105 protein-coding genes and 1 tRNA gene (2 of these 106 only partly in view) are annotated in these 112581 nt (G+C 65.9%); 62 read left to right on the top strand and 44 right to left on the bottom strand.

Going from position 1 to position 112581, the window contains the following annotated elements; all coding sequences use genetic code 11:
• Together ACYQ2U_RS02360 and ACYQ2U_RS02355 are read right to left on the bottom strand one after the other, a co-directional pair.
• Positions 1-165, bottom strand: the beginning of a protein-coding gene (locus ACYQ2U_RS02360; protein ID WP_459948728.1) for a hypothetical protein. It extends 411 nt beyond the left edge of the window; only the first 165 of its 576 coding nucleotides appear in the window; the start codon lies at positions 163-165; the stop codon falls past the left edge of the window.
• A 13-nt stretch (positions 166-178) separates the two neighbouring features.
• The gene (locus ACYQ2U_RS02355; protein WP_459948727.1) at positions 179-631 is read right to left on the bottom strand and encodes an NUDIX hydrolase; all 453 of its coding nucleotides are present in this window, start codon (positions 629-631) and stop codon (positions 179-181) included.
• Between the two features lie 122 nt (positions 632-753).
• On the opposite strand from ACYQ2U_RS02355, the gene ACYQ2U_RS02350 reads away from it, so the two are divergent.
• The 8 genes from ACYQ2U_RS02350 (at position 754) to ACYQ2U_RS02315 (ending at position 7349) form a co-directional block, all read left to right on the top strand.
• A complete protein-coding gene (locus ACYQ2U_RS02350; protein ID WP_459948726.1) occupies positions 754-1674 on the top strand; it encodes a branched-chain amino acid transaminase in 921 nt (306 codons plus the stop codon).
• Positions 1675-1684: 10 nt separating this feature from the next.
• Positions 1685-1915 carry a zinc-finger domain-containing protein gene (locus ACYQ2U_RS02345; RefSeq protein WP_459948725.1) on the top strand — a complete coding sequence of 77 codons (231 nt, stop codon included), beginning with the start codon at positions 1685-1687 and terminating at the stop codon, positions 1913-1915.
• A 201-nt stretch (positions 1916-2116) separates the two neighbouring features.
• Positions 2117-3118 carry a lipopolysaccharide heptosyltransferase II gene (waaF, locus tag ACYQ2U_RS02340; RefSeq protein ID WP_459948724.1) on the top strand — a complete coding sequence of 334 codons (1002 nt, stop codon included), beginning with the start codon at positions 2117-2119 and terminating at the stop codon, positions 3116-3118.
• Between the two features lie 14 nt (positions 3119-3132).
• Positions 3133-3561, top strand: a complete 429-nt coding sequence (locus ACYQ2U_RS02335; protein WP_459948723.1) for a YybH family protein — start codon at positions 3133-3135, stop codon at positions 3559-3561.
• Positions 3562-3572: 11 nt separating this feature from the next.
• Positions 3573-4964: a phosphomannomutase/phosphoglucomutase gene (locus ACYQ2U_RS02330; RefSeq protein WP_459948722.1), complete on the top strand. Its 1392-nt coding sequence runs from the start codon at positions 3573-3575 to the stop codon at positions 4962-4964.
• A complete protein-coding gene (locus tag ACYQ2U_RS02325) occupies positions 4961-6208 on the top strand; it encodes an EAL and HDOD domain-containing protein (RefSeq protein WP_459948721.1) in 1248 nt (415 codons plus the stop codon). Before ACYQ2U_RS02330 ends, ACYQ2U_RS02325 begins: the two co-directional genes overlap by 4 nt.
• On the top strand, positions 6205-7029 hold the full coding sequence (gene pyrF / locus ACYQ2U_RS02320) for an orotidine-5'-phosphate decarboxylase (protein ID WP_459948720.1): 825 nt from the start codon (positions 6205-6207) through the stop codon (positions 7027-7029). Before ACYQ2U_RS02325 ends, pyrF begins: the two co-directional genes overlap by 4 nt.
• 5 nt (positions 7030-7034) lie before the next feature.
• Positions 7035-7349: a hypothetical protein gene (locus tag ACYQ2U_RS02315; RefSeq protein ID WP_459948719.1), complete on the top strand. Its 315-nt coding sequence runs from the start codon at positions 7035-7037 to the stop codon at positions 7347-7349.
• Between the two features lie 18 nt (positions 7350-7367).
• On the opposite strand, the gene ACYQ2U_RS02310 is transcribed toward ACYQ2U_RS02315, so the two are convergent.
• Entirely contained in the window at positions 7368-8258 is an 891-nt protein-coding gene (locus tag ACYQ2U_RS02310) for a LysR family transcriptional regulator (RefSeq protein ID WP_459948718.1), read from the bottom strand.
• Between the two features lie 107 nt (positions 8259-8365).
• Here ACYQ2U_RS02310 and ACYQ2U_RS02305 point away from each other — a divergent pair, with 107 nt between their 5' ends.
• Complete coding sequence (locus ACYQ2U_RS02305) at positions 8366-9487, top strand: aldo/keto reductase (RefSeq protein WP_459948717.1); 1122 nt, start codon at positions 8366-8368, stop codon at positions 9485-9487.
• Positions 9488-9587: 100 nt separating this feature from the next.
• On the opposite strand, the gene ACYQ2U_RS02300 is transcribed toward ACYQ2U_RS02305, so the two are convergent.
• The 6 genes from ACYQ2U_RS02300 to ACYQ2U_RS02275 all read right to left on the bottom strand — a co-directional run bounded on the left by ACYQ2U_RS02300 (position 9588) and on the right by ACYQ2U_RS02275 (position 16727).
• Entirely contained in the window at positions 9588-10241 is a 654-nt protein-coding gene (locus ACYQ2U_RS02300; protein WP_459948716.1) for a FlgO family outer membrane protein, read from the bottom strand.
• A gap of 57 nt (positions 10242-10298) precedes the next feature.
• The gene (locus ACYQ2U_RS02295; protein WP_459948715.1) at positions 10299-10817 is read right to left on the bottom strand and encodes a hypothetical protein; all 519 of its coding nucleotides are present in this window, start codon (positions 10815-10817) and stop codon (positions 10299-10301) included.
• A 3-nt stretch (positions 10818-10820) separates the two neighbouring features.
• Positions 10821-11351, bottom strand: coding sequence for an LPP20 family lipoprotein (locus ACYQ2U_RS02290; protein WP_459948714.1), 531 nt, complete (start codon positions 11349-11351; stop codon positions 10821-10823).
• Positions 11352-11455: 104 nt separating this feature from the next.
• A complete protein-coding gene (locus ACYQ2U_RS02285; RefSeq protein WP_459948713.1) occupies positions 11456-12544 on the bottom strand; it encodes a flagellar assembly protein T N-terminal domain-containing protein in 1089 nt (362 codons plus the stop codon).
• 143 nt (positions 12545-12687) lie between these two features.
• Entirely contained in the window at positions 12688-14310 is a 1623-nt protein-coding gene (locus ACYQ2U_RS02280) for a methyl-accepting chemotaxis protein (protein ID WP_459948712.1), read from the bottom strand.
• A 149-nt stretch (positions 14311-14459) separates the two neighbouring features.
• Entirely contained in the window at positions 14460-16727 is a 2268-nt protein-coding gene (locus ACYQ2U_RS02275) for a DEAD/DEAH box helicase (RefSeq protein WP_459948711.1), read from the bottom strand.
• Between the two features lie 149 nt (positions 16728-16876).
• On the opposite strand from ACYQ2U_RS02275, the gene ACYQ2U_RS02270 reads away from it, so the two are divergent.
• Both ACYQ2U_RS02270 and ACYQ2U_RS02265 read left to right on the top strand, forming a co-directional pair.
• On the top strand, positions 16877-17437 hold the full coding sequence (locus tag ACYQ2U_RS02270) for a chromate transporter (RefSeq protein ID WP_459948710.1): 561 nt from the start codon (positions 16877-16879) through the stop codon (positions 17435-17437).
• Positions 17434-17958, top strand: coding sequence for a chromate transporter (locus ACYQ2U_RS02265; protein WP_459948709.1), 525 nt, complete (start codon positions 17434-17436; stop codon positions 17956-17958). The genes ACYQ2U_RS02270 and ACYQ2U_RS02265 overlap by 4 nt, the downstream gene beginning before the upstream one ends.
• A gap of 4 nt (positions 17959-17962) precedes the next feature.
• On the opposite strand, the gene ACYQ2U_RS02260 is transcribed toward ACYQ2U_RS02265, so the two are convergent.
• The 3 genes from ACYQ2U_RS02260 to ACYQ2U_RS02250 all read right to left on the bottom strand — a co-directional run bounded on the left by ACYQ2U_RS02260 (position 17963) and on the right by ACYQ2U_RS02250 (position 19466).
• The gene (locus ACYQ2U_RS02260; protein WP_459948708.1) at positions 17963-18856 is read right to left on the bottom strand and encodes a pirin family protein; all 894 of its coding nucleotides are present in this window, start codon (positions 18854-18856) and stop codon (positions 17963-17965) included.
• 9 nt (positions 18857-18865) lie between these two features.
• Positions 18866-19267, bottom strand: a complete 402-nt coding sequence (locus ACYQ2U_RS02255; RefSeq protein ID WP_459948707.1) for an OsmC family protein — start codon at positions 19265-19267, stop codon at positions 18866-18868.
• Positions 19268-19390: 123 nt separating this feature from the next.
• Positions 19391-19466: transfer RNA gene (locus tag ACYQ2U_RS02250), tRNA-Thr, on the bottom strand.
• Between the two features lie 104 nt (positions 19467-19570).
• Between ACYQ2U_RS02250 and ACYQ2U_RS02245 the strand changes: the two genes are divergently transcribed.
• The 11 genes from ACYQ2U_RS02245 to ACYQ2U_RS02195 all read left to right on the top strand — a co-directional run bounded on the left by ACYQ2U_RS02245 (position 19571) and on the right by ACYQ2U_RS02195 (position 34376).
• Complete coding sequence (locus ACYQ2U_RS02245) at positions 19571-21118, top strand: PAS domain-containing sensor histidine kinase (protein WP_459948706.1); 1548 nt, start codon at positions 19571-19573, stop codon at positions 21116-21118.
• A 10-nt stretch (positions 21119-21128) separates the two neighbouring features.
• Positions 21129-21770 (top strand): response regulator, encoded by a 642-nt coding sequence (locus ACYQ2U_RS02240; protein ID WP_459948705.1) that lies wholly within the window; start codon positions 21129-21131, stop codon positions 21768-21770.
• 81 nt (positions 21771-21851) lie between these two features.
• Positions 21852-23630 carry a GGDEF domain-containing protein gene (locus ACYQ2U_RS02235; RefSeq protein ID WP_459948704.1) on the top strand — a complete coding sequence of 593 codons (1779 nt, stop codon included), beginning with the start codon at positions 21852-21854 and terminating at the stop codon, positions 23628-23630.
• Positions 23631-23715: 85 nt separating this feature from the next.
• Positions 23716-24777: a dTDP-glucose 4,6-dehydratase gene (rfbB, locus tag ACYQ2U_RS02230; RefSeq protein WP_459948703.1), complete on the top strand. Its 1062-nt coding sequence runs from the start codon at positions 23716-23718 to the stop codon at positions 24775-24777.
• A 9-nt stretch (positions 24778-24786) separates the two neighbouring features.
• Positions 24787-25689, top strand: coding sequence for a dTDP-4-dehydrorhamnose reductase (gene rfbD, locus ACYQ2U_RS02225; RefSeq protein ID WP_459948702.1), 903 nt, complete (start codon positions 24787-24789; stop codon positions 25687-25689).
• A complete protein-coding gene (gene rfbA, locus ACYQ2U_RS02220) occupies positions 25686-26576 on the top strand; it encodes a glucose-1-phosphate thymidylyltransferase RfbA (protein ID WP_459948701.1) in 891 nt (296 codons plus the stop codon). Before rfbD ends, rfbA begins: the two co-directional genes overlap by 4 nt.
• The gene (gene rfbC, locus ACYQ2U_RS02215) at positions 26573-27115 is read left to right on the top strand and encodes a dTDP-4-dehydrorhamnose 3,5-epimerase (RefSeq protein WP_459948700.1); all 543 of its coding nucleotides are present in this window, start codon (positions 26573-26575) and stop codon (positions 27113-27115) included. The genes rfbA and rfbC overlap by 4 nt, the downstream gene beginning before the upstream one ends.
• Positions 27085-28494 carry a DUF3422 family protein gene (locus tag ACYQ2U_RS02210; RefSeq protein ID WP_459948699.1) on the top strand — a complete coding sequence of 470 codons (1410 nt, stop codon included), beginning with the start codon at positions 27085-27087 and terminating at the stop codon, positions 28492-28494. The genes rfbC and ACYQ2U_RS02210 overlap by 31 nt, the downstream gene beginning before the upstream one ends.
• 249 nt (positions 28495-28743) lie before the next feature.
• Positions 28744-29649, top strand: a complete 906-nt coding sequence (locus tag ACYQ2U_RS02205; RefSeq protein WP_459948698.1) for a phosphoribosylaminoimidazolesuccinocarboxamide synthase — start codon at positions 28744-28746, stop codon at positions 29647-29649.
• Between the two features lie 1133 nt (positions 29650-30782).
• On the top strand, positions 30783-32192 hold the full coding sequence (locus ACYQ2U_RS02200) for a tetratricopeptide repeat protein (protein WP_459948697.1): 1410 nt from the start codon (positions 30783-30785) through the stop codon (positions 32190-32192).
• A 132-nt stretch (positions 32193-32324) separates the two neighbouring features.
• The gene (locus ACYQ2U_RS02195) at positions 32325-34376 is read left to right on the top strand and encodes a M3 family metallopeptidase (RefSeq protein WP_459948696.1); all 2052 of its coding nucleotides are present in this window, start codon (positions 32325-32327) and stop codon (positions 34374-34376) included.
• 105 nt (positions 34377-34481) lie between these two features.
• Here ACYQ2U_RS02195 and ACYQ2U_RS02190 read toward each other — a convergent pair whose 3' ends face one another.
• Together ACYQ2U_RS02190 and ACYQ2U_RS02185 are read right to left on the bottom strand one after the other, a co-directional pair.
• The gene (locus ACYQ2U_RS02190; RefSeq protein WP_459948695.1) at positions 34482-34853 is read right to left on the bottom strand and encodes a PilZ domain-containing protein; all 372 of its coding nucleotides are present in this window, start codon (positions 34851-34853) and stop codon (positions 34482-34484) included.
• Positions 34837-35025 carry a hypothetical protein gene (locus ACYQ2U_RS02185; RefSeq protein WP_459948694.1) on the bottom strand — a complete coding sequence of 63 codons (189 nt, stop codon included), beginning with the start codon at positions 35023-35025 and terminating at the stop codon, positions 34837-34839. The genes ACYQ2U_RS02190 and ACYQ2U_RS02185 overlap by 17 nt, the downstream gene beginning before the upstream one ends.
• Before the next feature lie 138 nt (positions 35026-35163).
• On the opposite strand from ACYQ2U_RS02185, the gene xth reads away from it, so the two are divergent.
• The 8 genes from xth (at position 35164) to ACYQ2U_RS02145 (ending at position 43749) form a co-directional block, all read left to right on the top strand.
• Positions 35164-35931 carry an exodeoxyribonuclease III gene (gene xth / locus ACYQ2U_RS02180; protein WP_459948693.1) on the top strand — a complete coding sequence of 256 codons (768 nt, stop codon included), beginning with the start codon at positions 35164-35166 and terminating at the stop codon, positions 35929-35931.
• The gene (locus ACYQ2U_RS02175) at positions 35928-36584 is read left to right on the top strand and encodes a Crp/Fnr family transcriptional regulator (protein ID WP_459948692.1); all 657 of its coding nucleotides are present in this window, start codon (positions 35928-35930) and stop codon (positions 36582-36584) included. Before xth ends, ACYQ2U_RS02175 begins: the two co-directional genes overlap by 4 nt.
• Before the next feature lie 114 nt (positions 36585-36698).
• Entirely contained in the window at positions 36699-36890 is a 192-nt protein-coding gene (locus tag ACYQ2U_RS02170; RefSeq protein ID WP_459948691.1) for a YgaP family membrane protein, read from the top strand.
• Between the two features lie 214 nt (positions 36891-37104).
• On the top strand, positions 37105-37539 hold the full coding sequence (locus ACYQ2U_RS02165; RefSeq protein ID WP_459948690.1) for a CBS domain-containing protein: 435 nt from the start codon (positions 37105-37107) through the stop codon (positions 37537-37539).
• Between the two features lie 172 nt (positions 37540-37711).
• Positions 37712-38698, top strand: a complete 987-nt coding sequence (locus ACYQ2U_RS02160; protein WP_459948689.1) for an HlyD family secretion protein — start codon at positions 37712-37714, stop codon at positions 38696-38698.
• A gap of 27 nt (positions 38699-38725) precedes the next feature.
• Positions 38726-41473 carry a ribosome-associated ATPase/putative transporter RbbA gene (gene rbbA / locus ACYQ2U_RS02155; RefSeq protein WP_459948688.1) on the top strand — a complete coding sequence of 916 codons (2748 nt, stop codon included), beginning with the start codon at positions 38726-38728 and terminating at the stop codon, positions 41471-41473.
• Between the two features lies 1 nt (position 41474).
• Positions 41475-42602 (top strand): ABC transporter permease, encoded by a 1128-nt coding sequence (locus ACYQ2U_RS02150; protein WP_459948687.1) that lies wholly within the window; start codon positions 41475-41477, stop codon positions 42600-42602.
• A gap of 100 nt (positions 42603-42702) precedes the next feature.
• On the top strand, positions 42703-43749 hold the full coding sequence (locus ACYQ2U_RS02145) for an NAD(P)-dependent alcohol dehydrogenase (RefSeq protein ID WP_459949232.1): 1047 nt from the start codon (positions 42703-42705) through the stop codon (positions 43747-43749).
• 80 nt (positions 43750-43829) lie between these two features.
• On the opposite strand, the gene ACYQ2U_RS02140 is transcribed toward ACYQ2U_RS02145, so the two are convergent.
• Positions 43830-44549 (bottom strand): 3'-5' exonuclease family protein, encoded by a 720-nt coding sequence (locus ACYQ2U_RS02140; protein ID WP_459948686.1) that lies wholly within the window; start codon positions 44547-44549, stop codon positions 43830-43832.
• Positions 44550-44768: 219 nt separating this feature from the next.
• Here ACYQ2U_RS02140 and ACYQ2U_RS02135 point away from each other — a divergent pair, with 219 nt between their 5' ends.
• Complete coding sequence (locus ACYQ2U_RS02135) at positions 44769-45449, top strand: Crp/Fnr family transcriptional regulator (protein ID WP_459948685.1); 681 nt, start codon at positions 44769-44771, stop codon at positions 45447-45449.
• Positions 45450-45543: 94 nt separating this feature from the next.
• A complete protein-coding gene (cowN, locus tag ACYQ2U_RS02130; protein ID WP_459948684.1) occupies positions 45544-45852 on the top strand; it encodes a N(2)-fixation sustaining protein CowN in 309 nt (102 codons plus the stop codon).
• 65 nt (positions 45853-45917) lie between these two features.
• Here the strand turns inward: cowN and ACYQ2U_RS02125 are convergent, their stop codons facing one another.
• Together ACYQ2U_RS02125 and ACYQ2U_RS02120 are read right to left on the bottom strand one after the other, a co-directional pair.
• Entirely contained in the window at positions 45918-46907 is a 990-nt protein-coding gene (locus ACYQ2U_RS02125; protein ID WP_459948683.1) for a cytochrome-c peroxidase, read from the bottom strand.
• 190 nt (positions 46908-47097) lie between these two features.
• The gene (locus ACYQ2U_RS02120) at positions 47098-48495 is read right to left on the bottom strand and encodes a sigma-54 interaction domain-containing protein (RefSeq protein WP_459948682.1); all 1398 of its coding nucleotides are present in this window, start codon (positions 48493-48495) and stop codon (positions 47098-47100) included.
• Between the two features lie 209 nt (positions 48496-48704).
• On the opposite strand from ACYQ2U_RS02120, the gene petA reads away from it, so the two are divergent.
• The 5 genes from petA to ACYQ2U_RS02095 all read left to right on the top strand — a co-directional run bounded on the left by petA (position 48705) and on the right by ACYQ2U_RS02095 (position 52064).
• Entirely contained in the window at positions 48705-49295 is a 591-nt protein-coding gene (petA, locus tag ACYQ2U_RS02115) for a ubiquinol-cytochrome c reductase iron-sulfur subunit (RefSeq protein WP_459948681.1), read from the top strand.
• 16 nt (positions 49296-49311) lie between these two features.
• Complete coding sequence (locus tag ACYQ2U_RS02110) at positions 49312-49977, top strand: MBL fold metallo-hydrolase (protein WP_459948680.1); 666 nt, start codon at positions 49312-49314, stop codon at positions 49975-49977.
• A complete protein-coding gene (ccoG, locus tag ACYQ2U_RS02105) occupies positions 49974-51374 on the top strand; it encodes a cytochrome c oxidase accessory protein CcoG (protein WP_459948679.1) in 1401 nt (466 codons plus the stop codon). Before ACYQ2U_RS02110 ends, ccoG begins: the two co-directional genes overlap by 4 nt.
• 86 nt (positions 51375-51460) lie before the next feature.
• The gene (locus tag ACYQ2U_RS02100; protein ID WP_459948678.1) at positions 51461-51628 is read left to right on the top strand and encodes a DUF3149 domain-containing protein; all 168 of its coding nucleotides are present in this window, start codon (positions 51461-51463) and stop codon (positions 51626-51628) included.
• A gap of 55 nt (positions 51629-51683) precedes the next feature.
• Positions 51684-52064, top strand: a complete 381-nt coding sequence (locus tag ACYQ2U_RS02095) for a rhodanese-like domain-containing protein (protein ID WP_459948677.1) — start codon at positions 51684-51686, stop codon at positions 52062-52064.
• Between the two features lie 382 nt (positions 52065-52446).
• Here the strand turns inward: ACYQ2U_RS02095 and fba are convergent, their stop codons facing one another.
• From fba to ACYQ2U_RS02075, 4 genes are all read right to left on the bottom strand, one after another.
• Positions 52447-53511 carry a class II fructose-bisphosphate aldolase gene (gene fba, locus ACYQ2U_RS02090; RefSeq protein ID WP_459948676.1) on the bottom strand — a complete coding sequence of 355 codons (1065 nt, stop codon included), beginning with the start codon at positions 53509-53511 and terminating at the stop codon, positions 52447-52449.
• A 24-nt stretch (positions 53512-53535) separates the two neighbouring features.
• Positions 53536-54990, bottom strand: a complete 1455-nt coding sequence (gene pyk / locus ACYQ2U_RS02085) for a pyruvate kinase (protein ID WP_459948675.1) — start codon at positions 54988-54990, stop codon at positions 53536-53538.
• Positions 54991-55146: 156 nt separating this feature from the next.
• On the bottom strand, positions 55147-56331 hold the full coding sequence (locus ACYQ2U_RS02080; protein WP_459948674.1) for a phosphoglycerate kinase: 1185 nt from the start codon (positions 56329-56331) through the stop codon (positions 55147-55149).
• A 42-nt stretch (positions 56332-56373) separates the two neighbouring features.
• Positions 56374-57432, bottom strand: coding sequence for a type I glyceraldehyde-3-phosphate dehydrogenase (locus ACYQ2U_RS02075; protein WP_459948673.1), 1059 nt, complete (start codon positions 57430-57432; stop codon positions 56374-56376).
• A gap of 277 nt (positions 57433-57709) precedes the next feature.
• On the opposite strand from ACYQ2U_RS02075, the gene ACYQ2U_RS02070 reads away from it, so the two are divergent.
• Complete coding sequence (locus ACYQ2U_RS02070) at positions 57710-58270, top strand: hypothetical protein (protein WP_459948672.1); 561 nt, start codon at positions 57710-57712, stop codon at positions 58268-58270.
• Positions 58271-58547: 277 nt separating this feature from the next.
• Here the strand turns inward: ACYQ2U_RS02070 and gap are convergent, their stop codons facing one another.
• The 3 genes from gap to ACYQ2U_RS02055 form a co-directional block, all read right to left on the bottom strand.
• On the bottom strand, positions 58548-59576 hold the full coding sequence (gene gap / locus ACYQ2U_RS02065; protein ID WP_459948671.1) for a type I glyceraldehyde-3-phosphate dehydrogenase: 1029 nt from the start codon (positions 59574-59576) through the stop codon (positions 58548-58550).
• A gap of 41 nt (positions 59577-59617) precedes the next feature.
• Complete coding sequence (tkt, locus tag ACYQ2U_RS02060; RefSeq protein ID WP_459948670.1) at positions 59618-61600, bottom strand: transketolase; 1983 nt, start codon at positions 61598-61600, stop codon at positions 59618-59620.
• Positions 61601-61729: 129 nt separating this feature from the next.
• On the bottom strand, positions 61730-62200 hold the full coding sequence (locus tag ACYQ2U_RS02055) for an SRPBCC family protein (RefSeq protein WP_459948669.1): 471 nt from the start codon (positions 62198-62200) through the stop codon (positions 61730-61732).
• A 104-nt stretch (positions 62201-62304) separates the two neighbouring features.
• Between ACYQ2U_RS02055 and ACYQ2U_RS02050 the strand changes: the two genes are divergently transcribed.
• Positions 62305-64113, top strand: coding sequence for a glutamine--tRNA ligase/YqeY domain fusion protein (locus tag ACYQ2U_RS02050; protein WP_459948668.1), 1809 nt, complete (start codon positions 62305-62307; stop codon positions 64111-64113).
• A gap of 45 nt (positions 64114-64158) precedes the next feature.
• Here the strand turns inward: ACYQ2U_RS02050 and ACYQ2U_RS02045 are convergent, their stop codons facing one another.
• Both ACYQ2U_RS02045 and alaS read right to left on the bottom strand, forming a co-directional pair.
• On the bottom strand, positions 64159-64677 hold the full coding sequence (locus ACYQ2U_RS02045) for an NUDIX domain-containing protein (RefSeq protein WP_459948667.1): 519 nt from the start codon (positions 64675-64677) through the stop codon (positions 64159-64161).
• A 71-nt stretch (positions 64678-64748) separates the two neighbouring features.
• A complete protein-coding gene (gene alaS, locus ACYQ2U_RS02040; protein WP_459948666.1) occupies positions 64749-67376 on the bottom strand; it encodes an alanine--tRNA ligase in 2628 nt (875 codons plus the stop codon).
• Between the two features lie 320 nt (positions 67377-67696).
• On the opposite strand from alaS, the gene ACYQ2U_RS02035 reads away from it, so the two are divergent.
• Positions 67697-68143: a hypothetical protein gene (locus ACYQ2U_RS02035; protein WP_459948665.1), complete on the top strand. Its 447-nt coding sequence runs from the start codon at positions 67697-67699 to the stop codon at positions 68141-68143.
• Positions 68144-68163: 20 nt separating this feature from the next.
• On the opposite strand, the gene ACYQ2U_RS02030 is transcribed toward ACYQ2U_RS02035, so the two are convergent.
• A complete protein-coding gene (locus ACYQ2U_RS02030; protein ID WP_459948664.1) occupies positions 68164-69351 on the bottom strand; it encodes an NnrS family protein in 1188 nt (395 codons plus the stop codon).
• A 105-nt stretch (positions 69352-69456) separates the two neighbouring features.
• Between ACYQ2U_RS02030 and ACYQ2U_RS02025 the strand changes: the two genes are divergently transcribed.
• Complete coding sequence (locus ACYQ2U_RS02025; RefSeq protein ID WP_459948663.1) at positions 69457-69900, top strand: RrF2 family transcriptional regulator; 444 nt, start codon at positions 69457-69459, stop codon at positions 69898-69900.
• On the opposite strand, the gene ACYQ2U_RS02020 is transcribed toward ACYQ2U_RS02025, so the two are convergent.
• Entirely contained in the window at positions 69897-70778 is an 882-nt protein-coding gene (locus tag ACYQ2U_RS02020) for a DMT family transporter (RefSeq protein ID WP_459948662.1), read from the bottom strand. The two genes, ACYQ2U_RS02025 and ACYQ2U_RS02020, sit on opposite strands and share 4 nt — an antisense overlap.
• 97 nt (positions 70779-70875) lie before the next feature.
• Here ACYQ2U_RS02020 and gcvA point away from each other — a divergent pair, with 97 nt between their 5' ends.
• Positions 70876-71763 (top strand): transcriptional regulator GcvA, encoded by an 888-nt coding sequence (gene gcvA, locus ACYQ2U_RS02015; protein ID WP_459948661.1) that lies wholly within the window; start codon positions 70876-70878, stop codon positions 71761-71763.
• Positions 71764-71809: 46 nt separating this feature from the next.
• Here the strand turns inward: gcvA and ACYQ2U_RS02010 are convergent, their stop codons facing one another.
• The 5 genes from ACYQ2U_RS02010 to folD all read right to left on the bottom strand — a co-directional run bounded on the left by ACYQ2U_RS02010 (position 71810) and on the right by folD (position 75634).
• Entirely contained in the window at positions 71810-72808 is a 999-nt protein-coding gene (locus ACYQ2U_RS02010; RefSeq protein ID WP_459948660.1) for an L-threonylcarbamoyladenylate synthase, read from the bottom strand.
• Positions 72809-72810: 2 nt separating this feature from the next.
• On the bottom strand, positions 72811-73014 hold the full coding sequence (locus tag ACYQ2U_RS02005) for a tautomerase family protein (protein ID WP_459948659.1): 204 nt from the start codon (positions 73012-73014) through the stop codon (positions 72811-72813).
• Positions 73015-73070: 56 nt separating this feature from the next.
• Positions 73071-74216, bottom strand: coding sequence for a 5-(carboxyamino)imidazole ribonucleotide synthase (locus ACYQ2U_RS02000; protein WP_459948658.1), 1146 nt, complete (start codon positions 74214-74216; stop codon positions 73071-73073).
• A gap of 63 nt (positions 74217-74279) precedes the next feature.
• A complete protein-coding gene (purE, locus tag ACYQ2U_RS01995; RefSeq protein ID WP_459948657.1) occupies positions 74280-74777 on the bottom strand; it encodes a 5-(carboxyamino)imidazole ribonucleotide mutase in 498 nt (165 codons plus the stop codon).
• Positions 74774-75634 (bottom strand): bifunctional methylenetetrahydrofolate dehydrogenase/methenyltetrahydrofolate cyclohydrolase FolD, encoded by an 861-nt coding sequence (gene folD / locus ACYQ2U_RS01990; protein ID WP_459948656.1) that lies wholly within the window; start codon positions 75632-75634, stop codon positions 74774-74776. The genes purE and folD overlap by 4 nt, the downstream gene beginning before the upstream one ends.
• A gap of 309 nt (positions 75635-75943) precedes the next feature.
• Here folD and aceE point away from each other — a divergent pair, with 309 nt between their 5' ends.
• From aceE to rpiA, 7 genes are all read left to right on the top strand, one after another.
• Positions 75944-78622 carry a pyruvate dehydrogenase (acetyl-transferring), homodimeric type gene (gene aceE / locus ACYQ2U_RS01985; RefSeq protein WP_459948655.1) on the top strand — a complete coding sequence of 893 codons (2679 nt, stop codon included), beginning with the start codon at positions 75944-75946 and terminating at the stop codon, positions 78620-78622.
• A 14-nt stretch (positions 78623-78636) separates the two neighbouring features.
• Positions 78637-80289 carry a dihydrolipoyllysine-residue acetyltransferase gene (aceF, locus tag ACYQ2U_RS01980; protein ID WP_459948654.1) on the top strand — a complete coding sequence of 551 codons (1653 nt, stop codon included), beginning with the start codon at positions 78637-78639 and terminating at the stop codon, positions 80287-80289.
• Positions 80286-80894: an MFS transporter gene (locus tag ACYQ2U_RS01975; protein WP_459948653.1), complete on the top strand. Its 609-nt coding sequence runs from the start codon at positions 80286-80288 to the stop codon at positions 80892-80894. The genes aceF and ACYQ2U_RS01975 overlap by 4 nt, the downstream gene beginning before the upstream one ends.
• A 10-nt stretch (positions 80895-80904) precedes the next feature.
• On the top strand, positions 80905-82689 hold the full coding sequence (gene lpdA / locus ACYQ2U_RS01970) for a dihydrolipoyl dehydrogenase (protein ID WP_459948652.1): 1785 nt from the start codon (positions 80905-80907) through the stop codon (positions 82687-82689).
• A gap of 94 nt (positions 82690-82783) precedes the next feature.
• On the top strand, positions 82784-84874 hold the full coding sequence (locus tag ACYQ2U_RS01965) for an FUSC family protein (RefSeq protein ID WP_459948651.1): 2091 nt from the start codon (positions 82784-82786) through the stop codon (positions 84872-84874).
• A gap of 12 nt (positions 84875-84886) precedes the next feature.
• On the top strand, positions 84887-86554 hold the full coding sequence (locus ACYQ2U_RS01960) for a hypothetical protein (RefSeq protein WP_459948650.1): 1668 nt from the start codon (positions 84887-84889) through the stop codon (positions 86552-86554).
• A gap of 33 nt (positions 86555-86587) precedes the next feature.
• Positions 86588-87274 (top strand): ribose-5-phosphate isomerase RpiA, encoded by a 687-nt coding sequence (gene rpiA, locus ACYQ2U_RS01955; RefSeq protein ID WP_459948649.1) that lies wholly within the window; start codon positions 86588-86590, stop codon positions 87272-87274.
• A gap of 54 nt (positions 87275-87328) precedes the next feature.
• On the opposite strand, the gene ACYQ2U_RS01950 is transcribed toward rpiA, so the two are convergent.
• Entirely contained in the window at positions 87329-88099 is a 771-nt protein-coding gene (locus ACYQ2U_RS01950; RefSeq protein ID WP_459948648.1) for a sulfite exporter TauE/SafE family protein, read from the bottom strand.
• A 134-nt stretch (positions 88100-88233) separates the two neighbouring features.
• On the opposite strand from ACYQ2U_RS01950, the gene ACYQ2U_RS01945 reads away from it, so the two are divergent.
• Complete coding sequence (locus ACYQ2U_RS01945) at positions 88234-89172, top strand: LysR family transcriptional regulator (protein ID WP_459948647.1); 939 nt, start codon at positions 88234-88236, stop codon at positions 89170-89172.
• A 55-nt stretch (positions 89173-89227) separates the two neighbouring features.
• Here the strand turns inward: ACYQ2U_RS01945 and ACYQ2U_RS01940 are convergent, their stop codons facing one another.
• The 5 genes from ACYQ2U_RS01940 to ACYQ2U_RS01920 form a co-directional block, all read right to left on the bottom strand.
• The gene (locus ACYQ2U_RS01940) at positions 89228-89500 is read right to left on the bottom strand and encodes an oxidative damage protection protein (RefSeq protein ID WP_459948646.1); all 273 of its coding nucleotides are present in this window, start codon (positions 89498-89500) and stop codon (positions 89228-89230) included.
• A gap of 59 nt (positions 89501-89559) precedes the next feature.
• A complete protein-coding gene (gene rsmA, locus ACYQ2U_RS01935; RefSeq protein ID WP_459948645.1) occupies positions 89560-90366 on the bottom strand; it encodes a 16S rRNA (adenine(1518)-N(6)/adenine(1519)-N(6))-dimethyltransferase RsmA in 807 nt (268 codons plus the stop codon).
• A gap of 127 nt (positions 90367-90493) precedes the next feature.
• Complete coding sequence (pdxA, locus tag ACYQ2U_RS01930) at positions 90494-91450, bottom strand: 4-hydroxythreonine-4-phosphate dehydrogenase PdxA (protein WP_459948644.1); 957 nt, start codon at positions 91448-91450, stop codon at positions 90494-90496.
• Entirely contained in the window at positions 91422-92747 is a 1326-nt protein-coding gene (locus ACYQ2U_RS01925; protein WP_459948643.1) for a peptidylprolyl isomerase, read from the bottom strand. The genes pdxA and ACYQ2U_RS01925 overlap by 29 nt, the downstream gene beginning before the upstream one ends.
• Positions 92744-95995: an LPS-assembly protein LptD gene (locus ACYQ2U_RS01920; RefSeq protein WP_459948642.1), complete on the bottom strand. Its 3252-nt coding sequence runs from the start codon at positions 95993-95995 to the stop codon at positions 92744-92746. Before ACYQ2U_RS01920 ends, ACYQ2U_RS01925 begins: the two co-directional genes overlap by 4 nt.
• 161 nt (positions 95996-96156) lie before the next feature.
• Here ACYQ2U_RS01920 and ACYQ2U_RS01915 point away from each other — a divergent pair, with 161 nt between their 5' ends.
• The 9 genes from ACYQ2U_RS01915 (at position 96157) to hemF (ending at position 106050) form a co-directional block, all read left to right on the top strand.
• Positions 96157-97203 carry an aminoglycoside phosphotransferase family protein gene (locus ACYQ2U_RS01915; protein WP_459948641.1) on the top strand — a complete coding sequence of 349 codons (1047 nt, stop codon included), beginning with the start codon at positions 96157-96159 and terminating at the stop codon, positions 97201-97203.
• 135 nt (positions 97204-97338) lie between these two features.
• A complete protein-coding gene (gene murU / locus ACYQ2U_RS01910; protein WP_459948640.1) occupies positions 97339-98019 on the top strand; it encodes an N-acetylmuramate alpha-1-phosphate uridylyltransferase MurU in 681 nt (226 codons plus the stop codon).
• Entirely contained in the window at positions 98016-99335 is a 1320-nt protein-coding gene (locus ACYQ2U_RS01905; protein ID WP_459948639.1) for an aminopeptidase P N-terminal domain-containing protein, read from the top strand. The genes murU and ACYQ2U_RS01905 overlap by 4 nt, the downstream gene beginning before the upstream one ends.
• Positions 99335-100552 (top strand): FAD-dependent monooxygenase, encoded by a 1218-nt coding sequence (locus ACYQ2U_RS01900; protein ID WP_459948638.1) that lies wholly within the window; start codon positions 99335-99337, stop codon positions 100550-100552. Before ACYQ2U_RS01905 ends, ACYQ2U_RS01900 begins: the two co-directional genes overlap by 1 nt.
• A gap of 131 nt (positions 100553-100683) precedes the next feature.
• The gene (dusB, locus tag ACYQ2U_RS01895; RefSeq protein WP_459948637.1) at positions 100684-101715 is read left to right on the top strand and encodes a tRNA dihydrouridine synthase DusB; all 1032 of its coding nucleotides are present in this window, start codon (positions 100684-100686) and stop codon (positions 101713-101715) included.
• Positions 101716-101741: 26 nt separating this feature from the next.
• On the top strand, positions 101742-101972 hold the full coding sequence (locus tag ACYQ2U_RS01890) for a Fis family transcriptional regulator (RefSeq protein WP_459948636.1): 231 nt from the start codon (positions 101742-101744) through the stop codon (positions 101970-101972).
• Positions 101973-102062: 90 nt separating this feature from the next.
• Entirely contained in the window at positions 102063-103643 is a 1581-nt protein-coding gene (purH, locus tag ACYQ2U_RS01885) for a bifunctional phosphoribosylaminoimidazolecarboxamide formyltransferase/IMP cyclohydrolase (RefSeq protein ID WP_459948635.1), read from the top strand.
• Positions 103644-103664: 21 nt separating this feature from the next.
• Entirely contained in the window at positions 103665-104936 is a 1272-nt protein-coding gene (gene purD / locus ACYQ2U_RS01880; protein WP_459948634.1) for a phosphoribosylamine--glycine ligase, read from the top strand.
• A 193-nt stretch (positions 104937-105129) separates the two neighbouring features.
• Positions 105130-106050, top strand: a complete 921-nt coding sequence (gene hemF, locus ACYQ2U_RS01875; RefSeq protein WP_459948633.1) for an oxygen-dependent coproporphyrinogen oxidase — start codon at positions 105130-105132, stop codon at positions 106048-106050.
• A 22-nt stretch (positions 106051-106072) separates the two neighbouring features.
• Here the strand turns inward: hemF and ACYQ2U_RS01870 are convergent, their stop codons facing one another.
• The 5 genes from ACYQ2U_RS01870 to ACYQ2U_RS01850 form a co-directional block, all read right to left on the bottom strand.
• Positions 106073-107239, bottom strand: coding sequence for a heme biosynthesis HemY N-terminal domain-containing protein (locus ACYQ2U_RS01870; protein ID WP_459948632.1), 1167 nt, complete (start codon positions 107237-107239; stop codon positions 106073-106075).
• Positions 107239-108360, bottom strand: coding sequence for a uroporphyrinogen-III C-methyltransferase (locus tag ACYQ2U_RS01865; RefSeq protein WP_459948631.1), 1122 nt, complete (start codon positions 108358-108360; stop codon positions 107239-107241). The genes ACYQ2U_RS01870 and ACYQ2U_RS01865 overlap by 1 nt, the downstream gene beginning before the upstream one ends.
• Positions 108357-109148, bottom strand: a complete 792-nt coding sequence (locus ACYQ2U_RS01860) for a uroporphyrinogen-III synthase (protein WP_459948630.1) — start codon at positions 109146-109148, stop codon at positions 108357-108359. The genes ACYQ2U_RS01865 and ACYQ2U_RS01860 overlap by 4 nt, the downstream gene beginning before the upstream one ends.
• A gap of 22 nt (positions 109149-109170) precedes the next feature.
• Entirely contained in the window at positions 109171-110118 is a 948-nt protein-coding gene (gene hemC, locus ACYQ2U_RS01855; protein WP_459948629.1) for a hydroxymethylbilane synthase, read from the bottom strand.
• 69 nt (positions 110119-110187) lie between these two features.
• On the bottom strand, positions 110188-110922 hold the full coding sequence (locus ACYQ2U_RS01850; protein WP_459948628.1) for a YdcF family protein: 735 nt from the start codon (positions 110920-110922) through the stop codon (positions 110188-110190).
• A 135-nt stretch (positions 110923-111057) separates the two neighbouring features.
• Here ACYQ2U_RS01850 and ACYQ2U_RS01845 point away from each other — a divergent pair, with 135 nt between their 5' ends.
• The 3 genes in view from ACYQ2U_RS01845 to fliW are tightly spaced (at most 5 nt apart) and all read left to right on the top strand, a layout consistent with a single transcriptional unit that may run on beyond the window.
• Positions 111058-111708 carry a DUF2802 domain-containing protein gene (locus ACYQ2U_RS01845; protein WP_459948627.1) on the top strand — a complete coding sequence of 217 codons (651 nt, stop codon included), beginning with the start codon at positions 111058-111060 and terminating at the stop codon, positions 111706-111708.
• Entirely contained in the window at positions 111677-112495 is an 819-nt protein-coding gene (locus tag ACYQ2U_RS01840) for an SPOR domain-containing protein (RefSeq protein ID WP_459948626.1), read from the top strand. The genes ACYQ2U_RS01845 and ACYQ2U_RS01840 overlap by 32 nt, the downstream gene beginning before the upstream one ends.
• Before the next feature lie 5 nt (positions 112496-112500).
• Positions 112501-112581: the start of a flagellar assembly protein FliW gene (gene fliW / locus ACYQ2U_RS01835; RefSeq protein ID WP_459948625.1), read on the top strand. 363 nt of this gene lie beyond the right edge of the window; the window shows 81 of its 444 coding nt (coding positions 1-81); it begins with the start codon at positions 112501-112503; the stop codon falls past the right edge of the window.

The following is a 112581-nucleotide window of genomic DNA, read 5'->3' as shown; positions in this document are numbered from 1 at the left end:
CAGGCTGTCCCGCAGGAGGCGGAGGCGCGCTTCGGAAAACACCGCCACCGCCTCGCTGGCGCAACCGTAGTTGAAACAAACGGTAACCAACTCATCGCCCCAGCACAACCCGCCCGTCGTCAGCAGCAGGACGGCAATGCAGAGGCTGGCAAAACGGCGGGACATGCAGTGCGGACACTCAATCGTAGTGGCGGATCAGGTCCAGCGGAAAGCGCCGGCCCGCCATGTGGTCCTGAACACATTGCCAGATCAGGGGGCTACGGTGGCGTTCCTGACTGGCCTCGATTTCCGCCGGGGTTAGCCACACGGCCCGCAGGATGCCCGTATCCAGGGCGCGGTCGGCCTCGTGAGTGCCAAGCACGCCGGTGAAGGCGAAGCGCAGGTAGGTGATGTCCCCCTGGGGCCGGGGCCACTGGTACACCCCGACCAGTTCGGTGGGGGTGAAGTGCCAGGCGGTTTCCTCCAGGGCCTCGCGGCTGGCGGCGGCAACCAGGGATTCGCCCTGGTCCAGGTGTCCGGCGGGCTGGTTGAAGCGGATGCCGTTCTCGGTTTCCTCTTCCACCAGCAGATAACGGCCCTCCCGTTCGATGACGGCGGCCACGGTGACGTTGGGTTTCCAGATTCTGTCCATGCGGGCATTTTACCCGTGGCCGCGCGCTGCCTCCGCAACGCCCTTCCCTGGCCCTCAATCCGGTAAAATCTCCCTCTTTGGTCGTCCCCGTGACGACTCAACCCTCTGTTGGAGAACCCCAAATGTCCATGGCCGACCGCGACGGCTTCATCTGGTACGACGGCAAGCTCGTCCCCTGGCGTGAAGCAACCACCCACGTACTGACCCATTCCCTGCACTACGGGTTGTCGGTATTCGAGGGCGTCCGGGCCTACAAGACTGACTCCGGCACCGCCATCTTCCGTCTGCGGGAACACACCCAGCGCCTGCTCAACTCCGGCCGCATCTACATGATGAACATCCCCTACGGCCTGGAAGAACTGATGGAAGCCCAACTGGAAGTGGTGCGCGCCAACAAGCTGGAATCCTGCTACCTGCGCCCCATCGCCTTCTACGGCTCGGAAAAGATGGGCATCTCCACCAAGGGCGCCACCGTGCACGTGGCCGTGGCCGCCTGGCCCTGGGGCGCCTACCTGGGCGAGGACGGCCTGGAGAAGGGTATCCGCATCAAGACCTCCAGCTACGCCCGCGCCCACGTCAATTCCATCATGCCCCGCGCCAAGCTGGCCGCCACCTACGCCAACTCCATCCTGGCCAACCTGGAAGCCACCACCGACGGCTACGATGAAGCCCTGCTGCTGGACACCGAGGGCTTCGTGGCCGAAGGCGCCGGCGAGAACCTGTTCATCGTCAAGGACGGTGTGATCTACGAACCCGAGATCGCCTCCGCCCTGACCGGCATTACCCGCGCCACCATCATCGCCCTGGCCGCCGAGCTGGGCATGGAAGTAAAGAGCCGCCGCCTGACCCGGGACGACATCTACATCGCCGACGAGGCTTTCTTCACCGGCACCGCCGCCGAGGTGACGCCCATCCGCGAGCTGGACAACCGCACCATCGGCGCCGGCAAGCGCGGCCCCATCACGGCCAAGTTGCAGGCCAAGTTCTTCGACGTGGTGAGCGGCAAGTCCGCCGCGCACCGCGACTGGCTTTCCTACATCTGAGGAATCCTTCATGACCGCCGTCAGCAAAGCAGCGCAAGCCCCCGTCGACGATTCCGTCCGCGACGTGAACGTCACCGCCCACGATCTGCCCCTCCATTGCCCCCGCCCCGGTGCGCCCCTCTGGGCCCGCCATCCCCGGGTCTTCCTCGACGTGCTGAAGAACGAGGACGGCAAGGCCGTGTGCCCCTACTGCGGCGCCACCTACACCTTCACCGGCGAACGCCCCAAGGGACACCACTGACTTTCATTCATGAAAGTCAGTGGTACTTCCATGCCCCCCACCCCCGACCCCGCCCCGGGGTGGGGGATTTAATGTGCTTGCTGCGCTCGATATCACCATGCACCTGTGCGACGTCGCTCACAGCAAGCCAGTGTCGGGGCTGAATATCGAGCGGATTGAGCCCTGTCCGTTTTTTGTGTCTCGGCCATTGGCTCTCCCTTGATGCCCAAGAAAACCCTCGTCGTCGCCCCCTCCTGGATCGGCGACACCTTGCTGGCCCAGCCGCTGCTGACGCGCCTGGCACAGCGGGGCGCGGTCATCGACGTGCTCGCCCCGGGCTGGTCCGCCCCCCTTTTTGACCGCATGGACGAAGTGCGGCGGGTCATCACCAATCCCTTCGGCCACGGTGATTTCGCCTTTTTCGCCCGCCGCGCCCTGGGCAAGTCCCTGGCGGCGGAGGGCTATGAGCAGGCCTTCGTCCTGCCCAACTCCTGGAAATCGGCCCTGGTCCCGTTTTTCGCCGGCATCCCGCGCCGCATCGGCTACCAGGGCGAGGCCCGCTACGGCCTGCTCAACCAGCGACATCTGCTGGACAAGGCCGCCCTGCCCCAGTTGGCGGAACGCTACGCCGCCTTGGCGGAACCCGTCGGCGCACCCTTGCCCCGCCCCCTGCCGCAACCCCGCCTGTCCTCCACGCCGGAGCAGCGACTGGCCGCCCGCCGCGCCCTGGGCCTGGCCGAAGAGGTCAAGCCCTATATTTTTTGCCCCGGCGCCGAGTACGGCCCAGCCAAGCGCTGGCCCAGCCGCCACTATGCGGAACTGGCCCGACGCCTGGCCTCGCCCCGCTCGCCGGTGTGGCTGCTGGGTTCGGCCAAGGACGCCGCCAACGGCGACGACATCGCCGGCCTGGCGGCCAGCGAAGACGTGGTCAACCTGTGCGGCCGAACGAGCCTCGACCAGGCCATCGACCTGCTGGCGGACGCCCGCTGGGTGGTCAGCAACGACTCCGGCCTGATGCACGTGGCCGCCGCCCTGGCCCGGCCCCTGATCGCCCTTTACGGCTCCTCAAGCCCGATCTACACGCCGCCCCTGTCGAGCCATGCGAAAATACTCAGCCTGCATCTGGAGTGCAGCCCCTGCTTCAAGCGGGAATGTCCCCTGGGGCATCTCCATTGCCTGGAAGACCTGAGCCCCGACCGGGTGCTCGCCGCCATGAGCGTCTGAATGAGTACCTGAGCATGCCCGCCAACAAGACCTTCTTCGCCACCCCCCAGGACGCCGAGGCCGCCTTCTACGAGGCCATCGAACGAGCCGACCTGGAAGCCCTGATGGCGGTCTGGTGCGACGAGGAGGAAGTGGTCTACGTCGCCCCCGGCGGTCCGCGCATCTCCGGCTACGCCAATGTGCGGGAAGCCTGGCAGGCCGTGTTCGAAGGCGGCGCCCGGCTGCATTTCCGCATCCACACCTTGTCTGCCGTGGTCAATCCCTTCACCGCCATTCATAGCGTGGTGGAAAAAATCACCGTGGAAGGCCAGGAAGAAGACAACCTGGCGCCGGTGGTCGCCACCAACATTTTCCTCAAAGGGCCCCTGGGCTGGCGCCTGGTCTTGCACCATGCCTCGCCCTCGCCCCCCGAGTCCGCCAACTACGCCCAAATCCTGCACTGACCGGAACCGTCATGACCCTGCCCGCTCCCGAAATCTTCAAGGCCTACGACATTCGCGGCATCGTCGGCAAAACCCTCACCACCGGCTCCGTCCGCGCCATCGGCCGCGCCATCGGCTCCGAAGCCGTGGCCCGGGGTCTCAAGACCATCGCCATCGGCCGCGACGGCCGCCTCTCCGGCCCCAGCCTGTCCGCCGCCCTGGCGGAAGGCATTCTGGCCTGTGGCGTGGATGTGGTGGACATCGGCTGCGTGCCGACCCCGGTCACCTACTTCGCCGCCCATCATCTGGGGGTGGATGGCTGCGTCTCCGTCACCGGCAGCCACAACCCGCCGGACTACAACGGCCTGAAGATGGTGCTGGGCGGCCAGACCCTGTTCGGCGAACTGATCCAGGATCTGCGCAAGCGCATTGAACGCAACGACTTCGCCGAAGGTCGCGGCAGCCTGAGCAAGGCCGACGTGAAGGAAGCCTATCTGCAACGCATCGTTTCCGATGTGAAGCTCGACCGCCCGATGAAGATCGTGGTGGACTGCGGCAACGGCGTGGCCGGCGGCTTTGCGCCGGAACTGTTCCGCCGCATGGGCTGCGAGGTGACCGAACTGTTCTGCGAGGTGGACGGCAACTTCCCCAACCACCACCCGGATCCGTCCAAACCCGAAAACCTCAAGGACGTGATCGCCGCTCTCAAGAAGGGCGACGCCGAGCTGGGCCTGGCCTTCGACGGCGACGGCGACCGCCTGGGGGTGGTGACCAAGGACGGCGAAATCATCTTTCCCGACCGCCAGCTCATGTTGTTTGCCGCCGACGTGCTGACCCGCAACCCCGGCGCCCAGATCATCTACGACGTGAAGTGCTCCCGCTGGGTGGCCGAGTCCGTCAAGTTCCAGGGCGGCGTGCCCCTGATGTGGAACACCGGCCACGCCCTGATCAAGACCAAGCTCAAGGAAACCGGTGCCCCCCTGGCCGGCGAAATGAGCGGCCACGTGTTCTTCAAGGAACGCTGGTACGGTTTTGACGACGGCCTCTACGCCGGCGCCCGCCTGCTGGAAATCGTCTCCCGCTGGCACCCACAACACGGCGGTGCCAACTGGCCCCTCAAGCATCTGCCCAACGCCACCTCCACCCCCGAACTCAACATCAAGATGGCGGAAGGCGAACCCCACGCCCTGGTGGCCAAGTTGCAGAAGGACGGCAAGTTCCCCACGGCCAAGGAACTCAACACCATCGACGGCGTGCGCGCCGAATACGCCGACGGCTTCGGCCTGGCCCGGGCCTCCAACACCACCCCGGTGGTGGTGCTGCGCTTCGAAGCCGACAACGACCGGGCCCTGGCTCGCATCCAGGCCGAGTTCAAGGCCGCCCTGCAAGCCGCCTGGCCCGGACTGGACATCCGCTACACATGAACACCCCGGAGCGCGGCGAGGAGATCTTCCTCGGCCGCCAACCCATCCTCGACCGCCAGAACCAGCTCTACGCCTACGAACTGCTGTTCCGCACCGGCCGCCAGAACGTGGCGCGGGTGGAGGACGACCTGGTGGCGAGTGCCAGCGTCATCAGCCATGCCTTCGCCGACCTGGGCATCGAGCAGGCCCTCGGCCCCTACAAGGGCTTCCTCAATTGCGACGAAGCCCTGCTGCTGTCCGACATTCCCGAAATCCTGCCGCCGGACAAGATCGTGCTGGAAGTGCTGGAGACCGTGGACATCACGCCGGCCATCGTCGAGCGCTGCCGCGATCTCAAGGCCCGGGGCTTCACCCTGGCCCTGGACGACTTCGTCAACTACGAAGACAAGTTCAAGCCCCTGCTCGACCAGGTGGACATCGTCAAGGTGGAAATCCTGCCCTATGACCCCGCCGCCCTGGCCCTCACCACCGCCAAGCTCAAGCAATGGCCGGTGCAGATGCTGGCGGAAAAAGTCGATGCGCGGGAACAGGCGGAGTACTGCCACGGCCTCGGCTTCGACCTGTTCCAGGGCTATTACTTCGCCCATCCCTCCATCGTCGAGGGCCGCAAGCTGGGCCATTCCCAACTGGCCTTGATGCGGCTGATGGGCTTGGTGTTGGAAGGGGAGGAAACGGATCGGCTGGAAAGCGCCTTGAAGCAGGAACCGGGTTTGGCGCTGAACCTGATCCGGCTCACCAACTCGGTGGCCACCGGCTGTCGCGAACGGGTCAGCTCCCTGCGTCACGCCATCGCCGTGCTCGGCCGCCGTCAGTTCCAGCGTTGGCTGCAACTGATGCTGTACACCAACCCCTCGGGCCAGAAGGGCATCAGCCCCCTGATGATGATGGCCGCCAGCCGCGGCCGACTGATGGAACTCCTGGCCGGCCACGTCAGCCGTCAACGGGACTTCGGCGACCAGGCCTTTTTGGTGGGCATCGTCTCCCTGGTGCCGGCCCTGATCGGCGTGGCCATGGAGGACATCCTCAAGAGCATCCACCTCGCCAAGGAAATTCAGGACGCCCTGACCGGCGGCCAGGGCAGGCTGGGCACCCTGTTGGCCCTGGCCCAGGCCCTGGAGGCCGGCGACGGCGCCACCTGCCACCAATTGCTGACGACCCTGCCCGGCCTGGACCACCATATCGTCAACCGCCATCTGACCGAGGCCCTGTGCTGGGCCAACAGCATCAACCAGGAACACGAATGATGACCTTCACCGCCACCCTGGACGCCGCCTGGCGTCGCAACAACAGCCTGCTTTGCGTCGGCCTCGATCCCGATCCGGCCAAGTTCCCCGCCCATCTCAAGGGCCGCAGTGACGCCATCTTCGAGTTCTGCAAGGACATCGTGGACGCCAGCGCCGACCTGGTCTGTGCCTTCAAGCCCCAGATCGCCTACTTCGCCGCCCACCGCGCCGAGGACCAGCTGGAGGACCTGATCGGCCACATCCACGCCGTCCATCCCGGCATTCCCGTCATCCTCGACGCCAAGCGCGGCGACATCGGCAGCACCGCCGAGCAGTACGCCGTCGAAGCCTTCGAACGTTTTCGCGCCGACGCCGTGACCCTCAGCCCCTACATGGGCCGCGACTCGGTGGAGCCCTGGCTGGCCTACCCGGACAAGGGGGTGATCCTGCTCTGTCGCACCTCCAATCCCGGCGGCAGCGATTTGCAGTTTCTGCACGTGGACGGTGCCAATGGACAAGAGCGACTGTTCGAGCGGGTCGCCCGCCTCGCGGTTGAATGGAACCGCACCGGCCAGATCGGCCTGGTGGTGGGCGCCACCTTCCCCGCCGAGATCGCCCGGGTGCGCGAAATCACGGGCAACATGCCCCTGCTGGTGCCCGGCATCGGCGCCCAGGGCGGCGACATCGCCGCCACCGTCCAGGCCGGCCGCACCACGGCCGGCACCGGCCTGATGATCAACTCCTCCCGCGCCATCCTCTACGCCGGCCAGGGCGAGGATTACGCCGCCGTCGCCCGCCAGGCCGCCCTGGACACGCGGGACGCCATCAACCGTCAGCGTTGACCGCCATGCCGGTGCAGACCGTTACCCTGCACCGGGACGTCCCGGCCAAGCCGGCCTGGGGCAAGCCCTGCAACGGTTGCGGCGTTTGCTGCGCGGTGGAAACCTGCCCCGCCGGCCGCCTGTTGTTCCGCCGCCGCCACGGCCCTTGTCCCGCCCTGTTCTGGACCGACAGCGAAAGCCGCTACCACTGCGGCCTGGCGGCCCATCCCGAGCGGCATCTGCCCCTGCCCACCTGGTTTTCCCGTCCGCTGGCCGCCCTGTTCCGCCGCTGGATCGCCGCCGGCAAGGGCTGCGACTGCGACTTCGACGTTCAGCCTTAGCCAGACGGCCTCAGCGGCCTAGGCCGCCTTCCAGAAGTCGAGGAAGCAGCGCAGCTTGGCCGGCAGTTGATGGCGGGACGGGTAATAAAAATGGAAACCGGGAAAACTGGGCATGTACTTGTCCAGCACCGCCACCAGCTCCCCCGTCGCCAGCCAGGGCTCGGCATTGCTGCCCAGCACGTAGGCCAGGCCCATGCCCGCCCGGGCCATGGCGATGAGGGCATCCGTGTCGTTGGCCGTGGCCGTGCCCGGCGCATCCACCGCCACGGCCTCCTTGCCCGACACCAGTTCCCAGCGGTAGATGCCGCCGCCGCTGGGCATGCGGAAGCGAATGCAATCGTGGCCGGCCAGGTCGGCAATGGTGCGCGGCGTGCCCTTGCGCGCCAGATACTCGGGCGCGGCGACCACCACGCTGCGCTCGCGTCGGCTCAGGGGCACGCTGACCATGTCCCGCGCCACCGCCTCCCCCAGTCGGATGCCGCCGTCGTAGCCCTCGGCGACGATGTCCACCAAGCCGTCGTCGAAGCCCAACTCCAACCCCAGCTCGGGGTAGAGACGATGGAATTCCCCGAGCCGAGGACGGATCACGGCGGTGAAGGCGGCCCGGGACAGGTTGATGCGCAACAGGCCGGAGGGCCTATCCCGCAGCTCCCGCAGGGATTCCTGGGCCTCCAGCAGGTCGGCCAGGGCGGGCCCGACCTTGGCCATGAAACGTTCGCCAGCCTCGCTCAGGGCCACGCTACGGGTGGTGCGGTTGAGCAGGCGCGACTGCAAGCGTTCCTCCAGGGCCCGGACCGCCTGGCTCACCGCCTGGGGCGAGACCTCCAGCTGGGCGGCGGCGGCGGTGAAACTGCGGCTGCGGGCCACGGCCAGGAAGGCGACGTAGCCGTCGAGTTGGTTGATTTTCACGATTATCAATTCATGGTTGATTCATCGTAAAGATTACGCCAATTTTTCTTGTAATAAAAAGTGGCCACAATGTTTCCATCGTCATTAACCTCGAAAGGAAACCCGCCATGAGCCTGCATCAATACTTCACCCTCGGCCGCTCCGGCCTGCGCGTCAGCCGCCTGGCCCTGGGCACCATGACCTTCGGCACCGACTGGGGCTGGGGTGCCGACAAGGAAACCGCCCGGCAATTGTTCAACGCCTACGTGGATGCCGGCGGCAACCTGATCGACACCGCCGATCTGTACACCAACGGCATCAGCGAAACCTGGATCGGCGAATTCATGCGCGAGCGGCAGCTGCGGGACCGGCTGGTGATCACCACCAAGTTTTCCTACAGCGCCGACCCCGACAATCCCAACGCCGGCGGCAATGGCCGCAAGAACATCCTGCGGGCAGTGGAGGGTTCCCTGCGTCGTCTCGGCACCGACTACATCGACCTCTACCTGCTCCACACCTGGGACATGGTGACCCCGGTGGAGGAAGTGATGCGCACCTTCGACGACCTGGTGCGGGCGGGCAAGGTGCGCCACGTGGGCTTTTCCGACGTGCCCGCCTGGTACGCCAGCCGGGCCCAGGCCCTGGCCGAGTGGCGCGGCTACGAGCCCCTGTCCACCCTGCAACTGGAATACTCCCTGGCAGAGCGCGCCATCGAGCAGGAATACACCGCCCTGGCCACCGGCCACGGCATGGGCATCATGGTGTGGAGCCCCCTCGCCAGCGGCCTGCTCTCGGGCAAGTACCGCCCTTCCAGCCAGGGCCAGTTCGGCGAGGGCCGCCTGCAAACCCTTAACAGCAGCGGCAATCCCGCTTTCGCCAAGTTCAACGAACGCAATTTCGCCCTGGTCGCCGAATTGGAGCAAGTGGCTGCGGAACTGGGCCGCAGCATGGCCCAGGTGGCCATCAACTGGGTGGCTAACCGGCCCGGCGTCGCCTCGGTGCTGGTGGGGGCCACCAAGTCAGGCCAGTTGGAAGACAATCTGCAAGCCCTCGACTTCACCATCCCCGAGGCTCTGTCGGCCAGGCTCGAAGCCGCCAGCCGTCCCGCAGCGAGTTTTCCCTACACCTTCTTCACGCCGGGCATGCAGGCCATGCTGGCCGGCAAGCATCCTCTCGGCGACAAGCCCACCGGCTACGCCCCGCCCCTGCGCATCGAGGCCCAGGCGGCCGGCGTCGCGGCGCAGGACTGATGGCCGACGCCATGAAAAACGGGAAACCCAATATCGGGTTTCCCGTTTTTCATGGCTGCCGCAGAACGCGGCAGCCAGCGGTGGAAAGCCTCGGGGCGGATCAGTAAGCCCGCAAGGACACCGGGTTGTTGGGCACGGCCGGCACGGCAGGACGGTCGATGTAGATTTTTTCCACCGGCGGCTCGCGGAACTCGGCCAGCAGGCGGGAGGCGTCCTTGGCCGGAATGAAGGCCTGGGCGCTGGATACCACCAGGGCGGTCCTGGCGTCCAGCAGGCGGGCGTTGATCACCACGCCGTCGGAGTTGTTGCTGTAGGTGCCGGTGAGGAAGTAGTTGATGCTGTACTCGCTGCGCAGTTCATCCACCCGGCGGCTGAAAATGAAGTCGCCCGCCGGCGTGACCTGGATGAAGGGCAGGGTCTTGAAGTCCACCACGGGGAAGCCGCGCACCTGGAAGTCGTGGATCATGTTCTCGGACAACAGCATGCCGATCTTGTTGGTCTCCTTCAGGGTTTGCAGATTGACGAAGGAGGTGACCGCGATACGGCTTTCCGAGACGTTCTTCAGGTCCCGGTTGTGGGCCAGCTGGTCGGCCAGGAAGGAGGCGATCAGGCTCAACTTGCCCGACGTGCTGAGCTGGCCGAGGTTGAGGGTGGGGGCAGCCAGGGGGCCGTCCTCGGCGTCGGCGCGCAGGGGGCCGCTGGCCAGGGTCAGGGTGGCCAGGAGGCCAAGGGCAAAGGCGGTATGTTTTTTCATGGCGATTCTCTTTCCGTTATCCCGTGGGTCGGCGCGGTTCCGTGACAGGACCTGTCCTCAGTTGGTGGCGCAACTACCCTTTTCCCGGATCACCACCGGGAAGGCGTTGCAGTTGGGGCAATTCTCGATCTGGCGGATGGTGCGGGTGCTGCGGGTGCACTCCTCCACCGGCTTGTCCACGAAGACGATGACCTTTTCCTTTTCCACGTCGCAGTCGCAACCGGGGCCGTTGCCGATGCAGCACACCGCGCCATCGGCGACGATGGTGGCGCCCGCATTGTTGGGACCGTAGGTGACGACGGCCTTCGGCGGTGCCTCGGGCTTGGCGGCGGCCTTGACCGGTTCCTTCACGGCTTCCTTGGCCGGCTCCTGGACAGCGGGCTCCGCCACCACTTCCTTGGCGGGCTCGGGCTTGGCGGGTTCCGCCTCGACGACGGGCTCGGGCTTCTTGGCCTCGGCGGCAACCGGCTCCACCGGCTTGGCGACGCTGTCGGCCACGGGGGGAGTCGGTGCGGAAGCGCAAGCCCCGAGTAGGGCGGACAGCAGGACGATGGTCAGACTCGATCCCAGTTTCATGGATTACTCCCCGAATAAATTGAACAGGCTGAAGGATTTCTTCTTTTTGGTGTCTTTACTGGGCTCCGCCACGGCCACCGGCGGCGGCGTGAAGGACACGCCGGCGCTGGGATTGTCCAGGTCCAGCTCCACCACGGCTTCGTAGATGCCGTCGCGCACCGGGGCGATACTCACCACCCGGGCGCCGCGCACGAAGTATTCGGCGCTGGTCTGCACCGCATCCCCTTGGGAAGCGAAGGCGGTGGCGTTGGAACTGCTGTTGACCCGCAGGCCCTGTAGGCGCTCGGCCAGGTTGCGATAGGCGTCCACCTTGGCCGCCCGCATGGCCAGCAACTTGGCTTGGTCGAGGGAAACGGCACCTTGGGCGGCCACGATGCCGTAGCCCTTGGCCGTCACCACATGGTCCTCTTTTTGGGACGGGTCCTCCGGCACGACCGCCTGCGCCGGCGCCGGTGCAGCAGCGCGCTGGAAAACACAACCCGTGCCGATGAGCAGCGTCAGGGTGAGCAGTCCAAGAAGTCTGAGGTGGCGCATGGGGCTTACGGACGTGGGGAAGGAATACCCAGCGTAACGGCAAAATCCTCAGAAACTTAAACTGAACATCAGGATTAATCCCCAGCTAATTGAAAATAAAGAAATTAGCGGGAAACAGCCACATCCCCCGCCTGGACCCCCAATTCCCCGCTCCGGGTACTGGCCTCGGCGCTGGCCTGGTCGGCCTCCACCACCCGCACCGTGGCGGAAGCCAGAGGCAGGGCCAGCATGCCGTTACGTCCCGGCCGCAACAGCACCAGGCCGTCCCCTTCCCGCAGCCCGGCGTCCTTGCCGGCGGCCAAACCGACGCGGGTGCCCTCCGTCCAATTGACCCGGACGGCAAAGGGCTGGCAGGCCACCTCGTCCTGTAGCCAGCGACCGGCCTCGGCCAAGGCCTGGGACAGGGCCGGGCCGAAGGCTGCGGCGGCAGGCAGGCGGAAGCGAAAACGGCGGCTGGATTGGGGCGCGTCGGCGAGCAGGGTGAACACCATCAGTTCCAGGTCCAGGGTGCGCTCGGTTCCGGGCAGTAGCGACCACGCCCCTTCCGCCGGCGCAAAGCCCCGCACCACGCCGGCCACTACTGCCTGGGCGCGATGGCGCTCGAATAAGGCACCTAGAGCGGCGGCATTGATCCGGCCATCCCCCCCCACCACCGGCGGCGCGGCGTTGTCCACCAGCCAGGTGGCATTGTCCCCGGTCATGCCCGCCGCCAGTCGCCGCGCCAGCAGCGCAGGGAAATTGGCCGGTTCGCCCCCTTTCAATTGCTCGGGATGCTGCAAGGGCATGGGGACGAACAACACCCGCTTGCGGTAGGACACCGGGCAGGCGACCGTGGCGGTGGCGGGTTCCAAGGTGGCCTGGAGGGAGATGAACAACTGGTCCCCCTGCCGATATTCCTCCAGCACCTGGACGTCCCGGGTGCGGGCGTCGGTCCTGACGCTGAGGGTCTCGAACACATTGCCGTTGCTGACCAGGGTGCCGCCGCGCACGGTGGCCCCCTGGCTTTCCAGGGCATTCTTGAGGGCATCGGCAGTGGCCTGCCAACGGGCCAGGGCCAGGTCGCCATTGCGGATCAGGGCACTGCCCCGCCCGCTCACGACGGCGTTGGCCGGCGCGGACGGGGGCTCGGCCCGGGCAGCCAGCAGCGGGGCGAACCACAGGACGAACAACAGGGCGAACCCTGGGATCAACATCCGGATCAACGCCCGGACCAAGATCCCGCCATCCCGGGCAAAATCTCCCTGCGCTGATCTCAGCACGGCCAATCCCCATCCATTCCCCGCGTCCTCCTTGGCGTCACGCTTCCTCTCCAGCAGCCGCCGGCGGCGCGACGGCCTCAGCGGAGCAAACGGAAATAGCCTACCAGTTCCCGCAGCCGACCGGCGACGTTGCGCATCTGCTCGGCCTGGTCCCGGGCCTGGGCGATCTGCTTCACCGTGCCCTCGATGCCGCTGGCGATGCTCTCCACCTGGCGCGCCACGTCCTCGCCGGCCAGGGCCTGCTCCCGGGTCGCCACCACGATGTCGCCGGACATGCGGGCCACGGTATTGCCCTGGCCGTCCACCTGGGTCAGGCTGGCGCGGGCCTGTTCCATGGCCTTGTCGGTCACCGTCACCCCTTCGGTCGCCGAAGCCATGCCGCTCACGGCGAGATTGGTGACCCGCTGGATTTCCTGCACGGTGCGGCTGATTTCCTCGGTCTGGGTGCCGGCCCGTTCCGCCAGCTTGCGGACTTCGTCCGCCACCACGGCAAACCCGCGCCCCTGCTCGCCGGCCCGGGCCGCCTCGATGGCGGCATTGAGGGCCAGCAGATTGGTCTGGTCGGAGATTTCGCGGATGGTCCGCGTCACCACGCCGATCGCATGCAGGGACTGGAACAGGGCCGCCATGGTGTCGCTGGCCGTCGCCACCGAGTTCACCACCTGGTGGGATGCCTCATGGCTGCGGGCCATTTCGGCGGAAGCCGATTGCAGCAGGGTCTGGGTCACCTCCACGGCTTCCGCCGCCTGCTCGGCGCCGGCGGCCACCTCGCGGATGGACACCGACATCTGTTCCATCACCGAAGCGATCCGGCTCACCGCGTCCGACTGCCCTTCCGCCTTGCCGTGGGCGTCGCCCATGCCCAGGCGGACATGCTCGGCGCTGCCCAGCACGGCGGTGGCGGATTCGGCGATCTCGGCCATCATGGCCTTGAGGTGGGTCTGCATGGTCACCAGGGCGGTGTGGATACGCCCCAGTTCGTCATGGCGATGGAGCGGAATGTCATCGGTCAGGTCGCCTTGGGCGATATGGTCCAGCCAGGTGATGACGCGACCCATGGCACCGAGGATGTCGGACTGCACGGCGATGGTCGCCGCCCCGACGCCGACGCTGGCCAGGCCGATCAGGTCGATGGCGCGGGCCACCGCCCCCGCCGTCAGGCCCCAGCCCGGACCGAAGTGGTGCAACAGCAGGGTGACGACCTGGGCCGACACCAGAAAACCGGTCAGCCCCAGCAGGCGGGCGCCGAGGGAAATCTGCTGCCATGAGCGGGATTTGGGCAGGACGGCACCGGCCTGCCGCAGCTGGCCGTAGAGCGCCTCGGCCTTGCGCACGTCCTCATGGCTGGGCTCGGTCCGCACGGACATATAGCCCACGGTCTGGCCTTCCTGCTTGACCGGCACCACCAGGGCGTTAACCCAGTAGTAGTGGCCGCTCTTGCTGCGGTTCTTGACGGTGCCGCGCCAGGGCCGCCCCTTCTTGAGGGTCTGCCACAAGTCGGCAAACGCCGCCGGCGGCATGTCGGGATGGCGGACGATGTTGTGGCTCCGGCCGATCAGTTCGTCGCGGCCAAAGCCGCTCAGTTCGACGAACGTGTCGTTGGCGACGGTGATGACGCCCTTCAGGTCCGTGCGGGACACCAGGTACTTGCCCTTGGGAAAGGGCAGTTCTTGCTGCAAAACGGGTAGATTTTTTTTCACGATCGACTGATCCCCTGTCTTCTCTGCCGGGGTACACGTCGTTTCTTTTTGTGGTGAAACTAAGGGGCGGAATTAGAACATATATGACAAAGAAATCCCCACCGCGGCAGCAGGAAAGCCGCCGGGATGGGGATCGCGTCACGCCAAGATCAGAACTTCTTGCGCGGACGATCGCCGAAGGGCTTGAAGCTGCGCTCCCCCTCGGGCTTTTTGTCAAAGGGCTTCTTGCCGTAGGCCGGCTTGTCGCCACCATAACCGCCACCGCCCTCGCGGCGGGGACGGTCGGTCTGGGGCGTGCGCGACGCCCGGGGCGGGAAATCGCTGCCCTCGCGACGGGCGCCGTAGCCCCCCTCGTTGCGGTCGCCGAATTCGCGCCGCTTGAAGCCGCCCTCGCCGCGGCCCTGGCCGCCTTGCCGTTGCTGGTCGCCGTAACCACGCTGGCCGCGGTCGCGGTCACCATAACCACCACGATCATTGCGGTCGCCGCGATCACCGAAATCCCGGCGGGGAGGACGGTCGTCCCAAGGCTTGCGCGGACCGCGATCGCCACGATCGCCGAAATCACGGCTGCCACGCGCGGGAGCGTCGCCGGTATCCACTTGCAGGTCCATGGGCTTGCCCCGGACGCGGATGCGCTTGAGGATGCCCAACACGTCGTTGCCGAGGGAGTCGGGCAGTTCCACCGTGGAAAAGTCGTTGAACAGATTGATCTGGCCGATGTAGCGGCTTTCGATGCCGGCCTCGTTGGCGATGGCGCCCACCACGTCCTTCGGTGAGATACCGTCGTTGCGGCCCACGGCGATGCGATAGCGCACCTTGCCGAAACCGGCGTCCCGGGACGGCGCCGGACGGGGACGCTCCTCGCGCCAGGCCGGCGCACTGGTCGTGGCGGCCTTGGCGGCCTTTTCCGCCGCCTTGCGTTCCTGCTTCAGGCGCCGGGCCTCGGCCCAGGGATCGTTGGGATCGGCGCCGGGGCCCACGGGCGCCAGGGCAGCGGCGGTGCTCTCGGCGCTGGCGCTGGGCATGGCAGCCGCGGCGGGGCCGCTGCTGCGCACGGCGGCGGCCGGACCGCGACGGGCCGCGTCGGGATTGAGGGGGCGTTCGCGCTGCACCAGCCAGGCCAGGGCGGCGGCCACTTCGACGGCCTCGATGCCCTGCTCGCGCACGATCTGCTGCACCACGTCCTCGAGGAAGCTCAGGTCCTCGCCTTCGCCCAGCACATCCACCACTTGTTGCTTGAACTGGGCGACACGACGGTCAGCCACGGCCTCGGGACTGGGCAGCTGCATGGCCTCGATGGGCTGCCGGGTGGCCTGTTCGATCACGCGCAGCATGCGCTTTTCGCGCGGGGCCACGAACAGGATGGCAGTGCCGGTGCGGCCGGCGCGGCCGGTACGACCGATCCGGTGCACATAGGCCTCGGTGTCGTAGGGAATGTCGTAGTTGATGACGTGGCTGATGCGGGGCACGTCGATGCCCCGGGCAGCCACGTCGGTGGCGACGACGATGTCCAGTTGCTTGTTCTTGAGCTGGTCGATGACCCGCTCGCGCTGGGCCTGTTGCAGGTCGCCGTTGAGGGCGGCGGCGGCATAGCCCCGGGCTTCCAGCTTCTCGGCCAGTTCGACGGTGGCGGTCTTGGTGCGGGCGAAGACGATGGCGGCATCGAAGTCCTCTTCCACTTCCAGCATGCGGGTCATGGCGTCCAGCTTGCTAGAACCGCTCACCAGCCAATAACGCTGGCGGATGGACGTCACCGTGGAGGTGGCGGCCTTGATCTTCACTTCCTTCGGCTCGCGCAGGTGGTTGCGGGCGACGCGGCGGATCACCTCGGGCATGGTGGCCGAGAACAGGGCGGTCTGGCGGGTGGCCGGGGTGTGTTCGAGAATCCACTCCACGTCGTCGATGAAGCCCATGCGCAGCATTTCGTCCGCTTCGTCCAGCACCAAGGTCTTGAGGCCGTCGAGCACCAGGCTCTTGCGCTCCAGGTGGTCCATCACCCGGCCGGGAGTGCCGACGATGACGTGGGCGCCGCGTTCAAGCTGGCGCAACTGCACCACCATGCTCTGGCCGCCGTAGATGGGCAGCACGTGGAAACCGGGCATGAAGCGGGCGTAGCTTTGCAGCGCCTCGGCCACTTGGATGGCCAGTTCGCGGGTGGGGGCCAGGATCAGGGCCTGGGGCTGGCGCTTGCTGAGGTCGATCTGGGACATCAGCGGCAGGGCGAAAGCAGCGGTCTTGCCGGTGCCGGTCTGGGCCTCGCCCAAGAGGTCGTGGCCGGCCAGCAGATGGGGAATACAGGCCGCCTGGATCGGCGACGGTGTCTCGTAACCCACGGCCTCCAGGGCTTGCAACAATGCGGGGGCGAGACCCAATTGGTCAAAGCGCACCGGTTGGGGCGCGGAATCAGTATCAGACATGGGAAGGGGGTCGCAGACGCGACACTGGAGGAGGGAAAGACGGCGCATTCTACCAGTGCGGCGCCTATTACTCCAGTCATGGATTTCCACAAGTATTTTGATCCGTAAGGCTTTTCGGGATAATCGCGGGCCCACCCCGGAAACCCGTCATGCCTGCAAGCCCATCGCCCCGCGCTGCCGCGCCCTCCCTGTTCGAGCTCTTCATCGCCTTCCAGACCTGCGCCCTGCACGCCTTTGGCGGCGTGCTGCCCTTCGCCCGGCGGGAACTGGTGGAAAAACGCCGCTGGCTGACGGAACAGGAATTCACCGAAACCCTGGGGCTGTGCCAATTTCTGCCCGGCCCCAACATCAGCAACCTGTCCATCGCCGTGGGCAAGCGCTTCGGCGGGCTCAAGGGCGCGGCGGCGGCTTTCATCGGCCTCTATGGCATCTCCATCGTCATCGTGCTGTTGCTGGCCCTCATCTATGGCCACTACGGCCGGGTGCCGGCCATGCAGGGGGCGCTGAACGGCATCGCCTCCGTGGCGGCGGGGCTGATCCTGGCCATGGCCTTGAAGATGGCCCTGCCCCAACTCAAGCAGCGACGCTGGCGACCGCCCTTGTTCATGGTGCTGACCTTCATCGCCATCGGCCTGCTGCGACTGCCCCTGCTCTGGGCCCTGCCGCTGCTGGCGGTCGGCAGCATCTGGCTGGTCCGGGAGTCCCCATGAGTCCGGCGCTGTTGGCCCTGGTCATCCACTTCGGCCTGCTCTCCCTGCTGGCCTTCGGCGGCGCCGGCGCCCTGACGCCGGAAATCCACCGGGTCGTCGTCGAACAACAGGGCTGGCTGACGGAGCGCCAGTTCGTGGACTACTTCGCCATTGCCCAGGCGGCGCCCGGACCCAACGTGCTGTTCATCACCCTGATCGGCTGGCATGTGGCGGGCGTCGGCGGCGCCCTGGCCGCCACCCTGGCCATGTCCCTGCCCGGTGCCGCCTTCACCTGGGTGATCGCCAGCCTCTGGCAGCGTTTCCGCGACCACCCGCTGCGCCAGCGCATCCAGCAGGGCATCGCCCCCTTGACCGTAGGCCTGGTGTGTTGCACGGCCTGGGTGATGATCCGCCTCGCCGACCACAACGCCGTGGCCGGTCTGCTGACCGTGGCGGCGGCGTTGATCTCCTGGCGCAGCCGCCTCAATCCCCTCTGGCTGTTGGCCGGCGGCGCGCTGTTGGGTGTCCTCGGCTACGTCTGAGCCGTCAATCCACCCAGGGCGGCGCGGCAATCCGGTCCGTTTCGTCGGGAATGGGATCGAAGCCCCCGGCCGCCCAGGCCTTGGCCGCGGCGGCAATGCGGGCCCGGTCCGTGGCGACGAAGTTCCACCACATGCGGACCGGCCGCGCCAGAGGCGCACCGCCGATCACGGCCAGACGGGTCTCCGTGGCGCCTGCCCTTAGCCGGGCGCCGCTGCCTGCGGGCAACACCGCCATCTGCCGCGCGGGCAGGGCGACGTCGTCGAGCCAGTAATCCGCCGTTGGCGCATAAATCGCCAGTTCCTCCGCCAGGGGCGGCAGCGTCCACGCAGCGCCGGGGGCCAGACGCACATCCAGGTAAACCGTCGGCGAGGCCGTGCGTACCGGGCTGGTGGCGCCCAAGGCGGTACCCGCCAACACCCGCACCGTGACGCCATCGGCCGGCGCAAGCTGGGGAATTTCCTCGGCGGCCACGTGTTGGAACGCGGGTGCGGTGGTTTCCAATTCGGGCGGCAAGGCCAGCCACAGTTGCAGGCCATGCAAGCGGCGCGATCGCCCCCGCAAGGCCTCCGGGGTACGCTCGCTGTGCACGATGCCGCTCCCCGCCGTCATCCAGTTCACCGCCCCCGGCGTGATTTCCTGTACCGACCCCAGGCTGTCCCGATGCATCAGGCTGCCCTCGTAGAGATAGGTCACCGTCGCCAGGCCGATGTGGGGATGGCCGCCCACGTCGCTATCGGTCTCCGCTGGGATCTCGGCCGGCCCCATGTGGTCGAAAAAGATGAAGGGCCCCACGGCCCGCCGCGCAGCGGCAGGCAAAAGCCGGCGCACCTGGAGGCCGCCCGCCAGGTCCGTGACCCGGCCGTCGAGATGCAGCAATGTCGTCTGCGTTTGCGCCATGGCCGCCCCTCACGCCAATTCGGTGGCGATGCCGATCTCGCCGCTCAGGACGCGGTGGATGGGACATTTGTTGGCGATCTCCAAGAGCTTTTGCCGCTCCTCGTCGGACAAGCTGCCCGTCACGTAAAGCCGCCGGCGCAGGGCGTAGCGGACCTGCCCCTGATCGTTCTTGCCTTCCTCGTGGTCGATCTCGACGCGGATGTCCGTCACCGCCAACTGCCGACGCCGAATGTAAAGCTCCAGGGTCAGGAGCGTGCAGGCCGCCAGGGCCGAATCCAGCAAGTCATGGGGATCGGGGGCCTGATCGGTGGAGCCCAGGGTTTTGTCCACGTCGGCATTCCAGACATGGCGGCCATTGCTCAGGGTGGTCAAGGCGCCAAAGGCGCGATGCAGTTTGGCTTCGATGGTCACGGGTGCTCCTTGGGTGGGAAGAACGGTTTGACCCAGACTTTAATCCGGCCACCGTCATCGCACCGCGCCCGCCGCAAAAAATAAAAACCCCGGAACCACAAGGGGTTCCGGGGTTTTTCGAGTTGGTGCCGGCTGTCGGAATCGAACTGACGACCTACGGTTTACAAGACCGTTGCTCTACCAACTGAGCTAAGCCGGCGTGTGAAGCGGCGCGCATTATAGCCGAGGAAACTCCGGCGGCCCGTTCCTTTCCGCTACACTTGCCAGCGAATCTTCGCGCCCGATTTCCCTGCCCGCCCGCCGATGGCCAATCCTCCTCCGCTCAAAGAAACCAAGCTCCGCCTGCTGCTGGTGGACCAGGACGAGAGCCATCTGCCGGCGCTGCAAACCCACCTGGGCCAGGCCCACAAGGTGGAGGTGCAGCCGGTGGACGACCCCGACCTGTTATGCCAGTTGCTCCAGGGCCAGACCTGGGATGCCCTGCTGTGCGCCCACCGGGTCGAGGGACTGTCCCTGCAAAAGGTGCAACGCCTGCTGGCGGAACTGGCGCCGCAACTGCCCCTGTTGATCCTGGCCGACACCGGCAGCGAGAAAAACGTGGTCCGCGCCTTGAAGCACGGCGCCCGGGACTGCTTCACACCGCTCCAGTTGGAACGCCTGCTGCCGGCCCTGGAGCGGGAAATCCGCGACGCCCGCCTGCGCGCCGACCATTCCACGGCGCTGGAAATGCTCAAGGGCAGCGAGGACCGCTTCCGCGCCCTGGCCGCCAACCTGCCGGGCATGGCCTTCCAGTTGGCCCGCCAGGCGGATGGTGGCCGCCACTTCATCTACGTCAGCGAAGGCGCCCACAAGCTGCTGGGGCTCAAGCCCCACGAGCTGCTGGGCTCGGCCAATTCCTTCGCCCGCCTGGTGGACCTGGTCGCCCCGGAAGACCGGCCGCGTCTGGAAAAAAGCCTGGTCGAGTCGGCCCGGGAATTGACCGCCTGCCACTGGGAAGGCCGCATCCATCCGCGCAGCCAGGCCAAGCCCAAATGGATCAGCCTGCACGCCACGCCCCAGATGCAGGAAGACGGCAGCCTGCACTGGCACGGCATCGCCACCGACACCACGCGGGGCAAGGAAACCGAGGCGGCGCTGCGCAAGTCGCGGGAACAGTTGGCCGAGTTGTCCTCGTACCTGGAGGCGGCCAAGGAAGAAGAACGGGAGCGCATCGCCCGGGACATCCACGATGAACTGGGCAGCCTGCTGGTGGCCATCAAGATCGAAACCGCCCTGCTGGCGGGCAAGCTGCCCGAGGGCGACACGCCCCTGCGCAAGAAGGCCCAGGCCATCGAGGGGCTGTTGGACCAGGCCATGGGCACCGCCAGCCGGGTGGCGCGGGAACTGCGCCCGGGCATCCTCAAGGAATTCGGCCTGCAAGCGGCCATCGAGTGCCAGGCCGAGGACTTCACCCAGCGCACCGGCATCGCCTGCCGCTTCCAATGCGAGTTGGCGAACGAGGACAACGACCTGGACCCGGCCGTCGCCCTGGCCCTGTTCCGCATCGTCCAGGAGGCCCTGACCAACGTCGCCAAGCATGCCCATGCCTCCCTGGTGGTGTTGCGCCTGTACCGGGAGGGGCGCCAGTTGCGGCTGGAAGTGCGCGACAATGGCCGGGGCATCGCCGAGGCCGACCTGCACAAACCCCGTTCCTTCGGTTTGCGCGGCATCCGCGAACGCTGCCGCAGCCTGGAAGGGGAATTCCGCATCGAAACCGGCGAGCAGGGCGGCACCCACCTGACCCTGGTCCTGCCGGCCAAGGCCGCCGCCGCGACGAGCGGCGAGGAAACGCGGCAGCGGGACTTGTTCTAAGCAAATCACTATGGCCGAAAAAATTCACGTACTGATCGCCGACGACCACGCCATCGTGCGCCAGGGCCTGCGCCAGATCCTGTCGGAAACCGACGACCTGGTGGTGGCGGGCGAGGCCGACGACGGCGCCGCCGCCCTGCGCCTGGCCCGCAGCCAGCCCTGGGACGTGTTCCTGCTGGACGTCTCGATGCCCAACCGCAACGGCATCGACACTCTCAAGCAGCTCAAGAAGGAATTCCCCCGTCAGCCGGTGCTGATGCTGTCCATGCATCCCGAGGAGCACTACGCGGTGCGGGCCATCAAGTCCGGCGCCGCCGGCTACCTGACCAAGCAAAGCGCTCCGGAACTCCTGGTCACCGCCATCCGCCAGGTGGCGGCGGGCAAGCGCTTCATCAGTCCGGTGCTGGCCGAGCAGCTGGCCGCCGCCATCGCCGACGACACCGACAAGCTGCCCCACGAACGGGTCACCGACCGGGAATACCAGGTGCTGGTACGCATCGCGGCGGGCAAGACCCTGACCCAGATCGCCGAGGAGCTGAATCTTTCGGTCAAGACCGTGAGCGAATACCGCAAGCGTCTGCTGGACAAAATGCGTTTGGACAACACGGCGGAATTAATTCGCTACGGCCTTGAACACGGCCTAGTACAATAAGAGACTTAAAAGACACAAATTGCCCTCCCCGGCAGAGGGGGTTGGTTTTCCCCTCCCACCCAGTGTCCACCGCGAGGCTCTATGTCCGACTTCACCCAGCCATCGGAAATCGCCCGGGAAGCCCTGTTGCGCTTGGCGCAGCGTCGCATTCCGCCGACCCCCGACAACTACCTGGCCCTGTACCACGAGATTTCCGGCACGCCGCCCACCGAGATCTTCCCGGAGCGGGCCATGAAGGCCCTGGCCGGCGCCCTGCCCCGCAACACGGCGGAACAGACCCGTCTCGCCCGCCAAATGGAACAGGCGGTGGCGGACAAAAGCTGGAACGGCATCAAGCAGACCCTGGAGGACATCTTCACCCGCCTGGCGGCGGAACCGCCCCAGTGGGGCGGCCTGCTCAAGGAACTGCTGGCACACCTGGAAACCCATAGTGCCGGCCTGACCCTGGCCCAGAAACGGGAAAGCCTGGATCACGTGCTGGCCAACGCCGCCAATCCGGATCTGCTGTTCCAGCGCATGCAGGGCTTGCTGCGTTCCTGGTCGCAGACCCCGGACGCGGCGGCCGAGTCCCTGGTGGACGCGGTGGCGCCGGCCCCCGTCGCCGAAGCAGCAGCCAAGGACGGCGCCCCGGCCCCGGTCGTCGCCGCCCCCGGCAGCGAACACAGCACCGCCGAATGGCGGGAACTGATCGCCATGCTGCTGGAAAACGCCCTGCCGCCCCTGCTGGCGGAGTCGCCGGAACTGGCCGACGAAGCGGCCCGGATCTCGCGGGAAATCCGCACGCCCCAGGCGGCGAAAAAAGTGGGCGAGTTCGCCACCCGGGTGAAGAAGTTCATCTACCGCCTGCATTTCGTCGCCGAGGACCAAGCCGAGTTGCGCACCGCCCTGCTCAGCCTGCTGCGCCTATTGGTGGAGAACATCGACGAGCTGGTGGTGGACGACCAATGGCTGCAAGGCCAGATCAGCGTGGTCTCCGCCCTGGTGAACCAGCCCCTGGACCTGCGCCGCCTGGACGACATGGAGCGCAAGCTGAAGGATCTGATCTACAAGCAAAGCGCCCTGAAGAAACACCTCAACGAGGCCCGCGATCGGCTCAAGTCCATGCTCGCCACCTTCGTGGACCGGCTCGGCGACATCGTCACCACCACCGGCGACTACCACAGCACCATTGAGCGCTGCGCCGACCGCATCAGCAAGAGCAAGGACATTTCGGAAATCACCGACGTGCTGGACGAAGTGATGCGCGAAACCCGCAACGTCCAGTTCTCGGCCCTGCGCTCCCGGGACGAACTGGCGGAGATGCGGCAGAAGGTGGCCCAGACCGAACAGGAAGTGGCCCGCTTGCAGCAAGAGTTGGCCGAAGCCAGCGACATGGTGCGTCAGGATGCCCTCACCGGCGCCCTCAACCGCAAGGGCATCGACGAGGCCCTGGAAAAGGAAATGGCCCGCAGCCAGCGCCAGGGCAGCAAGCTCTGCATCGCCCTGCTGGACGTGGACAATTTCAAGAAGATCAACGACTCCCTGGGCCACGACGCCGGTGACGAAGCGCTGATCCACTTGGCCGGCGTCATCGGCCAGACCGTGCGGCCCCAGGACACCCTGGGCCGCTACGGCGGCGAGGAATTCGTCGTACTGCTGCCCGACACCCTGCTGGAGGAGGGCGTCGGTGCCATGACCCGGGTCCAGCGGGAACTGACCAAGCGCTTTTTCCTGCACAACAACGATAAGGTGCTGATCACTTTCAGTTGCGGCGTGGCCGAACTGGGGCCGGAGGAAAGCGCCAAGGACGCCCTGCAACGGGCCGACCAGGCCATGTACCTGGCCAAACGCTCCGGCAAGAACCGGGTGCTGGCCGCCTGATCCCATTCCCGCCTCCGCCCGTCCCATGCCGGACGGGTGGGGACGGTAGAATCCCGGCACCTTCCAACGTCGGGATCGGCTTCACATGACAACCCTTCTGGTCACCGGCGGTGCCGGTTTCATCGGTTCCGCCCTGGTCCGCCAACTGATGGCCGAAACCGACTGGCGCGTCATCAACATCGACAAGCTCACCTACGCCGGCAACCTGGAAAGCCTCAAGTCCGTAGCCGACAATCCGCGCCACATCTTCAGCCATACCGATATTTGCGACCGGGCCGCCCTCGATGCGCTGTTCGCCCAATACCGGCCCGATGGCGTCATGCATCTGGCGGCCGAATCCCATGTGGACCGTTCCATCCACGGCCCCGGCGATTTCATCCAGACCAATGTGGTGGGTACCTTCACCCTGCTGGAAGCCGCCCGGGGTTACTGGAGCAGCCTTGACGATGCGGCCAAAGCGGCCTTCCGCTTTCACCACATTTCCACCGACGAAGTCTTCGGCAGCCTGGGGGCCGAGGGCCAGTTCTGCGAAACCACGGCCTACGATCCGCGCTCCCCCTACTCTGCCTCCAAGGCCTCGTCGGACCATCTGGTGCGGGCCTGGCACCACACCTACGGCCTGCCCGTGGTGGTGACCAACTGCTCCAACAACTACGGCCCCTACCACTTCCCCGAAAAGCTGATCCCCCTGATGATTCTCAACGCCCTGGCGGGCAAGCCCCTGCCCATCTACGGCAAGGGCGAGAACGTGCGGGACTGGCTCTACGTGGACGACCACGCCCGCGCCCTGCGCGCCGTGTTCGAGCGGGGGCAGGTGGGGGACACCTACTGCATCGGCGGCAATGCCGAGCGCACCAATATGCAAGTGGTGGACGCCCTCTGCGCCCTGCTGGACGAACTGGCCCCCCGGGCTGACGGCCAGTCCTACGCCACACAAAAAACCTTTGTCGCCGACCGTCCCGGTCACGACCTGCGCTACGCCATCAATGCCGACAAGCTGCGCCGCGACCTGGGCTGGCAGCCAACGGAAACCTTCGACAGCGGCCTGCGCAAAACGGTGCAGTGGTATCTGTCCAACCAGGACTGGGTGGCCCATGTGCAAAGCGGTGAATACCGCCAATGGCTGGACAAGCAGTACGGTGCCTGAATCATGGTCATGACGGCCGCCCCCACCCTCCTCATCCTCGGCAGCCAGGGCCAGGTCGGCTGGGAGCTGCAACGGGCTTTGGCCCCGCTGGGCAAGGTGGTGGCCTGGGGTCGGCATGAGGCCGACCTGAGTCAGCCGACGTCATTGGCCCGCCAGATCGACACCCTCGCCCCGGCGCTCATCGTCAATGCCGCCGCTTACACGGCAGTGGACAAAGCAGAAAGCGAAGCGGCACTGGCCCGGCGGATCAATGCCGAAGCCCCAGGCGTCATCGCCCAAGCCGCCACACGCTGCGGTGCCCGGTTGATTCAATATTCCACCGATTACGTGTTTGCCGGTGACCTGGAGCGCCCCTATCGGGAAGACGATGCCACCGCCCCTCGCAGCGTCTACGGCGGCAGCAAACAGGCCGGGGAGGCAGCCGTGCTGGCCGCCTCCGCCAACCACTTGGTGCTACGCACCGCCTGGGTCTATGGCCGCCACGGCAACAATTTCGCCAAAACCATCCTGCGCCTGGCGCGGGAAAAGGACCATCTGCAAGTGGTCAATGACCAGTTCGGCGCCCCTACCCCGGCGAGCCTGGTCGCCGACGTCACGGCCCACGTGGTCGCCCGGCTGCTGCGCAGTGCCCCCCCCGTTCCCGGCGGTCTCTACCACCTGACCGCCAGCGGTCACACCAGTTGGCACGGCTTTGCCCAGGCCATCGTCAGCCAGGCACAGGCCCTGGGTGCCGAACTCAAGCTAAGGGCCGAGGCCATCGAAGCCATTCCCACCAGCGACTATCCCCTGCCGGCGCCTCGGCCCGCCAATTCCCGCCTCGACTGCGGCAAACTGGCGAATGTTTTCGGCCTGCACCTGCCTGCCTGGCAGACCCTGCTTCCCCACATTCTCGCGGACATCCTGACGCCATGACTACCACTCGGAAGGGCATCATCCTCGCCGGCGGCACCGGCACCCGGCTCCACCCCGCCACCCTGGCCCTCTCCAAGCAGCTGTTGCCGGTGTATGACAAGCCGATGATCTACTACCCCCTCAGCGTACTCATGCTGGCGGGCATCCGCGACATCCTGCTGATTTCCACGCCCCAGGACACGCCCCGCTTCCAGCAACTGCTGGGAGATGGCAGCCAGTGGGGCATGCGCTTGAGCTACGCGGTACAACCCGAACCGCGCGGACTGGCGGAAGCCTTTCTCATCGGTCGCGACTTCCTCGCCGGCGCGCCCTGCGCCCTGGTGCTGGGGGACAACCTGTTCTACGGCCAGGAACTGACCAGCCAACTGCGCCAGGCCGCCGCGTCCACCGAGGGCGCCACCGTTTTCGCCTATCCGGTGCAAGACCCCGAGCGCTATGGCGTGGTGGAATTCGGCCCCCAGGGCGACGTCGTCGGCATCGAGGAAAAACCCGCCCAACCCAAGTCCCGCTACGCGGTCACCGGCCTGTATTTCTTCGACGGCCAGGTAGCCGACATCGCCGCCGGTCTCACCCCCTCGGCCCGGGGCGAGTTGGAAATCACCGACGTGATCCGCCACTACCTCGACCAGCGCGACCTGGCGGTAACGATCATGGGCCGGGGCATGGCCTGGCTCGACACCGGCACCCACGACTCCCTGCTGGAGGCCGGACAATTCATCGCCACCCTGGAAAAGCGCCAGGGTCTCAAGGTGGCCTGCCCCGAGGAAATCGCCTGGCGCCAGGACTGGATCAACGACACCCACCTCGCCGCCCTGGCCGCAGCCCTGCCCAACAGCGGCTACGGCGCCTACCTGCTGGCCCTGTTGCAGGAAAAAGCGCCGCGATGAAGGCCCTGCCGACCCAGCTTGCCGGCCTGCTGGTGCTGGAGCCCGATCTCCACCGCGACCCGCGCGGCTACTTCTACGAGCGCTGGAACGCCCGCACCCTGGCCGATCTGGGCATCGCGGCGACGTTCGTCCAGGACAACCATTCCCTTTCCCAGCGCAACGTGTTGCGCGGCCTGCACTACCAGGTGGAACGGCCCCAGGGCAAGCTGGTGCAGGTGATGCGGGGCGAGGTTTTTGACGTGGTGGTGGACCTGCGGAAATCTTCTTCCACTTTTGGCCAGTGGGAAGGCATTGTTCTTTCCGCCGACCGACCCCGTTCCCTCTGGATCCCCCCCGGTTTCGCCCATGGCTTCTACGTGCTCTCGGCCGAGGCCGAGGTCAGCTACCAGGTCACCGATTACTGGCATCCGGCGGGGGAACGCAGCCTGCGTTGGAACGACCCGACCCTGGCCATTGCCTGGCCCTGCACCCAGCCTCCCCAGCTTTCAGCCAAGGACGCCACTGCGTCGTGGTTCGCGGAGGCCACGCTTTTCCCCTGAACCGGGCCCATGCACGGAAATTGCTGAAGCTGGCCGATGCTAGACTCAAACCAATTTCCATTCCCACCCCCACGGCCATGACGGTACGCATTTCTCCGCAACAGGAACACCCACTGCGACAGCGGCTCAACGACGAGGTCCACGCCCGTCCCCCGACCCTGCTCACCGGGCAGGAGTGGGTCAGCTACCTGGCGGTCATCCACGACCAGGCCAGCGCCGAGGACGAAGAGGCCCACCTGCGGCAGCTCTGCCACCTGCTGGGCTCCACCGACATCCCCCTCGCCTCCGGCGACCAGTGGGTGCTGGAGATCGGCGGCCTGCGCCTCAAGCGCGAGCGCCACAACGAATTCTCCAGCTTCACCTTCTTCCGCCAGCGCCAGACCGACGACGGCGCCGACACCACGGCCCTGGACGGCTTTCCCCAGGCCTGGGTGCAGGCCATTCCGGGCAAGATCATCGTCGCCGCCCACGTCGAGTTCCGCTCCGCCGCCGAACAGGAACCGGACGACGTGCTGCGCACCATGGCCCGCGCCACCGACACCGTGGTCACCACCATCGGCGACGGCGCCGCCTGGGTCTTTTCCGACTTCCGCCTGCGGGAAGGCTTCACCCACTTCCTCGTCCTCAGCGCCAGCCTCAACAGCCTCCAGGCCGGCCGCACCGTGCAGCGTCTGCTGGAAATCGAGACCTACCGCATGATGGCCCTGCTCGCCTTCCCCGTTGCCAAGGAAGTGGGCCGGCTGCTGGGCACCGCCGAGCAGCAACTGGCGGACCTGATGGAACGCATGGGCAGCGCCGAGACCATGGAGGACGAGCGCCTCATGCTGCAACAACTGACCCGTCTTGCAGCAGACATCGAACACTCCATCACCCGCAGCGCCTACCGCTTCGGCGCCACCCAGGCCTACCACCGCCTGGTGGAGCAGCGCATCGACGACCTGCGGGAAAGGCGCGTGGAGGGCTTTCCCACCCTGCGCGAATACATGGGCCGCCGCCTCGCTCCCGCCGTCGCCACCTGTAGCAGCGTGGCCCGGCGCCAGGACGACCTGTCCAGCCGTATCGCCCGGGAAAGCGCCCTGCTGCGCACCCGGGTGGACATGGAACTGGAGCGGCAGAACCAGCAATTGCTGTCCCAGATGAACCGTCGCGCCAAGCTGCAACTGCGCCTGCAAGAGACCGTGGAAGGCCTCTCGGTGGTCGCCATCACCTACTACGCCTCGCAATTGGTGAGCTACCTGGCCAAGGGCATCAGTCATTACGTGGACATCGTCGAGCCCAGCGTGGTGGCCGCCGCCTCCATACCCGTCATCGCCCTGCTGGTGGCCTTCGGCATCCGCCGCCTGCGTCGCGCCCTGACCGCCGAGGAAGGCGAGCACTAGAGCTACGCCCATCAGAGCAGAAACTGCCGTCATTCCCGCGCAGGCGGGAATCCAGCGGCTATTCCCCCAAACCCAAGTCGCGGGGTCCCCGCCTACGCGGGGACGACGAACCGGACACCCCAGGCAAAACGCCGCACCACGCCGCCCCCACCCGCCAAGCCAGGCGGCGGGGCCGTTTGCGGCAAGGCTTCATCTTTGACCAAAGTACTGGGATAATCCGCCCCTTTTCCCTTTCAGGAAACCCTTTTCGTGAGCGCAACCCTGTTTGAATCCAGCATCAAGAGCCTGCCCCTGTTGGGCAAGGGCAAGGTCCGCGACATCTATGCCGTGGGCGACGACAAGCTGCTGGTCATCACCACCGACCGCCTGTCCGCCTTTGACGTGATCCTGCCCGACCCCATCCCCGACAAGGGCCGGGTCCTGACCGCCGTCGCCAACTTCTGGTTCGGCAAGCTGGCCCACGTCATCCCCAGCCAGCTCACCGGCATCGACCCCGAAAGCGTGGTCGAGGGCGAGGACGAAAAAGCTCAGGTGCGCGGCCGCGCCCTGGTGGTCAAGCGCCTCAAGCCCCTGCCCATCGAGGCCGTGGCACGGGGCTACCTGATCGGTTCCGGCTGGAAGGACTACCAAACCAGCGGCAAGGTCTGCGGCATTGATCTGCCCGCCGGCCTCAAACAGGCCCAGCAACTGCCCGAACCCATCTTCACCCCCGCCACCAAGGCCGAGGTGGGCGACCACGATGAGAACATCGACTACGCCACCACCGAAAAGCTGGTGGGCAAGGAAATGGCGGCCAAGGTCAAGGAAGTCACCTTGCGCCTCTACAAGGAAGCCTCGGCCTTCGCCCGCATCAAGGGCATCATCATCGCCGACACCAAGTTCGAGTTCGGCCTGGACGACAGCGGCCGCCTGCACCTCATCGACGAAGTGCTGACCCCCGACTCCTCCCGCTTCTGGCCCGCCGACAGCTACCAGGTGGGCACCAGCCCCGCCAGCTTCGACAAGCAATTCGTCCGCGACTACCTGGAAACCTTGGACTGGAACAAGACCGCCCCCGGTCCCCGCCTGCCCGCCGACGTGCTGGAAAAAACCGCCGCCAAATACCGCGAGGCCTACACCCGCCTCACCGGCAACAGCCAACTGCCCGAGGCCTGATCGGTTAGCGCCCCAAACAAAAAGCCGCCTTCGGGCGGCTTTTTGTTTGGGGGGTACAACATCACCATCCACAGAAAGTTGGGCCTTTCTTGCTTGTATAAGCAGTCGTGTTGCGCAGGAAGGGACATGCGCGCCTAGCCAAACTCACGAGACAAAATATGACAGTAGACTTTTAGTTCATGGTAACTATATTCATAACTAAACATAGCTCCATGTCACTCATAAATTATCAAAGCCAAACCTCTGCGCTGGAGCAGCGTACCTGCGCCAGATTGCCCTTGCCGTTAAGGGTTAACAACAAAACGTGGATGCCGGAAACCACCTTCATGAGCCAATAAACGGGGCGAATACCGAAAAGCCATATAGAGTAGGTGATGCAGCGATGGAGGATGACAAATGACAACTCTATATGAAATCACGTCGTATCAAGGAGGATCATACCTAGGCGTTGTAACCCCAACTCCCGTAGCGGGGATGGTGGTAGGTCTTTATCCAGCGCAACCAGGTCTGAGGAAAAGGTGGACCTTCAACAATGTCACAGGTGGCACACAGATCGTCTTACATGCAAACCCATCTTTAGTGCTCGCCACCGCAACTACGCCCCATAATGGAACGGGTTTGGTGCTTGCAACGAATGCAAGCCCACCGTCCCCAACCAGCCTTTTTATCCCATTCGGAGCCGGTAATCCAACCGGATTCATCATAAGTGCAGACCAGGACGCTGGGGCAGTTTTTTTCCTTGATAATTCTGGAAATCCGATCAATGGCCCCGTCCATATGTGGTGGAGCAACCCATCAAACCAAGTATGGGTAATAGTTTCAACAGATGGTAACTCGGAGGAGTAGAAAGGCTTTTTGTTCTCTTTAAGCTATCCACAGGCACAAAAACAAAAGTCCTGATTCATAAACAAACCTGCGCTGTACGGGATTACCCGTACAGCGCAATTCCCCCGTTGCCCCCTTCCCATCGCGCAACCGGATATCGAATAGTGCGTCTGATTGCCTAATCCAGCATGTATGCCCTGCTGCTTCCGCCTTTTGGGCGTGCTACACCTGCACCAATAGCCGACTTCTCCCCGATAATCGCCACTTTCCTGAACTGCCCCGGCGATTTGCCGGACAAGCCCATCACCATGAGTCTTCATCTCCTCTTCCAGCAAGCCATCTCCCATCACCGCGCGGGCCAGTTGGGGCAGGCGGATGAAATCTATGCCTTCCTCGGTAATGCCGATCCGCGCAATGGCCAGATTCCCTATCTACGTGGCTTGGTGTCCTTGCATGGCAATCAGCCGCAGCGCGCTCTGGAGCAACTGATGCAGGCGGCGAAACTGGGCTTTCAACAGTCCGATCTGTTCTTCCAGTTGGGCAAATGCCACGCCGCCCTGGGCAACGACGAGGCCGCGTTGGACAACTACCGCCAGGCACTGCAACGAGATGGACAGAATGTGGATGCCCTATGCAACGCCGCCAACATCCTCTTGCGCCAGGGCAGGCAGCAGGAAGCCCTGGCCGATTACCAAGCCGCTGTCGCCCTGGCGCCGGACAACGGCGTGATCCGCTACAACCTGGGCACCTTGTACTTGCAGCGCCTGCAACCGGAACTCGCCATTCCCCATTTCGAGGCCGCCATCGGCCTCCTGCCGAATCACGTCTCGGCCCACAACAGCCTGGGTGCGGCTAAGACGGAAATCGGCGAACTCGAGGCGGCCCTGCCCCATTTCCGCAAGGCCAACGCCCTTGAGCCGAGCTTTGCCGATCCCTGGTTCAACGCCCACGGCGCGCTGCTCGACCTGCACCGTCCCGCCGAGGCCATCGCCAGCCTGGAGGGCGCCGTCAAGGCCGCGCCGGACAATCCGGTCTATCGTTTTTTCCTGGGCGCCGCGCAGTGCTGCGTCGGCGACCGGACAGCGGGGGAAGCCCTTCTGGAGAGCCTGCGACAGGAAACCGCCATCCAGGCGGAACTGGACTCCTGGGATTACTTGGTGGGTCTCGGCACGCCCCTGCCGCCCATGCTGGGCACCGGCAAGGGCATCCAGACCCTGGCCATGGCAGCCGCGCAAGTGGACGGTCTGGTGCTGGAGTTCGGCGTGTTCAACGGCAAATCGATCCGGCAACTCGCCACCCTGACCGAGGGCCCGGTCCACGGCTTCGACAGTTTCGAGGGTCTGCCGGAAGCCTGGGGTGACGAGGCCAGGGGCAGCTACAGCGCCTTCGGCCGGCTGCCCCAGGTGCCGGACAACGTGCGCTTGCACCGGGGCTGGTTCGAGGACTCGATCCCTCCCTTCCTCCAGGCCGAGGCCGGCCCCATCCGCTTCATCAACATCGACTGCGATCTTTACAGTTCGACCAAGACCATTTTCGACCTCATGGCGTCCCGCTTCGTCCCGGGCACGGTCATCCTGTTCGACGAATACCTGGGTTATCCCTCCTGGCGGGAGGACGAATTCAAGGCTTTCCACGAGGCCGCCGCCCAACAGGGCTGGCGCTACGAACTGCTGGGTTTCAGCTTCCTCACCAAACAAGCGGCGCTGCGGCTGCGCTAGGAGCGGACAGTCCATCGCACATCGCCTCTTTAGTTTTTCCCCATCACCCCCATTGTCTTTCCAGGCCCCCGGCCCGCCGCCGGCTGCGGCACAATAAGGCCGTTGCCGTCACTCAATCCATCAAGGCTATCCATGAGCACCCCCAATCCCCTTCTCGATTTTTCCGGCCTGCCCCGTTTCGACGCCGTCCAGCCTGAGCACGTGGCACCGGCCATTCGCCAGTTGATCGGCGACTACCGCGCACTGATCACCGCCCTCACCGCGCCCACGGCGCCGGCTTCCTGGGACGGCTTCATGCAGCCCCTCACCGATATGGGCGAAAAACTTTCCCGGGCCTGGGGCATCGTCGGCCATCTGCACTCGGTCAATGACGTGCCCGCCTGGCGCGAGGCCTACAACGCCATGCTGCCCGAGGTGTCCGGTTTCTACGCCGACCTGGGGCAGAACCTGGCCCTGTTCGCCAAGATCAAGGCCCTGGCCGCCAGCGCCGAATACGCCGCCCTGTCGCCGGCCCGCAAGCGCATTGTGGACAACGACCTGCGGGACTTCCGCCTGTCCGGCGCCGAGCTGGCCGAGGACAAGAAACCCCGTTTCAAGGAAATCCAGGAAGAACTCTCGGCCCTGGCCGCCAAGTTCTCCGAGAACCTGCTCGACGCCACCAACGCCCACGCCGAGTGGATCGCCGACGAAGCCGAGCTTGCCGGCCTGCCGCCCGACGTGATCGCCGCCGCCCGAGCCGCCGCCGAGAAGGAAAACAAGCCGGGCTGGAAGTTCACCCTCCACGCACCGTCCTACATTCCCATCCTGCAATACGCCGAGAACCGGGGCCTGCGCGAGCGCATGTACCGGGCCTACGCCACCCGTGCCTCCGAATTCGGCAAGACCGAATGGGACAATACCGGCCTGATCGAGAAGATCCTTGCCCTACGTGCCGAGGAGGCGGCCCTGCTCGGTTACGCCAATTACGCCGAGGTGTCCCTGGTGCCCAAGATGGCCGAGACGCCGGCCCAGGTGGCGGCCTTCCTGCGCGATCTGGCGGCGAAGGCGCGGCCCTTTGCCGAGAAGGACTACGCTGAGGTGAAGGACTTCGCCCGCAGCGAGTTGGGCATGGATGCCCTGGAAAGCTGGGATCTGGCCTGGGCTTCGGAAAAGCTCAAGCAGGCCCGCTACGCCTTTTCCGACGAGGAGGTGAAGCAGTACTTCCCCGAGCCCAAGGTGATCGCCGGTCTGTTCCGGGTCATCGAATCGGTGTTCGGCGTCAAGCTGGAAGCGGACAGCGCTCCGGTGTGGGACAAGGACGTGAGCTTCCACCGCATCACCCAGGACGGCAAGCTGATCGGCCAGTTCTACCTGGACCTGCACGCCCGGGAAACCAAGCGCGGCGGCGCCTGGATGGACGACGCCATCACCCGGCGCCGGGTCAACGCGGGCATCCAGACCCCGGTGGCCTACCTCAACTGCAACTTCCCCGCCCCGGTCGGCAACAAGCCCGCCACCTTCAGCCACGACGACGTGATCACCCTGTTCCACGAGACCGGCCACGGCCTGCACCACCTGTTGACCCAGGTGGAGGAGTACTCGGTGTCCGGCATCCACGGCGTGGAATGGGACGCGGTGGAACTGCCCAGCCAGTTCATGGAAAACTTCTGCTGGGAATGGGACGTGCTGCAAGGCATGACCGCACATGTTGACAGCGGCGCGCCCCTGCCCCGGGCCCTGTACGACAAGATGATCGCCGCCAAGAACTTCCAGAGCGGCCTGGGCACCCTGCGCCAGATCGAATTCGGCCTGTTCGACCTGCTGCTCCACAGCGAATTCACCCCCGGTCAGGGCAGCACCTACCTGGACCTGCTGGCCCAGGTGCGCAAGGAAGTGGCGGTGATCCTGCCGCCCGCGTGGAACCGCTTCCCCAACAGCTTCAGCCACATTTTCGCCGGCGGCTACGCGGCGGGCTATTACAGCTACAAGTGGGCCGAAGTCCTCTCCGCCGACGCCTACGCCGCCTTCGAAGAGGCGGCCCAAGCACGGGGCAGCACTCTGGACACGGAAACCGGCAACCGCTTCCTCAAGGAGATTTTGTCCGTGGGCGGCTCGCGTCCGGCCATCGAGTCCTTCAAGGCCTTCCGTGGCCGGGAACCCCAGCCCGACGCCCTGCTGCGCCACAACGGCATGGTGGCGGCCTGAGGGACAACGATCCCAGACGCCGAGGGCGCTGAAAAGACAAGGGCGGAAGGACCGCATTCGCGGCGCCTTCCGCCCTTTTTCATGGTGCTTTGCTGGCGCTGGCGGCTACTGCCCCACGGCCAGTTCGTGCAACTCGCGCTCCAACAGCAAGGGGTCGCCGCTGTTGAGTTCCACCAGCCGGCGCAGATGGGTGATGCTGTCCAGGTCGATGTTGTCGCAGTGCAGCCCCACGTGCCGGCCCTCCACATGGGCGACGGACACCTTCATGTGAATGGCCGTCTCGGGCGACAGGGTCAGGTGCAACTCGCCGTGATCGCCGGCCTTGAGGGGAAAATCCTCCGCCACCTCGACCAAGGCGCCCTTGAGGGACAGATCAAGCAAATGGGCGACATGGCTGCCGCGACCGTCCGCCAGCCGCACCGTGGCGTCGAAGGAGGCGCGCCAGTGGTGGCGGCGGTTGTCAGTGGGCAGGGTCATGGGCGTCCTCGTGGGCGATCGGCGCCGCGTTGTCGGCGTCGGGGAAATAACGGGCCAGGGGACAAGTGCAGGTATCGTCGCACGCGTGTTCCCGGGCGCACTCGACCAGGGTCTGGTCCACCAGCACCATCTCGTTGTGGCGCTTGCACAGGGCAAAGGGAGAATCGAACATGACGGGCTCCTCTGCGCGTCGTTCCGCCGAAGGGCGGAAACCTGTCCCATCCTACACCCGGGCTTTCACCCCTGCCAAGCCGATTGCCATCCCGCTGTCGGTAGAATGCGCCGTCCTTACGAATCGAGATCGCCCCCTGTGAAGATCGCCGCCTGGAACGTGAATTCCCTCAAGGTGCGCCTGCCCCATGTCCTCGACTGGCTGGCCGCCCAGCAACCCGACGCCCTCTGCTTGCAGGAAACCAAGACCGAGGACAAGGGTTTCCCCTTCGCCGAGCTGGAAGCCGCCGGCTACAGCGCCATCCACAACGGCCAGAAAACCTACAACGGCGTCGCCATTCTCAGCCGTCACGGGGTGAGCGACGTACAGCGGGACATCCCCGGCTTTGCCGACGAGCAGAAGCGCATCATCGCCGCCACGGTGAACGGCGTGCGCCTGGTGTGCGCCTACATGCCCAACGGCAGCGAGGTGGGTTCGGACAAGTACGACTACAAGTTGCGCTGGCTGGCGGCCCTGACCGACTGGCTCAAGGACGAGCTTACGCGCCACCCCAAGCTGGCCCTGCTCGGCGACTACAACATCGCCCCCGACGACCGGGACGTGCACGACCCCGCCGCCTGGAAGGACAAGATCCTGTGCTCCGCTCCCGAGCGCAGCGCCTTCCAGAACCTACTGGCCCTGGGCCTGGAGGATTCCTTCCGCCTCTTCGAGCAAGCCGAGCAAAGCTTCAGCTGGTGGGACTACCGGGCGGCGGGCTTCCGCCGCAACGCCGGCCTGCGCATCGACCACATCCTGCTGTCCGCGCCCCTGGCGCGGCAATGCACCGGCAGCGTCATCGACAAGGCGCCGCGCAAGCTGGAACGGCCCTCGGATCACGCGCCGGTACTGGCGGAGATCGCACCGTGACGCCGGACCAGGAGGAACGGCTGCGCCAGCTCTATCCGGTGCTGGCCGCGCTGCCGCCGGAACTCTTGCGTCAATGTTGCGACGAAGCCCAGGTTATGACCCTGCCTGCCGGCACCAGCGTCTTCGACGGCGGCCAGCCCTGCCAGGGCTTTCCCTTCATCCTCGAAGGCGGCATCCGGGTGCTCAAAAGCGCCGCCAACGGCCGCGAGCTGCCCCTCTACCGGGTACTGCCCGGTGAATCCTGTCTGATCAGTTCCGGCTGCCTGCTGGGCCACAGCGACTACAACGCCCGTGGCGTAACGGAAAACGACACGGTGATGGTGCTGCTGCCCAGCCTGCGCTTCGACGCGATGCTGGCCAACCCGGCCTTTCGCCAATTCGTCTTCGCCCTGTTCGGCGAACGCATGGCCGACCTGATGGAACTGGTGGAGGAAGTCGCCTTCCGCAAACTCGACCAGCGCCTGGCCAATCTGCTGCTGGGCAAGGGCCACACCCTGCACACCACGCACCAGCAACTGGCCGACGAACTGGGCAGCGTGCGCGAAATGGTGAGCCGTCTGCTCAAGGGTTTCGCCGAGCAAGGCCTGGTGAAACTGGGACGGGAGCAAATCGAAATCCTCGACCCCGCCGGCCTGCGCCGCCTGGCCAGCTGAGTCAGCCAGGCCCGCCGATGACGAAGGTCGGCCCCCTGGGTGACTAAGGTTACAGATGACCACGCCGCGACAGTGGTGTAATCCTCCCGTCATCCATCCACAGGAGTGCATCCCATGAAAGCAAACGTCGGCGGCATCGACCGCATCCTTCGTATCGTCGTCGGTCTGGCCCTGGTGGCCTGGGCCCTGATGGGCGGCCCCGTGTGGGCCTGGATCGGCGTGGTTCCCCTGGGCACCGGCCTGGTGGGTTTCTGCCCGCTCTACCCCCTGCTGGGCCTCAGCACCTGCCCGGTCAAGAAGGACTGAGCAACGCCGCGGCGAGTTTGTCGCACTGCAAAAAGCCCGCTTCGGCGGGCTTTTGTTTTATCGCGACGCGAAACAGTAACGCTCCATTCAACGTGGTTACTTGAAATCTCAACAAAGCTCCGCTAGGCTGGCCCCATGGGTTTTGGTTTTTGCTGGACCCGCCGCCGTACCCCGTCCCATCCCCCCGCTGTTGCCCTTGTCGAGGAGTCGTTCCATGCCGAACCGTCTGATTCGCACCATCATCCAGGGCCAGAGAGTCGCCACGGCCCATCCTTCCGCCACCATCGTCGAAGCCGCCGCCGCCATGCGCCAGGCCAAGGTCGGCGCCCTCGCCATTCTTGAACAGGACAAGCTGGTGGGCATCTTCACCGAGCGCGACGCCCTGTTCCGCGTCCTGGCCGGCGGCCTCGATCCCCGCCGCACCACCATGGCCGACGTGATGACCCGCGACCCGCAAACCATCACCCCCAACCGCCCCCTCAGCCATGCCATGCATCTGATGCACGAAGGCGGTTACCGCCACATTCCCGTGGTGGAAAACGGCTACCTGGTGGGCATGGTTTCCGTGCGCGATGCCCTCGGTCCCGAACTCAAGCAGTTCGAGGAAGAACTGGAAAACAAGGAACACCTGTTCGAGCTGCTGGCCTGAGTTGCGCGTCTGGGTCCTTCCCACTCCTCCGAAAGAAGGGCCATCCGACCCGCCCCCTGGACCGATCCCCCCGGTTCGGTCCAGGGGTTTTCCATTGAAATTCCCCAAAATCGCGCAGAGGTAATCCATCGGGTTTATGCTTGAGGCTCGTTTTTGCCTGTAAGCATCAGCCATGTCCCACAGCCATCCCCTCCTCGGCAAAATTGCCGCGGTCCTGCTCCTGGCGGTCATCGCCGGCGGCGCCTTCACCCTCTGGCAGAAATTCAACAAGCCCGATCTTCCCCCCGGCTTCATCACCGGCAACGGCCGCCTGGAAGCCACCGAGGTGGACGTGTCCACCAAGCTGGCCGGGCGCATCACCGACGTGACGCCGCGGGAAGGCGACGCGGTGAACCGCGACCAGGTGGTGGCCCGCCTCGATGCCGACGAACTGAATGCTCTGCTGCGCGCCGCCAACGCCCAGACCGCCCAGGCCCGCAGCACCCGGGCCGAGGCCGCCGCCGGCCTGTCCCGCTATGAAAGCGACCTGCTGCTGGCCCGCAACAACCTGGAACGCACCCGCCAATTGATCGCCAAGGGCTTCATCAGCCCCGCCCTGCTGGACCGGGACGAAGCCGCCTACCGCAGCGCCCAGTCGGCCCTGGACACGGCCCACAGCCGCATCCACGAAGCCGAGGCCGCCATTGAGGCCGCCTCGGCCCAGGCCGAGCGGGTACGCACCCAGCTCAAGGACGCCGGCCTCACCGCCCCCATTTCGGGTCGGGTGCTCTATCGCCTGGTGGAACCCGGCGAGGTCCTCGGCGCCGGTGGCAAGGTGCTGACCCTGCTCGACTTGAGCGATGTGTACATGACCGTCTATCTGCCCTCGGACAAGGCCGGTCAGTTGCCCGTGGGCGCCGAGGCCCGCATCGTCCTCGACGCCCGGCCCGAGGAAGCCATTCCGGCCAAGGTAAGCTTCGTCGCCGACCGCGCCCAATTCACCCCCAAGGACGTGGAAACCCGCAGCGAGCGGGAAAAGCTCATGTTCCGGGTCAAGGTCAAGGTGGATGCCGACTGGCTGGCGGCCCACCAAACCCTGGCCAAGCCGGGCATGCCCGGGATCGCCTTCTTGCGCCTGGACGACACCAAGGCCTGGCCCGCCACCCTGCCCAAGCGGTAAACCACGGCGGCGACGGCCAGCGGCCCGATGACGACGAATCCATCGCCCACCTTCTGCGCCGAACTGCGCGGCGTCACCCAGCGCTACGGCCAGGTGTCCGCCGCGGACGGCGTGGATCTGACCATCCCCGCCGGATGCATGGCGGGCTTCATCGGTCCCGACGGCGTCGGCAAGTCCACCCTGCTGGCCCTGATCGCCGGCGCCCGGGAAATCCAGGCGGGCAGCGTACGGGTGCTGGACGGCGACATGACCGACGCCCGCTTCCGCGCCAGCGTCCAGCCCCGCATCGCCTACATGCCCCAGGGCCTGGGCCGCAACCTCTATCCGACCCTGTCGGTGTTCGAGAATGTGGACTTCTTCGGTCGCCTGTTCGGCCTGAATGGCGGCCATCGCAAGGACAAAGTGGAAGAGCTGCTGGCCAGCACCGGCCTGCTGCCCTTCCAGGACCGGCCCGCCGCCAAGCTCTCGGGCGGCATGAAGCAGAAGCTCGGCCTCTGCTGCGCCTTGATCCACGACCCCGACCTGCTGATCCTCGACGAACCCACCACCGGCGTCGATCCCCTCTCGCGCCGCCAGTTCTGGGAACTGATCGACCGCATCCGCGCCCGCCGGCCGGGCATGAGCGTCATCGTCGCCACCGCCTACATGGAGGAAGCGGCCCGCTTCGACTGGCTGGCGGCCATGGACGACGGCCGCATCCTCGGCACCGGCTCGCCCGACGAATTGCGCCAGCGCACCGGCCAGGCCAGCCTGGAGGAAGTCTTCATCGCCCTGCTGCCCGAGACCCAGCGGCGCGGCCACCAGACCCTGACCATCCCTCCTCGCCGCGACGGCGACCACGACTGGGCCATCGAGGCCGAAGGCCTGACCCAGCGCTTCGGCGCGTTCACCGCCGTGGACCGGGTCAGCTTCCGCATCGGCCGGGGCGAGATCTTCGGCTTCCTCGGCTCCAACGGCTGCGGCAAGACCACCACGATGAAGATGCTCACCGGCCTCTTGCCGCCCACGGAGGGCAGCGCCCGCCTGTTCGGCAAGCCGGTGAATGCCAAGGACCTGGAAACCCGCCGCCAGGTGGGCTACATGTCCCAGTCCTTCTCCCTCTACGGCGAACTCACGGTGGCCCAGAACCTGGACCTCCACGCCCGTCTCTTCCACCTCGGCGACGAACGGCGCCGGCAGCGCATCGACGACCTGGTGGCCCGCTTCGGCCTGGCCCCCTATCTGCCGCAACGGGCCGAGGGCCTGCCCCTGGGCATCCGCCAGCGCCTGTCCCTGGCGGTGGCGGTGGTGCACGAACCCAAGCTGCTGATCCTGGACGAGCCCACCTCGGGCGTAGACCCCATCGCCCGGGACGAATTCTGGCAACTGCTGATTTCCCTTTCCCGGGAACAGGGCGTCACCATTTTCATCTCCACCCACTTCATGAACGAGGCGGAGCGCTGCGACCGCATCTCCCTCATGAACGCCGGCCAGGTGCTGGCCAGCGACACGCCGGAAGCCCTGCGCCTGGCCCAGGGCAAGGACAGCCTGGAAGAGGCCTTCATCGCCTACCTGGAACAGGCCCGCCGCGACGACAGCGAGAACGAGGCCGCAACGGTGCAAACCACCGCAGCCAGTGTCAGCAACGGCAAGACGCCCCGCCCCGCCTTCTTCAGCCTGGGCCGCCTGCTCGGCTACGCCTACCGGGAAATGCTGGAACTGCGCCGCGATCCGATCCGCCTCACCTTCGCCCTGCTCGGTTCGGTGCTGCTGATGCTGATCCTCGGCTACGGCATCACCATGGACGTGCAGGACTTGCGCTTCGCCGTCCACGACCGCGACCAGTCGCCGGAAAGCCGGGCCTACATCCGCAACATCGCCGGTTCGCGCTACTTCCTCGAACAGGCGCCCATCGCCAGCAGCGCCGAACTGGATCGGCGCATGAAGAGTGGCGAGCTGTCCCTGGCCCTGGAGATCCCGGAAAAATTCGGCCAGGACCTGCGCCGGGGCCGCAGCCCGGAAATCGCCCTCTGGGTGGACGGCGCGATGCCCTACCGGGGCGAGACCATCCGCGGCTACGCCCAGGCCATGCACCTGCTCTACCAGGCCGAACTGGTGGCGGAAAAAACCGGCGCCACGCCCACCCTGCTGCCCTTCGACGTGCAGACCCGTTACCGCTACAACCAGGACTTCAAGAGCGTCTACGCCATGGTGCCGGCGGTGATTCCGCTATTGCTGGTGTTCATTCCCGCCATCCTCGTCGCCCTGGGCGTGGTGCGGGAGAAGGAACTGGGCTCCATCACCAACCTCTACGTGACGCCGGTGACGCGGCTGGAATTCCTGCTGGGCAAGCAGTTGCCCTACGTCGTGCTGTCCATGATCAGCTTCGTCCTGCTGTTGCTGGAGGCGGAGTGGGTGTTCGCCGTGCCCCTCAAGGGCCACTTCCTGCCCCTGGTGCTGGCCACCCTGCTCTACGTCACCGCCACCACGGGGCTGGGCCTGTTGGTGTCCTCCTTCACCAAGTCGCAAATGGCGGCCCTGGCGGGCACCGCCATCATCACCATGCTGCCCACCATCCAGTTCTCCGGCCTGACCCAGCCGGTGGCCTCCCTCAGCGGTGTCGGCGCCACCCTCGGCCAGTTGTGGCCCGCCACCTACTACCTGGTGATCAGCCGCGGCATTTTCGCCAAGGCCCTGACCCTGGCCGACCTGCACGGCCAGTTCCTCGCCCTGGCCCTGTTCGTCCCGGCCTTCACCCTGCTCAGCGTGCTGCTGCTGAAGAAACAGGAGCGCTGACGTGAAGTGGCTGGCCCGTCTGTCCAACATCTACCGCCTCGGCATCAAGGAGCTGCGCAGCCTGTTCTCCGACCCGGTGCTGCTGGCCATCATCATCTGGGCCTTTTCCTTCGGCATCTACGCGGCCGCCTCGGGCATCTCCCAGGAACTGCACCGGGCCAGCATCGCCATCGTGGACATGGACCATTCGCCGGTGTCGGAACGGGTGGTCCACGCCTTCTATCCGCCCTACTTCCAGACGCCACGCCAGATCGCCCTGCAGGACATGGACGGCCTGATGGACCGGGGCGAATGCACCTTCGTCCTGGTGATTCCCGCCAACTTCCAGCGCGACCTGCTGGCGGGGAAACGGCCCGAGGTACAACTGGCCATCGACGCCACCATCATGAGCCAGGCCTTCCTCGGCGCCACCTACATCCAGAACATCTTCGCCGGCGAGGTGGCCGCCGCCGCGCCGGGCAGCGAAAGCAAGTCCCTGGTCAACCTGGTCAGCCGGGTGCGCTTCAATCCCAACCTGTCGGGCTTCTGGTTCGGTGGCGTGGTGGAAGTGATCAACAACATCACCCTGCTGTCCATCATCCTGGTGGGCGCCGCCTTCATCCGCGAGCGGGAACACGGCACCATCGAACACCTGATGGTGATGCCCCTCACCCCCTTCGAAATCCTGGTCAGCAAGGTCTGGGCGAATGGCCTGGTCGTGGTCCTGGCGGCCTCCTTCGCCCTCAAGGTGGTGGTGGAATGGATCATGGCGGTGCCCATCGCCGGCTCCCTGCTGCTGTTCATCGCCGGCAGCGGGCTCTATCTGTTTTCCACCGCCTCCATCGGCATCTACCTGGCGACCCTGGCCCGCTCCATGCCCCAGTTCGGCCTGCTGATCATCCTCGTCGTGCTGCCCCTGGAACTGCTCTCGGGCGGCGTCACGCCACGGGAGAGCATGCCGCTGCCGGTGCAGAACTTCATGCTGATCGCGCCCACCACCCATTTCGTCCGCCTGGCCCAGGCCATCCTGTTCCGCGGCGCGGACATCACCGTGGTCTGGCCCCAGCTACTGGCCATCACCGCCATTGGTGCCGTGTTCTTCAACCTGGCCCTGGCCCGTTTCCGCAAGGCCATGGCCCAGACCCAGTAGCCCTCCTGGAGGATTAGGCAAGAGATTCGCAGGATCGGGCTTTGCATTGGCCGGCCCATTCCCTAGGATGGCGTGACTTTGCAATCGAGGAGAACCCATGCTGAAAACCGCTGCCTACGGCGTCGAAAGCGCCACCTCCCCCGTCGCCCCCATGGCCATCGACCGCCGCGAGCCCCTAGCGCAGGACGTGCTGATCGACATCCTCTACTGCGGCATCTGCCACTCGGACATCCACCAGGCCCGCAACGAATGGGGCGGCCACTCCCTTTACCCCATGGTGCCGGGCCACGAGATCATCGGCCGGGTGAGCAAGGTCGGCAGCGAGGTGAGCAAGTTCAAGCTGGGTGACCTGGTGGGCGTAGGCTGCATGGTGGATTCCTGCCAGCACTGCGAGGCCTGCGAGGAAGGCCTGGAACAGTACTGCGACGGCATGGTGGGCACCTACAACGCCAAGGACAGGAAGCACGGCGGCCTGACCTTCGGCGGCTACTCGGAACGGATCACCGTGGACGAAAAATTCGTCGTGCGGGTGCCGGACAACCTGGACCTCAAGGCCACCGCGCCCCTGCTGTGCGCCGGCATCACCCTCTACTCGCCCCTGCGCCACTGGAACGTGCAGCCCGGCCAGAAGGTCGGCATCATCGGCCTCGGCGGCCTGGGCCACATGGGCGTCAAGCTGGCCGCCGCCATGGGCGCCCACGTGGTGATGATCACCACCAGCCCGGCCAAGGCCCAGGACGCCAAGCACCTGGGGGCCGCCGAGGTGCTGATTTCCAAGGACGCGGCGGACATGAAACAGCACGCCGCCAGCTTCGATCTAATCATCGACACCATTCCCGTGCCCCATGACGTGAACCCTTACCTTGGCCTGCTCAAGCGGGACAAGACCCTGGTCCTGGTGGGCCCCGTGGATCCGGTGGACGTCCATGGCGGCAACCTCATCATGCGGCGCCGCCACGTGGCTGGCTCCATGATCGGCGGCATCGCCGAAACCCAGGAAATGCTGGATTTCTGCGGCAAGCACAACATCGTCTCCGACGTGGAGGTGGTGACGGCCGACTACATCAACACCGCCTACGAGCGCATGATCAAAAGCGACGTGAAGTACCGCTTCGTGATCGACATCGCCTCCCTGAAGCAAGCCTGAGGCACCGCCATCCGCCAACAAAAAGGCCGCCCAGGGCGGCCTTTTTGTTTGGGACCGTCAGGCCCGCGCCGGCAGGGTGCTCAGGCGGCGTGTCCCCAGGAGAACGGCTTGTCGCCGAGACGGGGCGTTTCCTGGGCGTCGAGGCCGCGCCCCCGCTCGGGGGTATGGGCGAGGGTTTCGGGCAAGCCCGTCGCACTGGCGGCCAGGCCGCCATCGACCGGGCGAGCGACCGGCTTGACGCTGCACTGACCCAGACCCACCAGGGTGGGCCGGCGCTGGGTCAGCGACCAGGGCGGCCGGGGCAGGCTGGGCAGGGGCTGACCCTTGAGCCGCATCAGGGTGGCTTGCAGCACCCGGGCATCATTGCTGGCCCGGTGGCGATCCAGGCGCATTTCCCGCTGCACCTGGGTCTTGGTGGTCTGCCAGGCATCGCTTTCCTCCTGGTTGAGCAGGATGCGCAAGTCCTCCAGGCGGAAGGCCGGCGCCGATCCCGCCGCATCGAACAGCCGGCTCAGCCAGTTGAAGTCGTGGTACCAGGAGTCGCAATAGACGGTCATGCCGCGCAGTTGGCGGTTGAGTTCCGCCGCCACCTCTTCCGCCCCACGACCGTGCTGCTGCAACCAGCCGCGCTTGATGCCGTGCACCGCCTCGGCGCTGGCGTCCCAGTGGGTCCAGTCTGCCTGGGGCAGGATCAGGGAAGCGTAGCTATGGCCGTTGGGCAGCACCAGGCCCACCTCGATGGGGTAGCTGGCGGAACCGAAGCCGGAGGCCTCGACGTCGATAAAAGCAGGGGCTTGCATGGCGTAAATTATTTTAGGCTTGTAGTTTGTGACACAAATGCTACCACCCGACTGTGACATTGCGATGACCGGGAGTGTGCGAAAACTTACGACTAAAGATATATATCTTCGCCTTACCCGCCACAGCAGGAGGGGAATTCCCGGCAGGAAGCCCCTGCCGTCAGGTGAATCCCAGTAAGCTGCGGCTTTCCGCCCACCGCCCAGACCTTGAGGACCTCCATGCGCAAAGGCGCTCCCCCGCCCCCGCCCGGCCACGGCAGATCGGATACCCGGCCCGCCGCCGCCCCTCCCTTGCCCGAGGGATTCCTGGCGGACTTCCTGCCCCGCAGCTTCGCCAAGGGCCAGGTCCTGGCCACCCCGGACCACCCCAGCGACCAGGTGTTCATCGTCCGCAGCGGTCGGCTGCGGGTCTATCTGACCGGCGGCAACCGGGAACTAAGCCTGGCCATCCTCGAACCCGGCGACGTGTTCTCCACCCACACCCCCACCTACGTGCGCTGCCTGGAAGCCAGTGAGCTGTGGCTGATCGATACCCGCCAGTTCGCCCAAAAACTGGCCCAGCAACCGGCGGTATCGCCGCTGATGATGCGGGTATTGGGCCGCATCCTGAACAACGCCATCGCCCTGGTGGAGGACCTGGCCTTCCGCGACGTGCCGGCCCGGCTGGCCCGCTTCCTGATCCGCCAGGCCGAGCAACGGGGCGTGGCCGAGGCCGACGGCTGCCTGCTGCCCCTCAACCTGGGCACCGAGGACATCGCCTGCCTGCTGGGCACCACCCGACAATCGGTGTCCTCCCTGATCAACCAATGGCAGCGGGAAGGCCTGCTCAGTCGCCGTGGCCGCCATGCCTTGTTGATCCACGATCCCCAGGCCCTGGTGACCCGCAGCCTGACACCCTGATACCGGGACCAAGGCAAAACTGTCGGCCAGCAGACGGACAGGGATTAACCGTCCGATTTAGAGTTCGGTCATTCCCCTTCGGTAAGGAAACGCCATGTCTGAACCCTCCTGCGGCTGCAAGGCCGCCGCCAACCCCGACCGCTACGTCAGCTTCAAGGACATCGACTGCGACGGCAACGCCCGCCGCCTGATGGAAATGATCGACGCCCACCTGACGAACCCCGCCAACGGCAACGCCTTCATGGACTACTTCCAGAAAAAACGCGCCGGCGGCAGCGGCCCCAAACCCGACGACCTGTTCCTGATCCACAGCAACATCAACCAGATCCGCGAATTCTTCGAGTCCGTGCGCGATGAAGCCGGCCTCATCCTGCTGTTCCAGATCGAGGAAGAGTGCTGCTAGGAACGGCATCGCCACCATGAAAAAGGGCCGCTTGCGCGGCCCTTGTTTTTTGTTGCGGATGCCCCTTACTTCTTCTCGAAGGGGGTGGGACGGGGCGTGCTGTCGCTGGAGGGTGGCAACACGGGCAGCTTGAAGTTGGGCTGGTCGCCGGTCAGGGTCTTGAGGAAGGCCACGATCTTGGCGTTTTCGTCCTCGCTGAACTTCTTGCCCAGTTGCAGGCGGCCCATGATGTCCACCGCTTCCTTCAGGGTGTTGGCGGCACCGTCGTGGAAGTAGGGATAGGTCATTTCCACGTTGCGCAGGGTGGGCACCTTGAAGTTGAAGCGGTCCGCATCCTTGCCGGTGACGGCGCTGCGGCCCTCGGCGGGACTGCTGGCCTTGTAGGCCTCCACCACGCCCATCTTCTGGAAGGAATTGCCGCCCACCGCCGGGCCGTTGTGGCAAGCCACGCAGCCGCTGGTCTTGAACAACTGGTAGCCGGCCAGTTCATCCTTGCTGATGGCCTTCTTGTCACCCTTCAGCCACTTGTCGAAGCGGGAGTTGGGCGTCACCAGGGTTTCCTCGAAGGCGGCGATGGCCTTGGTCACCTTGTCGATGTCCACCTTGTCGGAACCGAAGGCCTTCTTGAACTCGGCCACGTAACCGGGGATGGATTGCAGCACGTCCACCGCCAGGGTGTGGGTGAAGGCCATTTCGCCGGGGTTGGCGATGGGGCCGCCGGCCTGGGCCTTGAGGTCGGCCGCGCGGCCGTCCCAGAACTGGGCGACGTTGAGGCTGGAATTCAGCACCGTCGGCGCATTGATGGGGCCTTCGTTCCAGTTGTGGCCGATGGAGGTCTTGATGTTGTCCGTGCCGCCCATGGACAGGTTGTGGCAGGAGTTGCAGGAGATGAAACCGGACTTGGACAGGCGCGGATCGAAGTAGAGCTTCTTGCCCAGTTCCACCAGGGCCGGATTGGCGATCTTGGCCGGGGCGATGGGTTGGATGGGTTCCGCGGCCCATGTGGTGGCCGTGCCGGCCAGAGCGCAAGCGACGAACAACGAACGGATTTTCATGGCGTTTCTCCTTTTTTTGCTGGAATCAGCCCGAGGAAATTTAGCCATGCCAGAAGTAAGGCTTTTGATATCAATCAAGACATCTTAATAGACAAACCCTATTCAAAAAATAGCGACAAGCTATTGGAAAAATGCCAAAACGCGAAAACGGAAATCGCTCGTTGATCGTCCCGCGCCTATCCCACGGCCGTCACGAGCGCGGCGCGGCCAACTTGCGGAACAGGGTGCGGTTGCTCACCCCCAGGGCCTCGGCCAGGGACTTGCGGTCGCCGCCGAAGCTGGCGGCGGACCAGGCCAGGTAACGCTGCTCCAGTTCCTGCAAGGACAGCACGCGGTCCACGTGGAAGGCACGGGCATCGGTCACGGCGGCGGCATGAGCGGGCGCCGTGGCGGCCCCCATCGCCGCATCCACCATCGCATCAGCCGTCGCATCCATCGACTCAGTCAATGCCCCGTCCAGTCCCGGCTCGCCCAGGTGTTCCGGGCCGATCTCGGCGCCGTCGGCGAGGATGGTCGCCCGCTCGATCAGGTTGCGCAGTTGCCGGACATTGCCCGGATAGTGGCGCTGTTGCAGCACCGTGACGGCGGCGGCGGTCAGGCGCAGGGGGCGCTCGTGGGCGAAGCGCTTCAGGAAGGATTCCGCCAACAGGGGAATGTCCTCGCGCCGCTCGGTCAGGGACGGCACCCGAATGGGAAAGACGTCGATCCGGTGGTACAGGTCGCGGCGGAACAACTCCTGCGCCACCATGGCCTCCAGGTCGCGGTGGGTGGCGCAGACCAGGCGGAAATCGGCCCGCAGCGTGTCGATGCCGCCGACGCGGCGGTAGGTGCCGCTTTCCAGCAAGCGCAACAGCTTCACCTGCATGGGCAGGGGCACGTCGCCGATTTCGTCGAGAAAGATGGTGCCGCCGCTGGCCGCTTCCACCAGGCCGATCTTGCGGTGGGTGGCGCCGGTGAAGGCGCCCTTCTCGTAACCGAACAACTCGCTTTCGAACAGGGTCTCGGTCAGGCCGGAACAATCCACCGTGACGAAGGGCCGGTCGGCGCGCTTGCTGGCCTCGTGGATCAGGCGCGCCACCAGTTCCTTGCCCGTCCCCGTTTCCCCCAGCAGCAGGGTGGACGCCTCGGTGGGCGCCACCCGCATGATCTGCCCCAGCATGCGGTTGAAACTGGCGGAGCGCCCCACCAGGCCCTCGGCGGCGGCCTGGCTGGAGGCGTGCTTGACCACTTGCATGGTCTCGACGAAGTAGCGCAGCTGCCCTTCATCGCTGTTGATCGGGGTGGTCTCGACCACCACGTGCTCCTCGCCCCGGGGCGTGTGGTGCAAATGCAGGACACGCCGGGACTCGCCGCTTTCCAAGCTCAGGCGCAAGGGGCAGGTTTCGCCGGCCTGGTCGCAGGGCACCGTGAAATGGTGGGACACCTCGTAGCAATGGCGGCCAGTGACGGGCTGCTGTTGGCCGAACTCGCGGCTGTAGGCGCGGTTGGCGGCAACGATGCGGAAGTTCGCATCCATGATGATGCGGGGCTCGGGCTGGCTGTCCAGAAAGGACAACAGTTCCGGCAAGGCGTCTGGAGCGGAGGACATGGGCGAATCCTTTATGCCATTTATGGCACTCAGTGTAAATCACACCCCGCTATTAACGCCATTTTTGACACTTTGACTAGCCCATCAATCACTCACGGCTGACCAAACGAATAATCAATATTTTTATAAATCAATAAGATAAAAATAGACAGCCGCCGTGGTGCAATCCTTGCGATGAATCCAGCATTCAGCGACGAGGACTGTCAAAAATGTGCGAAAACAAGATGAACCCGCAACGCCGCGCCTGGTTGCTCGCCACCGCGGCGGCGGGCGGCGGCTTCGCGGTGACGACGCTGGTTCCCTTCGTCGCCAGCATGACTCCTTCGGAACGGGCACGGGCCGCCGGCGCGCCGGTGGAGGTGGACATCGGCAACCTGGCGCCGGGCCAACTGCTGGTGGTGGAGTGGCGCGGCAAGCCGGTGTGGATTCTGCGCCGCACCGAAGAAATGCTGGCCACCCTGGGGAAGTTGAGCGACCAGCTCGTGGACCCGGAATCCAAGCAACGCCAGCAACCCGAATACTGCCGCAACCCGCAACGGGCCATCCGCCCCGAATACCTGGTGGCCATCGGCATTTGCACCCACCTCGGCTGCTCCCCCAGCAACAAGTTCAAGCCGAGCAGCGAGGAAGGCATGCCGGCCGACTGGCTGGGCGGTTTCCTCTGCCCCTGCCACGGCTCCACCTTCGACCTGGCCGGTCGCGTGTTCAAGAACAAACCGGCGCCGACCAACCTGGAAATCCCGCCCCACCGCTACCTGTCCGACACCCGCCTGCTGATCGGCGAGGACGGCACGGGCTGAAAGGGAGGGCCGCGACATGTGCTATTTCCGGCAGATCGTCTCGGTGGAATCGGGCACCCTGTCCTACCTGCTGGCGGACATGGACCGGCGCCAAGCGGTGCTCATCGACCCGGCCGAGGCCCAAGTGGCGGTTTATCTCTCGCTGCTCAACGAGATCCAGGCCCAACTGGTGCGCATCCTGTTAACCCATTGCCATGACGGCCAGACACCGGGCATTGAGCGGCTGATGGCGCGCACGGGGGCGTCCCTGTGCGGCAACCAGCCACCGTCGCCGGGACAAAACTGCATCCGCCTCGCCCACGGCGACCTGATCGCCTGCGGCGACGAGTTGATTCGCGCCCGCCTGACGCCGGGCCACACCGCCGGTTGCGTCAGCTACCTGTGGCGGGACCGGATCTTCACCGGCGACACCCTGCTCATCGACGATTGCGGCGACACCGACGGCGCCGACAGCGACGCGGGCACCCTGTTCGACAGCCTCACCCGCCAACTGCTGACCCTGCCCGACGAAACCCTGGTCTATCCCGCCCGCAGCGAGTCCGGGCGCATGGTCAGTTGCATCGGCGAGCAACGCAGCCGCAACCCCTATCTGGCGGGCGTGACCCGCGACGAATTCATTGCCGCCCAAGGGCAGCGCAAGCCCAATCACAGTCATCGCGTTTTTGTGGAGAAGCAATCATGAGCCAACAAGCAGCCGACACGGTTGAAGCCCAAGCCCTGTACGAGAAGCACAAGAAAATCCAGATCCGTTCGGTGAGCGGCCTGTTCGCCAAATGGCGCTGGGTCATGGTCTGGGTCACCCAGGCGATCTTCTACGGTCTCTGTTGGCTGCCCTGGAACGGTCGCCAGGCGGTGCTGTTCGACCTGGTGGAACGCAAGTTCTACATCTTCGGCCTGGTGCTGTGGCCCCAGGACGTGTTCTACCTGGCCATCCTGCTGATCATCTCGGCCTACAGCCTGTTCCTGTTCACCGCCATCGGCGGGCGACTGTTCTGCGGCTACGCCTGTCCGCAAACGGTCTACACCGAAATCTTCATGTGGATAGAACGCAAGATCGAAGGTGAGCGCAACGCCCGCCTCAAGCTCGACCAGCAGCCGATGAACGGCCGCAAGTTCGCCATCCGCGCCGCCAAGCATGCCGCCTGGATCGTCGTGGCCCTGTGGACCGGCTTCACCTTTGCCGGCTACTTCACCCCCATCGGCACCCTGGCCAAGGACCTGGCCCACTTCAGCCTCGGCCCCTGGCAGACCTTCTGGATTTTCTTCTACGCCTTCGCCACCTACGGCATGGCCGGCTTCATGCGCGAGCAGGTGTGCAAGTACATGTGCCCCTACGCCCGCTTCCAAAGCGTGATGTTCGACCCCGACACCCTCATCGTCACCTACGACCAAGCCCGGGGCGAGCCGCGCGGCACCCGCACCAAGAAAGAAGACTACAAGGCCGCCGGCAAGGGTGACTGCGTCGATTGCAGCGTTTGCGTCCAGGTCTGTCCCACCGGCATCGACATCCGCAACGGCCTGCAATACGAGTGCATCGGCTGTTCCGCCTGTATCGACGGCTGCGACGAAGTGATGGACAAGCTCGGCTATCCCCGTGGCCTGATCCGCTACTCCACCGAGCGCGCCATACAGAACAACTGGAGCACCAAGGAAATCGTCGGCCACGTCTTCCGTCCACGCATCTTCCTTTACACCTCCATCCTGATCCTGATCGTCATCGCCGCTGCCTGGGCCATCGCCGCGCGCCTGCCGCTCAAGGTGGACGTCATCCGCGACCGGGGCGTCATGGCCCGCGAAGTGGAGGACGGCGTGATCGAGAACGTCTACACCCTGCGCGTGATGAACACCGACGAACTGCCCCACCAATACCGCGTCACCGTCAGCGGCCTGCCCACCCTGACCCTGGCCTCGGCCCAGATCATCAGCGTACCCGCCGCGTCCACCCAGTCCGTCACGGCCACCCTGCATGCCCTGCCCGAATCCGGCAAGAAGGGTTCGCAGCCGGTGTACTTCGACGTGGAAGACGTGGACAACGCGAAGGTGAAACTCCACGAAAAAGCGGCCTTCTTCCTGCCGTAAAGCCCCACGTCCCCAAGAGAGAGAAAGTCGACAACCGTCGCACACCGCGCCAAGCACGCGGTGCCACATTCGCACTGGAGACCATCATGGCCTGGAACCTACTACTCACCTCGGACATCGGCCTACTGAGCCTGTTCACCATCGTCTTCATGATCGGCATGGTGATATTCATCTTCGGCTACGTCACCCGCCACATGAAGGACGATGCCCCCAACGGCACTGGCACCAACACCCTGCCCAACGCCAAGCACTGACCCCGCGCCCGGCGGCCCCGCGCCGCCGGCCTTCTTTGACGAAAGCCACCCCACCATGAAAACCGCCCACGACCTTGTTGCCGCCGCCAAGACCCGCATCCAGGAAATTCCCCTGACCGAGGCAGAGGCCGCCATCGACGACGCCGACCTGCTGCTCGACGTACGCGAAGGCGACGAATTCGCCGCCGGCCACCTGCCCGGCGCCGTGCACATCTCCCGGGGCCTGCTGGAATTCAAGATCGGCAACCTGCCCGAGTACGCCGACCGCGACCTCAAGATCGTGCTCTATTGCAAAACCAGCGGCCGCGCCGCCCTCGCCGCCTGCGCCTTGCAGGACATGGGCTACCGCCACGTCCGTTCCATCGCTGGGGGATTTGATGCCTGGGTGGCTGCGGGCAAGCCGGTGGCAGGGACGAGCCTGCCAAGTTTTGAGTAAGGGCGTTGCCCCGCTGAAGCAACGCTCAACCTAGTTACCGTTCGCCCTGAGCCCTTCGACAAGCTCAGGACAGGCTCCGGAACAGATGCCGAAGTCGAAGGGCCGTACTCCACAGCCCGTTCGTCCTGAGCGTAGCGCAGCGAAGTCGAAGGGCCCCATTCCCTTTCACCGTTCGTGCTGAGGTATCGAAGCATGAACGCTAACTTTGATATCCCCGCATAACCCACACCGCGCCGGGAGTTCGCCCCGGCGCGGTCTTGGTTATTGGGCCACTTCTGAAATGTCCGTTCATGCTTCGATACCTCAGCACGAACGGAAGATAAAAAAGCCAAGGGCCGCTTTCGCGGCCCTTGGCTTTTCTTCCCTACCGAACTAAGTCAGTTCACTTCACGATCTGGTTCAGCTCGCCCTTGGCGTAGCGTTCCGCCATCTTGTCCAGGGGAACGACCTTGATCTTGCTGGCCTGGCCGGCGCAGCCGAAGGCTTCGTAGCGGGCGACGCAGATTTTCTTGGCGGCTTCCCGGGCGGGCTTGAGGTAGTCGCGGGGGTCGAACTTGCTGGGGTTCTCGAACAGGTAGCGACGGATGGCGCCGGTCATGGCGAGGCGGATGTCGGTGTCGATGTTGATCTTGCGCACGCCGTGCTTGATGCCGTTGACGATCTCTTCCACGGGCACGCCGTAGGTTTCCTTCATGTCGCCGCCGAACTCGCGGATCTCGGCCAGCAGCTCTTGCGGCACGGAGGAGGAGCCGTGCATCACCAGGTGGGTGTTGGGGATACGGGCGTGGATTTCGGCGATGCGGTCGATGGCGAGGATGTCGCCGGTGGGCTTCTTGGTGAACTTATAGGCGCCGTGACTGGTGCCGATGGCGATGGCCAGGGCGTCGCAGTTGGTCTGGCGGACGAAGTCGGCGGCCTGCTCCACGTCGGTCAGCAGTTGCTCGCGGGTCATGTGGCCTTCGGCGCCGTGGCCGTCTTCCTTGTCGCCCTTCATGGTTTCGAGGGAACCGAGCACGCCCAGTTCGGCCTCGACGGAAACGCCGATGGCGTGGGAGAACTCGACCACCTTGCGGCTGACTTCGACGTTGTATTCGTAGCTGGCGACGGTCTTGCCGTCGGCTTCGAGGGAGCCGTCCATCATCACCGAGGAGAAGCCCGACTTGATGGCGGCCATGCACACGGCGGGGGATTGGCCGTGGTCCTGGTGCATGACGACGGGAATGTGGGGATAGGCTTCGAGGGCGGCCAGGATCTGGTGGCGCAGGAAGGCTTCGCCGGCGTATTTGCGGGCGCCGGCGCTGGCCTGCATGATCACGGGGGCGTCCACCTGGTTGGCGGCTTCCATGATGGCCCACACCTGCTCCATGTTGTTCACATTGAAAGCGGGCAGGCCGTAGCCGTTCTCGGCGGCGTGGTCCAGCAGTTGGCGCATGGAGACGATGGGCATGGGGGTTTCCTCCTTATGGGAATATCAAACGCTGAGATAGGGGGTTGGGGCGGGACGATGTTCGCCCACCTTGACGATTTTCAGGGTGTTGGTGCAGCCGGCCTGGCCGATGGGCTCGCCCACGGTCAGCACGATGAGGTCGCCCTCTTCCACCACGCCAGCGGCCAGCAGGGCCTCTTCGGCCTGCCATAGCAGGTGTTCCCGGTCCTTGCTGGAGAAGTCCATCAGCAGGGGATAGACGTCGCGGAACATGGTCACCCGGCTGCGGGTGGCGGGGCTGGGGGTGAGGGCAAACACCGGCACGCCGGAGTTGAGGCGGCTCATCCACAGGGCGGTGGAGCCGGACTCGGTGAGGGAGGCGATGGCCTTCACCTTGAGGTGGAAGGCGGTGAACAGGGCCGCCATGGCGATGGACTGGTCGATGCGGGTGAACACCTGGTTGAGGAAGTGGGTGTCCAGGGTCACGTCCTGGGTCTTCTCGGCCTCGATGCAGACCCGCACCATGGCTTCCACCGTCTGCACCGGATATTCGCCGGAGGCGGTCTCGGCGGACAGCATCACGGCGTCGGTGCCGTCGAGCACGGCGTTGGCCACGTCGGACACTTCGGCGCGGGTGGGCACCGGGCTGTGGATCATGGACTCCATCATCTGGGTGGCGGTGATGGCGAACTTGTTGTGCTCCCGGGCCAGGCGGATGATGCGCTTTTGCTGGGCCGGCACGGCGGCGTCGCCCACTTCCACGGCCAGGTCGCCCCGGGCCACCATCACGCCGTCGGTGGCGTGAAGGATGTCCTCCAGGTTTTGCACCGCCTCGACCCGTTCGATCTTGGCCACCACCAGGGCGTCGGAACCGGCCTCGTGCAGCAGTTCCCGCGCCTGACGCATGTCGGCACCGGACTTGGGGAAGGACACGGCAACGAAGTCCACCTTCAGGCTGGCGGCGGTCTTGATGTCCTCCATGTCCTTGGCGGTCAGGGCCGGGGCGGACAAGCCGCCGCCCTGCTTGTTGATGCCCTTGTTGTTGGACAGTTCGCCGTCGTGGCGATTGACGCAATGGATTTCGCTGCCCTCGATGCGGTCGATGTCGAACACCACCCGGCCATCGTCCAGCAGCAGCACATCACCGGCCTGCACGTCGTCGATCAGTTCGGGATAGTCCAGCCCCACCCGCTCGGCATTGCCCAGCGCGCAGGCGGCGTCGAGGATGAAGGACTGGCCGGCCTCGAGGGGAATCCGGTTCTCGGCGAACTTGCCGATGCGGATCTTCGGCCCCTGCAAATCGGCCATCACCGCCACGGTGCGGCCGTGCTTCTGGGCCGCCTCGCGCAGGGTCTCGACCCGGGCCCGATGGTCCTCGGGCTTGCCGTGGGAAAAATTGAGGCGAACCACATCCACGCCCGCGGCCACCAGACGACCCAGGATGTCGGGACTGCTGGAGGCGGGACCGAGGGTGGCGACGATCTTGGTGGCGCGGGTCATGGTCGTATGGGCTTGTGTTGAGGGGCTAGGGGCTGGAAAGTTTAGTTGGGGTGGGGGAAGAGAGAAAGAAATTAGCGAAAATCCGGCAGGCAATGACGCCAAATACACGGGTTTTCCCTAGTCCCTAGCCTCTCGTCTCCAGCCCCTGGCGAAGCCTTATCCGTTGAACCGTTGTTCCAAGATTTCCACGGCTGGCAGTTTCTTGCCTTCGAGGAATTCGAGGAAGGCACCGCCGCCGGTGGAAATGTAGTCCACCTGGTTTTCGATGTGGTACTTGGCGATGGCGGCCAGGGTGTCGCCGCCGCCGGCAATGGAGAAGGCGGGCGAATGGGCGATGGCGGCCGCCAGCATCTTGGTGCCGCCGCCGAACTGGTCGATCTCGAACACGCCGACGGGGCCGTTCCAGACGATGGTGCCGGCGTGGGCGATGATGTTGGCGAGACGGGCGGATGTCTTGGGACCGATGTCGAGGATCATGTCGTCAGGGGCCACGTCGCTGGCGGCGACGCGGTTGGCCCGGGCCACGGCGGAAAGTTCGTTGGCGACCACCACGTCCTCGGGGATGGGCACGGAGGCGCCGCGCTTGTCCATCACGTCCATGATGTTGCGGGCTTCTTCCACCAGGTCCAGCTCGGCCAGGGAATTGCCGATGGGCAGGTCGTCGGCCACCATGAAGGTGTTGGCGATGCCGCCGCCGACGATCAGTTGGTCCACCTTCTCGGCCAGGGACTTGAGGATGGTGAGCTTGGTGGATACCTTGGAGCCGGCGACGATGGCCACCAGGGGGCGCTTGGGGTTTTCCAGGGCGCGGGACAGGGCGTCCAGTTCCGCCGCCAGCAGGGGACCGGCACAGGCCACGGGGGCGTACTTGGCCATGCCGTGGGTCGTGGCCTCGGCGCGGTGGGCGGTGCCGAAGGCGTCGTTCACATAGACGTCGCAGAGCTTGGCCATTTTTTGCGCCAGCTCGTCGCTGTTCTTCTTTTCGCCCTTGTTGCCGCGACAGTTTTCCAGCAGCACCACGTGGCCGGGGGCCACTTCAAAACCGCCGTCCACCCAGTTGTCGATCAGGGGCACCTTGCAGCCCAACAGTTCGGCCAGGCGGTGAGCGACGGGAGCCAGGGAATCCTCGGGGGTCAGGGCGCCCTCGGCGGGGCGGCCCAGGTGGGAAGTGACCATGACGGCGGCGCCCTGCTCCAGGGCCAGCTTGATGCCGGGCACGGAAGCGCGGATGCGGGTGTCCTCGGTGATGCTGCCCTTTTCGTCCTGGGGCACGTTCAAGTCGGCGCGGATGAAGACGCGCTTGCCTTTGAGGTCGAGGTCACTGAGCTTGAGCACTTTCATGATGAGGTTCCTTGCGGGATCGGATCGTGGAAAAAATGAAAACTAGACGGGCTTCGCCGTGGACAGCCAGTGGTGAGCCACTTCCACCAGGCGGTTGGCAAAGCCCCATTCGTTGTCGAACCAGACCATCAGGTTCACCAGGCGCGGTCCGCCCGGGCTGCCGAAGACTCGGGTCTGGCCGGCATCGACGATGGCGGAATGGGGGTCGTGGTTGAAGTCCACCGAGGCGTGGGGTTCGTGGGAACAGGCCACCAGGCCCTTCAAGGGGCCGGCGGCGGCCTCGCACAGCAGGGTGTTGATGTCGTCCGCCGTCACCTCGCGCCCCACCTGCAACACCAGGTCGATGGCGGAAACGTTGAGGGTGGGCACCCGGATCGCCTTGGCCTGGACCCGCCCCTTGAGTTCCGGCAGCAACCGCTCCACGCCCCGGGCGAGGCCGGTGGAGACGGGAATGATGGACTGCATGGCGGAGCGGGTGCGGCGCAGGTCGGTGTGGTGGTAGCCGTCGATCAGGGGCTGGTCGTTCATCACCGAGTGCAGGGTGGTGAGCAGCACCTGCTCGATGCCCAGGGCCTCGTGCAGGCGCTTGAGGATGGGCACCACGGCGTTGGTGGTGCACGAGGCGTTGGAGACGATGCGCTCGCCGCCTTGCAGGGTTTTCAGGTTGATGCCGTAGACCACGGTGGCGTCCACGTCCTCGGCGCTGTTGGCCGGGTGGGACAGCAGCAGGCGGGGACAGCCGGCATCGATGAAGCGCGCCAGGGCGGCGCGGTTGCTATAGCGGCCCGAGCATTCCACCACCAGGTCGATGTCCAGGGCGGCCCAGTCCACGGCCTCGGGGGTATCGGCGTGGCTGACGGCGATGAAGCGGCCGTCGATCAGCAGCCCGCCCTCGGCCTGGGCCACGGTGCCGGGAAAGCGGCCGTGGGTGGAGTCGAAGCGGGTCAGGTAAACGATGCTGGGCAGGTCGGCCGGCTCGTTGATGGCCACCACCTGGAAGCGGTTGCCCAGGGCCGATTCCTGCAAGGCGCGCAGAAAGCAGCGCCCGATACGGCCATAGCCGTTGATGGCAAGACGGAAGGGGCGAGGTGAGCCGGACACGGAGGCCAGTGAAAAATGGTTGAAGCCCGTGATTTTACAGGGTTGCGGCGGCAAAACCGCAGTTTTGGGCGGAGGCCTGCCGCCACGGCGGGCGGCAAAAATTGCAGGCCCGACGGGACCTGCCTGCCCGACCGGACCGGCTACCGGATCGATCACTGCACCGGCCACCAGACGGCAAGCCTCAGGGCACAGGGTCTCAGGCGCCACCGGGGCGGGCGGGCTCGGTCTGGTATGCGAATTGCACGGCGTCAACGCTTATTTCGTCCGGAGGCCCTCCATGCAGATCAATACCCGTTACAACAGCGGCACCCTGTCCAGCCTGAGCGGCAGCAGCGACCAAGGCAGCGAGACGGCGTTCGGCGCCATCCTGGCCAAGGCGTCCCAGACCCTGGCCAACAACGGCGTGGCCAACGGCACCGCCACGTCCATGAACGTGGTGAAAACCGCTGCCGAGAAAAAGAAGGAAGCGGCACAGCAGGAATACGAAAGCGTGCTGGCCGAGTTCCGCGACTACATGAAAAAAACCCCGATCGAGCACATGCGGGACGCCATCCTCAAGGAAATGGGCTTGAGCGAGGAGGAGTTGGCCGCCCTGCCGCCAGAACAGCACGATGCCATCGAGGCCGAGATCGGTCGCCGCATCAAGGAGCGCCTGCTGGGCCAAGAAGAAGGCAAGGCGGACGACGCCACCCTCGCAGCCCTGGGCAACCACGGCAGCAGCACCCAGGCCACGAGCGGCCTGTTCGCCGACCCCGGCAACGACGTGCTGGCCCAGCAACTGGCGGCCGTCCTGGCCGCCTCCGCCCCCGGCGCGCAGTCCTCCAGCAGCGAGGCCTGAACCCCGGCGTTTCGGCGCGGGGCATGAAAAGGGCGTTGCCAACTTGGCGGACAACATCGCCATGCCGGATGTTGCTTCCCCTCACCCCGGCCCTCTCCCACACGGGGAGAGGGAGAGTTCTTGCAACGATCTTTACAGCAGGTCCCCTCTCCCCTTGCGGGAGAGGGATAGGGTGAGGGGTGAATGCCGGAGCTGGGAAGACGGCAAGCCAAACAGATTCCAATAAAAAAAACCGCCAGGCGAGCCTGGCGGTTTTTCTTTGGGCGAAGACCGAAAATTACTTGGCGTTCTTCCAGGCCCGGGCGGCGTCCAGCATGCGGCAGGAGTAACCCCATTCGTTGTCGTACCAGGCCAGCACCTTGACCAGGGTAGAGCCATCCTCGCCCTTGATGACGCGGGTCTGGGTGGCGTCGAAGGTGGAGGAGACGGTGGTGTGGTTGAAGTCGGAGGACACCAGGGGCTCGTTGTTCACCGCCAGGATGCCCTTGAGGGGACCGTTGGCGGCCTGGGTCATCAGCTCGTTGATTTCTTCCTTGGTGGTGGCGCGCTCGGAGGTGAAGGTCAGATCCACCAGGGAGACGTTGAGGGTGGGCACCCGCAGGGAGAAGCCGTCGAACTTGCCCTTCAACTGGGGCAGCACCAGACCCACGGCCTTGGCGGCACCGGTCTTGGTGGGGATGATGTTGTCGAAGGCGGCACGGGCGCGGCGCAGGTCCTTGTGGCGCACGTCCACGGTCACCTGGTCGTTGGTCACGGCGTGGATGGTGGTCATCAGGCCCTGCTTGATGCCGATGGTCTCGGCCAGCACCTTGGCCACGGGGGCCAGGCAGTTGGTGGTGCAGGAGGCGTTGGAAACCACGCTGTGGCTGGCCTTGAGGTCACCCTCGTTGACGCCCATGACGATGGTGGTGTCCACGTCGTCACCGCCGGGGGCGGAGATCAGCACGCGCTTGGCGCCTTGGGCCAGCAGGGCCTGGGCCTTTTCCTTGGTGGTGTAGGCGCCGGTGCATTCCAGCAGGATTTCCACGCCGTGCTTGGACCAGTCGATATCCTTGGGATTCTTGGTGGAGTAGAAGGGAATCTTCTTGCCATCGATGATGATGGTGTTCTCGCCCTCGGTTTCGACGGAGGTGGCGAAACGGCCATGGGTGGTGTCGTAGCGCAGCAGGTGGGCGTTGGTGGCCAGATCGCCGGAGGCGTTGATGGCAACCACGTCGAACTCGTTCTGCAAGCCCTGTTCGTAGATGGCGCGCAGGGTGCAACGGCCGATGCGACCGAAACCGTTGATGGCAACCTTGATGGTCATGGTGTCTTCTCCAGGTTATTTATGTGGTGATCAGGGCGGGGTCAGAGCAAGCCTTTGGCCGTGGCGACAACGTTGTCCACGGTGAAGCCGAATTCCTTGAACAGCTGGCCGGCGGGGGCCGACTCGCCAAAGCGGTCGACGCCGATGACGGCACCCTCCAGGCCGACGTACTTGCGCCAGAAGTCGGACACGCCGGCCTCGATGGCGAGGCGGGGCAGGCCCTTGGTCAGCACGCTGGCCTTGTAGGCGGCGTCCTGGCGGTCGAAGACGTTGCTACAGGGCATGGACACGACGCGGGCGGCGATACCTTCCTCGGCCAGCTTGGCCTGGGCCTTCAAGGCCAGGTCCACTTCGGAACCAGTGGCGATCAGGATCAGCTTGGCTTGACCCTTGGCTTCGCTGATGACGTAGCCACCCTTGGCGATGTTGGCCTGGGTGGCGGCGTCGCGGGCGACGAAGGGCAGGTTCTGGCGGGAGAAACAGAGGGCGGCGGGACCGCTGCGCTTGTCGATGGAGGCGGCCCAGGCCACGGCGGATTCCACCGTATCGCAGGGACGCCAGGTGTCCAGGTTGGGCACCAGACGCAGGCTGGAGATCTGCTCCACCGGCTGGTGGGTGGGACCGTCTTCGCCGAGGCCGATGGAGTCGTGGGTGAACACGTAGATCACCCGCTGCTTCATCAGGGCCGACATGCGGATGGCGTTGCGGGCGTATTCCGAGAACATCAGGAAGGTGCCGCCGTAGGGGATGAAACCGCCGTGCAGAGCAATGCCGTTCATGATGGCGGCCATGCCGAATTCGCGCACGCCGTAGTGGATGTAGTTGCCCTTGCCTTCCTTAGTCACGCTCTTGGAACCGGACCAGTTGGTCAGGTTGGAGCCGGTCAGGTCGGCGGAGCCGCCCAGCAGCTCGGGCAGCTTGGGGGCGAATGCTTCGATGCTGTTCTGGCTGGCCTTGCGGGTGGCGATGGTTTCGGCCTTGTCGTTGAGCTTAGCCAGCACGGCATCCACGTGGGACTTCCAGTCGCCGGGCAGGTCGCCGGCCATGCGGCGCTTGAACTCGGCGGCCAGTTCGGGGAAGGCGGCGGCGTAGGCGGCGAACTTCTGGTTCCACTCGCCCTCGGCGGCGGCGCCCTTGGCCTTGGCGTCCCAGGCGGCGTACACGTCGGCGGGGATCTCGAAGGGGGCGTGGTTCCAGCCGATGTGGGCGCGGGCGGCGGCGATTTCGGCATCGCCCAGGGGGGCGCCGTGCACGTCGTGGCTGCCCTGCTTGTTGGGGGCGCCGAGACCGATGGTGGTCTTGCAGCAGATCAGGGTGGGCCGGGTCTGGTCGGAACGGGCCTCGCGGATCGCGGCCTCCAGGGCTTCGGTGTTGTGGCCGTCTACGTTGCGGATCACCTGCCAGCCGTAGGCGTGGAAGCGCTCGGGAATGTTCTCGGTGAACCAGCCGGTGACGTGACCGTCGATGGAAATACCGTTGTCGTCCCAGAAGGCGATCAGCTTGCCCAGGCCCCAGGTGCCGGCCAGGGAACAGACTTCGTGGGAAATGCCCTCCATCAGGCAGCCGTCGCCGAGGAAGGCGTAGGTGTGGTGGTCCACGATGTCGTGGCCGGGCCGGTTGAATTCATTGGCCAGCAGCTTTTCCGCCAGGGCCATGCCCACGGCGTTGCTGATGCCCTGGCCGAGGGGACCGGTGGTGGTCTCGATGCCGGGGGCGTAGCCGTACTCGGGGTGGCCCGGGGTCTTGGAATGCAGTTGGCGGAAGTTCTTCAGGTCGTCGATGGACAGGTCGTAGCCGGTCAGGTGCAGCAGGGCGTAGAGCAGCATGGAGCCGTGGCCGTTGGACAACACGAAGCGGTCCCGGTTGGCCCAATGGGGGTTGGCCGGGTTGTGGCGCAGGTGGTTGATCCAGAGAACTTGGGCGATTTCGGCCATGCCCATGGGGGCGCCGGGGTGGCCGGAATTTGCCTTTTGCACGGCATCCATGGCCAGGGCGCGGATGGCGCCGGTGATTTGAGTGAACACGAGGGCTGCTTTCGGCTGGTTTGAAACTGACGACTTCCGCGAGGGAAGAAAGCCCGCAATTATCGGCGAAACCGGGGTGTCTTGCCTAGAGGCTTGTTTTATCGGAGGGATTTTCGCCCTCCCCGGGGCTCAATGGCGGCGGACGCCGCTGGCCAGTTCGCGGATGCGCTGCACGGTGTCGATGCCGGCGGCCTCGTAGGCCTGGCGCAGGTAGTCGGCGTAGCCGGCGTCCTCGCTCTCGTGCCCCACGGCAAAGGCGATTTCGTACACAAACCGGAGGAACAGGCGCTCCGGCTCGGGCTCCTCGATGGTGATGGTGAGCTTGCCGCCGGCGTGGTGGGCGGTGGGACGGCTGTCGAAGCAGACCCAGTCCTCCTCGGCGAAGGTGACCCGGTCCAGCACCTCGACCTCGCCCCAGCGCAGCAGGCGCTCCACGGCCCCCGCCTCCCGTTGCAGGATGCGGCATTCGTCCAGACCGGGCAGAAACTCGCGGGAATCCTCCACCCGCCACATCAGGCCCTGCCACAACTGGCGGCGGCTCAAGGCCGGCAGGAAGGGGATAGAGGGATCGTTGATTTCGATCAGGTGTTCAAACCGCATGGATGCACGACAAAAGTAAGATCGCCCATTATGCCCGTCTCCTTCCGGGGCCGGTAGAATCGACCCCTTGCACAACCCCATTCACAACCCCATTGCCGGATACCATGGCCGACTCCGCCGCTTCCCATAACAACGCCGACCACAAGCCCGCCAACTTCCTGCGCCACATCGTCGAGAACGACCTGGCCCAGGGCACCAACGCCAGCCGCCGCTGGTGCGGCAAGCCCGCCTCCGGCCCGGAGCAGCAGGCGGGGCAGCCCGACCCGGCCAAGATCCGTACCCGCTTCCCGCCGGAGCCCAACGGCTACCTGCACTTCGGTCACGCCAAGTCCATTCTGCTCAACTTCGGCCTGGCCCGGGACTACGGCGGCGTCTGCCACATGCGCTTCGACGACACCAACCCGGAGAAGGAAGAGCAGGAGTACGTGGATGCCATCCTCGATTCCGTGAAATGGTTGGGTTGTGGCTGGAACGCCTTCGGCCAAAGCCATCTGTTCCACGCCTCCGACTATTTCGGCTTCATGGTGCAGGCCGCCGAGGCCCTGATCCAGGCCGGCCACGCCTACGTGGACAGCCAGAGCGCCGAGGAGATGCGTGCCAACCGCGGCACCCTCACCGAGCCCGGCAAGAACAGCCCCTACCGTGACCGCAGTCCCGCCGAGAACCTGGACCTGTTCAAGCGCATGCAGGCCGGCGAGTTCCCCGACGGCGCCCACATCCTGCGGGCCAAGATCGACATGGCCTCGCCCAACATCAACCTGCGCGACCCGGCCATCTTCCGCATCCGCCACGCCGAGCACCACCGCACCGGCAACCAGTTCTGCGTCTATCCGATGTACACCTACGCGCACCCGATTGAGGATGCCCTGGAGAACATCACCCACTCCATCTGTACCCTGGAGTTCGAGGATCAGCGCCCCTTCTACGACTGGATTCTGGAACGCATCGCCGACTGCGGCCTGCTGGCCCGGCCCCTGCCCAAGCAGTACGAGTTCTCCCGCCTCAACCTGACCTATGTGGTGCTGTCCAAGCGCAAGCTGATCCAACTGGTGGAAGAAAAGCACGTCGAAGGCTGGGACGATCCGCGCATGCCGACCCTGGTCGGCGCCCGCCGTCGCGGCTTCACCGCCGAGGGCTTCCAGCTTTTCGCCGAACGCATCGGCGTCACCAAGTCCGATTCCCTGATCGACATGAGCGTGCTGGAAGATTGCATGCGCGAGACCCTCAACGAGTCCGCGCCGCGCCGCATCGCCGTGCTCGACCCGGTCAAGCTGATCCTCGACAACGTCGCCGAGGACCACGAGGAACTCTGCGAAGCCCCCAATCACCCGCAAAAGCCCGAACTGGGCAAGCGTCCCATTCCCTTCAGCCGGGAACTCTGGATTGAGCGGGAAGACTTCGTCGAAACTCCGCCCAAGGGCTTCTTCCGCCTCTTCCCCGGCAACCTGGTACGGCTGCGCTACGGCTTCGTCATCAAGTGCGTCGGCTGCGACAAGGACGCCAACGGCAACATCACCGCCGTCCATGCCGAGTTGCAACCCGACTCCAAGTCCGGCACCCCCGGCGCCGACAACTACAAGGTGAAGGGCAACATCCACTGGGTCTCTGCCCGCCATGCCTACCAGAGCGAAGTGCGCCTCTACGACCGCCTGTTCGCCGTGCCCGCCCCCGGCGCCCGCCGCGAAGGCGATGCCGAGGGCGTGGAACGGGATTTCCTCGACGACATCAATCCCAACGCCAAGCAGGTCATCACCGCCCAGCTGGAGCCCTCCCTTAAGGAGGCCGTCGCCGAGGACCGCTTCCAGTTCGAGCGCCACGGCTACTTCGTCGCCGACCGCAAGGACTCCAAGACCGGCGCCCCGGTGTTCAACCGCGCCGTGACCCTCAAGGACTCCTGGGCCAAGGGCAAATAAGCCCTCGCGGCTGGCCATAAGAAACGGGGCCAATGGCCCCGTTTTTCATGGTGCGGGCAGATAGTCGAGCCCGTAACGCCGCCGCAACCAGTCGGCCATGATGCGACCGATGGCGGTGGGCAGGGGCGGCACGGCGTCGGGCGCAAACAGGCGGTACTCGGCCAGTTCCTCGTTGAGCCGGATCTCGCCCCCGGCCCGTAGGTGGTAGGCCAGCAGCACCTGGTTCTTGCGCTCGAAAAAATAGTTGCCGATCAGCGCCGCGGTTTCCGCCACCAGGCCGGTCTCCTCCCGCAGTTCGCGCACTGCCGCGGCCTCGGGCCACTCGCCCTTTTCCAGGTAACCGGCGATCAGGCCCAGCGTGCCCTCGGCCCAGGCCCGGTTGCGGGCCAGCAGAATGCGACCCTCCGTCTCGCCGGGCGCCAGGTATTCGACGACGGCCATCACCACCGGCACCGGGTTGTCCCAATGGACGAAACCGCAAGCGGCATCGGGACAGGCCAGATAGGGCCGTTCCTCGAAAGTCCGCGCCACCAGGGGCTGGGCGCAGTGGGGGCAAAAATACATTCGGTTCTCCAAAGACAAAGGCCCGCCAGGGGAAACCTCGCGGGCCTTGCGCGTGGCGACGGCGAGGCGCCTTACAGCTTGGCTTCCACCCAGCCCTGCACCGAGGCCATGGCGCCCGGCAATGCGGCGCCGTCGGTACCGCCGGCCTGGGCCATGTCGGGACGACCGCCGCCCTTGCCGCCCACCTGCTGGGCGACGAAGTTCACCAGTTCGCCGGCCTTCACCTTGCCGGTGAGGTCGCTGGTCACGCCGGCAATCAGGCTGACCTTGCCGTCGTTCACCGAGGCCAGCAGCACCACAGCGGACTTGAGGGTGTTCTTCAGCTTGTCCATGGTTTCCCGCAGGGCGGTGACGTCAGCGCCTTCCAGCATGGCGGACAGCACCTTGGTACCCTTGACCTCGACCACCTGGCTCACCAGATCGTCGCCCTGGGCGGCGGCCAGCTTGCTCTTCAAGCGAGCCAGTTCCTTTTCCAGGCTGCGGGCGTGGTCCTGCAAGGAGCGCACTTTCTGCACCATCACATCGCCGGAAGCGGATTGGAAGCCCAGCTCGCAAGCCACCTCGTCCAGTTCCATGGACAGGGCCTGTACATAGTGCAGGGCGTTGTCGCCGGTGACGGCTTCAATCCGGCGCACGCCGGCAGCCACGCCACTTTCCGCCGTCACCTTGAGCAGGCCGATGTCGCCGGTGCGGGCGACGTGGGTACCGCCGCAGAGTTCCTTGGACGAGCCGATGGTCAGCACCCGCACTTCGTCGCCGTACTTCTCGCCGAAGAGCATCATGGCGCCGGTCTTCTGGGCGTCTTCCAGGGCCATGACGGAAGCGTCGGTGGCGCTGTTGGCGAGGATTTCGGCATTGACGATGGCTTCGACGCGGCGGATTTCCTCATCGCTCATGGCCTGGGTGTGGGCAAAGTCGAAGCGGGTCTTGTCCGCATCCACTTGCGAACCCTTTTGCTGCACGTGGTCGCCCAGCACTTCCCGCAGGGCCTTGTGCAGCAAGTGGGTGGCGGAGTGGTTGCGCATGGTGCGGGCGCGGGCCTGGGCGTCCACCTTGGCGGCGACGCTATCGCCCACCTTGAGCACGCCGGTCTTCATCACGCCGTGGTGGCCGAAGACGGTGGCTTGAATCTTCAGGGTGTCTTCCACGCCAAAGAGACCGTTGCCCTTCAGTTCGCCCTGGTCGCCCACCTGGCCGCCGGATTCGGCGTAGAAGGGGGTGTCATCCAGTACCACCACGCCCAGATCGCCCTCGTTGAGCTGCTGCACCGGGGCGCCGTCCTTGTACAGGGCCAGCACGGTGGCCTTGGTTTCCAGCTTGTCGTAACCGTGGAAGGTGGTGGCCTTGCCGTCGTATTCCAGATTGGCGGCCATCTTGAACTTGCCTGCTGCGCGGGCCTGTTCCTTCTGCTTGGCCATGGCAGCGTCAAAGGCGGCGGTGTCCACCGTCACGCCGTGTTCGCGGCAGACGTCGGCGGTCAGGTCGAGGGGGAAGCCGTAGGTGTCGTGGAGTTTGAAGGCGGTATCGCCGTTGAACACCTTGTTGCCGCTCTTGGCCATCTCGGCCAGGTCGGCTTCCAGAATCGCCATGCCGTGTTCGATGGTGGCAAAGAAACGATCCTCTTCCTGCTTCAACACCTCGGTCACGCGTTGCTGACCGGCCTTGAGCTCGGGGTAGGCATCGCCCATCTCGACCACTAGATCGGCCACCATCTTGTGGAAGAAGGCCGCCCGGGCGCCCAGCTTGTAACCGTGGCGGATGGCGCGGCGGATGATCCGACGCAGCACGTAGCCGCGACCTTCGTTACCGGGGATCACGCCGTCGGCAATGAGGAAGGAACAAGCGCGGATGTGGTCAGCCAGCACCTTCAAGGAGGGGCTGTTCATGTCCGCGTCGGAAGTCTCGCGGGCGGCGGCCTTGATCAGGTTCTGGAACAGGTCGATCTCGTAGTTGGCATGCACGCCCTGCAACACGGCGGAGATGCGCTCCAGGCCCATGCCGGTATCCACGCTGGGCTTGGGCAGCTTGTGCATGACGCCCTGCTCGTCCCGGTTGAACTGCATGAACACGTTGTTCCAGATCTCGATGAAGCGGTCGCCGTCTTCCTCGGGGGATCCCGGAGGGCCGCCCCAATGCTGGGGACCGTGGTCGTAGAAGATTTCGGTGCAGGGACCGCAAGGGCCGGTGTCGCCCATCATCCAGAAATTGTCGCTGGCATAACGGGCGCCCTTGTTGTCGCCGATGCGCACGATCTTCTCGGCGGGCACGCCCACTTCCTTGTGCCAAATGTCGTAGGCCTCATCGTCCTCGGCGTACACCGTGACCATCAGCTTTTCCTTGGGGATCTTGAAGACGACGGTCAGCAGTTCCCAGGCGTAGGTGATGGCATCGCGCTTGAAATAGTCGCCGAAGCTGAAATTGCCCAGCATTTCGAAGAAGGTGTGGTGGCGGGCGGTGTAGCCCACGTTCTCCAAATCGTTGTGCTTGCCGCCGGCGCGCACGCACTTTTGCGACGTGGTGGCGCGGGTGTAGCTGCGCTTGTCGAAGCCGAGGAAGACGTCCTTGAACTGGTTCATCCCCGCGTTGGTGAACAACAGGGTCGGGTCGTCATGGGGCACCAGGGAACTGGACGCCACGATCTGGTGGCCCTTGGAGGCGAAAAAGTCGAGGAACTTCTGGCGGATTTCTGCGCTTTTCATGGAAGACGAAGCCGAAAAAGGGGAAAAGCGCGATTTTACGCGAACAAGCTAGGTAAAAGCCGCGATGGATTACTGGGTGAATTTCAATCGAACCCTAAGGGCCACGCCGCCCGGATGAATGAGGGTCGGACGGGCGATAGCGCTGATCAAGCGCCTGTTCCAGCGTCAGCGACAATGCTCACCATGATCGCAGCAAGGTTAAGATCAGCCTATCCAGTCCGGCGGCAATGTCTTCCTGTTTGACGCTGTGGGAGATATCCACCGGTTGGAAAAGCACCAGATCGGTTGCTGACTCACACTGACATAGATAGACCACCCCCATGAACATTCCGTCCTACGCCCGCCCTTCGTTTTGGAAACAATGCCTCGTGCTGTTGCTGCCGCCGGCTGCCTATGCCGCCATCGAGATGAACAGCGAATTCTTCGATTCCCAGCCTTATGCCGACTCGGCGCTGATTACCGCGGGATTGGGGTTTGCCCTATCGCTGCTGTTGCACGCCCTGCGTTTCATCAAAAAGGTCAGCGATCAAGCCGATCATCCATTCCAGATTCTGGCCCGCTGGAGCGCCATCATCGGCCAAGGCGGGCTGGCCGTCTTGGTCATGTCCATGGGTATGGATACGGATGGCATCATCGCTGGCAGCCTCTTCCTGGCGATCCTGCTGCTGGCGCTGGCGAGTTGGTACGTCCTCGCCTGGCTCATCCGCAAGCTCTGGCGCTTATGGCGGAAGCCCAGCGCAACGGAAACCGTCCAGCAGGCAGGCTGAGTGCGGCCACACCCGGCAAACTAACCGGGCCGACCGTCGGCCCGGGGCCGAATCAGCCAGGGACCGTACTGCCAGGCGAACAGGCCGAAGCCGATGGCGAAGCAGAGGGACGAGGCGTGGATGCCGCCACTGTAAAAGCCGGGGATCAGCGCCGCCGCCAAGCGCAGCACGGTGGCGGCGAGCATGAAGCCGTAGGCCACCACCATGGACTTGGGTAGCACCAACATGCGACCGGTGTGGCCGAGGGCGGTGCGGGTCATCATGCCCAGGGTCAGCAAGCCGATTCCTCCCACGGTGACGCAATGGAGGGCGGCGGAAAGCCCCGCCGGCCAGGCGGCCAGAGCGAAGCCATAGAGCCCCACGCCCACGGTGGTGCAGGCGTAGCCGGCGTAGAGCACCCACAGCATGGGGTGTTGCAGGGCGCGTTTGTCCCACCAGCGCAGCAGCGACCAGGCGTTGAGTCCCGCCGCCGCCAGGCCTAGCGCGGCCAGCAGGGGTGCCGGCAAGCCGAGGGGCAGGCCCAGGGCCAACAGCAGGGGCAACAGGATCACCGCCGCCATCAACCAGCCCGGATTCACCACCTGCTGGCCCATGACGGCCCGGCTGGTGAAAAAGGACAGGATGCGCATGCCCATGAAGAAGATCACCGCCGCCACCACCAGCACGCCGGTGTGCAGCACCGTGCGCGGGTCGGCGCCGATGCGGCCTTCCAGGGAGAGGTGGAAGGTCAGGTGACTGGCGGCAAAGCCCACCAACAACAGGGGCACGAAATAGTTTTGACTCTGCCGTACCCGCCACAGGGAACGGGCCATGTACACCGCCGCCAGCAAGAGGAAGGCCGTGTTGAGCAGGGCTTCCACCGCCCCCGGCAGGCCGGGCCAGAAGCCGGCAATACGGGCCGCCAGCCAGAGCAGCACCAGGGCGGCCAACTCGCCACCGTGCACCGGTGGCTGGCCGGTCCAATTGGCTACGGCGGTGTGGAGGAAGCCGACGATGATGGCGCCGGCGAAGCCCCAGATCATTTCGTGGCCGTGCCAGTACATGCCAGGCAGCGTCTCGGTGCCGGCGTAGCCGAAGGCCCAGAGCAGGACGAAGAGCGCCGCCTGGAGGGCGCCGAGCAGATAGAAGGGACGGAAAGCCATGGCCAGGAAGGCCTGCCAGCTGGGGCCGCGGGGCGTGGGTTCCTCGATGGAAAGAAGGGTATTCATGGCGACGATGGATCACGGGAACAAAAGATAAGATGAATCTATAATGACGCTTTAAAAGAGTCAACAAAAATACATCTTTAATCACCGCCCTCCTATAATCGCGCCATGTACATCACCCAGCACACCGACTACGCCCTGCGCGTTCTCATCTACGTGGCCGCCAACCAGGAGCGCAGCGACGCCCGCAGCACCATCGCCGGCATCTCGGCGCTGTTCGACATTTCCCGCAGCCACCTGATGAAGGTGGTGAACAAGCTGGTGCGGGAAGGTTACGTCGAGGGCGTACGCGGCAAGGGCGGCGGCCTGCGCCTGGCCCGGGCGGCGGAGCAAATCCGCATCGGCGAGGTGGTGAGCCGGATGGAGCCCACCATGGCCCTGGTGGAATGCTTCGGCGAGGAACACAACTGTTTGTTGGGACCGGCTTGCAAATTGAAGGCCACCCTGCACAAGGCCCTGCGGGCCTTCATCACCACCCTGGACGAAACCACCCTGGCCGACCTGGTGCGCCAGCCGCAGACCCTGCGGCTGATGCAGGTCGTCCCGGTCTAAGCCCGCGCCACGGCGAGCTGCCGCGCGGGCAGCAGGGCGGCGGTCACCGCCGCCAGCACTACCAGGCCGCCGAACAACTGCACCGGGCTGGGCGGTTGGCCGCCCAGGGCGGCGATGATCATGGCGGACACCGGCACCAGATTCAAAAACAGGGAAGTGCGTCCGGCGCCGAGCTGGGCCAGGCCCGCGTTCCAGAACAGGTAAGCGAGCACGCTACCGGCCACGGCCATGGTCAGCAGGGCCTCCAGCGCCGTGGCGCCCGGCAGGGACGGCGGAGCATCGCAGGCCACGGCCGCCAGGGTCAGCACCACCGCCCCCGCCACCATGACGCCGGCGGTGTTGGCCAGACCGGGCACGTCCTTGGGCATCCAGCGCTTGGCCAGAACGTTGTACAAGGCCCAGGACAGGTTCGCCCCCAGCATCAGCCAATCGCCCATCGCCAAACGCAAGCCCTGGCCGCCCCCCAGCAGAACAAAGGCGACACCGGCCATGGCGAAGGGGAAGGCCAGCCAGTGGCGCCGCGTGGGCCGCTCGCCCAACAGCAGGAAAGCCAGCAGCGTGGTGACCAGGGGATTGGACGCCATGATCAGGGCGCCGTTCACCGCCGAGGTGCTTTGCATGCCGAAAAAGAACAGCAGGTTGAAGCCGCCGATGCCCACCAGGCCCAGCAGGGCATAGGGCTTGGCATGGCGCCGCAGCGGCAGGCGCTGGCCCTGGATCAGCACCAGGACCACCATGAGCAAGGCCGCGATGAGGAACCGCGCCGCGGCGGCGGTCAGGGGCGACATCTCGGCCACGATGGGCTTGGACAAATTGAAGTTCGCTCCCCACAACACGGCGGCCAAGGCCACCCAGCCGTACACCAGTCGTCCGCCCATCGCGCTCTCCTTCACAAAAACTTAAGACAAGGAGATACTGTCATTGACACTGAGCACCATCAAACGATAATTTTTATCCAGATACTTAGAAAAACTAATGTTTGAAAAATTGCCTTCCCTGCGCGCCCTACGGGCCTTCGAAGCGGCAGCGCGGCACCTGTCCTTCGCCAAGGCCGCCGAGGAGTTGCACGTCACCCCCGCCGCCATCAGCCAGCAAATCAAGCTGCTGGAGGAACAGTTGCAACACCCCCTGTTCCTGCGGGCGCCGACCCTGGCCCTGACCGAGCGGGCCCTGGCGGCCCTGCCCCTGATCCGCAACGCCTTCCAGACCCTGGATCAGGCCGCCGGCTTGATCCGCTGCGGCGAAGCCCGCCCCCTGGTGCTGTCCACCCCGCCCTCCTTCGCCTCCCGCTGGTTAATCCCGCGCCTGGAAGGCTTCCAGGCCAAGCATCCCGACATCGAGCTACGCCTGCTGGCCTCCACCCGACTGGTGGATTTCGACCGGGAGGACGTGGACCTGGCGGTGCGCTACGGCAGTGGCCGCTATCCGGGCCTGCACGTGGAGCGACTGCGCAGCGAGACCGTGGTGGCGGTGGTCCATCCACGCCTGGCGGCCAACCTGCACCGCCCGGAGGATCTGCTCAACGTGACCCTGCTGCACAACACGGCCATGGGCTGGGACCCGAGTTTTCCCGACTGGAACGCCTGGCTGAAAAGCGCCGGCGTCGCCCTCGCCGGCCCGGTCAAGGTAAGGGAATTCGGTGATGCCAATCTGGTGATCGAGGCCGCCCTCGCCGGCCTCGGCGCCGCCCTGGTCTGGCGCACCCTGGTCAGCGAGGAACTGGCCAGCGGCCGCCTGCTGGCCCCCTTCGCCGACAGCCCCCTGGAAAGCAGCTACCACCTGGTCTGCCCGCCAGATCGCGTCGAGCGACCGCGCATCGCCGCCTTCCGCCAGTGGCTGCTGGCGGAAGCAGAAAAGGATTGATCGGTGAAGCTTCCGCCCCTGCGGGAACGGAGATGACAGCGCAGCGTCAGTCGCTCTCGCCGGAACCGCAGGCGGCACGGCCGAGGCGGTCGGCCACGGCTTGCCATTCGGCGCCCTCGGGCAGGGCTTCCACCAGGATGGTGCTGGCACCGGCGGCGTCCAGGATGCGCAAGGCGCGATAGAGGTCGTGGGCGTAGCCGGCCGCCGTGTGACTGGCGGGGTAGTGGCTCAGCCCATGACGGGGCGCCAGTGCCTGGAAGGACAACACGGCGCACGTGCCCGCGGCCAGGGCCGCATTCACCTCATCCTGCAAGCTTGCCGCCGGCACCAGGCGCAGGGGGGTCCTTGGCGCGTAGTGGGCGGCGAGGGAGCCGGACACCCGGGGAGCGGGGGTCGGCGTGGATGGGGGAGTCGCCCCCGCCACCGGCGCAGCCAGCACCCGCGCCACGTCCTCGGCGGTGATGGCGCCGGGGCGCAGGATCACCGGGGCGCCACGGGAAAGATCGACGATGGTGGATTCGATGCCCACCTGGCAGGGGCCGCCGTCCAGCACCAGGGACACGCGCTCTCCCAGGTCCTGGCGCACATGCTCGGCGCTGGTGGGGCTGATGCGACCGAAGCGGTTGGCCGAGGGCGCCGCCACCGCGCCGCTGCCGCCGCCGGCGCGGAAGGCGCGCAGCAGTTCCAGGGCCAGGGGATGGTTGGGCACGCGCAGGCCGACGGTGTCCTGGCCGCCGGTGACGGCGTCGGCCACGTCGGGCTGGCGCTGGAGGATCAGGGTCAGGGGGCCGGGCCAGAAGGCCGCCGCCAGACGGTAGGCGGCGTCGGGAATGTCCCGTGCCCAGCGCGGTAGCTGGTCCGCCCCGGCGATGTGCACGATCAGCGGATGATCGGCGGGACGGCCCTTGGCGGCAAAAATCCTGGCCACGGCGGCCGGATTGGCGGCGTCGGCGGCGAGGCCGTACACCGTTTCGGTGGGCATGCCCACCAGTTCGCCGGCCGCCAGCAGTTGCGCCGCGCGGGTGATGTCGTCGCCCAGGTTCATGCTTATTCCGTCTGCTGCTTTTTCCAGTCGTCGGTCAGCAAGCCGGCATAGCCCCAGTTGTCCTCGGTGATTTCCTGGATGACGACGTGGGTGTGTTCCGGCTTCTTGCCGAGGATGCGTTGCAGGGAATCGGTCACTTCCTGCACCAAGCGGGCTTTTTGCTCGCGGCTGGCGCCGGCGGTGATCTGGATGTTCACGTAGGGCATCGACGACTCCTTCTGCGGACGGGATGAACGCGCAAAGACGCGAATGACGGCACGGCTCAGTCGCCGATGCCGATGATCTTGCGCGCCACCAGGGCCGATTGCTGTACCTGGACCGGGTCCTTGCCGATCACGGTGAAGTGGCCCATTTTCCGGCCGGGCCTGGCGTGGTGCTTGCCGTAGAGGTGCAGCTTGAGGTTGGGCACGGTGAACAAGCGGCTCCAGTCCGGTTCCTTGGCGTGTTGGGGATCGTCCAGATACCAGATGTCGCCGAGGATGTTCACCATCACGGCGGCGCTGTGGGCCGAGGCGTCGCCCAGGGGCAGGTCGCAGAGGGCGCGCACCTGCTGCTCGAACTGGTCGGTGACGCAGGCGTCGAGGGTGTAGTGGCCGGAGTTGTGGGGCCGGGGCGCCATTTCGTTCACGAACAACTGGCCGCGGCTGACGAAGAACTCCACGCCCAGGGTGCCGATGTAGCCCATCTTTTCCGCCACGCGGGCGGCGACTTCCTGGGCGTCGCCCATCATGCAGGCACTGGCGCGGGCCGGCACGATGGACACGTCGAGGATGCCGCGACTGTGCTGATTTTCGGCAACGGGGAAGTACTTGATCTCGCCGCTGGCGGAGCGGGCCAGCACCACGGACACTTCGTAGTCCAGGGGCAGCATGGCCTCCAGGACGCAGGCCTCGCCCTTGAACTGCTGGAAGGCGGCCAGGGCTTCGTCCCGGTTGCCGACCCGGGCCTGGCCCTTGCCGTCGTAGCCGAAGCGGGCCACCTTGAGGATGCCGGGGAAGAGGGCCGCGTCGACGCCCTTCACGTCGGCTTCGCTGTGGATCTCGGCGTAGGGGGCGTGGGGAAAGCCGTTGGCCTTGAGAAAGGCCTTTTCCTTCATGCGCTGCTGGCAGATCGCCACCGCCTCGGCACCGGGCCGGACCGGCACGAACTTGGCCAGATAGGCCAGGGAGGCGGCGGGCACGTTCTCGAACTCGGTGGTGACGGCGGCGCAGGTCTCCGCCAGGGCGTTGAGGGCATCCTGGTCGTCGTAGGCAGCCAGCAGGTGGCGGTCGGCGATCTTGCCGGCGGGGCTGTTGGCATCCGGATCGAGGACCACGACCCGGTAGCCCATCTCGTGGGCGGCCATCACGAAAAAGCGGCCCAGTTGGCCGCCGCCGAGCATGCCGAGGGTGGCGGGAGGAAGGATCATGGAAGTCGTCACGGCAATGATGAAGGGCCGGGGCGGGCGCTTGGCCGCGCTCCCGGCATCGGGTTAGAGCGTCAGTTGCATGGCCAGCACCTTCTCGGTCTGGGCCTGGCGGAAGGCGAGCAGTTTTTCCGCCAGGGCCTCGTCGGTGGTGGCGAGGATGGCCACGGCGGCAAGACCCGCGTTGGCGGCGCCGGCCTCGCCGATGGCGAAGGTGGCGACGGGAATGCCCTTGGGCATCTGCACGATGGAGAGTAGGGAGTCCTGGCCGGACAGGGCCTTGGACTGCACCGGCACGCCGAGCACGGGAACGATGGTCTTGGCCGCCACCATGCCCGGCAGGTGGGCGGCACCGCCGGCACCGGCGATGATGGCGCGCAGGCCGCGGGGACGGGCGGTTTCGGCGTACTCGAACATCAGATCAGGCGTGCGGTGGGCGGAAACGACGCGGGCCTCGAAGGGCACGCCGAATTCCTGCAACACCTTGGCGGCGGCCTGCATGGTGGGCCAGTCGGAGTCGGAACCCATGACGATGCCGACCAGGGGCGTGGTCTGTTGGCTCATGCTTTTTCCTTGGCGGCCCGCTCGGCGGACTCGAGGGTGTTGGCGAGCAGCATGGTGATGGTCATGGGACCGACACCGCCCGGCACCGGGGTGATGGCCGAGGCCACGGCGGCGCAGGAATCGAAATCCACGTCGCCGCACAGCTTGCCGTCGGGCAGGCGGTTGATGCCCACGTCGATGACCACGGCACCGGGCTTGATCATGTCGCCGGTGATCATCTTGGGCCGGCCCACGGCGGCCACCAGGATGTCGGCGCGCTGGGTGTGGAACTCCAGGTCACGGGTCTGGGAATGGCAGACGGTGACGGTGCAGCCGGCTTGCAGCAGGAGCATGGCCATGGGCTTGCCGACGATGTTGCTACGGCCGACGATGACCGCCTCGGCGCCCTTCAGCGGGGCGTCCACGGAGTCCAGCATTTTCATGACGCCGTAGGGTGTGCAGGGAATGAAGCGGGGCTGGCCCTGCATCAGGGCGCCCACGTTTTCCGCGTGGAAGCCGTCCACGTCCTTTTCCGGGGCGATGGCCTCGAGGATGGCGTCGGCGTCGAAATGCTTGGGCAGGGGCAGCTGCACCAGGATGCCGTGCACGGCGGGATCGGCGTTGAGTTCGGCGATACGGGCGAAGACCACGGCGGGGTCCACGTCCTTGGCGTAGGTGTCCTTGAGGGAGCGCACGCCGGCCTTTTCACAGGCGGCCACCTTGTTGCGCACATAGACGGCGGAGGCGGGGTCTTCCCCCACCAGGATCACCGCCAGGCAGGGGGTGACGCCTCGGGTCTTGAGGGCCTCGGTGCGGCCGGCCAGTTCGCCGCGGATTTTTGCCGCCAGGGCATTGCCATCGATCAGTCGGGCAGTCATGGGAATCCCGGAATGGAAAAGGGGCGAATTATCCGCATTCACGCGGTCTACGTCCATATTTACGGCCATTAATCGCCGCCGCCTGTGGGCACCGGCCCCCGGTTTCCCATGGGTTGGGCAACCTAAAGGGGTACAGCGGGGATACAGCGAGGTACGGCGCCGATGCTGCGCCGCGTCATTGCACAATACGAATTCTTGTTTTACTATCCGAAACACTTTGAAATGCTTCAGCCCTCAAGCAGGGCTAAGCTGCCGAGAAAACCCGCGCCCACCGGGGCGGAACAACGACTCTCACGAGGAGGAAACACCATGACGACGCAACCCGTCCCGCCATCCGTTACGGCTGCCGACGCCGATCCCCAGGAAACCCGCGAATGGCTCGACGCCCTGGAAGGGGTCATTGAGCACGAAGGTCCCGAGCGGGCCCATTACCTGGTGGAAAAACTGCTGGAACGGGGACGCGCTTCCGGCGTCGACCTGCCCTTCTCCGCCAACACCGAGTACGTCAATACCATTCCCGTCGCCCAGCAGCCCAAGTACCCGGGCAACGCCGACCTGGAAATCAAGATCCACTCCTACATCCGCTGGAACGCCATGGCCATGGTCGTGCGTGCCAACAAGGACACCAACGTCGGCGGCCACATCGCCTCCTTCGCTTCCGCCGCCGCCCTCTACGACGTGGGCTTTTCCCATTTTTGGCGCGCCCCTTCCGCCGAGCACGGCGGCGACCTGATCTTCTTCCAGGGCCACTCGGTGCCCGGCGTCTACGCTCGCGCCTTCATGCTGGGTCGACTGACGGAAGAACAGATGGACAACTTCCGCCAGGAAACCGGCGGCAAGGGCATTTCCTCCTATCCCCACCCCTGGCTGATGCCGGACTTCTGGCAGTTCCCCACGGTGTCCATGGGTCTTGGCCCGATCCAGGCCATCTACCAGGCGCGCTTCATGAAGTACCTGGATTCCCGTGGCCTGATCAAGGCCGGCGACCGCAAGGTCTGGGCCTTCCTCGGCGACGGCGAAACCGACGAAGTGGAATCCCTCGGCGCCATCAGCATGGCCGGCCGCGAAAAGCTGGACAACCTGGTGTTCGTCATCAACTGTAATTTGCAGCGTCTGGACGGCCCGGTGCGCGGCAATGCCAAGATCATCCAGGAACTGGAATCCGAATTCCGCGGCTCCGGCTGGAACGTGATCAAGCTGATCTGGGGCACCCACTGGGACGCCCTGTTTGCCCGGGACAAGAAGGGCATCCTCAAGCAACGCATGATGGAAGTGGTGGACGGCGAGTACCAGACCTACAAGGCCAAGAATGGCGCCTACGTCCGCGAGCACTTCTTCAACACTCCCGAATTGAAGGAACTGGTCGCCGACTGGACCGACGAGGAAATCTGGAACCTGAATCGCGGCGGCCACGACGTGTTCAAGATCTTCGCCGCCTACCGCGCCGCCTCCGACCACAAGGGCCAACCCACCCTGATCCTGGCCAAGACCATCAAGGGCTTCGGCATGGGCGACGCCGGCGAGGCCATGAACATCAGCCATCAGCAGAAGAAGATGGACAAGGAGCAGATCGCCCGCTTCCGCGACCGCTTCAACGTGCCGGTGGCCGACGACAAGCTGGATCAGATCCCCTACGTCAAGTTCGCCGAGGACTCCGAGGAATACAAGTACATGAAGTCCCGCCGCGAGTCCTTGGGCGGCTTCCTGCCCCAGCGCCGACGCAAGGCCGACCCGCTGCCGGTGCCCGGCCTCGACGCCTTCGAAGCCCTGCTCAAGGCCTCCGGCGAGGGCCGTGAATTGTCCACCACCATGGCCATCGTGCGGGTCATGAACACCCTGCTCAAGGACAAGCAGATCGGTCGCCACGTGGTGCCCATCGTCCCCGACGAATCCCGCACCTTCGGCATGGAAGGCATGTTCCGCCAGTACGGCATCTGGAGCCAGGAAGGCCAGAAGTACGTGCCGGAAGACCACGACCAGTTGATGTTCTACAAGGAATCCAAGACCGGTCAGGTGCTGCAAGAGGGCATCAACGAAGCGGGCGCCATGAGCGACTGGATCGCCGCCGCCACCGCCTATTCCGTCCATAACGTGCAGATGATCCCGTTCTACATCTGCTACTCCATGTTCGGTCTGCAACGCACCCTCGACCTCTGCTGGGCTGCCGGCGACCAACGCGCCCGGGGCTTCCTGGTGGGCGGCACCGCCGGCCGCACCACGCTGAACGGCGAAGGTCTGCAACACGAAGACGGCCACAGCCTGATCCTCTCTAACCTGATTCCCAACTGCGTCTCCTACGACCCCACCTTCCAGTACGAAGTGGCCGTGGTGGTGCAGGATGGCCTGCGCCGCATGAACCAGGAACAGGAAGACGTCTTCTACTACATCACCGTGATGAACGAGAACTACGAACACCCGGAAATGCCGAAGGGTGCCGAGGCCGACATCATCAAGGGCATGTACCAGTTCAAGAAGGGCGCAGCGTCCTCCGGTCCCCGCGTGCAGTTGCTGGGCTCCGGCACCATCTTCCGCGAGGTGATCGCCGCCGCCGACCTGCTGAAGAACGATTGGGGCATCGAAGCCGACCTGTGGGGCTGCCCCAGCTTCAACGAACTGGCCCGCGACGGCCAGGACGCCTCCCGCTGGAATCTGCTGCATCCCCTGGAGAAGCCGCGCAAGTCCCACGTGGAAAACTGCCTGGACGACACCCGTGGCCCCGTCGTCGCGGCCACCGACTACATCCGCCTGTTCTCCGAGCAGATCCGCCCCTACGTCAATCGTCGCTACGTCACCCTGGGCACCGACGGCTTCGGCCGTTCCGACACCCGGGCCAATCTGCGGGCCTTCTTCGAAGTGGACCGCTACTGGGTCACCCTGGCCGCCCTCAAGGCCCTGGCCGACGATGGCGTGATCGCCCACGACAAGGTGGCCGCCGCCCTGGTCAAGTACAACCTTGACCCCAACAAGCCCAACCCCGTGACGGTCTAAGGAGTAAGACGACCATGGCACAACTGATTGAAGTCAAAGTCCCCGACATCGGCGATTTCTCCGACATCCCCGTCATCGAACTCAACGTCAAGGTGGGCGACACCATCGCGGTGGATGATTCCATCTGCACCCTGGAATCCGACAAGGCCACCATGGACGTGCCTTCCTCCGCCGCCGGCGTGGTGAAGGAAATCCTGGTCGCCGTCGGCAGCAAGGTAAGCGAAGGCACCGTGCTGGTGAAGGTGGAAGCCAGTGCCGGCGTAGCCGCCGCGGCTCCCCAGGCTGCCGCCCCTACCCCTTCCGCCCCCGTGGCTGCGCCTGCACCCGCGGCTGCTCCCGCCGCCCCCGTTGCCGCCCCCGTCGGCGGCATCGTCGAAGTGAAGGTGCCGGACATCGGCGATTTCGACGCCGTACCCATCATCGAGCTGGCCGTGAAGGTGGGCGACACCCTGGCGGTGGACGACACCATTTGCACCCTCGAATCCGACAAGGCCACCATGGACGTACCTTCCTCCGCCGCTGGCGTAGTGAAGGAAGTCCTGGTCAAGGTCGGCGACAAGGTGGGCGAAGGTGCCCTGCTGATCAAGGTGGAAAGTGCTGCCGCAGCGAGCGCGCCGGCACCCCAGGCTGCGGCTCCCGCAGCAGCGCCCGTCGCTGCCGCCCCTGCCTCAGCCCCGGTACCGACTGCCACCAAAGCTGCACCTGTTGCGTCTGCCGGTGCGGTACTGCCTGCTGGCAGCAAGGCCCATGCCTCGCCCTCGGTCCGGGCCTATGCCCGCGAACTGGGTGCCGATCTGGGCAAGGTGCCCGCCTCCGGCCCCAAGAGCCGCATCACCAAGGAAGACGTGACCCGCTTTGTGAAGGGCATCGTCACCGGTGCTGTTGCTGCTCCTGGCGCTGCGGCCGGTGGTGGTGTAACCGGTGGCGGCACCCTGGACCTGCTGCCCTGGCCCAAAGTGGACTTCGCCAAGTTCGGCCCCATCGAAGCCAAACCCCTGTCCCGCATCAAGAAGATTTCCGGCGCCAACCTGGCTCGCAACTGGGTGATGATTCCCCACGTCACGCAATTCGACGAGGCCGACATCACCGACCTGGAAGCCTTCCGGGTGCAGATGAACAAGGAAAACGAGAAGTCCGGCGGCGCCAAGCTGACCATGCTGGCCTTCCTGATCAAGGCCTGCGTCGCGGCCCTGAAGAAGTACCCCGAGTTCAATGCCTCCCTGGACGGCGACAATCTGGTGCTAAAGCAGTATTACCACATCGGTTTTGCTGCCGACACGCCCAACGGCCTGGTGGTACCGGTGATTCGCGATTGCGACAAGAAGGGCTTGCTACAGATTGCCCAGGAAATGGGCGACCTGGCCAAGAAGGCCCGGGACGGCAAGCTAGGCCCGGCCGACATGACCGGCGGCTGCTTCTCCATCTCCAGCCTCGGCGGCATTGGCGGCACGGCGTTCACGCCCATCATCAATGCGCCGGAAGTGGCCATCCTCGGCGTTTCCAAGACCCAGACCAAACCGGTGTGGGACGGCAAGCAATTCGTGCCGAAGCAGATGCTGCCCCTCTCCCTGTCCTACGACCACCGGGTCATCGACGGGGCCTTGGCCGCCCGCTTCACCGCCTACCTGGGCCAGGTCATGGCGGACTTCCGCAGGATCTTCCTGTGACCACCATCACCGTGGTCAAGAAGGACGGGGAGGTCGCCATCGCGGCGGACTCCCTGACCACCTTCGGCGACACCCGGCTGGGCCGCTCCTACAAGGGCGAGCACGACAAGATCCTCGAGATCGCCGGGTCCTGGATCGGCGTTTGCGGCAGTTCGGCCCACCACCTGGTGCTGGCCTCCTGCTTGCAGCAACTCAAGGAGCAGTCGGGGGAGGACGGCGCCGGCAGCCTCAAGCTGGGCTCCCGGCAGGAGGTGTACGAAACCTTCCGCCGCCTCCACCCCATCCTCAAGGAACACGCCTACCTGAACCCGAAGGAAGACGAGGACGATCCCTATGAGTCCTCCCAGATCACGGCCCTGATCGCCAACGCCAGCGGCATCTACGGCGTGTTCTCCCTGCGCGAGGTGTTCGAGTTCGACCGCTTCTGGGGCATCGGCTCCGGGCGCAACTACGCCCTGGGTGCCATGCACGTCGCCTACGACAATCCCAGCGCCAGCGCGGCGGAGATCGCCATCCTGGGCGTCAACGCCGGCATCGAGTTCGACACCGCTTCGGCGGGCCCCGTGGTGATTCGCAGCATCCCCCTGGCCGCCGCCTCCCATTGAAAGGTTAGCCATGAGCCAACTGATTGAAGTCAAAGTGCCCGACATCGGCGGTTTCGCCGATGTGCCCGTCATCGAAATCGCCGTCAAGCCCGGCGACACGGTCAAGGCCGAGGACGGCCTGATCACCCTGGAATCCGACAAGGCCACCATGGACGTGCCCTCCCCCGCCGACGGCGTGGTGAAGGAACTCAAGGTCAAGCTGGGAGACAAGGTCTCCGAGGGCTCCCTGATCCTGGTACTGGAAGCCGCTAGTGCTGGCGCCGCCGCCACACCGGCCAGCGCGCCAACAGCCGCAGCAGCCCCCGCCGCGCCTGCTGCCCCGGTGGCCGCGCCCCAGGCCGGCAGCCATGGCGGCAGTGCCGACATCGAATGCGACATGCTGGTCCTGGGCGGTGGCCCCGGCGGTTATTCCGCCGCCTTCCGCGCCGCCGACCTGGGTCTCAAGACCGTCATCGTCGAGCGCTATGCCACCCTGGGCGGGGTCTGCCTCAACGTGGGCTGCATCCCCTCCAAGGCCCTGCTCCACGTGGCGGCCGTGATCGAGGAAGCCGCCCACGTGCTGGATGCCGGCGTCGCCTTCGCCGCGCCCAAGGTGGATATCGACAAGCTGCGCGGTCACAAGGAAAAGGTGATCGGCAAGCTCACCGGCGGCCTGGCCGGCATGGCCAAGGCCCGCAAGGTGGAGGTGGTGCGCGGCTTCGGCCATTTCATCGATCCGCACCATGTCGAAGTGGAGATCACCGCCGGCAACGCCCAGGACAAGACCGGCGAGAAAAAGATCGTCCGCTTCAAGCAGGCCATCATCGCCGCCGGCTCCCAGGCGGTGCACCTGCCCTTCCTGCCCGACGATCCGCGCATCGTGGATTCCACCGGCGCCCTGGAACTGCGCGGCAAGCCGGAACGCATGCTGGTCATCGGCGGCGGCATCATCGGCCTGGAAATGGCCACGGTGTACTCCACCCTGGGCGCCAAGATCGACGTGGTGGAAATGCTCGACGGCCTGATGCAGGGCCCCGACCGGGACCTGGTGAAGGTCTGGGAAAAGCAGAACAGCCACCGCTTCGACAAGGTGATGCTGAAGACCAAGACCGTTTCCGTCGAGGCCAAGAAGGACGGCCTCTGGGTCAAGTTCGAGGGCGAGCAGGCGCCGGCCGAAGCCCAGCGTTACGACCTGGTCCTGCAAGCCGCCGGTCGCGCCCCCAACGGCAACAAGATCGGCGCCGACAAGGCCGGCGTGATCGTCGGCGAGCGGGGCTTCATCCCGGTGGACAAGCAGATGCGCACCAACGTGCCCCACATCTTCGCCATCGGCGACATCGTCGGCCAGCCCATGCTGGCCCACAAGGCGGTCCATGAAGGCCACGTCGCCGCCGAAGTGGCCGCAGGCGAGAAGAGCTTCTTCGATGCCACGGTGATCCCCGGCGTCGCCTACACCCACCCCGAAGTGGCCTGGGTCGGCGTCGGCGAGGACGAAGCGAAGAAGGCCGGGCGCAAGGTGAGCAGTAGCAAGTTCCCCTGGGCCGCCTCCGGTCGCGCCATCGCCAACGGTGCCGAGTACGGTTTCACCAAACTGGTGTTCGACGCCGAGACCCATCGGGTGATCGGCGGCGGCATCGTCGGCCCCGGTGCCGGCGACATGATCGGCGAAGTGGCCCTGGCCATCGAAATGGGCGCCGACGCGGTGGATATCGGCAAGACCATCCACCCCCACCCCACCTTGGGCGAGACCATCGGTCTCGCCGCCGAAGTGGCCCACGGCAGCTGCACCGACCTGCCGCCCATGAGGAAAAAGTAGGGTGTTTCACACCTTTGCCCCAAGGCCGCCCCTGGCGGCCTTTTTCATGGCCCAAGCCGGCTATCATTCCCCCATCGACATCCCCTGACCCACCATGACGCAACGGGCCATTTTCGACCACTACGCCTACAGCGGTTTTTCCGTGTCCATCGGCGTCCTCGCCGTGTCCCTGGCGGGCTACCTGTTCGGTGGCCTGGACCTGGCGGCGGGCATGGCCATGGGCGCCATCTGCGTCAGCATCAACGACGTGCCCACCCCGGCCCGGCACAAGTTGCTGGAAACCCTGGCGGGCCTGGTGCTGGGCACCCTGGTGGTGACGATCGTCACCCTCAATCGCCACCACACCTGGCTGCTGGGGGCCGCGGTGCTGGGCATCAGCTTCGTCTCGGCCATGATCACCGCCTACGGCCGCAAGACGGTGCCCCTCTCCTTCTCCCTGTTCTTCACCATGGTGCTGTCCCTCAGCGCCCCGCCCCATAGCGGGCCGCTGCCCCTGATCGCCCACTTCGCCCTGGGCGGCACCATCTACCTGGCCTACGCCCTGGCGGTGGCCAGCGCCCTGAGCTTCCGCACCCGCCAGCAGGCCCTGGGGGAAACCATCCAGGAACTGGCCAACTACCTGCGGGTGCAGGGCGACTTCTTCGACACGGCGATTTCCATGGAGGACTGCTACCGCGCCCTGATCATCCAGCAGGGAGTGGTGGTGGAAAAGCTCCAGGTCACCCGCGACCTGCTGTTCCGCCAGATGCGCTCGGAAAAGGACGGCATGCTGGCGGCCACCCTGGTCAAGTCCCTGGAACTGTTCGAGCTGCTGCTGTCCATCCAGGTGGATTACAAGGGCCTGCGCAATCACTACGCCGGCAGCGATTTGATGATGTTCTTCCGCGACCTGGCGCGCAAGGGAAGTCTGGACCTGGAGCACATCGGCTATTCCCTGATCAAGAATGCCTCGCCCCAGTCGGGCATCAGCTACCAGGCGGAAATCTACGCCATCGAGCACGAGATGGGCCGCCTGCGTCCCAGCGGCCGGCCAAGCAGCAGCGGGCCCCGCCCCCTGGCCATGGTGATCAGCGTCTACGACAAGACCCTGGAGTTCATCGAACAGATCAACCAGATCCGCCGCGCCTCCCACACCCCCATCGCGCCGGTGGAGGCGGTACAGGGCGTGGCGGTGGAACACTTCCTCAGCCGGCCCGACTACGGCGTCGAGCAGTTGTTCAAGAACCTGAGTTTCGATTCGCCGGTATTCCGCTACTCCCTGCGGGTGGTGCTGGCCATGGCCTGCGGTTACACGGTGGACCTGGTGCTGCCCTACACCGCCCACGGTTACTGGATCCTGCTCACCATCGCGGTGATCATGCGCTCCAGCTACAGCCAGACCCGGCAGCGGCAGTGGGACCGGGTTTCCGGCAACATCCTGGGCTGCATCCTGGCCGCCTTCCTGCTCTGGGCCACCAGCAACCCAGTGGTGCTGATGCTGTTGGTGTTCATCGCCGTGGGCACCGCCCATGCCCTGGCCACCCGCAACTACCGCTACACCGCCATGGCGGCCTGCCTGATGGGCCTGCTGCCCACCCACTTCCTGGAACCGGACAGTCAGTTCCTGATCGCCGAACGGCTGCTGGACACCGGGGTCGGCGCCCTGATCGCCTGGTGCTTCAGCTTCATCCTGCCCAACTGGGAATCCCGCAACATTCCCAACCTCACCGCCAGCGTACTGCGGGCCAGCGCCGCCTACACCCGCATGACCCTGGACCTGAATCCGAGCCAGCTCCAATACCGCCTGTCGCGCAAGCACCTGGTGGATGCCATCGCCGCCCTTGGCTCCGCCAGCCGGCGCATGTTGGACGAGCCGGAGAACCGTCGCCGCGCGGTGGACCACCTCAATGCCTTCATCACCGCCTGCTATCTGTTGGCGGCCCAGCTGGCCTCGGTCCGCCTATTGATCCAGCAGCGCGGCGGCGAACTGGATGCGCAGGGCATCACCCCGATCATGACCGAGGCGGCGGGGGAAATCGCCCTGATCCTCGATGGCAAGGAGGACGACGCACGACGCCCGCCCATCGCCGTGGCAGGCCCCCCGTCCCCGGCCAGCGCCCAGGGCCTGCTCCTCCAGCGCCTGGCCGACATCCGCGACGGCGCCCGGGAAATGTCCCAACTGGCGCAGTACATCAACGCGCCCTGAGGCCCTTCCTCCATGTGGCAGTGGCTCCTCTCCCGCTTGCGCAAAAAACCCGCCCCCCGCGCCGGGACGCAGGTGCCGCGTTATCAGCTGGACGCCACGGCCCGGGGCTCCCTGCTGGCGGCCCTGCGCACCATCGCCGGCCACCTAGAGGAACTGGTGGGCCTTGAAGCCACCATCGAAGCGGAGGCCCGCATCCGCGCCACCCTGGACCTGGACCAACAGGCCGCCCCCTACCTGGCCCAGGCCTGGGACCAGTTGTTCCCGCCCGCGTCCCGGGGCAACCTGCCGGACGACATCTGGTTGTCCCTGTCCAACTTTTACCGGCTCAGCGCCGCCGCCTACGACATCGCCCTGAAACGCTTTCCGGCCACGAACGGAAGTGCCAGCGGCAAGCGCTTCGCCGAACTGAGTCGGCGCGCCATCCAGCGTCGCCACAGTCATGAAAAATTGCAACGCTTCCGCTACCGCAGCGCCGCCCCGTCCCTGTGGACCAGCTACGCGGCGCTTTATGCCGATGCCTGCCGCCACGGCGTCCAAGCCCTGCCCCTGCGGGACGGCGCGGCGGAGACGGATGGCACGGTACAAAGCGCCCTGCTCCAGGCCTTGATGTTCGAGGTGGCGCCCCTCGGCAACCTGTCCCCGGAACAGATCGAATGCCTGGACGAACTGCTGGGCCGGGACTGCGATCTGCTGGTGCTGCGCAGCGCGCCGGATGATCGCAGTCCCTTCGTCTTTGGCGCGAACGCTCCCCACCGCCATGTTCACGGCCGGGCGGAACCAGCGGCCGCGGGTGGGGAACCCTTGTGTTTCGGTCCCGGCCTCGCCTACGGCAACGTCCTGCGTCGGCTGGCGTCCCTGGAGGCTGGCCAACCGGCACCCTGGCTGGCCCAGTTGCCCGGCAGCGTCGAAGAAAAAATCGGCCTGCTGCGCCTGCTGCGGGATACCTGGTCCAACACGCCGCCGACCCGCCGCTCACCGCGCCAGGAAGAAGAAGGCGACCTCAACGTGGTGCACGGCTTCGCCCGGGTACGGCGCATGGTGGTGGCCACCACTTTCGCCCTGGCCGGTGGACCGGGCGGGGACTACGCCAGCTACCGCGCCAAGGCGCGGGACCTGGACGATTACCTGGACGATGCGGCCCAGGCAACGGAATCCGCCGACAGCGAACCCCTGAGCCCCCTGCACGTCCTGCAAAAGCTCGAACAGGCGGATGGCACGCCCCTGGAACAATGGTCCCTGGCCAACAGCAGCGAGCGCGGCCTGGGCCTGGTGGTGCCGCCGCAAAAACGCGGCCTCAAGATCGGTGCCCTGATCGGCTACCGTCAGCAGGAATCCCTGCAATGGGACATCGCCGTGATCCGTCGCCTGGGACGCACGCCCCACAGCGGACGGGTGGCGGGCCTGCAACTGCTGCCGGGGCAGCCCCTGCCGGTGAATCTGCGCTATCTGAAAAAAGAGGAAATCCTGCGCCCCGGCCAGGAGGCGGTGGCGGACTTCCACGATGGCATCCTGCTCTCCCGCCACGACCGCACCCTGATCCTGGAAGCGGGCAACCACAAGCCCGGCCAGCGCATGCTGCTGCTGGCCATGGGCCTGCGCCGCACCGTGGTGCTGGAGGAGGTGCTGGAATCCCGCGAGGATTTCTGCCTGGTGCGCTACCGGGACGAATCCCCGGCGTAAACTGCGGGTTTTCGATTTCCCCAGCGCCACGCCATGACCCAAGACGAACTCAAGAAAGCCGCCGCCGACGCCGCCCTGGCCTACGTGCTGGCCCATACCGCCCCGGGCGCCATCATCGGCGTCGGCACCGGCTCCACCGCCAACTTCTTCATCGACGCCCTGGCGACGGTGAAGGACCGTATCGGTGGCACCGTGTCCAGTTCCGAGGCGTCGAAAAAACGCCTCGAAGGCCACGGCATCCCGGTGCTGGAACTCAACGACGTAGTGGATCGGGGACTGGCGATTCCGGTCTATGTGGACGGCGCCGACGAAATCAACGCCAAACTGGAAATGATCAAGGGCGGCGGCGGCGCCCTGACCCGGGAGAAGATCGTCGCCGCCGTGGCCGGCACCTTCGTCTGCGTCTGCGACCAGAGCAAGCGCGTGGACACCCTGGGCAAGTTCCCCCTGCCGGTGGAAGTAATCCCCATGGCCCGGGCCCAGGTGGCGCGGCAACTGGCCGCCCTGGGTGGCCGGCCCGTACTGCGGGAGGGCTTCGTCACCGACAACGGCGGCCTGATCCTCGACGTGCACGGCCTCGCCATCACCGACGGCGCGGCCCTGGAAGAGCACATCAATCAGATGGTGGGCGTGATCACCAACGGTCTCTTCGCCCAGCGCGGCGCCGACCTGCTGTTGCTGGCCACCGCCGACGGCGTGCGCGAGTTCCGCAAGGACTGACGTCGCCCCGGGGCGACCCCTCGCCCCTCCAGCGCTTTTGTCTTTCGTGCCGGATCAGCCGCCGGCCACGATCCACAGGGCCGTGGCCCCCAGCATCCAGGCAAAGCTGGTGCGCAGCGCCCGTTCCGGCAAGCGGTGGGCCAGGCGCACGCCGGGCGACACCATGAAGCAGCCCCCCACGGCCAGGGCCGCCCCCAAGGACCAATTCACCAGCCCGGCACGGGAAAAGGTCGCCAAGGCCACGCCGGTGCTGGGCGTCACCAAGGCCAGGGCCAAGCCCTGGGCCACCACCTGGCGCAGGCGGAACAGACCGACAAAGATGGGCGTCGCCACCAGGCCGCCACCAATGCCCAGCAGCCCCGAGCAGGCCCCACCCCACACCCCCACCAGGGGCAGCAGGCGCGGCGACAGATGCCAGGGCTTGCGCACCGCCGGCGCGGCGTCCACCGGGCGGGCAAGGTAGCGCTGCCAGAGGATGTGCAGGGACAACCAGAGCAGGAACAGGCCGAAGCAACGGCGCAGCAGAGCGGAGTCCAGTTGACTGGCGAAATGGGCGGTGGCCGCCGTGGCCGTCATGGCCAGACCGGCCAGCACCAGGGCCTGGGTCCTGGGCAGGGGTTGGCGCTGGCTGTAGCGCCAGAGGGCGATCACCAGGTTAGGCAGCATCATGACCAGGGCCGTGCCCTGGGCCAGTTTCTGGTCCATGCCGAAAAAGGTGGTGAGCACGGGAATGGCGATGATGCCGCCGCCGATGCCGAACAGGCCGCCGGAAAAGCCGAGCACGGCGCCGAGGGCGAGGGTCAGAAGCCAGTCCAGAAACGCCATGGTCGTTTTCCTACCGCCAAAAATGGCCGTACCCGGGAATGGGTGCGGCTGACGGGAAAATGGTAATCCTCCAGGCGATTGGCTTAATATTCACAGAATTAAGCTATTCGTTACTTAAAGTTAACAATATCGCCATGAGCACGCCCCTCGATTTGTCCTTCTTCACCCTGCTCGCCCGCCAAGGCAGCCTGGCCAAGGCCGCCCGGGAGCTGGGCGTCACCGCGCCCGCCGTGAGCCGGCGCCTGGCTCAGCTGGAGCAGCGCCTGGGGGTGAGATTGGTCCAGCGCACCACGCGCCGCATGAGCCTGACGGCGGAGGGCGAACTGCTGCTGACGGAGGGCCAGCGCATCCTGGCGGAGATGGAGGCCCTGGAACACACCCTGGTCCGCGCCAAGGCCGAGCCCCGCGGCCTGTTGCGGGTGGCCGCCGGCTTCGGCTTCGGCCGCCGCCAATTGGGGCCGGCCATTTCCGATTTCGTCGGCCTGCATCCGGCGGTGTCGGTGCAGTTGCAGTTGACGGATCAGACCCTCACCGCCGGCACCCAGGGCTTCGACATCGGCATCCGCTTCGGCGAGCCACCGGACAGCCGCATCCTGGCACGCAAGATCGCTTCCAACCGTCGCGTGTTGTGCGCTGCGCCGTCCTATCTGGCCCGGGCCGGGACGCCGCGCGCGCCCGAGGATCTGGGCCGCCACGACTGCATCGTGCTGCGGGAAGGGGAGCCCGCCTTCGGCACCTGGGTACTCTGCCACGGCAAACAGAGTCGCAGCGTCAAGGTGGCCGGCAATCTCAGCGTCAACCACGGCGAGGTGGCGGTGGAGTGGGCCCTGGCCGGCCACGGCATCCTGCTCCGTTCCCTCTGGGACATCGCCCCGGATCTGCGGGCGGGACGGCTGGTGCAGGTATTGCCCGATTGGGTAGGCAGTCCGGCGGACATTTACGCGATCTATCCGCCGCGCCTGCAACTGTCGGCCAAGGTGCGGGTGTTCCTCGACTTCTTGACGGCGCGTTTCGCCGCCTACCGGGCAGAACAGGGGGACGGCGAGGACGGCCTCGGTCCCCTGCCCTGGTGAGCGAGGGGCAAAAGAAAAGCCGCCCGTGGGCGGCTTGCGGGGCGGCGAACCGAACTCAGGCCTTGGGCGGCACGTAGCCCTGGGCGGCGTCGGCGCCTTCGCCGAAGAAGTGCTTGGTCACCTGTTCCGTCAGGTATTGGCGGGCGCGGGGATCGGCCAGGCTGAGGCGGTTTTCGTTGATCAGCATGGTTTGCAGCTTGACCCACTGGGCCCAGGCTTCCTTGGACACGCTGTCGAAAATCTTCTTGCCCAGTTCGCCGGGCAGCGGGGGGAAATCAAGCCCTTCGGCTTCCACGCCGAGTTTGATGCACTTGACCATGCGGGCCATGATGGCGTCCTTTCTTTGGAAAATCGGTTGGGGAAAGCCCGGATTCTAACGGATAGTGCTCAGGCGGCATTCCGCCGGGCATCGGCCAGCAGGTTCACCAGACGCACCCAATCCTCCACCGGCACGTCCTCGGCCCGGGCCGTCGGCGCAATGCCGGCCTGTTCCAGCAGGGCCTCGCCGGTGACTTCCTTGAGGTTCTTGCGCAGCATCTTGCGCCGCTGGGAAAAGGCGGCGGTCACCACGCTGCCGAGCAGCGCCACGTCGCAGGTTTGCATGTGCGCCGCCGGCTTGGGGATCAGGCGGACGATGGCCGAATCCACCTTGGGCGGCGGCGTGAAGGCGCCGGGGGGAACGATGAACAGGCGCTCAATCCAATAACGGTACTGCAACATCACCGAAAGACGACCGAACTCGCCGCTGCCCGGCTCCGCCGCCATGCGGTCCACCACTTCCTTTTGCAGCATGAAGTGCATGTCCTCCACCTGGTCGGCGAAGTCCGTCAGGTGGAACAGCAGGGGTGAGGAGATGTTGTAGGGCAGGTTGCCCACCACCCGCAGGCGCTTGCCGCCGCCCGCCGCGGCCGCCAATTGGCCGAAGTCGAACTTGAGGGCGTCGCCCTCGTGGATGGTGAGCTTTTCCCGGGGGAAATTTTCCTTCAACCCGGCGATCAGGTCCCGGTCGATTTCCACCACATGCAAGTGGTCCAGCATCTCGGTCAGGGGCTCGGTCAGGGCCGCCAGGCCGGGGCCGATTTCCACCATGAGGTCGTCGCGGCGGGGCGCGATGGCGTCCACGATCTTGCGGATGACACCGGGAGAATTGAGGAAGTTCTGGCCGAAGCGCTTGCGGGGGATGTGTCCTTTCATGACAAATGCCTTGCCATGAAAGGACACATGCGGGCCATACCCTCCACTCCCACCCGCTCGCCCCTTCCAGAAAGGGGGGGCGACGATTCGGTTCTGCCCTGCGGGCAGAAAATTCGTTCGCTGATCTTCATACTTGTCTGGCCACGATGTCCGCCGCCATGTTGACCGCAGCGAACAGGCTGCCGGGATCGGCCCGGCCGGTGCCGGCCAGATCCAGGGCCGTGCCGTGGTCCACCGAGGTACGCAGGATGGGCAGGCCCAGGGTGATGTTTACGCCTTCCTCGAAGGCGGCGTACTTGAGCACGGCCAGGCCCTGGTCGTGGTACATGGCCACCTGGGCGTGGGAGCCGGCCAGGACCTTGCGGGTGAACAGGGTGTCGGCGGGCAAGGGCCCCACCAGGTCCATGCCCTCGGCCTGCAAGCGGGCGATAGCGGGGGCGATGACCTCGATTTCCTCGCGCCCCATGTGGCCGCCCTCGCCGGCATGGGGATTGAGGCCGGCCACCAGGATGCGGGGCTGGGCGATGCCGAACTTGGCTTGCAGGTCGTGGTGGACGATGCGCACGGTGGCGATCACTTCCGCCGCGGTGATGGCGGCGGGCACGTCCTTGAGGGCCAGGTGGGTGGTGACCAGGGCGACATGGAGGCCGCCGCCGGCCAGCATCATGACCACCTTGGCCGTGCCGGTTTTTTCCGCCAGGTACTCGGTGTGGCCGCTGAAGGGGATGCCGGCATCGTTGATGACGCCCTTGTGCACCGGCGCCGTGACCATGGCGGCGAACTCACCGGCCTGGCAGCCCGCCAGGGCTTGATCCAGCAAGGCCATGACGTAGGGCGCGTTGGCGGGGTCGAGGCGGCCGGGAACGCTGGGGGCACAGAGGGGCACGTGGCGGATGTCGAGTCCGGCGGTGGTCTTGCCCAGCAGGCGGGCGCGGGCTTCGAGCAGGTCCCGGTCGCCGAGAATGGTCACCGGCCGAGGGGTGTCGGCGCCAGCCAGGGCCAGGCACAGTTCCGGGCCGATGCCGGCCGGTTCGCCGCTGGTGACGACGAGGGGTTTATTTGTCGTCAAGCCGGTACTCGACATAGGCCCGGTCCCGTACCTGCCGCAGCCAGTCGTCGTAGGCCTCGTCGGCCTTGCGCTCGCGCAGGGCCTGACGCGCGGCCAGGCGCTTGCGCTCGGGGGAGCCTTCGTCGGTGCGGCGCTCGAGCACCTGGATCAGGTGGTAGCCGAAGGGCGACTTGATCGGCTGGCTGATCTCGTTGATCTTGAGGGCGTCCATGGCCTTCTCGAACTCGGGCACGGTATCGCCCTGGTTCAACCAGCCCAGGTCGCCACCCTTGGCGGAGGACAAGTCGTTGGAATGGAGCTTGGCCAGCTCGGCGAAGCTGCCGCCGTTGACGATGCGCTCCCGCAGCACTTCCAGCTTGCGCTTGGCCTCGCTGTCGGACACCAGTTCGTTCACCTTGATCAGGATGTGGCGGGCGTGGGTCTGGGGAATGGCGGGCAAGGCATCGGCGCCGCCCTTGCGTTCCAGCAGCTTGACGATGTGGAAACCGGCGGGACTGCGCAGCACCTCGCTCACCTCGCCGGGCTTGAGTTTTTGCGCGGCGTCGGCGTAGAGGCCCGGCAGACGGTCCTTGGGACGCAGGCCGATGACGCCGCCGGCCATGGCGTCGCCGGCGTCGGAAAAGGCCGCCGCCACCTTGGCGAAGGGCTCACCCCGGCGTAACTGGGCCATGGCCTGGTCGGCCTTGTTGCTGAGTCGGGTCAACTGCTCCACGGTTGCCTGCTCCGGCGCCCGAATCAGGATGTGGGCCAAATTGAACTGGACGTCAGCATCGCCATTGGCCGACATATTGGCCAGGTAGTTGTCCACCTCGCCGTCGGTGACCACCACCCGGGCGTCCACCTCCCGCTCCCGCAGGCGGGCCATGAGGATTTCATTGCGCACCTCGTCGCGGAAACGGCTCCAGCGCACGCCGTCCTTCTCCAGACGGGAGCGGAACTCGGCAATGGGCAGACGGTTGGCGTCGGCGATGCGACGCAGGGCGGCGTCCAGCTCGCCGTCGCTGACGCTGATGCCGCTCTCCCGGGCCATCTGCAACTGGGCGCGGTCCACGATCAAACGCTCCAGGATCTGACGGGTGAGCACGGCGCGGTCGGGCAAGGGCGTGTTCTGGCTCTTCAGTTGCCGCTCTACGCCGAGCACCCGGGCGTTGAGTTCGGACAGGGTCACCACGTCGTCGTTGACCACGGCCACCAACCGGTCCGCCTCGATGGGGACCTGGGCCTGGACCGGCAGGGCGACGGGCAAGGACAGGGTCGCCGCCAACAATAAAGTACGCATGGGGTTCATGAAAGCCATAAAGGAAGAAGTCATGGTTGGTCGCTTTCCTCGTCATCCGGTTCCACCACCTTGTCGTAACCGGACACGCTGCGGCGCAGGAGGTTCATAGGGCTGGAACCTAGACTGGAGAAGCCGTTCAACTGCAATTGAACGAAGAAGGTACTGTTGATCTGCCCGGTGGTGGTGGCCACCCGCTGCACGACGAAGCGCACCGCCCAACAGGCCTCGTTGTATTCCATGCCGAGGATGTTTTCCACCAATTTCTTGTCCCGGAAGGAATAGTTGTAGCGGCCCACGGCCGACCAGTTGTTGCTCACCGGCCACTGGCCGGAGACGTCCACCTGATGCAGCAGGTCGCGGCTGAAGCGATAGCCGGCGTTGAGCAGGCGGGCGGTTTCCGGCTGGTAGCGCATACCCAGGTTGAAACGCTCCACACGCTTGTCCCGGGGGTTGTACTGGATCGCGCTGTCCAGACTGGTGCTCTTTTCCATCTGCACAGTCAAAGCCCCCAGATAGTCCGCCAAGTGACCACTACGGGGCGTCTGCCCCGGCAGTACCACGGACTGATCGGAGAAGTACCAGCGCTGGCCCGCGGCCACCTTGACCAACTCAGCCCCGGTGTTGGGACTGATCAGGCGGGAAGACACGGCCAGTGTGGCCTGGTTGGCGTCGGCGATGCGGTCGCCGCCGGAAAAGGAATTCTCGGCGAAGATCTGGGCGAAATTGAAGTCGGCGACACCGGTATCGAACACCGGATAGTTGCTCTGGTCCCGTAGAGGAACACGCAGGTAGTAGAGCCTCGGCTCCAGGGTCTGGATCAGGGCCCGACCGTTGAAGGAGGTGTCCCGCTCGAACACCAGACCGCTGTCCACGCTGACGATGGGCACGGAACGGGTGAGGGAATCCGGGGTGCCCACCGCCTGTTGACTCAACTGATACCGGGTGTTGTGAATCCCTACCTTGGGGGTGACGTAGAACGAGGCCGTCTGCAGGGGCAGGGACAGCTGCGGGTAGGCCGTGGTGCGCTGGCCCTGGACCAGGGTCTTGTCCGGATTGCTGAAGGAAACGTACTCGCCGCTAAGGTTGAACGCCAGGCCCAAAGGCAGGTCGGGGCGGCTGGCGTTCAGCGTGACCTGGGGCAGGCGCTCATAGGGACTGGTCACGGTGGTGCCCGCAGGGCGCAAGGTCTGATAGCGCTGGACCAGGACATTGGTACTCCACCAGCCCGCACCGTAGCTCAGGTTCCCCTGGCGGACCAGATTAGTCTGGGCGATGGTGGTCACTGACGAGGACATGTCATTGAAATAGTCGTCATCTGAGACGCCATTCAGATTCAAGTTGCCGGCGAAACCATAACCGAAACTCTGTGTGTGGTTCAGACTGAATGCATGCCGGCTGCGACCGGTCAACTTATCGTTGGACAGGTATTCGCCGTTAAAGGTGCCGATATAGCTGGGGCCGACCACGCTAGGCACGTTATTGCCGATATAGCGGAATTCCCCCCGCCACTGGGTGCCCCGCTTGGCCATGATCCGCGGGGCGATGGTCGCGTCCATTTCGGGCGCGATGTTCCAATAGTAGGGCGTGGAAAACTCTATGCCCGCATTGGTGGTACTGCCCCAGGTGGGCGAAAGGAAGCCGCTCTTGCGCTGGCGGTTGAGGGAAAAGTCCAGCCAGGGGGCATAGAGCAGGGGAACGCCCTTGAAATAGACCGTCGCGTCCCGGGCCTCGCCGATGCTGTTTTCGTAGTTCAGGTCCAGGCTGGCCACCTTGGCAAACCAGTCCTGGCCTTCGCCGGGAACGCAACTGGAGTAGGTGGCATTGTCCAGGTGATAGTGATCCTCGCCCTGGAACTCCAGGCGGGAGGCCGTGCCATAACCAGGCAGAGCCGGCCCCATGGAGGGTTGACGGGTCGCGGAGGGCTTGGGATCCATGCGGAACACCGGGGATTCGAAGTAGCCGACACTGTCCCCCAGTTTCAGCTTGAGATGGGGACCGCTCATCTCGTCGCCTTCCCGGGTCAGGATCACGTTGCCGGTGGCCTCCACCTCGTCCTCTTTTTCGCGGAAGATGATCTCGTCCCCGCGCAAGCGGCTGTCGGCCTTGATCAGGTCGGCGTTGCCCTTGGCCACCGCCTGGACACCGCTGGTGCCGTCGATGCGGTCGGCGGTGACGTAGACCGGCACGGTCTTGCGATCCTTGGCGGCGCCGGCATAGACCGGCGGCAGATAGACGCCGCCCGCCACCGCGCTGGGCACCACGGACAATTTCGGCTGCGGCTTGCCAGCCTTCTTGGCCTCGGTCGCCGCCAGCACAGGTGTTTCCTGGGGGGCTTGCGCAGGGGCGGCGATGCGATCCGCCGGGTCGAGCAGGGCGGGATCGACGCGGAAGGCTTCCATGTTGCGCGCCAGGCCATGGCCGGCCCGGGCCGGTTCGCCAGTCGGGATGGCCGTCGGCGTGCGCGCATCCACCACGGCGGACTCGGGCATGACCTGGCCCGGCACCAGGGCACCCTTGCGGCCCGGGGCGGGACGGGCGGTTGCCGGTGCGGCGGCAGTGGCCGCGGGTGTCGGCTCGGGCCGGGCCACCGCCGTCGCCGTGACCTCGGCGTCCGACGGCAAGCCCAAGAGGGCCGGATCGACCCGGAACACCGTCATGTTGCGGGCCACGCCAGCGGAAGCAGGCTGCGCCGGTGCGGCGGCTGCCGGTGCCGCTTGAGGCGCCGCATTAGTCGCCGTTGCCGTCGTTACCGAGGGTGGCGTGGTAACGGGACTTGTCGCCACGGGTGCAGGAGCAGCTGCCGGAGTCGCCGGCGGAACCGCCGCCACGGCAGGCGACGGTTGCACGGTTTTGTCGCCTCGGCGCTTGCCGGCCTTGGCCGTCCTGGCTTGTCTGGTAGTGGGTACGGCGACCGAAGCAGGCGTCGCCACTTCGGCCACGGCCGGCGAAGCCGTCGCGGGTGCCGGGTTCGTCGCGGACGCAGACGATGGTGTTGATACAGGCGCCGTCGGCGCGACAGGGGAAGTGTTCGGGGGCAGACTGTCGACCGCAGGCTCGGCAACACGTGCCGTCTTTTTATCCGGTGCAGTGCCGGCAGCAGTACTGGCGGCCGGTGGCGTCGCGGCCGGCGCTTCCACCGGCTTGGCCGCAGGCAGACCCAGCAGCTCGGGATCCACGGCGAAGGGCGGCAGGTCGGCGGCACGGGCGGCCAGGGACGGAACGCCGCCGAGGGCGGCCGCGAGCGCGAGAATGCTGAATTGTCCGCGGGGCAAACGAAGCATGGAGTTCCGGCGTTAGGGTTCAGGACGGACCATGACGAACAGGGTGGCAGAGTATCCGCGCCGGATGCCCACCGAGGCTGCCCACTGTCTGGCCGATGCTAGAATTTTGCATTCTAACATCAGCAACATAGCGCCCCCGCCGGGAGCGCAAGCAAATCCCCATGGAAAGACAACAGCGCATCGAGTCCTGGCTCGGCCATTTGTGGCCCGGCCTTTCCTTCACCCTCGCCCCCGCCTCCGCCGACGCCAGCTTCCGCCGCTACTTCCGCGCCAGCCGCAGTGACGGCGCGACCCGGATCGTCATGGACGCCCCCCCCGCCCACGAGGACGTCAAACCCTGGCTCCACGTGCAGCAACTGTTCGAGGCCGCCGGCGTCCATGTGCCCACGGTGGAGGCCCAGGACGTGGAACAGGGCTTCCTGCTACTGTCCGACCTGGGGAGCACCACCTACCTGTCCGCCCTCGACCCGGATCATCCCGCCGCCGCACGGGGGCGCTACCTGGACGCGGTGGATGCCCTGATCCGCATCCAAGCCGCCAGCCAGCCTGGCCAATTGCCGGACTACGACCGGGCCTTGCTCAAGCGCGAGTTGGATCTGTTCCCCGACTGGTACCTGGCCAAGCACGTCAACCTGGCCCTTGACGACAAGCTGCGCCAAGGACTGGAAAGCACCTTCGAAAAAATCATGGCGGTGAACCTGGCCGAACCCAAGGTTTACGTACACCGCGACTACCACTCGCGCAACCTCATGGTGGCGCCCCCCGGCCAGGCCAATCCCGGCATCATCGACTTTCAGGACGCCGTCTACGGCCCCATCAGCTACGACCTGGTCTCCCTGTTCAAGGATGCCTACATCGAGTGGGAGGAGGAAATCGTCCTCGACTGGCTGATCACCTATTGGGAACGGGCGCGCAAGGCCGGCCTGCCCATCAACAGCGACTTCGCCAGCTTCCATCGGGATTTCGAATGGATGGGCGTACAACGCCATCTCAAGGTGCTGGGCATCTTCGCCCGCCTCTATCACCGCGACGGCAAGGACGGCTACCTCAAGGACATGCCCCTGGTGGCCCACTACCTGCGCAAGGCCGTGACCCGCTACGACGAACTGTCCCCCCTGCGCAAGGTGCTGGATCTGGTGGAAAACAAGATCACGGTGCTCGGCTACACCATGGACCAACAGGCGGTAAAAGGTGCCCACGGCAAGTAAGCCCCCAGCCCAAGCGAAGCGAGGGCTCCAACTCCGTCACCCCCGCCCCGGGGCGGGGGCCGGGGGGTGGGGGGCCACACCCTTAGCGTTCGCCGCCCACCAAACATGCACCACACGCCCCTACGGAGCAAACCCATGAAAGCCATGGTACTAGCCGCAGGCCGCGGCGAACGCATGCGCCCCCTGACCGACCACACGCCCAAGCCCCTGCTTGCCGTCGGCGGCAAGCCCCTCATCGTCTGGCACCTGGAACGCCTGGCGGCGGCGGGCTTCAAGGAGGTGGTCATCAACCATGCCCACCTCGGCCAGCAGATCGAAGACGCCCTGGGCAACGGTAGCCAGTTCGGCCTTGCCCTGCACTACTCCGCGGAACCGCCCGGCGCTCTGGAAACCGCCGGCGGCATCGTCCAGGCCCTGCCCCTGCTTGGCGACGCGCCCTTCCTGGTGATCAACGGCGACATCTTCTGCGACTGGGATGTCGGCGCCGCACAGACGGTCCTGGCCGGAGACGACCTCGCCCACCTGGTGCTGGTGTCCAATCCCGACCACCACCCCGGCGGCGACTTCGCCCTCCGCCATGGCCGCGTCGAGGACGGGGACGGTCCCCGCCTCACCTTTGCCGGCATCGGCGTCTATCGTCCCAGCCTGTTCGCCGGCCTGGTGGCGGGCCAACCGGCCAAGCTGGCCCCCCTGTTGCGCGCCGCCATGAAAGCAGGCAAGGTGTCCGGCCAATGGCACCCAGGCCGTTGGGTGGACGTGGGCACGCCCCAACGCCTGGACGATCTCGACCGCCTCCTGAAAGCACAACAACCATGACCGCCGCCTTCGACCCAACGCCCTTCGCCGCCCGCCGCCAGCGCCTGCTCCAGGCCATGGGCAGCGGCGTGGCCATCGTTCCCACCGCCCCCGAGCAGACCCGCAACCGGGACACCCACTACCCCTACCGCGCCGACAGCTACTTTCATTATCTGTCCGGCTTTCCCGAACCCGAAGCGGTCATCGTGCTGATTGCCGGCGACGCCCCCAAGAGCATCCTCTTTTGTCGCGACAAGCACGAGGAAAGGGAAATCTGGGACGGCTACCGCTACGGCCCCGATGGCGCCCGGGAGACCTTCGCCTTCGACGAGGCCCACGCCATCGACACCCTGGACGCCAAGCTGCCCGAATTGCTCGCCGATCAGCCCGTGCTGTGGACCGGTCTCGGCTTCGACCCGGCCTGGGATACCCGCGTCACCACCGCCCTCAACGCCGTGCGCGGCCAGGCACGGGCCGGCAAGCGGGCACCGGAGACCCTGCGCAATGTGCGCGCCCTGCTGGACGACATGCGTCTGGTCAAGGACGCGGTGGAACTGGACATCATGGCCCGGGCTGCGCGCATTTCCGCCGCCGCTCACTGCCGCGCCATGGCCTTCACCCGCCCCGGCTGCTTTGAATACGAGATTGAGGCCGAGCTGCTGCACGAATTCCGTCGCCACGGCAGCCCCTATCCCGCCTATCCCTCCATCGTCGCCGCCGGCGCCCATGCCTGCGTCCTGCACTACGTGGACAACGACGGCCCGGTCGCCGACGGCGACCTGGTGCTGATCGACGCCGGCTGCGAACTGGCCGGCTACGCCTCCGACATCACCCGCACCTACCCGGCCAACGGCCGCTTCAGCGGACCGCAACGGGACATCTACCAGTTGGTGCTGGCGGCCCAACTGGCCGCCGAGGCCGCCACCCGCCCCGGCAACAGCTTCATGGCCCCCCACGACGCCGCGCTGGGCGTGCTGGTGGACGGCCTGTGCCAACTCAAGCTGCTGCCGGGCTCCTCGGCGGAAGCCCTGGAGAGCGGCAGCTACAAACGTTTCTACATGCACCGCACCAGCCACTGGCTGGGCAGGGATGTACACGATGCCGGCGAATACAAGGACGGCGAGCAATGGAAAACCCTTCAGCCCGGCATGGTCCTGACCCTGGAACCGGGCTGCTACATCCGTCCGGCGGACGACGTGCCGCAAGCCTTCTGGAACATCGGCGTGCGCATCGAGGACGACGCCGTGGTCACTGCCGACGGCTGCCGCCTGCTGACCCGGGACGTGCCCGTGGCGGCGGATGAGATCGAGGCCTTGATGCGGGACGCACGGCGCTAATGGTGAAAAACCTGTCTCCTGAAACGAGCGCAAGCGGGCAATACCTCACTGCCCCCCACGCTACCGTGGCCATTGCCGGCGGCGGTGCCGCCGGCCTCGCCCTGGCCCTGGCCCTGCATCGCCACGGCCTGACGGCGGAAGTTTTCGACGCGGTCCCGGCCGGGGCCGGTCTGGCCGACAAACGCACCCTCGCCCTGTCCCACGGCTCGGCCCAGACCCTGGACTGGCTGGGCGTCTGGCCCGTGCTGAAAAACAAAACCGCCCCCATCGCCACCATCCACGTCTCCCAACAGGGCGGTCTCGGCCGCACCCGCATCAGCGCCGCGGAACAAGGTGTGGCGGCCCTGGGTTACGTCTGTCCCGCCGCCGACTTGCTGGCCGCCCTGCACCAGGCCGTACAGGAGAGGGGCGTCCCGATACGCCACGATCACCGCGTTGAGGCCGCCACCGCCACGACGAACGGCATCCGCTTTCAGGCGGACGACAAGGAATGGTCGGCCGCCCTGCTCGCCTATGCGGAAGGGGCCGTGGACAACGGCCCCCACCTGCGTCAGCGGGACTATGGGCAACACGCCGTCACCTGCACTGCCACCCTGGCCCGGCCCCATGGCGGCTGCGCCTGGGAACGCTTCACCGTGCACGGCCCGGTGGCCCTGCTGCCGATCAAGGCGGAAGAAGCGCCGCAGTCATCCGTCGCCGTGGTCTACACCTGCCCGGCGAGCGAAGCAGCAGCCTTGCAAACCCTGGATGACGCGGCTTTCCTGCGCCAGCTCAACGCCGCGTTCAATGGGCGGCTGAAAATCGAAGGGGTCACGCCTCGCTTCCGCTTTCCCCTGGGCCTGCGCTACCGGGACAGCACCGTCGACCAATGTCAGGTCTGGCTCGGCAACGCGGCCCAGACCCTGCACCCAGTGGCCGGTCAGGGCTACAACCTGGCCTTGCGGGATATCCGCGACCTGGCCCGCACCCTGGCGGAAGGCCGCGATGCCGGGCTGGCCCTGGGCGATCCGGTCACCCTGGCCCGCTACGTCGCCCGCCGCCGCGTCGACCGGCGCGGCACCATCGGTTTCACCGACGGCCTGGTGCGGCTCTTCAGCAACGACAATGCGGCTCTGCACCATGCCCGCGGCGCGGGACTGCTGGCCCTGGACCTGCTGCCGCCCCTGCGCCGCTTCGTCGCCAACCGCATGATGTTCGGCGCCCGGGCCTATCCCTGAAACGTCGGCGGACGTCCACGACGGTGGCATTCCGTCGTGACGTAATGCCATTTCAGTCTATGCCGGGACTGCCCATTTTTTAGGCAAGCGGTGTAGAATCCGCCCCCTCCCCCATTCGCCCTGACCTGACCATGGAATTCGCCGGCTTCACGCTGCGGAACAATCTCTTCGTTGCGCCCATGGCCGGGGTGACGGACCGCCCCTTCCGGGTCCTGTGCAAGAAGCTGGGCGCCGGGTTGGCGGTATCCGAAATGGTGACCTCCAACTCCCTGCTGTACGGCAGTGCCAAGACCCGGCGCCGCGCCAACCACGAGGGCGAGGCCGACCCCATTTCCGTCCAGATCGCCGGTGCCGATCCGAAAATGATGGCCGAGGCCGCCAAGCACAACGTGGACAACGGCGCCCAGATCATCGACATCAACATGGGCTGCCCGGCCAAGAAGGTGTGCAACGTCATGGCGGGCTCCGCCCTGATGCAGGACGAGGCCCTGGTGGCCCGCATCCTCGAGGCCGTGGTCGGTGCCGTGCCGAACACCCCGGTCACCCTCAAGTTCCGCACCGGTTGGAACCGGGAAAACAAGAACGCCCCCACCATCGCCCGCATCGCCGAACAGAGCGGCATCCGCGCCGTGGCCATCCACGGTCGCACCCGGGCCGACCAATACCGGGGCGAGGCCGAATACGAAACCATCGCCCTGGTCAAATCCCTGATCAAGATCCCGGTGATCGCCAACGGCGACATCACCACCCCGCAAAAAGCCAAACACGTGCTCCAGGCCACCGGCGCCGACGGCGTCATGATCGGCCGCGCCGCCCAGGGCCGTCCCTGGCTGTTCCGCGAAATCGAACACTACCTGGCCACCGGCGAGCTGATGCCCGCGCCCAAGGTGGAGGAAATCCACCGCATCCTGCGCGAACACCTGACGGACCTTTATGCCTTCTACGGCGAGGACAGCGGCGTCAAGATCGCCCGCAAGCACATCAGCTGGTACACCAAGGGCCTGGTGGGTTCCGCTCAGTTCCGCTTTGCCATGAACCAGTTGGCCACGGTGGACGAGCAACTGACCGCCACCGACGAATTTTTCCAGCTGCAAAGCGCCGCCCACGAGCGGCTCGTATACCAGGACGACGATAACGACAACGAGGAAGCGCTCGCCGCCTGAGCGCCTAATTAGAAAAAGAGAACCACATGAGTGCCGAACTTTCCGACTGCGTACGGCGGTCCTTGAACCGCTATTTCCGCGATCTTGACGGGCAGCAGCCCCACGCCGTTTACGACATGGTGTTGTCCATGGTGGAGCAGCCCATGCTCGAGGTGGTCATGAAGCAGGCCAACGGCAACCAAAGCGCGGCCGCCGAGATCCTCGGCATTAACCGCAACACCCTGCGCCGAAAACTCAGCGAGTACGGCTTGCTTTAACCCCGATCCGAACCGGCGGCATCGCCAGCGGGCAACTGCTCCACCACCGGCGCCGCTCCTCCTTCTTTTCTTCCCATACGACCGAAGACCATGAAAGTTACCCAGGCCCTCATCAGCGTTTCCGACAAGACCGGCATCCTCGAGTTCGCCCAGGCCCTGCACCAACTGGGAATCAAGCTGCTGTCCACCGGCGGTACCGCCAAGCTGCTGCGGGACGCCGGCCTCCCCGTGACCGACGTGTCCGACTACACCGGCTTCCCCGAAATGCTCGACGGCCGGGTCAAGACCCTGCATCCCAAGGTGCACGGCGGCATCCTCGGCCGGCGCGACCTGGACGAGCACAAGAGCACCATGGAAGCCCACGGCATTCCCCGCATCGACCTGGTGGTGGTGAACCTCTATCCCTTCCGCGAGACCGTGGCCAAGCCCGGCTGCACCCTGGATGACGCCATCGAGAACATCGACATCGGCGGCCCCGCCATGGTCCGCGCCGCCGCCAAGAACCACGGCAATGAAAAGGGCGGCGTCGGCATCGTCACCGACCCCGAGGACTACAGCGTCATCATCGACGAACTGGAATCCGACGGCTGCGTGCTGACCTACCGCACCCGTTTCGAACTGGCGAAGAAGGCCTTCGTGCACACTGCCCGTTACGACTCCGCCATCGCCAACTGGCTCACCAGCCTGGACGAAGCCAACAAGCCCGGCCCCTTCCCCGACCAGTTGCAACTGGCCTTCGACAAGGTGGAAACCCTGCGCTACGGCGAGAACCCCCATCAGGTCGCGGCTTTCTACCGGGAACCCAACCCGATCCCGGGCACCATCGCCAGCTATCACCAGTTGCAGGGCAAGGAACTGTCCTATAACAACATCGCCGATGCGGACGCCGCCTGGGAATGCGTCAAGGCCTTCGATCCCGCCGCCGGCCCCGCCTGCGTCATCGTCAAGCACGCCAACCCCTGTGGCGTGGCCCTGGCCCCCAGCGCCGAAGCCGCCTACCGCAAGGCCTTCAGCACCGATCCCACCTCGGCCTTTGGCGGCATCATCGCCTTCAACGTGGCCATCGACAAGGCCGCGGCGGAAGCCATCGCCGGCCAGTTCGCCGAAGTGATCATCGCCCCGGCAGTCACTGAAGAAGCCCGTGCCGTGTTCGGTGCCAAGCAGAACCTGCGCGTGCTGATCGTTCCCCTCGGCAAGAACACGGGCGCCTTCGACTACAAGCGCGTCGGTGGTGGCCTGCTGGTGCAAAGCGCCGACGAAGCCCGTATCACCGTGGCCGACCTCAAGGTGGTGACCAAGCGTGCCCCCACCGAACAGGAAATGAACGACTTGCTGTTCGCCTGGCGCGTGGCCAAGTACGTCAAGTCCAACGCCATCATCTACTGCAAGGACGGCATGACCGTGGGCGTCGGCGCCGGCCAGATGAGCCGCGTGGACTCCGCCCGCATCGCTGCCATCAAGGCCGAAAACGCCAAGATGACGGTGAAGGGTTCCGTAGTGGCTTCCGATGCCTTCTTCCCCTTCCGTGACGGTCTCGACGTGCTGGCCCAGGCCGGCGCCACCGCTGTGATCCAGCCCGGCGGCTCCATGCGTGACGCCGAAGTGATCGCCGCCGCCGACGAGCAAAACGTCGCCATGGTGTTCACCGGCTTCCGCCACTTCCGCCACTAAACCAGGAACAAGGACGGTCCCATGAAAATCCTCGTCATCGGCTCCGGTGGTCGCGAACACGCCCTGGCCTGGCGCCTGGCCCAGTCGCCCAAGGTGCAGAAGATCTATGTCGCCCCCGGCAACGCCGGTACGGCCCGGGAAGACGGCATCGAGAACGTGCCCCTCACCGCCATTCCCGATTTGGTGGCCTTCGCCCAGAAGGAAGGCATCCACGCCACCGTGGTGGGCCCCGAGGCGCCCCTGGCTGCCGGCGTGGTGAACGCCTTCCGCGCCGCCGACCTGCGCATCTTCGGCCCCAGCAAGGAAGCGGCCCAACTGGAAAGCTCCAAGGATTTCGCCAAGCAGTTCATGACCCGGCACAACATCCCCACGGCCAAGTTCCAGACCTTCACCGACATCCAGGCTGCCCACGCCTACATCGACGCCGAGGGCGCCCCCATCGTCATCAAGGCCGACGGCCTCGCTGCCGGCAAGGGCGTCGTGGTGGCCATGAACCTGGCCGAGGCCCACGCCGCCATCGACGACATGCTCTCCGGCAACAAGCTGGGCGATGCCGGCAGCCGCGTGGTGATCGAGGAATTCCTCGACGGCGAGGAAGCCAGCTTCATCGTCATGGCCGACGGCAAGCACGCCCTGGCCATGGCCACCAGCCAGGACCACAAGCGTCTGCTGGACGGCGACCAGGGCCCCAACACCGGCGGCATGGGCGCCTACTCCCCGGCGCCGGTCGTCACGCCCCAGATCCACGCCAAGGTCATGCGCGAGGTGATCATGCCCACCATTCGCGGCATGGAAGCCGACGGCATCCTGTTCACCGGCTTCCTCTACGCCGGCCTGATGATCAAGCCCGACGGCAGCCTCAAGGTGCTGGAATTCAACTGCCGCTTCGGCGACCCGGAAACCCAGCCCATCATGATGCGTCTGAAGAGCGACTTCACCGATCTGATCGACGCCGGCATCGACGGCAAGCTGGACCAGGTGGAGGCCGAATGGGACCGCCGCGTCGCCCTGGGCGTGGTGATGGCCGCCGGCGGTTACCCGGACAATCCGAAGAAGGGCGACGTGATCCACGGTCTGCCTGCTAAAGCTTTCGACGACGCCCACGTGTTCCACGCCGGCACTACCGACAACAACGGTCATGTCGTCACCAACGGTGGTCGCGTGCTCTGCGTTACCGCCCTCGGCGACACCGTCAAGCTGGCGCAGAACCGGGCCTACGAAGTGACCGAGGCCATCGCCTTCGATGGTGCCCAGTATCGTCGGGACATTGGCTACCGCGCGATCAAGCGCTAACGCGCTTGTAAAACTCGACCCGCCCCTCCCCCTTCGACAAGCTCAGGGCAGGCCAAGCTCCCCTCGCGGGGAGGTTTCTGGTTAGTTCGCTACGCTCACGTAAGACTTTCGGTACCTCCCAGCCCGCGCAGACGGGCGCTTATCCCTAATACCCACGGGCCGCGCTGCGGCCCGTGTCACAGAGAGCCCCGCCATGGATACCAAACTCCTCAAGCAATACTTCACCGGCCTCCAGGACCGTATCGTCGGCGCCCTGGAACAGTTCGATGGGCAAGCCTTCCTCACCGACAGCTGGGTCCGCCCCGAAGGCGGCGGCGGCAAGTCGCGGCTGATTGAGGAAGGGAATTTCTTCGAACGGGGCGGCGTCAATTTCTCCCACGTCACCGGCACCAAGCTGCCCCCCTCGGCCACCGCCCATCGCCCCGAACTGGCGGGCCGTTCCTGGGAGGCCATGGGGGTTTCCCTGGTGCTGCACCCGCGCAATCCCTACTGCCCCACTTCCCACGCCAATGTGCGCTGCTTCATCGCCAGCAAGGAAGGGGAGGAACCAGTCTGGTGGTTCGGTGGCGGCATGGACCTGACGCCCTACTACGGCTTCGAAGAGGATGCCCAACACTTCCACCGCACCTGCCGTGATGCCCTGGCGCCCTTCGGCGGCGACGTCTATCCCAAGTACAAGAAGTGGTGCGACGAGTATTTCTTCCTCAAGCACCGCAACGAACCCCGTGGCATCGGCGGCGTGTTCTTCGACGACCTGAACGAAGCCGGTCCCGGCGGTGCCACGGCCTTCGACCGCTGCTTCGCCCTGACCCAGGCAGTAGGCGACAACTTCGTCAAGGCCTACCTGCCCATTCTGGAAAAACGCCGTGACATCGCCTACGGCGAGCGGGAACGGGACTTCCAGGCCTATCGCCGCGGTCGCTATGTGGAATTCAATCTGGTTTGGGACCGGGGCACCCTGTTCGGTCTGCAATCCGGCGGTCGCACCGAATCCATTTTGATGTCCCTGCCGCCCATCGTGAAATGGCGCTACGACTGGCATCCCGAGGCCGGTAGCGCCGAGGAAAAACTCTACGCGGACTTTCTCCGTCCCCGCGACTGGACGGCGGACTGAACCGCTGCCCGTTGATGGCGGCTCAGGCGGTGGCCGCGGCCCGGTAGTGGCGGTTGGCTTCCTCGCTGCGGTCCAGGCGATCCAGCAGGCGAGCCAATTCCACATGGGTGGCGCGGTCGGGTTCCACCGATAGGGACGCCTCCAGATAGCTCTGGGCCTTGCCCCAGAGCTCCCGCTGGCGGCACAGGCGGCCCAGGGTTAGCAGCAGGGCCGCATCCCGGGGATGGTCGTGCAGCCACTTTTCGCCGTGGGAAATGCGCCCCAGCACGTCGCCGCCCTCGGCCTCGCCGTAGAGCAGCACCAGCTTGGCGTCCCACTGTTCCGCCAAGGCCGCTTCGATGATGCGGGCGGCCTCGGTCACGTTGTCCACCTTCAACAGGGCCTTGGCCAGGGAGTAGGCCACGGCGGGATCGTTGCGGTCGGCTTCCTCCATGTTGCGCACATAGCGCTCCAGGGTGTCGGTGTCGCCGTCCAACTTGTCAACGATGGCCCGGTGGGCCCGTCGCCGCAACACGGCCGCCTGGTCGGCGGTCATGGCCTTGTGTTTCTCCAGCTGGCGCAGGATGCGCAGGGCGCCCTGCCAGTTGCCCAGGCCTTGCTGGGTACGCAGGGACAGGCGCAGGGCGGCGATATGGCGCCCGCTTTCCCGGTTCAGTTGATCCAATACCAACTTGGCCTTGTCGAAGTCCTGGCTTTCCACCGCCATCACCGCCTCGACCATCAGCCGGGCGTGGTGGATGTCGCCGTCGTGGGCAGCCGCCCGCTCGGACCAGAGGGCCTGGCGCTCATCGTCCCGCATCAACTGGGCGGAACGGGCCGCCAACAGGGCTGCCAATCCCGGCGCGTGACCGGCGTCGAAAGCCGCCTCGGCCCGCTTCAACGATTGGCTGTAACGGCCCTCCAGCAGCAGGCGCATGGCGTCGCGCAGGGCCGACTCGGCCTGGCCCTGGCTGCGCCGGGCGCGAAAGGCCACCACCTGGGCCGGCAAGCGGGCCATGGCGCCGATGGCGCGCAGGGTCCAATAGGCCAGGGCGAAACCGGCCAGTAACAACAGGATCAGGAAATTAAGGGATACCTCCACCCGCCAGGGCGGCAACACCAACAGGGCGTAACCGTCGTTGTAGCTGGCGGCGAGGGACAGGCCCACCGCCAGGGCCGCCAGGACCAGCAACCAGAGCAGGGTACGCATCAGCCGGCTCCCAACGCGGCGCGGGCCGGGGCGTTCGCGCCGTCCAGGGCGCCCAACTCCTTGCCCTTGGCGCGGTTGGCGGCCGGCGCCGCCTCCTTGCCCTTGATCAATTTGAAGTTGCGCACTGCCGCCAGGGTTTCATCCAGGTTGGGCAGGTCCCGGGCGATGTCCAGGGCCGTCAGGTTCTTGACCGTGGCCTGGGCGCTTTGCACCGCCTTGGTCCGGCCATCAAAGTAGCGGTCCAGCCATTCGCCGGCTTGGCGCAGGTCCTCGCGGAAACTGCGACCGTCCCGGGAGAGCAGGGCAAGACGGGCGTTCACCAGGCGCAGCTTGAGGTTCTCGCGCAGGAAGAAAGCCTGGTTGGGGGAAAGCAGGGTCGGGTCGCTGCGGTCCACCCGCTCCACCCGGATCAATTGCCGTAGTTCGTCCCAGAGATCGCTGCCCAGTCGTTCCCACCAGGCCGGCTCGGCCTTTTTCGTCGCGGCGCGAACCGGTGCCGGACGCTGTTCGAAGGCCAGGGGCAGGCCGTCCACGGCGGCCACCAGGCCCTCCAGGCGCAGGGCGATGCCGGAAACGTCGGCGTTGGGCAGGGCCTTGAGCTTGTCCATGTCCCGATTGATCAGCTTGCGCAGGGACAGGAACTGGGGCTGGGCCGCCCGGGCCAGACGGTTGTCGGCGCTTTGCAGGGCGATCAGGGCCGCCTCCACGTTGCCCGCCAGTTGCAGTTGCTGGGCGGCGATGGCGAGGGACTGCTCGATCTCGGTCAGCAAGCGCTCATCCCGGCTGCGGGACAGTTCCTGGTACATGGACTCCAAGGCCAATTGCTGGCTCTGGGCCTGGGCCAATTGGGACTCCAGCGCCCCCACCTTGCCTTGCAGGGTCGCCAAGGTTTCCTGTTGCTGCTTGACCAGGGCGCGGCTCTCCTGGACCGAGGCGTCGCCGGCGGCGAGGCGCTTGGCCAGTTCCTCCTGCACGTTGGACAGGCGGACGCGGGTCTCCAGCCATTGCCAGCCCAGCAGCGTCAGGGCGATGACGGCAATCAGCAGGGGCGGCTTGCGCAGGGCGGCCAGCAGGGAAAGACGGCGGGGGGAATGGATGGGTTTTTCAGGAGGCGTATTCATGATCTGCCAAGTGTCTCACAGTGTGCCAACAGGCCGCTGACCAGGCCGTCGTCGCCGGGGCCGGTGAGGACGACGTGCTTCATGCCCAGGGCGGCGGCCTGTTCGCCGATGCGGGCGTGGGGAACGAAGAGCGGGGTCTGTCGCAACCAGGTCTGGCCCAGCTTGCCCAGCATGTCGTAAAGATTGCGCAGGCCCTCGCTACTGGTGACGGTGACGGCATCCAGCTGGCCGTCGTTCCATAGTTTGAGCAGGGGCGCCGGCGATTGTTCCGGCTTGCCGCGACGGTAGCAGCTCACGTACTCCACCTCGGCGCCCCGTTGCTGCAAGGTATCCCCCAGCAACTCGCGACCGCCGTCGCCGCGAAAGACGACGACCTTCCAGCCCGCCACATCCTGCAATTCCGGCAGGGCCAGCAGGGCCTCGGAATCGAAGCGGTCCTGGGGGGCGATCACGTGCGTAATGCCGTGGCGGGCCAGGGCCTGCTCGCTGCTCTTGCCCACGGTGGCGGCCCGCAGCCCCGTCGGCCAGGAACGGCGGGCCAGGATGGGCGTCAGGGCATGGTCCACCGCATTGGGACTGACGAACACCGCCAGATCGAAACGCTCCAGACGGATCGCCGCGTCCAGCAAGGCTTGCAGGTCTTCCAGGGGGCGGATGGTGAGCACCGGAAACAGCACCGGCTGGGCGCCCAGGGCCACCAGGGCGTCGGCCAGATGGGTGGCCTGGCCGGCAGGGCGGGTGACGACAATGTGACGACCGGCCAGAGGCTTGCTCGCCGCGTTCGTCATGGCGGACGGCATCGGCCAGGAATCAGCGCGGCGCCTGACCCAATTCGGCCAGGATGTCGGCGGCGCCCTGGCGCCGCAGCTCTTCGGCCAGGGCCAGGCCGAGGGCCTCGGGGTCGGCGGCGTTGCCGGCCAGTTCGGCCCGGGTCATGCGCGTGCCGTCGGGGCTGGCGACGAAGCCCCGCAGCCAGAGCTGGTCGCAGCCGGCGTCATGGGGCACGGCGTAGGCGCCCAGGGGGACCTCGCAACTGCCAGCCAGGGCGCGGGAAACGGCCCGCTCGGCGCGCACGCAGGCAGCGGTCACGGCGTCGTTGAGGGGCGCCATCCAGGCCGCGACGTCAGTGCGGGACGCCAGGGCCTCGATGCCCAGAGCGCCCTGGCCGACGGCAGGCAGGGAATCCTCGGCCGGGATCGTGGCGCGGATGCGGTCCTTCAGTCCCAACCGGGTCAGGCCGGCGGCGGCGAGGATGATGGCGTCGTACTCGCCGCTGTCGAGCTTGCGCAGGCGGGTGTCCAGGTTGCCGCGCAGGGGCGATACCGCCAGATAGGGATAACGGGCGTGCAGCTGGGCCTCGCGGCGCAGGCTGGACGTGCCGACGACGGCACCCGGCGGCATGTCGTCCAGGCTGGCGTACTTGTTGGAGACGAAGGCGTCCTGGGGCACCTCGCGGGGACCAATGGCGACCAGGGCGAACTCGGGCTCCAGCACCATGGGCACGTCCTTCATGGAGTGCACCGCGATGTGGGCACTGCCGTCGAGCAGGGCCGTTTCCAGTTCCTTGACGAACAATCCCTTGCCGCCCACCTTGGCCAGGGGACGGTCGAGAATCTGGTCGCCGCGGGTGGTCATCCCCATCAGTTCGACGGCACAACCAGGGTAGAGGGCTTGCAGTAGGCTGCGCACGTGCTCGGCCTGCCACAAGGCCAAACGGGATTCGCGGGTGGCGATGACGATTTTTTCGGGAGTGCTCACGGGACGAGGGAACCGGACAAGTAATTGAAAAGGCGCGCGGATTCTAGCATCCGGGCAGGAGGACCGGCCTCAGGCGAGCAGGCGACCGGCCCATTCGTGCAGGGCCACGTAGCTGTCTTGCAGCGCCCCCGTCGACGGCAGCCAGGCCTCGATGCCCACCGGGCTAACGGCGAACATGGTCGGCGCCGCCACCACCGCCAGCCCCTCCGCCTCGAACAGGGGCACCGCCCGGGCCAGGTGGTAGGCGTGGGACACCAGGACGATGCGGCTTACCCCCGCCGCCTTCAGTTGCCGGGCCGAAAAGCGGGCGTTCTCCCGGGTATCCCGGGCCAGGTCCTCGACCCAGCGCACCGGCAACTTGAACTCCTGTAGCAACAGGGCCGCCATGGACCGGGCCTCGGCCCGACCGCCGGACACCGCTCCGCCCGTCACCAGCAACGGCAGCCCGCTATCCCGGGCCAGCTTGGCGCCGTAGCGCACCCGTTGCAGGCTGACGGCGGAGACCGTGTCCTCGCCGCCGTATTCCGGCGCGGCGTAATGGCTACCGCCCCCCAGAACGACGATGGCCTGGGCCTGGGCCAGGCGCGTGCCGTCCAGGGCCGGATAACGTTCCACCGAGCGGATCAACGCCGTCGCCACGACCGGCAGGGACAGGGCGATCAATAGGCCCTGGCCGAACAGGATGCAGGCGATCCCCAGACGGCGGCGCCGGGTCGCCAGCAGGGCCGCCCCGGCGAGGGTCGGCAGGGCCAGGCCCACGGGCGGAAAGAGCCAGGCCGTGAGCAGTTTTTTCAGCAGAAACATGATGGAAACCCCGCCTTGATTCGATGATTGACCCTTGCAGGCACCCCCTATTATCGACGCAGTCTGGCCTCGGTTTATCCTGGCCGGCAAGACACATTGAGCGGACCTTATTGATTGAACGGACGCGGCGAGGGAATGATCGACATCTACGCACTGGGACTGAAGGGCGGACTGATATTGGCGGCCATGATCGTGGCGGCCTATCTGCTGTTCACCTGGTTGCGGCTGCGCCAGATCAAGCGGCGCAAAGCCAAGGCCAAGGCCCTGGCCGCCGCCCGGCAGAAAGCCGCGGCGCCCCAGGCCCCCGCCCCGGCACCGGTCGCGATGACGGAAGACGATGACGAAGCCCTCGACGCGGTGATCTACACCCGGCCCCGCCCCGCCGTCCCGCCCCCCATGGCACCCGCCGCCGACCCGGGCTTCGCCACCCTGCTCGGTGAAAACCGGGAGCGCCAGCAGCCGGTGCGCAGCAGCGAAGTGCAGGCCCTGCGCGACGAGGTGGCCATGCTGCGCAACGCCCTGGCCGACATGCAGGAAGAAATGGACCGGTTGAAGGCGGCCCAGACCGTCTCGCCCCTTTACAACGAGGCCGTGGGCCTGGCCCAACACGGCATCGACGCCGAAGGCATTGCCGCCCGCTGCGGCATTTCCATCGCCGAGGCCCAGTTGGTGGCCGCCCTGGCCAGCCGGCAGGGCGCCGATGAACGCCTGCCGGACGACCCCTACGGCAACGACTACGGAACGGATGAACCCCATGGACGCCCAGGAAAACGATACGCTGCCTGAAGACGAGCTGCTGGACGAAGAAGACGCGATCCGGCGCCGCCTGGTCAATCGCATCGCCATCGCCGGCGTGATGATCGTCGCCCTGTTGGGCGGCCTCGCCATCGTCGATGCCCTCTACGTGCCGCCCGCACCGGCGCCCGCGCCGCAGATGGCCGCCCTGCCGGCCGAGGCCGACGCGGCCAAGGAAGAAACGAAGGAAGAAGCCAAGGCGACGGAGGCCGAACCCGAGAAAAAGGCCGAGAGCGAAACCGTCAAGGAAGAGGACAAGGCCCCCACCACCGTGGCCAAGGCCGAGCCCGCCCCGGAAAAACCCGCCCCCGAAGCCGTGCCCAGCCTGAACAAGGGCAGCAAGCCGATCAAGCCCATCACCCCGCCGGCCGAGGCCAAGCCGGCCACCATGGCCGGCGCCCTCAAGTCCGGCCCCGCCGCGCCACTGGCGGCCGCCCCCAAGAACGAACCGGCCCAGGCCGTCGCCCAGCGTCAGCTGCGCACCTCGCCGACGCCGACCTACGCCCACAACGCCCCGGCCTCGAAACCCTTGAGCCAGCCCGCCCAACCCGTGGCGGCGGATACGTCGCGCCGTTATCTGGTGCAGATGGGCGTCTTCAACAACGTGGCCAACGCCGAGGAGTTGCGCGGCAAGCTTGAAGCCGCCGGCGTGCCCGCCCACATCGAAGCCCGCGTCCAGGTGGGTCCCTTCGGCAGCAAGGAAGAAGCCGAGGCCGCACGCGTCAAAATCGCCGCCCTGGGTCTCGATCCGGGCATTCTCATGGCCACCAAGAAGTGATCCCTATGTCCAATTCCGTGACCCATATCGACAGCCCCCGCTTCGGCACCCTCGAGGTCAGCCCCGAGCGCATCATCGATTTCCCC

Source organism: Denitratisoma sp. agr-D3 (genome assembly GCF_054658675.1).
This window is presented reverse-complemented; position numbering and strand designations above follow the sequence as displayed.

What these genes read in the sequence shown, in the direction of transcription:
- ACYQ2U_RS02335 (WP_459948723.1), top strand. Translation starts at nt 3,133, where the DNA reads ATGCCCGCCAACAAGACCTTCTTCGCCACCCCCCAGGACGCCGAGGCC.
- ACYQ2U_RS01965 (WP_459948651.1), top strand. Translation starts at nt 82,784, where the DNA reads ATGACGCAACGGGCCATTTTCGACCACTACGCCTACAGCGGTTTTTCC.
- ACYQ2U_RS02330 (WP_459948722.1), top strand. Translation starts at nt 3,573, where the DNA reads ATGACCCTGCCCGCTCCCGAAATCTTCAAGGCCTACGACATTCGCGGC.
- dusB (WP_459948637.1), top strand. Translation starts at nt 100,684, where the DNA reads ATGGAATTCGCCGGCTTCACGCTGCGGAACAATCTCTTCGTTGCGCCC.
- rbbA (WP_459948688.1), top strand. Translation starts at nt 38,726, where the DNA reads ATGACGACGAATCCATCGCCCACCTTCTGCGCCGAACTGCGCGGCGTC.
- ACYQ2U_RS02095 (WP_459948677.1), top strand. Translation starts at nt 51,684, where the DNA reads ATGAAAACCGCCCACGACCTTGTTGCCGCCGCCAAGACCCGCATCCAG.
- rfbC (WP_459948700.1), top strand. Translation starts at nt 26,573, where the DNA reads ATGAAGGCCCTGCCGACCCAGCTTGCCGGCCTGCTGGTGCTGGAGCCC.
- ACYQ2U_RS02010 (WP_459948660.1), bottom strand. Translation starts at nt 72,808, where the DNA reads ATGAACCTGGGCGACGACATCACCCGCGCGGCGCAACTGCTGGCGGCC.
- waaF (WP_459948724.1), top strand. Translation starts at nt 2,117, where the DNA reads ATGCCCAAGAAAACCCTCGTCGTCGCCCCCTCCTGGATCGGCGACACC.
- ACYQ2U_RS01905 (WP_459948639.1), top strand. Translation starts at nt 98,016, where the DNA reads ATGACCGCCGCCTTCGACCCAACGCCCTTCGCCGCCCGCCGCCAGCGC.
- ACYQ2U_RS02050 (WP_459948668.1), top strand. Translation starts at nt 62,305, where the DNA reads ATGGCCGACTCCGCCGCTTCCCATAACAACGCCGACCACAAGCCCGCC.
- ACYQ2U_RS02190 (WP_459948695.1), bottom strand. Translation starts at nt 34,853, where the DNA reads ATGACCCTGCCCACTGACAACCGCCGCCACCACTGGCGCGCCTCCTTC.
- ACYQ2U_RS02160 (WP_459948689.1), top strand. Translation starts at nt 37,712, where the DNA reads ATGTCCCACAGCCATCCCCTCCTCGGCAAAATTGCCGCGGTCCTGCTC.
- ACYQ2U_RS02030 (WP_459948664.1), bottom strand. Translation starts at nt 69,351, where the DNA reads ATGAATACCCTTCTTTCCATCGAGGAACCCACGCCCCGCGGCCCCAGC.
- ACYQ2U_RS02300 (WP_459948716.1), bottom strand. Translation starts at nt 10,241, where the DNA reads ATGAAAAAACATACCGCCTTTGCCCTTGGCCTCCTGGCCACCCTGACC.
- rsmA (WP_459948645.1), bottom strand. Translation starts at nt 90,366, where the DNA reads ATGAAAGGACACATCCCCCGCAAGCGCTTCGGCCAGAACTTCCTCAAT.
- ACYQ2U_RS02025 (WP_459948663.1), top strand. Translation starts at nt 69,457, where the DNA reads ATGTACATCACCCAGCACACCGACTACGCCCTGCGCGTTCTCATCTAC.
- ACYQ2U_RS02350 (WP_459948726.1), top strand. Translation starts at nt 754, where the DNA reads ATGTCCATGGCCGACCGCGACGGCTTCATCTGGTACGACGGCAAGCTC.
- ACYQ2U_RS01890 (WP_459948636.1), top strand. Translation starts at nt 101,742, where the DNA reads ATGAGTGCCGAACTTTCCGACTGCGTACGGCGGTCCTTGAACCGCTAT.
- pyk (WP_459948675.1), bottom strand. Translation starts at nt 54,990, where the DNA reads ATGACCCGCGCCACCAAGATCGTCGCCACCCTCGGTCCCGCCTCCAGC.
- ACYQ2U_RS02140 (WP_459948686.1), bottom strand. Translation starts at nt 44,549, where the DNA reads ATGCAAGCCCCTGCTTTTATCGACGTCGAGGCCTCCGGCTTCGGTTCC.
- ACYQ2U_RS02240 (WP_459948705.1), top strand. Translation starts at nt 21,129, where the DNA reads ATGGCCGAAAAAATTCACGTACTGATCGCCGACGACCACGCCATCGTG.
- rfbD (WP_459948702.1), top strand. Translation starts at nt 24,787, where the DNA reads ATGACGGCCGCCCCCACCCTCCTCATCCTCGGCAGCCAGGGCCAGGTC.
- cowN (WP_459948684.1), top strand. Translation starts at nt 45,544, where the DNA reads ATGTCTGAACCCTCCTGCGGCTGCAAGGCCGCCGCCAACCCCGACCGC.
- ACYQ2U_RS02070 (WP_459948672.1), top strand. Translation starts at nt 57,710, where the DNA reads ATGCAGATCAATACCCGTTACAACAGCGGCACCCTGTCCAGCCTGAGC.
- purE (WP_459948657.1), bottom strand. Translation starts at nt 74,777, where the DNA reads ATGAGCCAACAGACCACGCCCCTGGTCGGCATCGTCATGGGTTCCGAC.
- ACYQ2U_RS02195 (WP_459948696.1), top strand. Translation starts at nt 32,325, where the DNA reads ATGAGCACCCCCAATCCCCTTCTCGATTTTTCCGGCCTGCCCCGTTTC.
- ACYQ2U_RS02270 (WP_459948710.1), top strand. Translation starts at nt 16,877, where the DNA reads ATGCCTGCAAGCCCATCGCCCCGCGCTGCCGCGCCCTCCCTGTTCGAG.
- ACYQ2U_RS02245 (WP_459948706.1), top strand. Translation starts at nt 19,571, where the DNA reads ATGGCCAATCCTCCTCCGCTCAAAGAAACCAAGCTCCGCCTGCTGCTG.
- ACYQ2U_RS02235 (WP_459948704.1), top strand. Translation starts at nt 21,852, where the DNA reads ATGTCCGACTTCACCCAGCCATCGGAAATCGCCCGGGAAGCCCTGTTG.
- hemF (WP_459948633.1), top strand. Translation starts at nt 105,130, where the DNA reads ATGGATACCAAACTCCTCAAGCAATACTTCACCGGCCTCCAGGACCGT.
- ACYQ2U_RS02120 (WP_459948682.1), bottom strand. Translation starts at nt 48,495, where the DNA reads ATGTCCTCCGCTCCAGACGCCTTGCCGGAACTGTTGTCCTTTCTGGAC.
- gap (WP_459948671.1), bottom strand. Translation starts at nt 59,576, where the DNA reads ATGACCATCAAGGTTGCCATCAACGGTTTCGGTCGCATCGGCCGTTGC.
- ACYQ2U_RS01845 (WP_459948627.1), top strand. Translation starts at nt 111,058, where the DNA reads ATGATCGACATCTACGCACTGGGACTGAAGGGCGGACTGATATTGGCG.
- ACYQ2U_RS01960 (WP_459948650.1), top strand. Translation starts at nt 84,887, where the DNA reads ATGTGGCAGTGGCTCCTCTCCCGCTTGCGCAAAAAACCCGCCCCCCGC.
- ACYQ2U_RS02055 (WP_459948669.1), bottom strand. Translation starts at nt 62,200, where the DNA reads ATGCGGTTTGAACACCTGATCGAAATCAACGATCCCTCTATCCCCTTC.
- purD (WP_459948634.1), top strand. Translation starts at nt 103,665, where the DNA reads ATGAAAATCCTCGTCATCGGCTCCGGTGGTCGCGAACACGCCCTGGCC.
- ACYQ2U_RS01950 (WP_459948648.1), bottom strand. Translation starts at nt 88,099, where the DNA reads ATGGCGTTTCTGGACTGGCTTCTGACCCTCGCCCTCGGCGCCGTGCTC.
- ACYQ2U_RS01870 (WP_459948632.1), bottom strand. Translation starts at nt 107,239, where the DNA reads ATGCGTACCCTGCTCTGGTTGCTGGTCCTGGCGGCCCTGGCGGTGGGC.
- ACYQ2U_RS02275 (WP_459948711.1), bottom strand. Translation starts at nt 16,727, where the DNA reads ATGTCTGATACTGATTCCGCGCCCCAACCGGTGCGCTTTGACCAATTG.
- rpiA (WP_459948649.1), top strand. Translation starts at nt 86,588, where the DNA reads ATGACCCAAGACGAACTCAAGAAAGCCGCCGCCGACGCCGCCCTGGCC.
- ACYQ2U_RS01860 (WP_459948630.1), bottom strand. Translation starts at nt 109,148, where the DNA reads ATGACGAACGCGGCGAGCAAGCCTCTGGCCGGTCGTCACATTGTCGTC.
- ACYQ2U_RS02170 (WP_459948691.1), top strand. Translation starts at nt 36,699, where the DNA reads ATGAAAGCAAACGTCGGCGGCATCGACCGCATCCTTCGTATCGTCGTC.
- alaS (WP_459948666.1), bottom strand. Translation starts at nt 67,376, where the DNA reads ATGAAAAGCGCAGAAATCCGCCAGAAGTTCCTCGACTTTTTCGCCTCC.
- ACYQ2U_RS02185 (WP_459948694.1), bottom strand. Translation starts at nt 35,025, where the DNA reads ATGTTCGATTCTCCCTTTGCCCTGTGCAAGCGCCACAACGAGATGGTG.
- ACYQ2U_RS01850 (WP_459948628.1), bottom strand. Translation starts at nt 110,922, where the DNA reads ATGTTTCTGCTGAAAAAACTGCTCACGGCCTGGCTCTTTCCGCCCGTG.
- ACYQ2U_RS01945 (WP_459948647.1), top strand. Translation starts at nt 88,234, where the DNA reads ATGAGCACGCCCCTCGATTTGTCCTTCTTCACCCTGCTCGCCCGCCAA.
- ACYQ2U_RS02000 (WP_459948658.1), bottom strand. Translation starts at nt 74,216, where the DNA reads ATGATCCTTCCTCCCGCCACCCTCGGCATGCTCGGCGGCGGCCAACTG.
- ACYQ2U_RS02315 (WP_459948719.1), top strand. Translation starts at nt 7,035, where the DNA reads ATGCCGGTGCAGACCGTTACCCTGCACCGGGACGTCCCGGCCAAGCCG.
- ACYQ2U_RS02345 (WP_459948725.1), top strand. Translation starts at nt 1,685, where the DNA reads ATGACCGCCGTCAGCAAAGCAGCGCAAGCCCCCGTCGACGATTCCGTC.
- ACYQ2U_RS01840 (WP_459948626.1), top strand. Translation starts at nt 111,677, where the DNA reads ATGGACGCCCAGGAAAACGATACGCTGCCTGAAGACGAGCTGCTGGAC.
- ACYQ2U_RS02265 (WP_459948709.1), top strand. Translation starts at nt 17,434, where the DNA reads ATGAGTCCGGCGCTGTTGGCCCTGGTCATCCACTTCGGCCTGCTCTCC.
- purH (WP_459948635.1), top strand. Translation starts at nt 102,063, where the DNA reads ATGAAAGTTACCCAGGCCCTCATCAGCGTTTCCGACAAGACCGGCATC.
- rfbA (WP_459948701.1), top strand. Translation starts at nt 25,686, where the DNA reads ATGACTACCACTCGGAAGGGCATCATCCTCGCCGGCGGCACCGGCACC.
- fba (WP_459948676.1), bottom strand. Translation starts at nt 53,511, where the DNA reads ATGCCCATCGTCTCCATGCGCCAACTGCTGGACCACGCCGCCGAGAAC.
- aceE (WP_459948655.1), top strand. Translation starts at nt 75,944, where the DNA reads ATGACGACGCAACCCGTCCCGCCATCCGTTACGGCTGCCGACGCCGAT.
- ACYQ2U_RS02325 (WP_459948721.1), top strand. Translation starts at nt 4,961, where the DNA reads ATGAACACCCCGGAGCGCGGCGAGGAGATCTTCCTCGGCCGCCAACCC.
- aceF (WP_459948654.1), top strand. Translation starts at nt 78,637, where the DNA reads ATGGCACAACTGATTGAAGTCAAAGTCCCCGACATCGGCGATTTCTCC.
- ACYQ2U_RS02020 (WP_459948662.1), bottom strand. Translation starts at nt 70,778, where the DNA reads ATGGGCGGACGACTGGTGTACGGCTGGGTGGCCTTGGCCGCCGTGTTG.
- ACYQ2U_RS01915 (WP_459948641.1), top strand. Translation starts at nt 96,157, where the DNA reads ATGGAAAGACAACAGCGCATCGAGTCCTGGCTCGGCCATTTGTGGCCC.
- rfbB (WP_459948703.1), top strand. Translation starts at nt 23,716, where the DNA reads ATGACAACCCTTCTGGTCACCGGCGGTGCCGGTTTCATCGGTTCCGCC.
- petA (WP_459948681.1), top strand. Translation starts at nt 48,705, where the DNA reads ATGTGCGAAAACAAGATGAACCCGCAACGCCGCGCCTGGTTGCTCGCC.
- ACYQ2U_RS01925 (WP_459948643.1), bottom strand. Translation starts at nt 92,747, where the DNA reads ATGACTTCTTCCTTTATGGCTTTCATGAACCCCATGCGTACTTTATTG.
- ACYQ2U_RS02080 (WP_459948674.1), bottom strand. Translation starts at nt 56,331, where the DNA reads ATGAAAGTGCTCAAGCTCAGTGACCTCGACCTCAAAGGCAAGCGCGTC.
- gcvA (WP_459948661.1), top strand. Translation starts at nt 70,876, where the DNA reads ATGTTTGAAAAATTGCCTTCCCTGCGCGCCCTACGGGCCTTCGAAGCG.
- ACYQ2U_RS01940 (WP_459948646.1), bottom strand. Translation starts at nt 89,500, where the DNA reads ATGGCCCGCATGGTCAAGTGCATCAAACTCGGCGTGGAAGCCGAAGGG.
- ACYQ2U_RS01920 (WP_459948642.1), bottom strand. Translation starts at nt 95,995, where the DNA reads ATGCTTCGTTTGCCCCGCGGACAATTCAGCATTCTCGCGCTCGCGGCC.
- murU (WP_459948640.1), top strand. Translation starts at nt 97,339, where the DNA reads ATGAAAGCCATGGTACTAGCCGCAGGCCGCGGCGAACGCATGCGCCCC.
- ACYQ2U_RS02305 (WP_459948717.1), top strand. Translation starts at nt 8,366, where the DNA reads ATGAGCCTGCATCAATACTTCACCCTCGGCCGCTCCGGCCTGCGCGTC.
- ACYQ2U_RS02260 (WP_459948708.1), bottom strand. Translation starts at nt 18,856, where the DNA reads ATGGCGCAAACGCAGACGACATTGCTGCATCTCGACGGCCGGGTCACG.
- lpdA (WP_459948652.1), top strand. Translation starts at nt 80,905, where the DNA reads ATGAGCCAACTGATTGAAGTCAAAGTGCCCGACATCGGCGGTTTCGCC.
- ACYQ2U_RS01900 (WP_459948638.1), top strand. Translation starts at nt 99,335, where the DNA reads ATGGTGAAAAACCTGTCTCCTGAAACGAGCGCAAGCGGGCAATACCTC.
- ACYQ2U_RS02290 (WP_459948714.1), bottom strand. Translation starts at nt 11,351, where the DNA reads ATGCGCCACCTCAGACTTCTTGGACTGCTCACCCTGACGCTGCTCATC.
- ACYQ2U_RS02295 (WP_459948715.1), bottom strand. Translation starts at nt 10,817, where the DNA reads ATGAAACTGGGATCGAGTCTGACCATCGTCCTGCTGTCCGCCCTACTC.
- ACYQ2U_RS02125 (WP_459948683.1), bottom strand. Translation starts at nt 46,907, where the DNA reads ATGAAAATCCGTTCGTTGTTCGTCGCTTGCGCTCTGGCCGGCACGGCC.
- ACYQ2U_RS02045 (WP_459948667.1), bottom strand. Translation starts at nt 64,677, where the DNA reads ATGTATTTTTGCCCCCACTGCGCCCAGCCCCTGGTGGCGCGGACTTTC.
- ACYQ2U_RS02135 (WP_459948685.1), top strand. Translation starts at nt 44,769, where the DNA reads ATGCGCAAAGGCGCTCCCCCGCCCCCGCCCGGCCACGGCAGATCGGAT.
- ACYQ2U_RS01865 (WP_459948631.1), bottom strand. Translation starts at nt 108,360, where the DNA reads ATGAATACGCCTCCTGAAAAACCCATCCATTCCCCCCGCCGTCTTTCC.
- ACYQ2U_RS02200 (WP_459948697.1), top strand. Translation starts at nt 30,783, where the DNA reads ATGAGTCTTCATCTCCTCTTCCAGCAAGCCATCTCCCATCACCGCGCG.
- ACYQ2U_RS02285 (WP_459948713.1), bottom strand. Translation starts at nt 12,544, where the DNA reads ATGTTGATCCCAGGGTTCGCCCTGTTGTTCGTCCTGTGGTTCGCCCCG.
- ACYQ2U_RS02035 (WP_459948665.1), top strand. Translation starts at nt 67,697, where the DNA reads ATGAACATTCCGTCCTACGCCCGCCCTTCGTTTTGGAAACAATGCCTC.
- folD (WP_459948656.1), bottom strand. Translation starts at nt 75,634, where the DNA reads ATGACTGCCCGACTGATCGATGGCAATGCCCTGGCGGCAAAAATCCGC.
- ACYQ2U_RS02005 (WP_459948659.1), bottom strand. Translation starts at nt 73,014, where the DNA reads ATGCCCTACGTGAACATCCAGATCACCGCCGGCGCCAGCCGCGAGCAA.
- pdxA (WP_459948644.1), bottom strand. Translation starts at nt 91,450, where the DNA reads ATGTCGAGTACCGGCTTGACGACAAATAAACCCCTCGTCGTCACCAGC.
- ACYQ2U_RS02100 (WP_459948678.1), top strand. Translation starts at nt 51,461, where the DNA reads ATGGCCTGGAACCTACTACTCACCTCGGACATCGGCCTACTGAGCCTG.
- ACYQ2U_RS02355 (WP_459948727.1), bottom strand. Translation starts at nt 631, where the DNA reads ATGGACAGAATCTGGAAACCCAACGTCACCGTGGCCGCCGTCATCGAA.
- ACYQ2U_RS02110 (WP_459948680.1), top strand. Translation starts at nt 49,312, where the DNA reads ATGTGCTATTTCCGGCAGATCGTCTCGGTGGAATCGGGCACCCTGTCC.
- pyrF (WP_459948720.1), top strand. Translation starts at nt 6,205, where the DNA reads ATGATGACCTTCACCGCCACCCTGGACGCCGCCTGGCGTCGCAACAAC.
- ACYQ2U_RS02165 (WP_459948690.1), top strand. Translation starts at nt 37,105, where the DNA reads ATGCCGAACCGTCTGATTCGCACCATCATCCAGGGCCAGAGAGTCGCC.
- ccoG (WP_459948679.1), top strand. Translation starts at nt 49,974, where the DNA reads ATGAGCCAACAAGCAGCCGACACGGTTGAAGCCCAAGCCCTGTACGAG.